The following is a 108,810-nucleotide window of genomic DNA, read 5'->3' as shown; positions in this document are numbered from 1 at the left end:
CTTTGTCTCGGTCAAGGAATCGCAATTGATCCACGAATCCTGGTTCGACAGTCGCCTGCTGCGCCTGGAAAGCGGCGGCCACCAGCGGGTGCTGGCCGACCCTCGGGTGGTTGATGGTGTGTTATCACTGTTGGCGGGGCGCAGCCTTCAAGCGCGGCAATCGGCCTGACATCCGTTACACTGCCCCGGTTGAATCATCTGACCGGGAGTGGGGCATGGGCTGGGATCGGGCAACGCCGTTCACCATTGATCTGCAAGTAGGCGCCGAGGACATCGACGGGCTGGGCCACGCGAACAACGCGGTGTACGTGACCTGGCTCGAACGCTGCGCCTGGCGCCACTCGCAGCGTCTGGGGCTGGACCTGGTCGAGTACCGGCGCCTGGATCGGGCGATGGCCGTGGTGCGTCACGAAATCGATTACCTGGCGGCTGCCTACGAAGGCGACGAGCTGCAACTGGCGACCTGGATCGTCGATTGGGATCAGCGCCTGAAAATGACCCGGCACTTCCAGCTGATCCGCCCCAGCGACAACGCCACCCTGCTGCGTGCCCAGACCACATTCGTCTGCATCGAACTGTCCAGCGGCAAGCCCAAGCGCATGCCGGCGGAGTTCATCGAGGGTTATGGCCCGGCGATCCAAAATCCAGAAACAGCCCAAATCTAAACTGTAGGAGTGAGCCTGCTCGCGATAGCGGAGTGTCAGTCGGCATTCCTCTATCTGACCCACCGCTATCGCGAGCAGGCTCACTCCTACAAGGGATCTGCGGTTTCTTGCGATATCCAGTAAACTGCCGCACGTTTTTTCTTCATGAGTAGTGTTTTCCCCATGCAAATTGCCCTGGCGCCCATGGAGGGGTTGGTCGACGACATCCTGCGCGACGTGCTGACCCGCGTTGGCGGCATCGACTGGTGCGTGACCGAATTCATTCGGATCAACGATCAGTTGCTCACCCCGGCCTACTTCCACAAGTTCGGCCCGGAGCTGCTCAACGGCGCCCGCACCCGTTCCGGTGTGCCGTTGCGCGTGCAATTGTTGGGCTCCGATCCGGTGTGCCTGGCGGAAAACGCGGCGCTGGCCTGCGAGCTCGGCTCGGAAGTGATCGACCTGAACTTCGGCTGCCCGGCCAAGACCGTCAACAAATCCCGGGGCGGGGCAGTGCTGCTCAAGGAGCCAGAACTGCTCAACAGCATCGTCGAACACGTGCGTCGCGCCGTGCCGGCGCACATCCCGGTCACCGCGAAAATGCGCCTGGGTTTCGACAGCCCGGACGGCTCGCTGGTCTGCGCCACGGCGCTGGCCGAGGGCGGCGCCGAGCACATCGTGGTGCATGCCCGGACCAAGGTTGATGGCTACAAGCCGCCGGCGCATTGGGAGTGGATTCCGCGGGTGCAGGACGTGGTCAAGGTGCCGGTGTTCGCCAACGGTGATATCTGGAGCGTCGAGGACTGGCGTCGTTGCCGCGAGATCAGCGGCGTCGAAGACATCATGCTCGGACGCGGTCTGGTATCGCGCCCGGATCTGGCCCGGCAGATCGCTGCCGCGCGCGCCGGTGAAGAAGTGGTCGAGATGACCTGGGCCGAGCTGCTGCCGCTGATTCAGGATTTCTGGCTGCAAGCCAAGGCGCAGATGACTGCACGCCAATCGCCGGGTCGCTTGAAGCAATGGCTGGCGATGCTGACGCGCAATTATCCCGAGGCGACGGAGCTGTTTACCGTGCTGCGCCGCGAGACAGAGCCGGACCAGGTCTCGCGCTTGCTCGGTTTGCCGGTCGCCGCCGCAGCCTGAAAAAAAATCTGCAAATAATCTCTTGAAAACATTTTGGCGGTCCCTATCTAAGGGGTACGCGATGCCGAATTCGGGTCGCGGAGTCAAAAAACCTTGCTGATTGTTTTCAGGAGATTTGAACCATGAGTACTGCATTTTCCCTGGCACCACTGTTCCGTTCCTCGGTGGGTTTCGACCGTTTCAACGACCTGTTCGAAACCGCGCTACGCAACGAGCCAGGCAGCACCTACCCACCCTACAACGTGGAAAAGCACGGTGATGATCAATACCGTATCGTCGTAGCGGCAGCCGGTTTCCAGGAAGAAGACCTGGAGCTGCAAGTCGAGAAGGGTGTGCTGACCATCAGTGGTGGCAGGCGTGATGCCAACGAAGGCGTGACCTTCCTGCATCAAGGCATTGCCCAGCGGGCTTTCAAGCTGTCCTTCCGCCTGGCCGATCACATCGAGATCAAGGCCGCCGATCTGAGCAACGGTCTGCTGAGCATCGACCTGTTGCGGGTGATCCCGGAAGAAGCGAAAGCCAAGCGCATCCCGATCAACGGAGCGCAGAAGCCGGTTCTGCAATAAGGCCGAGCAAGAAAAAAGGGCGCCACTGGCGCCCTTTTTTTGTGCCCGTCATTCGAGCATCTTTTTCAACGCCTCCAACGCCACCGGCCGACTGTGCAGATAGCCCTGATACAAATGGCAGCCCAGCCCCTGAAGGAACGCCAGTTGCTCCGGCGTCTCCACGCCTTCGGCAATCACCTCCAGTTCCAGGCTGCGGGCCATGGCGACGATGGCGCGGATGATCTCGGCGTCGTTGGGGTCGGTGGTTGCGTCGCGGATGAACGACTGGTCGATTTTCAGGGTGTCAACCGGCAGGCGTTTGAGGTAGGTCAGCGATGAATAGCCGGTGCCGAAATCGTCCATGGCGAAGCTCACGCCAAGTTTTTTCAGACGGCGCATTTTGCTGATGGTGTCTTCCAGGTTCTGGATCACGATGCCCTCGGTGATCTCCAGTTTCAGCAGCGAGCAGGGCAGGCCGTGGCTGCTCATGCTGTGTTCGATGCGTTCGACGAAGTCGTTCTGGCGGAACTGCCGTGGGCTGATGTTTACGCACAGGCTGAAGTTGAGCGGGTCGACCAGTTTCAGCGCGATCAATTGTTTGAACGCCTCACAGGCCTCATCGAGGATCCAGGTACCGACCTCCAGAATCAGCCCGCTGTCTTCCAGCACCTTGATGAATTCAGTGGGCGATTGCGCGCCGAGTTCCGGGTGATTCCAGCGCACCAGCGCCTCGGCGCCAATGATGCGGTTGTCCCGCGCATCGACCTGCGGCTGGTAGTGCACGTTGAATTCACCGCGCGACAACGCCAGACGTAAGTCAGTCTCCATGCGCAGCCGTTCGCTGGCCGCCTTCTGCATGGTGTTGTGGTACATCTGCGTGGTGTTGCGCCCGGAATCCTTGGCCCGGTACAGCGCAATGTCGGCGCGTTTGAGCAGGTCGGTCGGGGTCGAGCCGTGATCGGGAATCAGTGCCACGCCGATGCTCGGTGTCACTTGCAGACGCTGGCCGTCGAGGAACATCGGCTCCGAGAGCAGTTCGCGAATGGTGTCGGCCAGTTCCCGCACTTGTGCACTGACCTCGTTGCGCGTGCCTTCGAGGCCACTGAGCAGCACCACGAATTCATCGCCGCCGAGACGCGCCACCGTGTCCTCCATGCGCACGCTGGCTTCAAGCCGCGCGGTGATGATTTTCAGCACCGTATCGCCGACCGGATGACCCAGCGAGTCGTTGATGTGCTTGAAGTGATCGAGGTCGAGGAACAGCAGCGCACCGCGCAGGTTGTGGCGCTTGAGCAGGGCGATCTGCTGGCTCAGGCGATCCATCAGCAAGGCGCGGTTGGGCAGATTGGTCAGCGGATCGTGATAGGCCAGATGGCGGATCTGCGCTTCGGCGTTTTTCAGCAGGCTCACATCCCGGGCGGTCAGCAGCAGGCACGCGGTTTCGTTGAGGGTGATCGGTTCGATCGACACTTCAACGGTCAGCAACTCGCCTCGCTTGTTGCGCCCGAGCATTTCCTGATGGTGCACGCGGCCCTTGATCTGCAGTTCGGCGAGCAGCGCCGAGCGTTGTTTCTCTTCGGCCCAGATGCCGATCTGGTACACGGTTTTGCCCACCACTTCTTCGGCGCGATAGCCGGTGAGGCGGCAGAAACCGTCGTTGACCTCCAGATAGCGCCCGGTGTCACGTTCGGTGATGGTGATCGCATCGGGGCTGGAGTGAAACGCCTTGGCGAATTTCTCTTCGCTGGCCTTGAGTGCGGCCTCGGAGCGCTGCTGTTGGGTGATGTCGCGCAGGGTGGTGACGATGCACGGCTGATTGCCGACGCTGATCTGCCGGCTGGAAATCACGCACGTCAGCGACTGGCCGTCCTTGTGCTGGACGATGATTGCGACATTGCTCAGGCCCTGTTCGCGGATCACCCGCTCGATACGTTGCAGGCTTTTCGCCGAGGCGTCCCACAGGCCGATGTCCTCGGCGGTGCGCCCGATCACGTCGGCGGCGCTCCAGCCGAAGGTCTGGGTGAAGCTGTTGTTGATCTCGATGAACTCGCCGCTGTCCTGGCGGGTGACGCAGATCGGGTCGGGGCTGACCTGGAACAGCGTGGCAAATTTCTCTTCGGAGGCGACCAGACGTTGCTCGCGCTCGACCTGATCGGTGATGTCCAGCAAGGTCCCGGCCATACGCAGTGGCGCGCCATTTTCGTCGCGGTAGAGGCGGGCGCGGCTTTCCAGATAACGTGAGCTGCCATCCGCCAGTTGCACGCGATAGGTCAGTTGATAGTTGCCGGCCGGGCCTTCGCGCAGGCTGCGGTAGGCGTCGCGCATGCTGTCGCGCTCCTCACCGGGCACGCCTTCGAAAAACTCCTCGAATGATTCGTGAAACGGGATCGGCTCCAGCCCGTGCAATTGCGCGGCCCGCGCCGAGCCGTAGAGCATGCCGCTGGGAATGTGCCAGTCCCAAGTGCCGAGTTGCGCCGAGTCCAGCGCCAGATCAAGGCGTTCTTGACTGTCTTTCAAGGCGTGTTCGGCGGCTTTGCGTTCGGTGGTGTCGAGAAACGTGCTGAGCAGATACGGCTGGCCTTCGAGTTCGACCTTTTGCGCACTGAGGATACCGTCATGGATCTGCCCGTTGCTGGCGCGGAACTGCACCTCCATGCTGATCAATTCACCTTTGGCCTTGGTCTTTTTCACCAGCTCTGCGCGTTGTTCGGGGTGCACCCACAGGCCCAGTTCCAGTGTGGTGCGACCGATGGCGTCCTGGACCGGCCAGCCGAACAGGCTTTCGAAATACTGGTTGGCTTCAGTGATCAGGCCGTCTTCCTGGCGCGTCAGCAGCACCATGTTCGGGCACAGGTGAAAAAGTGTGGCGAAACGTTTCTCCGAGCTGCTCAGAGCCTGTTCGCGCTGGCGCTGGTGGGTGATTTCGCGAATCACCCCGATCATTCGGGGCCGGCCGTTTTTGTCCGGCAGCAGGCTGCCGCTGATTTCCAGCCAATGCAGGCTGCCGTCGGGCCAGCGGATGCGGTGGTGCATCGCCTGTTCCAGCGGGGCGCCGGCGATCACCGCGTGGAAGGCGCGCACGGTTTTCGCCCGGTCTTCGGGCGGCAGCAGGTCGAGATATTCCAGGTCCTGGGGCAACGGTTGACGTGGATCGAAGCCGAACAGCGCCTGGGTACCCCGTGACCAGCTGATCTGCCCGCGCTCGATGTCCCAATACCAGGCACCGAGCCGGGCGCCGTTGAGCGCGGCGAGCAATTGCGGCGCACTCTCCCAGCTCTGCTCGGAACGTCGCGGATCAATGGCCTGAATACGCGGCATCGGCGGAATTCGGTCAACAGATTTCGGCATTGTTAACGGGCCTTGAGCTGATGGTGGCGTTAGGCACAGGGACAGCGGCTCTATAGGAGTAGCACAAGTTAGCCTGGAGTCCCTGGCAGATCGATTTGCGCATCCAGCAAGGCCATGAAAGCCCTTGCCGCATTCGACAGCGTCCGTTCGGTGTGCACGATATAGCCTAGCTGGCGACTGAGCTGTATGCCCGGCAAAGGTATGCGCGCCACCTGTTCATCAAGCATGGTGCGGGGCAGAACACTCCAGGCCAGACCAATGGAGACCATCATCTTGATGGTTTCCAGGTAGTTGGTGCTCATGGCGATGTTCGGCGTCAGCCCTTGGGCTTCGAACAATCGTTGGACAATGTGATGAGTAAAGGTGTTGCCTCCGGGAAAAACCGCCGGATGACCGGCAATGTCCGCCAGGCTCACCGCGCCATTGCTGATCAGCGAATGTTCCGGCGCCACCACGAAATCTAGCGGGTCGTCCCACACCGGCGCGGCTTTGACCAGTGTGTGCGGCTCTGGCGCCAGGGTGATGACTGCCAGTTCAGCGCGGCCATGGAGAATTTCCTCGTAGGCCACTTCCGAATCGAGAAACTGAATATCCAGCGCCACTTGTGGGTAGCGGCGGGTGAATTCCCTCAATAGCGGCGGCAAACGGTGCAGGCCGATGTGGTGACTGGTGGCCAGGGTCAGCCGACCGCTGACTTCGCCGGTCAGGTTGGTCAGGGCGCGGCGGGTGTCGTCCAGCACGTTGAGAATCTGATAAGCCCGGGGCAACAGGGCGCGGCCGGCCTCGGTCAGGCCGACTTCACGACCGAGTCGGTCGAACAGCCGCACCTTCAATTGTTGCTCCAGTCCGGCGATGCGTTTGCTGATCGCCGGTTGCGTCAGATGCAGGCGTTCCCCGGCGCCGGAGAAGCTGCCGGTCTCGGCGATGGCGATAAAAGCATTGAGGTTGGCCAGATCCATGGTTCGTATTCCAGTTGGTTATCCAAAGCATAAAAAATATGAATTTGAGTTATTTAATGTAACCCCATAGGATCGGCCTCACAAGCCAAAGGGTTATTGATAAGCCCAGGGCATAGAAACAAGCTGATGAGGAACCGTCTGATGGCCGGCAAAACGCTCTACGACAAGCTCTGGGATTCGCATTTGGTCAAACAGCGCGACGATGGCTCGGCGCTGATCTACATCGATCGTCACATCATCCACGAAGTGACCTCGCCGCAAGCCTTCGAAGGCCTGCGTCTGGCCGGGCGCAAGCCTTGGCGCATCGATGCCAACATCGCGACCCCGGACCACAACGTACCGACCACACCGGAGCGCAAGGGCGGCATCGCCGCGATTGCCGACCAGGTCTCGCGTTTGCAGGTGCAGACCCTCGATGACAACTGTGATGAGTACGGCATTGTCGAGTTCAAGATGAACGACATCCGCCAAGGCATCGTCCACGTGATCAGCCCGGAGCAGGGCGCAACCTTGCCGGGCATGACCGTGGTCTGCGGTGACTCGCACACCTCGACCCACGGCGCGTTCGGTGCCTTGGCGCACGGGATCGGCACTTCCGAGGTCGAGCACGTGCTCGCCACCCAGTGCCTGGTCGCGAAGAAAATGAAGAACATGCTGGTGCGTGTCGAAGGTCAGTTGCCATTCGGTGTGACCGCCAAGGACATCGTCCTCGCGGTGATCGGCAAGATCGGCACCGCCGGCGGTAACGGCCATGCCATCGAGTTCGCCGGCAGCGCGATTCGCGACCTGTCCGTCGAAGGCCGCATGACCATCTGCAACATGTCCATCGAAGCCGGCGCCCGTGTGGGCCTGGTGGCTGCGGACGAAAAGACTGTCGAATACGTCAAGGGCCGTCCGTTCGCACCGACCGGCGCGCAGTGGGATCAGGCGGTTGAAGCCTGGAAAGATCTGGTCTCCGACGCTGATGCCAAGTTCGACACCGTAGTTGAACTCGACGCTGCGCAGATCAAGCCGCAAGTCAGCTGGGGCACTTCGCCTGAAATGGTGTTGGCCGTTGATCAGAACGTGCCGGATCCGGCCAAAGAGATGGATCTGGTCAAGCGCGATTCGATCGTCCGCGCCTTGAAATACATGGGTTTGACCGCCAATCAGGCGATCACCGACATTCAGCTGGATCGCGTGTTCATCGGCTCTTGCACCAACTCGCGCATCGAAGACTTGCGCGCTGCAGCCGTGATCGCCAAGGGTCGCAAAGTCGCTTCGACGATCAAGCAGGCAATCGTCGTACCGGGCTCGGGTCTGGTGAAGGCGCAGGCGGAAGCCGAAGGTCTCGACAAGATCTTCCTCGAAGCCGGTTTCGAATGGCGTGAGCCGGGTTGCTCGATGTGCCTGGCGATGAACCCGGACCGTTTGGAGTCCGGCGAGCATTGCGCCTCGACCTCCAACCGTAACTTCGAAGGCCGTCAGGGTGCCGGTGGCCGTACCCACCTCGTGAGTCCGGCCATGGCCGCTGCGGCGGCGGTAAACGGTCGTTTCATCGACGTTCGTGAATTGATCTAAAAGGAAGCGCAGCATGAAAGCCTTTACCCAGCACACTGGTCTCGTCGCGCCTCTGGATCGTGCCAACGTCGACACCGACCAGATCATTCCCAAGCAGTTCTTGAAGTCGATCAAGCGCACCGGTTTCGGCCCGAACCTGTTCGATGAGTGGCGTTACCTGGATGTCGGCCAGCCGTATCAGGACAACTCCAAGCGTCCGTTGAACAAGGACTTCGTGCTCAACGCCGAGCGTTATCAAGGTGCCAGCGTGTTGCTGGCCCGCGAGAACTTCGGTTGCGGCTCCAGCCGTGAACACGCGCCATGGGCACTGGAAGAATACGGTTTCCGCAGCATCATCGCGCCGAGCTACGCCGACATCTTCTTCAACAATAGCTTCAAGAACGGCTTGCTGCCGATCATTCTGAGCGACGCTGAAGTCGATGAGTTGTTCAAGCAGGTCGAGGCCGAGCCGGGCTATCAATTGCAGATCGATCTGCACGAACAGACCGTGACCAGCCCGAACGGCAAGGTGTACCGCTTCGAGATCGACGCGTTCCGCAAGCATTGCTTGTTGAATGGGCTGGACGATATCGGCCTGACCTTGCAGGACGGTGATGCGATTGCCGCGTTCGAGGCCAAGCATCGTGTGAGCCAGCCGTGGTTGTTCCGCGACGCATAAGATTGATGTAGTCAGGGCTGGCCCCTTCGCGAGCAAGCTCGCTCCCACATTTGAAATGCATTCCCCTGTGGGAGCGGGCTTGCTCGCGAAGAGGCCGGCCCAAACAACACAAATACCAGGAAGTGACCATGACCAGCACCGCCCAACACAGTCAGGTTGTACAAAAGCAATTCGGTGAACAGGCCGCCGCCTACCTGAGCAGCGCCGTTCACGCTCAAGGCACCGAATTCGCGCTGCTACAGGCTGAACTGGCCGGGCAGGGCGACGCCCGGGTGCTGGACCTGGGTTGCGGCGCCGGTCATGTGAGTTTTCATGTGGCGCCACTGGTCAAGGAAGTGGTGGCCTACGACCTGTCGCAGCAGATGCTCGACGTGGTGGCCGCTGCGGCGGTTGATCGCGGCATGAACAACATTGCCACGGTCAACGGCGCCGCCGAGCGCCTGCCGTTTGCCGATGGCGAATTCGATTACGTGTTCAGCCGTTATTCGGCGCACCATTGGAGCGACCTCGGGGTGGCCCTGCGCGAAGTGCGTCGGGTGCTGAAACCGGGCGGTGTGGCAGCGTTCATCGACGTGTTGTCACCGGGCAGTCCGCTGTTTGACACTTACCTGCAAAGCGTCGAAGTGCTGCGCGACACCAGCCACGTGCGCGATTATTCCGCCGGCGAGTGGCTGCGGCAGGTCAGCGAGGCCGGGCTGCACACTCGCAGCACCACGCGTCAGCGCCTGCGTCTGGAATACAGCAGTTGGGTTGAGCGCATGCGCACACCCGAGGTAATGCGCGCCGCGATCCGCCAGTTGCAGCAGTCGATGGGCAACGAAGTGCGCGAATATTTTGAGATTGATGCCGACGGCTCATTCAGTACAGATGTGATTGTGCTGATGGCCGAACGATAAGAATTTTTCCCGGCGCGCCCGTTATAAGCGCACCGATTGAAGACACGAGGAAAGCATGAGCAAGCAGATTCTGATTCTCCCAGGTGACGGTATTGGTCCGGAAATCATGGCCGAAGCGGTCAAGGTGCTGGAGCTGGCGAACGACAAGTACAGCCTGGGCTTCGAGCTGAGCCATGACGTGATCGGTGGCGCGGCCATCGACAAGCATGGCGTGCCGTTGGCCGACGAAACCCTCGAGCGTGCCCGTGCAGCCGATGCAGTCCTGCTGGGCGCCGTGGGCGGCCCGAAATGGGACACCATCGAGCGTGACATCCGCCCTGAGCGCGGTCTGCTGAAAATCCGTGCGCAACTGGGCCTGTTCGGCAACCTGCGTCCGGCGATCCTCTACCCGCAACTGGCCGACGCTTCGAGCCTGAAGCCGGAAATCGTTGCTGGTCTGGACATCCTGATCGTGCGTGAGCTGACCGGCGGCATCTACTTCGGCGCGCCACGCGGCACCCGTACCCTGGAAAACGGTGAGCGTCAGTCCTACGACACCCTGCCGTACAGCGAAAGTGAAATCCGCCGTATCGCCCGCGTCGGTTTCGACATGGCCATGGTTCGCGGCAAAAAGCTGTGCTCGGTGGACAAGGCCAACGTGCTGGCGTCCAGCCAGCTGTGGCGTGAAGTGGTCGAGCAGGTCGCCAAGGATTACCCTGAAGTCGAACTGAGCCACATGTACGTCGACAACGCCGCCATGCAACTGGTGCGCGCACCGAAGCAGTTCGACGTGATCGTCACCGACAACATGTTCGGCGACATCCTGTCCGACGAAGCCTCGATGCTTACCGGATCGATCGGCATGCTGCCGTCGGCCTCGCTGGATTCGAACAACAAGGGCATGTACGAGCCTTGCCACGGTTCGGCACCGGACATCGCGGGCAAAGGCATTGCCAACCCGTTGGCGACCATTCTGTCGGTGTCGATGATGCTGCGTTACAGCTTCAATCTGCACGATGCTGCCGATGCCATCGAGAAAGCCGTCAGCGTGGTACTGGATCAAGGCTTGCGTACCGGTGACATTTATTCGGCCGGTTGCACTAAAGTCGGAACGCAGGAAATGGGTGACGCAGTAGTCGCCGCGCTGCGGAATCTGTAATCTCTCGGGCCCGCTGCGAAATTCAATACAAAGCAGCGGCCCACTTTTCAAGAAGGTGTAGTTGCGATGAAACGTGTAGGTCTGATCGGTTGGCGCGGCATGGTCGGTTCCGTGCTCATGCAGCGGATGCTGGAAGAGCAGGATTTCGATCTTATCGAGCCGGTGTTTTTCACCACTTCCAATGTCGGTGGCCAAGGCCCGTCCGTGGGCAAGGACATTGCTCCGCTCAAGGACGCTTACAGCATTGAAGAGCTGAAAACCCTCGACGTGATTCTGACCTGCCAGGGCGGCGACTACACCAGCGAAGTGTTCCCGAAGCTGCGCGAAGCCGGCTGGCAGGGTTACTGGATCGACGCGGCTTCCAGCCTGCGCATGAACGATGACGCCGTCATCATTCTCGACCCGGTCAACCGCAAGGTCATCGACCAGCAACTGGACGCGGGCACCAAGAACTACATCGGCGGCAACTGCACCGTCAGCCTGATGCTGATGGGCCTGGGTGGTCTGTTCGAGGCCGGTCTGGTCGAGTGGATGAGCGCCATGACTTATCAGGCGGCCTCCGGTGCCGGCGCGCAGAACATGCGTGAACTGATCAAGCAGATGGGCGCGACCCACGCTGCGGTGGCCGATCAACTGGCCGATCCGGCCAGCGCGATCCTCGACATCGACCGTCGCGTGGCCGAAGCCATGCGCAGCGACGCGTACCCGACCGAAAACTTCGGCGTGCCGCTGGCCGGCAGCCTGATCCCGTGGATCGACAAGGAACTGCCGAACGGCCAGAGCCGTGAAGAGTGGAAGGCCCAGGCCGAGACCAACAAGATCCTCGGCCGCTTCAAGAGCCCGATCCCGGTCGACGGCATCTGCGTGCGCATCGGCGCCATGCGTTGCCACAGCCAGGCGCTGACCATCAAGCTGAACAAAGACGTGCCGATCGCTGATATCGAAGGGCTGATCAGCCAGCACAACCCTTGGGTCAAACTGGTGCCGAACAACCGCGACATCAGCATGCAGGAGCTGAGCCCGACCAAGGTCACCGGCACCCTGAACGTACCGGTGGGTCGTCTGCGCAAGCTGAACATGGGCTCGCAATTCGTCGGTGCGTTCACCGTCGGCGACCAACTGCTGTGGGGCGCGGCCGAACCGCTGCGTCGCATGCTGCGGATCCTGCTGGAGCGTTGATCGCTTGATGCAATGAAAGAACCCGTGCCTTGTGATAGGTGCGGGTTTTTTTATGCCTGAGGTTTTCCGGTGTCAGGTCTGGCGCCTTCGCGAGCAAGCCCGCTCCCACCCTTGAAATGCGTTCCCCCTGTGGGAGCGGGCTTGCTCGCGAAGAGGTCAGAACAGACACTGCAAGTCCCGCAGAAATTGCCTGCATCTCACTCACCCGGTAAAGTGCCGCTCCCCCCGTTTCGCCAGAGGTAGAACCATGACCCAGACCCTTGATATTGCCGTCGTCGGCGCCACCGGTACTGTCGGCGAAACCCTCGTACAGATTCTCGAAGAGCGCGACTTCCCGGTCGGCAACCTGCACCTGCTGGCCAGCAGCGAATCCGCCGGCAGTTCGGTGCTGTTTCGCAACAAGAACGTGCGCGTGCGTGAAGTCGACGAGTTCGATTTCAGCAAGGTCAAACTGGTGTTCTTTGCCGCTGGCGCTGCCGTTTCCCTGAGTTACGCGGCGCGTGCCCACGCGGCCGGTTGCTCGCTGATCGATCTGTCCGGCGCATTGCCGGCCGAGCAGGCGCCGCAAGTGGTGCCGGAGGCCAACGCCGAGGTCATTGCCGGTCTGAAAGCACCGTTCCAGGTCAGCAGCCCAAGCCCTTCGGCGACGACGCTGGCCGTGGTGCTGGCGCCGCTGCTCGATTTGCTCGAACTGCAATACGTCAACGTCACCGCCAATCTGGCCGTGTCAGCCCAAGGTCGCGAAGCTGTGACCGAGCTGGCGCGGCAGACCGCTGAGTTGCTGAACATGCGTCCGCTGGAGCCGACTTTCTTTGATCGGCAGATGGCCTTCAACCTGTTGGCCCAGGTCGGCACGCCCGACGCTCAAGGCCACACGCTGCTGGAAAAACGGCTGGTGCGCGAGTTGCGTCAGGTGCTGAAGCAGCCTTTATTAAAGATTTCCGCCACTTGCGTTCAAGCCCCGGTGTTTTTTGGCGATAGCTATAGCGTGACCTTGCAGTCAGCGAGCGCGGTCGACCTGGCAAAGGTCAACGCTGCGCTTGAGAATGCGCCCGGCATCGAGCTGGTTGAGGCCGGCGATTATCCGACTGCGGTGGGTGACGCGGTGGGGCAGGACGTTGTCTATGTCGGTCGGGTGCGCAGCGGTGTCGACGACCCGGCGGAACTTAATCTGTGGCTGACGTCAGATAACGTACGCAAAGGCGCGGCCCTGAATGCTGTGCAGGTCGCTGAATTGTTGATAAAAGACCTGCCGTAAAAGATACTTGGCAACAATTTGTCGACTGATTCTAGGTGAGCGCTATGCTTGCCCGGAGCACTTGATAACGTGTCACCCTCCGGGACTTTCCGGGGCATCAAAGAAATGATCGCGCGCGGCAGTCTGTCGTCGTCGCGCGCAATGCCTTACGGCAGCGGCAATCAACATCTTCTCGCTGGCCGAGGAACGTTCAAACAAAGGATGAGGCTATGGTTCAAGTTCGCAAACTGGTGTTAGCAATAGCGGCCGCCTCGGCGCTGTCCTCCGGTATGGCGCATGCCCTCGGGCTCGGGGAGCTGACCCTGAAGTCGACCCTGAACCAGCCGCTGGTGGCCGAGATCGAGCTGCTCGACGTCAAGGATCTCACCGCTGCCGAAGTGGTGCCGAGCCTGGCTTCACCCGAAGATTTCGCCAAGGCCGGTGTCGATCGCCAGGCCTTCCTCAACGACCTGACGTTCACCCCGGTGCTCAACGCCAGCGGCAAAAGCGTGCTGCGCGTGACTTCGAGCAAGCCGCTGTCGGAACCGATGGTGAAATTCCTCGTGCAGGTGATGTGGCCGAATGGCCGTCTGCTGCGCGATTACAGTGTGCTGCTGGATCCGTCGAAATTCTCGCCACAGACCGCTGACGCCGCCGCGCAACCGGCACCGTCGCAGACCATCACCGCACCGACCACCGGCGCCACGCACCCGTCGCAATACACCACCACGCCGCGCGACACCCTGTGGGAAATTGCCGCGAAGGCGCGCACCGGCGGTTCGGTGCAGCAAACCATGCTGGCGATTCAGGCGCTCAACCCGGATGCGTTCATCGACGGCAACATCAACCGGCTGAAAACCGGTCAGGTGCTGCGCCTGCCGGACTCGGTGGAAAGCACCGCGCTGCCGCAATCGAAAGCGATTGCCGAAGTCGCCGCGCAGAACGAAGCCTGGCGTCAGGGTCGTCGCTATGTGGCCAAGCCGGGTACCGGCCAGCAGCAGCTCGATGCCACCAAGCGTGGTCGCAGCAATGTCGGCGCCGGCCAGAATGCCAAGGACAACCTGAGTCTGGTCTCTGCCGAAAACGCCAAAGGGCGTAGCAAAGGCCCGGCCGGCGATGCCAAGGCGTTGAGCAACAAGCTGGCGGTGACTCAGGAAAGCCTCGACACGACCCGTCGTGACAACGAGGAACTGAAAAGCCGCATGGCCGATCTGCAAAGTCAGCTGGACAAGCTGCAACGCCTGATCGAGCTGAAGAACAATCAACTGGCGAAGATGCAGGCCGAAGGCCCGGGCGCTGCGCCAGCCGCCACTGCTGCCGTACCGGCGATCACCGCCGAACTGGCTGCAACCCCTCCAGCCACCCCGGCAGAAGCGGCGCCAACACCAGAATCGGCGATTGCGCCACCGGTCGACACGCCTGCCGAGACGCCAGTGGTTGCGCCAAAACCGGTAGTCGATGAAGACAAAACCTTCAATGAACTGCTGACCAATCCGATCCTGCTGGGTCTGATCGGTGGCGGTGCGGTGGTGTTGCTGCTTCTGCTGTTGCTGCTGGCCCGTCGCCGCAAAGCCCAGCAGGAAGCCGAGAAACACCTGCGCATGGCCCGCGCTCTGGCGGAAGAGCAAGAGTTCTCCGCCGAGCAGGATCTGCCGGAAAGCAGCTTCGAAGGCCTGGAAACACCTGCTGCCAGCGTCAAGCTCAACACCCCGGCACCTGCGCCAGCGCCTGCTGCGGTAGTGGCTCCGGTGGTGATGGCTGAGCCGATTGCCGCGCCATTGGTCGCACCGTCCGCCGAGCGTTCCGATGACGTGCTGGACAAGGCTCAGTCGCACATCAATGCCGGTCGCCTGAATCAGGCCGCAGCGTTGCTGGAAGAGGGCGTCAGCCTCGAGCCGCAACGCAGTGATCTGCGTCTGAAGCTGATGGAAGTCTACGGTCAGCAGGGTGATCGCGATGCGTTCGTGGGTCAGGAGCGTCAGTTGGTGGCCAACGGTGATAACTTCGCCAAGGTCGAAGAGCTGAAAAAACGCTTCCCGGCCATGGCGGTCGTCGCTGTCGCGGGTCTGGCTGCAGCGGCAGCCGCCGCCGAACTCGATGCGCAATACGTCAAGGAGCTGCTGCTCGACGAGCCAGAGGCGCCTGCGCCTGAGCCTGCGGCGGACGACCTGGATAGCGCGTTCGACCTGAGCCTGGACGATCTCGACAACATCACTCCGGTTGAGCCTGCACCTGTTGTTGAGCCTGAAGCTCCGGTGGAGCTGGACGAGTTCCCGGCCGACGACGATCTGAGCTTTGAATCGGTGCTGCAACAGCAGACCGAGATCAAAGAGAACCTCGACGACCTGTCGGACTTCGACCTCGATCTGGATCTGGGTGCCGAGCCTGCGCCAGCTCCGGCGGCGGATCTGGCGGATGATGACTTCCTGCTGGATCTGGACGAAGGCGTGAAAGATCTGTCGCCGGCCGAGCCTGTGGTCGCCAACGAAGTGCCACAGGACGATCTGGAGCTGCCGGCGGATTTCGATCTGTCGCTGGCTGATGAAATGGACAGCAACCCGGCGGCCGAGCCTGACGCATTCGCAGCGGAACTGAATGACGTCAACGCCGAGCTGGATCGCCTGTCGCAGAGCATCGCCGAGCCGACCTTCACCGAAGCCGATGCGGCCATGGGCGATGATCTGGGCGAGGACGATTTCGACTTCCTCGCCGGCACCGACGAAGCCGCGACCAAACTCGATCTGGCCCAGGCCTACATCGATATGGGCGACAGCGACGGCGCACGCGACATCCTCAACGAAGTGTTGACCGAGGGTGACGAAAAGCAGCGTGGCGAAGCCAAGGAAATGCTTTCGCACCTGGCATGAGCCAGCGGTAAATAAAAACGGCAGCCCATCGAGGCTGCCGTTTTTGTTTGGGCTGGATTCTGCAGCGCCTGGAATGGCGCTTTCGCGAGCAAGCCCGCTCCCACATTTGAAATGTGCTCTACCTGTGGGAGCGGGCTTGCTCGCGAAGAGGCCGGATGGGTCAACACAGAACTGACTGGCATCCCCGACCCACAGCCTTATAATGCCCGCCTTTGTACCTCAGCAGGCTGTCCCACCTTGGCAAACATAGATAACCCGGTCGCCGAAATGGCACCCGAAGGCTTTTACCGTGTGGCACTGGGCGTCGAGTACAAAGGCTCGCGCTACAGCGGCTGGCAGCGTCAGTTGACCGGCGTGGCCACGGTGCAGGAAGAACTCGAAAAAGCCTTGTCGAAAGTCGCCAATTCGCCGGTTTCGCTGCAGTGCGCCGGGCGTACCGATGCCGGGGTGCATGCTTGCGGACAAGTGGTTCATTTCGACACGCCGGTCGATCGTTCGCTGAAAGCCTGGGTGATGGGCGCCAATATCAATCTGCCCCACGACATCAGTGTCAGCTGGGCGCGGGTGATGCCGGCGCATTTCCATGCGCGGTTCAAAGCCATCGCCCGGCGTTATCGCTATGTGATCTACAACGATCAGATTCGTCCGGCGCATCTCAACGAAGAGATCACCTGGAACCACCGCCCACTCGACGTTGAGCGCATGGCTGAAGCGGCGCAATACCTGATCGGTACTCATGATTTCAGTGCGTTCCGCGCCGGCCAGTGTCAGGCCAAGTCGCCGATCAAGAAGATGCATCATCTGCGCGTGACCCGTCACGGCAAGATGATCGTGCTCGATATCCGCGCCAACGCCTTTTTGCACCACATGGTGCGCAACATTGCCGGTGTGCTGATGACCATCGGTGCCGGCGAGCGGCCGGTCGAGTGGATGAAGGAAGTGCTGGAAAGCCGCGAGCGCCGTTCCGGTGGCGTGACAGCGCATCCGTACGGGTTGTATCTGGTGCAGGTCGAATATCACGATGAATTTCCGTTGCCCGAGCGTTTTATCGGGCCACATTTCCTTACGGGTTTCTCGGAACTTGACGGCTGACGCCCTCGAACGCATTTGTTACCATCCGGGACTTTCCCGAATTTGACGCGGAGTTTTTCTCGATATGTCAGCCGTTCGCAGCAAGATCTGCGGGATTACCCGCATAGAAGATGCGTTGGCAGCGGTCGAGGCCGGGGCGGATGCGATCGGGTTCGTGTTCTACGCCAAGAGCCCGCGTGCAGTGAGCGTGCAGCAGGCAAGGGCGATCATCCAGGCCTTGCCGCCGTTCGTGACGACGGTGGGCCTGTTCGTCAATGCCAGCCGCTGCGAGTTGGGGGAAATCCTCGATGCCGTGCCGCTGGACCTGTTGCAGTTCCATGGCGACGAAACCGCTGAACAGTGCGAAGGCTGGCATCGTCCGTACATCAAGGCATTGCGGGTCAAGTCTGGCGACGACATCGCCGCTGCCGTCGATGCCTATCCGAGTGCCAGTGGCGTGCTGCTCGACACTTATGTCGAAGGCGTGCCTGGCGGAACCGGCGAGGCGTTCGACTGGTCTTTGATTCCGCAAACTTTGAGCAAGCCGCTGATCCTGGCCGGTGGCCTCACCCCGGAAAACGTCGCCGACGCTGTGGCCCGGGTCAAACCGTACGCGGTCGATGTCAGCGGCGGGGTAGAAGCGAGCAAGGGCATCAAGGATCATGCGAAGATCCGCGCGTTCATCAATGCCGTACGTAGAAGCTCGCAGGGAGCGTCTACTTCGATGTGACGGCTGGCGAACTGCCGCCGTCCATCAATGCACTTGCACAAAGCAGGCGAGGCTGAGGGTTTCTGGAGTTGCACGCAGGTCATGTTCCGCGCTGACCGCGGCGTTCCATCAATCATCGCCACACACATGAATTTAGCTGAAGGGCATACGCGGGGCTGCGAACCAGAGCGTTCGGGCCGCCGGTACTGGAGAAAGAAAGCATGAGCAACTGGTTGGTAGACAAACTGATCCCTTCGATCATGCGTTCGGAGGTCAAGAAGAGCTCGGTGCCTGAAGGTCTGTGGCACAAATGCCCGTCCTGCGAGGCTGTGCTGTATCGCCCTGAGCTGGAAAAGACCCTGGACGTTTGCCCCAAGTGCAACCACCACATGCGCATCGGCGCACGGGCGCGTATCGACATCTTCCTGGATGCCGAAGGCCGCAACGAGCTGGGTGCAGACCTGGAGCCGGTTGACCGTCTGAAATTCCGCGACGGCAAGAAGTACAAGGACCGTCTGGTCGCTGCACAGAAGCAGACCGGCGAAAAGGACGCGCTGATTTCCGTCAGCGGCACCCTGCTGGGTATGCCGGTGGTGGTGTCGGCGTTCGAATTCAGCTTCATGGGCGGTTCCATGGGCGCCATCGTCGGTGAGCGTTTCGTGCGCGCCGCCAACTACGCCCTGGAAAACCGTTGCCCGATGATCTGCTTCGCCGCCTCCGGTGGTGCGCGCATGCAGGAAGCGCTGATCTCGCTGATGCAGATGGCCAAGACGTCGGCCGTACTGGCGCGTCTGCGTGAAGAAGGCATTCCGTTCATCTCGGTGCTGACCGATCCGGTCTACGGCGGCGTTTCCGCCAGTCTGGCGATGCTCGGCGACGTGATCGTCGGTGAGCCAAAGGCACTGATCGGCTTCGCCGGTCCACGCGTGATCGAGCAGACCGTGCGTGAAAAACTGCCGGAAGGCTTCCAGCGCAGCGAGTTCCTGCTGGAGCATGGCGCGATCGATCTGATCATCGATCGTCGTGAACTGCGTCCACGCCTGGGCAATCTGCTGGCGCAACTGACCGGCCAGCCGACTCCGACCTACGTCGCCGCTCCTGTCGAGCCAATCGTCGTTCCACCGGTGCCTGCCAACGTATGACCGAGCGTACCCTTGGCGAGTGGCTCGCCTACCTTGAGCAGTTGCATCCATCGGCCATCGACATGGGGCTGGAGCGTTCGCAACAGGTAGCGTCCCGCATGGGACTGGGCCAGCCGGCGCCTCGGGTGATTACGGTCACCGGCACCAACGGCAAGGGTTCGACCTGCGCTTTCGTGGCTTCCTTGCTACGGGCGCAGGGCCTGAGCGTGGGTGTCTACAATTCTCCGCACCTGCTGCGTTACAACGAGCGGGTGCAGCTCAATGGCGTCGAAGCCACTGACACTCAGCTGTGCGAGGCCTTCGCTGCAGTCGAGGCCGGGCGTGGCGACACTTCCCTGACTTACTTCGAAATGGGCACCCTGGCGGCGTTCTGGTTGTTTCAACAGGCAAAACTTGACGCTGTGGTGCTGGAAGTCGGGCTGGGCGGGCGTCTGGACACGGTCAATGTGGTGGACGCCGATATCGCGCTGGTCACCAGCATTGGCGTCGATCATGCCGAATACCTGGGCAATACCCGCGAATCCGTGGCCTTCGAGAAGGCCGGGATTTTCCGTCAGGGCAAACCAGCCTTGTGCGGCGACCTGAATCCTCCGCAGCCGTTGCTCGACAAGGCGCGGGAGCTGGCATGTCCGTTTTTCCTGCGTGGGCGTGATTTCGACCTCGGCATCACAGACCAGCACTGGCAGTGGCGCGGTACCGATGCGCAAGGCCAGCCGGTCGAACTGCGCGACTTGCCGCTGCTCGATCTGCCGATGGAAAACGCAGCGCTGGCCTTGCAGGCGTATCTGCTGCTCGGTTTGCCGTGGAATCCGTCGCAAATTGTTGCTGCCTTGCAGGCCACTCGCGTGGTCGGCCGGCTGGATCGCCGCTCGTTCGAATTCGATGGCAAGCGCCTGAACCTGCTGCTGGACGTGGGGCATAACCCGCACGCGGCGGAGTATCTGGCGCGGCGCCTGGCCACTCGGCCGCCGGTAGGCAAGCGTCTGGCGGTGTTCGGCCTGTTGGCCGACAAGGATCTGGATGGTGTTGTCGGCGAATTGAATGCTAGTGTCCAGCATTGGGCGGTCGCGCCGCTGGATTCGCCGCGTTCGCGTCCGGTCAGTGAATTGCACGCCGGGTTGCAGAACCTTGGCGCGTCCGTCACGTCCTATGACAGTGTCGCGGCTGCGCTGGAAGGGCAGTGTGCGATCGCAACCAGCGACGACGAGATTCTGTTGTTCGGATCATTTTATTGTGTTGCCGAGGCCCTTGAATGGCTGGCCCGGCGCTCCACGGAGGAAGCGGCAAATGGCTTTGCTGGATAAAGCGTACAAGCAGCGCATGGTCGGTGCCCTGGTGCTGGTGGCGCTGGCGGTGATTTTCCTGCCGATGCTGTTTTCCCGCCAGGACGAGCAACGTCAAGTGACGGTCGAGGCGCCTGCCGCGCCGCAAGCCCCTTCGATGCCTCAGGTGCAAATGGAGTCGGTGGCCGTGCCTGAGCCGCAAGCTTCGCCACAAGAGCCGGTGCCAGCGGATGAAGAAGTCGCAGAAGACACTGCGCCTGCTGCACCAATCGCGGCAGCCCCGGCGCCGACGGCGCCCATAGCAATCGCCAAGCCGACTGCGCCGCCTGCGGTGGCCAAACCGATTCCGGCACCTGCTCAGCCTATTGCTGCTGCGTCGAAACCTGACACCACGCAAAGTCGCGTCGATGCCAACGGTCTGTCGGTCAGCTGGTCGGTGCAACTGGCCAGTCTGTCGAGTCGCGCCAGCGCCGAAAGCCTGCAGAAAACCCTGCGCAGTCAGGGCTACAACGCTTATATCCGTTCCGCCGACGGCAAGAACCGGGTGTTCGTGGGTCCGCTGATCGAGCGTGCCGAGGCCGATCGTCTGCGTGATCTGTTGAGTCGCCAGCAGAACCTGAAGGGGTTTGTCGTGCGCTTCCAGCCCGAGCGCGGCTAGGATCTATCGATTCGATTGAAATGCACTGAAAATCGCAGCTTACCGACAGCGGTGCGCTCTGCTAAAATGCGCCGCCTTATCCGTCTGTAGGCTGCACTGTGCCATTTACCCTGGTTGACTGGGCGATTGTTGCAATCATCGCCATCTCCGCTTTGATCAGTTTGAGCCGCGGCTTCGTCAAGGAAGCATTATCGCTGGTGACCTGGATCATCGCAGGAGCGGTTGCCTGGATGTTCGGTGGCTCACTGTCCGAGTACCTCGCCGGATACATCGAAACCCCATCGGCTCGCGTGATCGCGGGCTGTGCCATCATGTTTGTCGCCACGCTGATCGTGGGCGCAATGATCAATTATCTTATCGGCGAGTTGGTGCGCGTGACCGGATTGTCCGGCACCGATCGATTCCTGGGCATGGCCTTCGGCGCGGCGCGTGGCGTGTTGCTGGTGGTCGTGGCAGTCGGGCTGTTGAGCCTGGGGCCGGTACAGCAGGACGGGTGGTGGAAAGAATCACAGCTCGTGCCAAAGTTTCTATTGGTCGCCGACTGGTCCAAAAACCTGATTCTCGGGTGGAGCAGTCAGTGGCTTGCCAGCGGAATCAGCGTACCCGCTGATATTCCGTTCAAGGAGCAACTCTTGCCGTCGGCCAAAACGCCTCAGTGAGTGTTGTTCAGTTCAGATCCATTAAGTAGGGGTTGCGTCGCATGTGTGGCATCGTCGGTATCGTCGGTAAGTCGAACGTCAATCAGGCGCTGTATGACGCGCTAACCGTGCTCCAGCACCGCGGCCAGGACGCTGCCGGTATCGTGACCAGCCATGATGGCCGGTTGTTCTTGCGCAAGGACAATGGTCTGGTGCGTGACGTGTTTCAGCAGCGTCACATGCAGCGCCTGGTCGGCCACATGGGTATCGGTCACGTCCGTTACCCGACTGCCGGCAGCTCGACCTCGGCCGAAGCGCAGCCGTTTTACGTCAACTCGCCTTACGGCATCACCCTGGCGCACAACGGCAACCTGACCAACGTTGAACAGTTGGCCAAGGAGATCTACGAATCCGACCTGCGTCACGTCAACACCAGTTCCGACTCGGAAGTGCTGCTCAACGTGTTCGCTCATGAGCTGGCCCAGCGCGGCAAGCTGCAGCCGACCGAAGAAGACGTGTTTGCCGCCGTGACCGACGTGCATAACCGTTGCGTCGGCGGTTACGCGGTGGTGGCGATGATCACCGGTTACGGCATCGTCGGTTTCCGTGACCCGCACGGCATTCGTCCGATCGTGTTCGGTCAGCGTCACACCGACGAAGGCGTCGAGTACATGATCGCTTCCGAAAGCGTTTCCCTGGACGTGCTCGGTTTCACCCTGATTCGCGACCTGGCCCCGGGCGAAGCGGTGTACATCACTGAAGACGGCAAGCTGCACACCCGTCAGTGCGCGACCAACCCGTCCCTGACCCCGTGCATCTTCGAACACGTTTACCTGGCGCGTCCGGATTCGATCATCGACGGCGTGTCGGTGTACAAGGCGCGTCTGCGCATGGGCGAGAAACTCGCCGAGAAGATCCTGCGCGAGCGTCCAGAGCACGACATCGACGTGGTCATCCCGATTCCGGACACCAGCCGCACCGCCGCGCTGGAGCTGGCGAACCACCTGGGTGTGAAATTCCGCGAAGGCTTCGTCAAGAACCGCTACATCGGCCGGACCTTCATCATGCCGGGCCAGGCTGCCCGCAAGAAGTCGGTTCGTCAGAAGCTCAACGCGATCGAGCTGGAATTCCGCGGCAAGAACGTGATGCTGGTCGACGACTCGATCGTACGCGGCACCACCTGCAAGCAGATCATCCAGATGGCCCGCGAAGCCGGCGCGAAAAACGTCTACTTCTGCTCGGCGGCCCCGGCTGTACGCTTCCCGAACGTTTACGGCATCGACATGCCGAGCGCTCACGAACTGATCGCACACAATCGTTCGACTCAGGATGTGGCGGATCTGATCGGTGCAGACTGGCTGATCTATCAGGACCTGCCTGACTTGATCGAAGCAGTCGGTGGCGGCAAGATCAAGATCGAAAACTTCGATTGCGCGGTGTTCGACGGCAAGTACGTCACCGGCGACGTCGACGAGGCTTACCTGGACAAGATCGAGCAGGCACGCAACGATGCCTCCAAGGTCAAGACCCAGGCGGTCAGTGCGATCATCGATCTGTACAACAACTGAGTTTCTACCGGCCCTGAGGGGCCGGTTTTGTATCTGGCAAAAGACTTTCATTTATTCAGAACAGGGCAAGGAGTGACAGCATGAGTCAGGAATGGGATGCCGGTCGGCTGGACAGCGACCTCGAAGGCGTAGCGTTCGATACCCTGGCCGTACGTGCCGGTCAGCACCGTACGCCGGAAGGCGAACACGGTGATCCGATGTTCTTCACCTCCAGCTATGTGTTCCGCACCGCCGCCGATGCGGCTGCGCGGTTTGCCGGAGAAGTGCCGGGCAACGTTTACTCGCGCTACACCAACCCGACCGTGCGCGCGTTCGAAGAGCGTATCGCTGCGCTGGAAGGCGCTGAGCAAGCGGTCGCCACCGCCACGGGCATGGCCGCGATCATGGCGGTGGTGATGAGCCTGTGCAGTGCCGGCGATCACGTGCTGGTGTCGCGCAGCGTGTTCGGTTCGACCATCAGCCTGTTCGAGAAGTACTTCAAGCGTTTCGGCGTGCAAGTTGACTACGTGCCGCTGGCCGATCTCTCGGCTTGGGATGCGGCGATCAAGCCGAACACCAAGCTGCTGTTCGTCGAGTCGCCGTCCAATCCGTTGGCAGAGCTGGTGGATATCACCGCGCTGGCGGAAATCGCTCACGCCAAAGGCGCGATGCTGGTGGTCGACAACTGCTTCTGCACGCCTGCCTTGCAGCAGCCGCTGAAACTCGGTGCGGACATCGTCGTGCACTCGGCGACCAAGTTCATCGACGGTCAGGGCCGTTGCATGGGCGGTGTGGTGGCTGGTCGCAGCGAGCAGATGAAAGAAGTTGTCGGTTTCCTGCGCACCGCCGGGCCGACACTGAGCCCGTTCAACGCGTGGATCTTCCTCAAGGGCCTGGAAACCCTGAATCTGCGGATGAAGGCGCACTGCGCCAACGCCCAGCAACTGGCCGAATGGCTGGAGCAGCAGGACGGTATCGAGAAAGTCCATTACGCCGGTCTCAAGAGTCATCCGCAGCACGAACTGGCCCAGCGTCAACAGAAGGGCTTCGGTGCGGTGGTGAGTTTCGAGGTCAAGGGCGGCAAAGAGGGCGCGTGGCGCTTTATCGATGCCACCCGGTTGATCTCGATCACCGCCAACCTTGGTGACAGCAAAACCACCATCACTCATCCGAGCACCACCTCCCATGGCCGTCTGGCGCCACAGGAGCGTGAAGCAGCAGGGATTCGTGACAGCCTGATCCGCATCGCGGTCGGTCTGGAAGACGTGGCGGACCTGCAGGCTGATCTGTCGCGCGGTCTGGCGGCGTTGTGATCGAGTTGTCTACTCCGAAGGCGGGCACCCATGGCCGCGTGGCGCTGGTTACCGGTGCTGCGCGCGGCATCGGTTTGGGTATCGCGGCCTGGTTGATCAGCGAAGGCTGGCAAGTGGTGCTGACCGATCTTGATCGGGTGCGCGGCTCGAAAGTGGCGAAGGTACTGGGCGAGAATGCCTGGTTCATCGCCATGGACGTGGCGGATGAAAGTCAGGTCGCGCTCGGCGTTGCCGAGGTGCTCGGCCAATTTGGTCGTCTCGATGCGCTGGTGTGCAATACGGCAGTCGCTGACCCGCACAACATCACCCTGGAAAGTCTTGATCTGGCGTACTGGAATCGAGTGCTGGCGGTAAACCTCAGTGGGCCGATGCTGCTGGCCAAGCACTGTGCGCCGTATCTGCGCGCGCACAACGGCTCGATCGTCAATCTGGCCTCGACCCGTGCGCGGCAGTCGGAGGCTGATTCCGAGGCGTATGCGGCGAGCAAGGGCGGGTTGTTGGCGCTGACCCATGCGTTGGCGATCAGTCTCGGGCCGGAAATTCGCGTCAATGCGGTCAGCCCTGGCTGGATTGATGCTCGGGATCCTTCTGCGCGGCGAGCAGAGCCTTTGGCCGATGCCGATCATGCTCAGCATCCGGCGGGCAGGGTAGGGACGGTCGAGGATGTGGCGGCGATGGTCGCGTGGCTGTTGTCGCGCAATGCCGGGTTTGTCACCGGGCAGGAATTCGTCGTGGATGGTGGCATGACCAAGAAGATGATTTACACCGAGTAGATCGCGTTCTTCTCCTGAATTTGCGTCAAATGGGCTGCCGCCTTCGCGAGCAAGCTCGCTCCCACATTTGGAATGCAATCCCCCTGTGGGAGCGAGCTTGCTCGCGAAGGCAGTCTTGCAGGATGGAAACAATTTCGTCTTTTTCAGAAAAACTTCAATCCTGCTATTGACTTAGGTTCGCTACCTGCGTAAATTTCGCGGCCTCGGAGATGCAAACGGGTGATTAGCTCAGCTGGGAGAGCGTCTGCCTTACAAGCAGAATGTCGGCGGTTCGATCCCGTCATCACCCACCACTCCCCGAGAAACTTGCGAAAGCAAGAGGTAGGCTGAAAGTGCCTCCACCGACGCGCAGCGGTAGTTCAGTCGGTTAGAATACCGGCCTGTCACGCCGGGGGTCGCGGGTTCGAGTCCCGTCCGCTGCGCCATATTTTACGAGTCAGACATTGTCTGGTTCGCGATTGCAAAGCACCGAAGCTTTCAATCAAAACGAGTTACTTGAGCGCAAGCTCAAAGCGATACGCAGCGGTAGTTCAGTCGGTTAGAATACCGGCCTGTCACGCCGGGGGTCGCGGGTTCGAGTCCCGTCCGCTGCGCCATATCTGTTTCAAGGACCACTGAACGCCTTGAAACACCGAAAGCAACCGTTGGTTGTTTCGGAATCGATAGCAAAGACCCTGGTCGAAAGACCGGGGTTTTTTGTGTCTGAAATTTGGTATTTCCTTCCTTAGGCTCGTGCCTCCACCCTGAATCCAACACAAATCCCCCTGTGGGAGCGGGCTTGCTCGCGAAAGCGGTGTATCAGTTGAAAATGGTCTGCCTGACACCACGCCTTCGCGAGCAAGCCCGCTCCCACAGGGGGGGGGGGGGCGGTGTGCCCGGCGATCTGCTGCGGTGCCACGTCGCATTGATTTTTTGATTCTTTAGTCAAATTTTTGTAACTGGTTGTTTGCCGGACGCTCAGAAACCTTTAAAGTTAACCTTTCGGTCAGCTTTGCACTGTCAACACGCCCTTTGTTTCGCCAAGAAGGGCTTCTGCAAGACTCGAGATTCCCAGTAGATAACCAGAAGGGCGGACACATAACCGCCCAGAGGATGATCCATGTCCAATCGTGATATATCCCGGCGCTCGTTCCTCCAGGGCGGGCTGGTGGCGGGTGTGAGCGTCACGCTCACGCCGCTCAGCAGTCAGGCGCTGGCTGCCTTGATGGAAAACAGCGTCACCGTGCCGTCCGAGAAGTGGCTCGGCAACAACGGCAAGGCACGCCAACGTAACGACGCCCTGTCCAAGGTCTGCGGCAGCAAAGTGTTTGCCCGCGACATTCGTTCCAAGGACATGCCGGGCTGGCCTGAGCAGCAAGGCCACGCCATGCTGCTGAAAACCATCAAGGCTGACCGAATCTACGAAGGCTACGACCTGTCGTGGCTGGGCGCCGACTTGCAACCTGACCGCATTGTCACAGCGGCCGATCTGGACAAGGACGGCATCGTCTTCCCTGAAGAACACGCGCCAGACCCATTGCTGCCGGAAGGCAAAGTGCCGATGTTCATCGGCCACCCGGTGGCGATCCTGATCTGGAACGATTTCGAGCGTTTCCGTCAGGCCAAGAACAAACTCAAATTCAATGACAAGGCGATTCGTTACGGTGCACAAGTGCCGTACTACGAAGGCGACCCCTATGGCAGCTTCCGCTACGTGCGTGTGGGCGGCCCGACCTCGGCCGACGAAGACGAGTTCGCCAGCCTCAAGGACTCGATCCTGTTCCCGATGCTGAAGAACCGTCGCCCGGTATGGAATTCCCAGCCGAACCTGCACGGCAACCTGACCGAGCGCGGCCTGTTCTACGCCGATCGCATGAAGCAGCAGATCGACACGCCGCCGGACAACTGGCTGGTGTTTGACGAGCGCTACAAGACTCCGTCGATCGAACCGGCCGCCATGGAGCCGGACAACGGCAACGGCTGGTACGACCCGAAAACCAAGACCCTGCACTTCGTGGTCGCCACTCAGTGCCCGCTGGAAGCGGCGACCGAGACCGCGAAAATGATCGCGCCATCGCGCTTCGGCCTGGCAAACCTGAACATGCACCCAGGTTACACCGTGGGCTACGGTTCCAAAGACCACAACATCTTCGTCTACTACGCGGCCCTCGCTGCGCTGTACGGCGCCGGTGTGCCGATCCGTCTGGCGAATGACCGCTACGAGCAGTTCCAGAGCGGCATCAAGCGCCACCCGTTCGACATCCGCTACCAGCTCGCAGTGGACAAGAATGACTACAGCTTCAAGATTTTCCGTGCCGAGATGAGCGTCGACGGTGGCGGTCGCATCAACTACAGCCCGTCGGTAGCGGCAGTCGGTGCCACGGCAGCGCAGTCGATCTATTACATGCCGCAGAACGATCTGCAGGTCACCGCTTATCACTCGCGTGGTGTTGAAGCGGGTTCGATGCGCGGTTACGGCACCCTGCAAAGCATGGCCTCGACCGAAATGATGGTCGACGAAATCGCCAACCGCCTCGGCGTTGACGCGATTGATCTGCGTCGCAAGAACGCCTTGCGTTCGGGCATGAAAAACACCCAGGGCGCGATTCCGGCCGGTGCCCTGCGCCTGCACGAGATTCTCGACAAGGCCTCGGTGCACGAAGTCTGGAAAAACCGCGACGCGATCAAGAAACAGCGCGAAGCTGCCGACCCGGACAACTGGTACGGCGTGGGTTTTGCCATTTGCCAGAAAGACTTCGGCACTGGCTCCGAAGCGCCGATGGCCAGCATCGAATTCACTGCTGAAGGTCGCATCACTCTGCGTCACATCGGTATTGAAATCGGCACTGGCATGTCCACTTCGCAGGCGCTGGTGGTGGCCGATTTCCTTGGCAGCCCGGCGCACGACGTGAAGACCGGCGAAACCGAATGGAAGGAAATGCAGCTGATCACCAGCGGCAACCCTTACATCATGAGCCAGGCCGAACAGGACAACCTGCTGCGCAACCCGCGCTGGGTTGGCAAGCTGGCCTCGGCGTCGTCCGCGACCAACTCGGCCTACTACTTCAGTCACGCCACCCGTGAAGCGGCGCGCGTGCTGTTCAACAACGGTTTGTGGCCGGCGGCCATGGAAATCTGGCGTCAGGGCCCTTACGGCGGTCAAGCCAACCCTTACGTGGTGCGTCGTGAAGATGCGCATTGGGTCGATGGCAAGCTCACTGCCAATGGCATGCAGCCATTGAGCTTCGAAGAGCTGGCCAAACGCGCTCACGAACGTGGTCTGGTCACCGGCGCCACCGTTCACGCGTTCAACCGCTGGAGCTGGGCCGAGGCCGAATACAGCATCGACGGCGTGCGCGAGCGTCTGCCGCTCGACGGTCTCGCAGTGAAGTACGGTGATGGCGCGCCGAAGGCGAAGAAAGCGTTGATGAGCACGGCGGGTTTCCACCTGCTGGATCGCCAGAACATCAACTACCCGGTGGTCCAGTTGAACAACGCGGCGGTTACTTACTACAGCCCGGTGGCCACGTTGGTCGAGCTGAAGGTCAATAAAGGCTCGGCGGAAGTCGAGGTGCTCAACCACCATTCGTGGGTCGAGTGCGGTCGGGTGCTGGTCGAAGAACTGGTCAAGGGCCAGCTCGAAGGCGGGATCGCCATGGGCATCGGTCATGCATTGATGGAAGAGATGCCGCTGTACGAAGGCGGACCGGGGGAGGGTGACTGGAACTTCAACCGTTATCGCCTGCCGATGGCCCGTCACGTGGCGGTGTGGAAGCAGACTGCGGAGATTCTGCCGCCGCTGTCGCCAAGCGATCCGTCCAAAGGCATCGCCGAAGTGGTGATGATCCCGGTGGTCGGTGCCATCGGTAACGCCGTGGCGCACGCCATCGGTAAACGTGTTCGCGATCTGCCAATCACTGCTGCGCGCATCAAGGAGGCCCTCAATGGCTAACCGTCCGCTTCAACTGACCCTCAATGGTCAATCCGTCGGCCCGGTGGACATCCCTGATGACCTGCCGATGATCGACTATCTGCACGAATACAAGAACCTCACCGGCTCGCGCCTGGGCTGCGGCCAGGGCATTTGCCACGCCTGCGTGGTGATCGTCGACAACCCGGACGGCACCAGTGAAGAAGTGCGCACCTGCATCACCGGCGCGCATTACTTCGAAGGCAAGAAAGTCCGCACCATCGAAAGTCACGCCAAGCGTGATGAGAGTGGCCAGGTCACTGAGCTGAACCCGGTCCAGCAGCGTTTCGTCGACGAATTCGCCTTCCAGTGCAGCTACTGCGCGCCGGGCTTCGTCAACGCCGCGACGGTGCTGGTGGAGAAGCTGCAGCGCCAGCCGATCGTCAAAAGCCAACTGGAAAAAGTCATCGAGGACAGCCTCGGCCACCACATCTGCCGTTGCACCGGGTACGTGCGTTACTACAACGCCACGCGCAACGTGCTGACCGATCTCGGCCTGGTCAAGGAGGGTTGAGCATGAAGCATCTATTGACCCGCCTGACCCTGGCGGTCGGGCTGGCTGCGCCGGTGTTGTTTGCTCACGCTGATGATCAGGTCAAGCGCGGCGAATACCTCGCCCGCGCCGCCGACTGCATGGCGTGCCACACCGCGCCGGGCGGCGCGCCGTTTGCCGGCGGGCTGCCGATCGTTTCGCCGTTCGGCACGATCTACGGCACCAACATCACCCCGAGCAAAGCGCACGGCATCGGCCTGTACAGCGATGACGAATTCTTCGCTGCGCTGACCGAAGGCAAGCGTCGCGACGGCGCCAATCTGTATCCGGCGATGCCGTACACTTCGTATCACCTGGTGCCGCGGGAAGACTCGGATGCGATTCACGCGTACCTGAAAACCATCGAGCCGATCGAGCGCGCAGCGCCGGTCACCAGCCTGAGCTTTCCGTTCAACGTGCGTCCGGGCCTGATCGGCTGGAACATGCTGTATGGCAAGGCCTTGAAGCTGGAGTCTGGCGAAGGCAAAAGCGCAGCCTGGAAGCGCGGCCAGTACATGGTCGAAGTGCTCGGTCACTGCGGCGAATGCCACACGCCACGCGGCCTGCCGGGCGCGATGCAATTGGACAAGCGCCTGACCGGCGGCATCCTCAACGGTTATCTGGCACCGAGCCTGCTCGCCACCGATCTGGCGGCGCGCGGCTGGAATCAGCAGGACCTGAGCACGTTCCTCAAGCACGGCATGAGCGCCCAAGGCACGATGTTCAACGAGATGTTCCCGGTGTTCCACAACAGCACCCAGGGCCTGAACGATCAGGATCTGGCGGCGATGGCGACGTTCCTGCTTGGCGACAAGCCGCCAGCGGCAAAAGAGCTGACTGAAGTGTCGCTGGACAAGCTCAGCCCGAGCGCCCAGCGCGGCCGTCAGGAATATTTGAACGTCTGCGCCGGTTGTCATGCCGCCGGTGGTGAAGGCAAACCGCACATCGCCGTGGCCATGCGCGGCAATACCACGCTGCGCCTGGAAGATCCGCGCAACCTGGTGCGGGTGATCGAGGACGGTATCGGTGAGCAGAAATTCGCTGGATTCGAACACATGCAACCGATGCCGGGTTTCGCCGACAAGCTCAAACCTGAGCAACTGACTGATCTGCTGAACTACCTGCGTCAAGGCTGGGGCGGTCAATCGGCTGAACTGGCGGTGAGCGACGTGCAGAAACTGCAGGCTGACGCTCCGGCCGTCGAGCACAAGGCGCACTGACATGCAGCATCTCGATCTACAGGTTGTGCGGCGGGCACTGGAGTGGTCGGTAGCGGGGCAGCGCATTTGGCTCTGCACCGTGCTGACCACTTACGGCTCGGCGCCGCGTGCACCGGGTTCGCTGCTGGCGGTGAACGATAGAGGCCAGTGGATCGGCTCGCTGTCCGGTGGCTGTGTTGAGGAAGACTTTCTCGAGCGCGTCGCTGAAGGTGCGTTTCTCGATGCGGTCAACGTGGTGCGTTACGGCGAAGGTGATGATCCGCGCTCGCGGGTCAGCCTGCCCTGTGGCGGCATTCTCGACGTACTGGTAGAGAAATTTGACGCCGACTGCGAGGTGCAGGCGCATCTGCGTGAACTCGAATCGGCATTGCTCGGCCAGCGCCGTTTGATTCGCGAGGTCGATCTGGCCAGCGGTGCGCGCAGTCTGTTCACTGATCGCGAGCAGGGTGCGCGCATCGAGCGCGAGATTGATCGGGTGCGGATTCGCGTCGGTGCCGCCCAGCGCTTGCTGCTGGCGGGTTACTCCAGCGTGGCGCAGGCCTGTGCCGAGTTCGCGGTGGGTCTGGGTTTCGAAGTGATTCTCTGCGATCCACGTGATGAAGTGCTCGAAGGCGTGGTGCTGAATGGCGTGGAGATTCGTCGGCAACTGCCTTCGGTGTTCATCGCCGATGGCGGCTGTCATCGCGATACCGCGGTGGTGGCGCTGACCCATGATCCGCGCATCGACGATCTGGCGATGATGGAAGCGGTGCGCACCGAGGCGTTTTACATTGGCGTCATGGGCTCGCAGCAGACTTCGCAGAAACGCTTCGAGCGCCTGCGCAGGATTGGTGGGCTGGGGGAGGTCGAGCTGGCGCGGATTCATGCGCCGATCGGCCTGAACCTGGGCAGCAAAACACCGGCGGAGATCGCTTTGGCGGTGCTGGCGGATATCTTGCGGATTCGTAGCGGAATTGCCCGAGACCAGCTCTGATCTGAATTCTGCAAATATTTGTGGCGAGGGAGCTTGCTCCCGCTGGACTGCGCAGCAGGCCTTCTTTTTTGGATAAAAGAGGGGCTGCTTCGCGACCCGGTGGGAGCAAGCTCCCTCGCCACAGTTGTTTGCCAGTCAAGAAAACTGATCAGAAGCCCAGCTTGTCACGCAACCCGTAATACCACGCACCCAATGCCGCAAACGGCGTGCGCAGCAACTGCCCGCCGGGGAACGGGTAATGCGGCAGATCGGCAAACGCATCAAAACGCTCGGCCTGACCGCGCAACGCCTCGGCCAGTACCTTGCCGGCTAGATGCGTGTACGTCACGCCGTGGCCGCTGCAGCCTTGCGAATAGTAGATGTTGTCGCCCAGGCGCCCAACCTGCGGCAGGCGCGACAGGGTCAGCAGGAAATTGCCCGTCCACGCGTAGTCGATCTTCACGTCCTTCAGTTGCGGGAACGCCTTGAGCATTTTCGGGCGGATGATCGCTTCGATGTTCGCCGGATCCCGCGCACCGTAAACCACGCCGCCGCCGAAGATCAGACGCTTGTCGCCGGTCAGTCGGTAGTAGTCGAGCAGATAGTTGCAGTCTTCGACGCAGTAATCCTGTGGCAGAAGAGATTTCGCCAGCTCATCGCCCAGCGGTTCGGTGGTGATTACCTGGGTGCCGCACGGCATCGATTTCGCCGCCAGTTCCGGTACCAGATTGCCGAGATAGGCGTTGCCGGCAACGATGATGAACTTGGCCCTGACCTTGCCTTGCGGCGTGTGCACTACCGGGTTGGCACCACGCTCGATGCGCACGGCTGGCGATTGCTCATAGATGGTGCCGCCGAGGGACTCGACCGCAGCAGCTTCACCGAGCGCCAGGTTCAGCGGATGAATGTGGCCGCCGCTCATGTCGAGCATGCCGCCGACGTATTGATCGCACGCCACTACTTCGCGAATGCGGCGCTGATCGAGCAGTTCCAGTTGCGTGTGGCCAAAGCGCTCCCACAGGCGCTTCTGCGACTCCAGGTGACCCATCTGCTTGGCGGAGAGGGCGGCGAACACGCCGCCGTCCTTCAGGTCGCACTGGATGTTGTACTTGGCCACGCGCTCCCGAATGATCCGTCCGCCTTCGAAGGCCATCTGCCCGAGCAGTTGCGCCTGCTTCGGGCCAACGGTGCGCTCGATGACGTCGATGTCACGGCTATAGCTGTTGACGATCTGCCCGCCATTACGCCCCGATGCACCGAAGCCGACCTTGGCTGCTTCCAGCACCGTCACGCGAAAACCGTTCTCCAACAGAAACAACGCCGAGGACAGCCCGGTATACCCGGCGCCGATCACACAGACATCCGTCTCCACATCATCCTGCAAGGCCGGACGTGGCGGTACGGCATTGGCCGACGCAGCGTAATAAGACTCTGGGTAAGGGGTGTTCGCCATCCTGCGCCTCTGTTTAATATATTTTACGAGTGCGTCGATCCTACCCGAGTTGAAAAACCTCCGCCAGCCACCGGAAAAATCTTCTCTACTGGCCCGAAATTAAATATTTTGCATATTCATAGGGTTAGGTGAAAAAAAGGTGTTGACACCCCTCCGGAATTCCGTAGAATGCCGCCTCACAGCAGGCACGTAGCTCAGTTGGTTAGAGCACCACCTTGACATGGTGGGGGTCGTTGGTTCGAGTCCAATCGCGCCTACCAAACAAAATCCGCTCTGCTGGGCGGTCTAGAAGGGCTCACCGAAAGGTGGGCCCTTTTTTTGTTGCCTGTCGTTTGGGCAAACTTTGGGAATACTTTGGGCAAACGACCACCGCTTACACCTGCAGGTCGGCGCTCACCCGCATGTACACCACGGCGTCATCACCGTGGCCCGCCTGGTAGTGCTCAGTCATTTTGACGTCCGCGTGACCCATCAACCCTTGGATGTATTCCTGCGGGAAACCCTGCTGCTCATAAAGCCACGCACCCAGTGCCCGAATCTCGTGAAAGGTTGGTCTCTCACCGGCTGGCATGTCCTTGTAGGCCTCAGAATCATCACGCGCCTGGGCGAATGACTTCGTCAGGTAATCGGGTGTCACGGCGTTCCAGTGCAGCTTGGCATCCAGTTGCGACCGCTTGCGGGCCTTCGGCGAGTAGTGGATCAGGTACGGGCACACAACCGGCGATCGCATGCACTCGGCAACGACCTCGCGCAAGTCCGGCCCCATGGCAATCTCCAAGTGCACCGGCTTCCCATAATTCTGCGTCTTCCCGGGCGACACCTTGATAGTGTTCTGCTCGAGGTCAACGTCCGACTTCGGCCACATCACGATATCCTCCCGCCGCTGAAGACTCAGCAAACCCAGCCGAATCGCGCGCTTCAGCCAGATCGGCGTCCCCACGTAATTCAAAATCGTATTCAGTCCCTCGACAGTATGGCGCTGGCGCTTTTTCTCTGCCTCTTTCTTGACCAGTGTCAGCTCGGCCGAGTTGCGCTCGCACAAGCCCTTGGCCACGGCGAAGGCGAATATCTGGACAAGCAGCCCGCGATGCTTGGTGTAGGCGTTGTTCTCGAAGCCGTCCAGGTATTCAGCCACGGTCAGCACGTCCAGTTGTCCCATCATCAAATCGCCTAGGTCTTCCCGGTATCGGGCCAACTTGAATTTGATTTCCTTCAGCGTCCGCTCGGCATAGTTCCGAGTGCCCAGCCATTCATCTTCGAATCGCTCAAGGCAGCGGCTGAACTTCGGCGCCGCTTCGCCGGTGAGCATTGCCAGCAGCGCGCCATCGTCGGCCAGCAGGGGCAGCAACTTCGCGTTGGCGGCGTTGGCCAGCTTGATGGCCTCTGCCATCGGCTTGTTGATGCTGGTCTTCTTGCCGGTGATCGGGTTCTTGTACTGCCAATATTTCCCGTTCGGGTAAAGGTTGGCCGGCAGATCCCTGTTCTTGATTGTCCTGGCGCGCGGCGGAGCCATCAGCCCACCTCCATCATCTTGGCGAGCAGGGGATCATTCGACCCCAGCACCACCGCCTGCAGGTCCACGAAATACATCCCGCCTTTTACCTCTCCCACAACTTCGCCTTCCTCAATCCATTTTTTCAATTGTTGCAGACTCGGCTTTCCGCCGGCGTACCGCAGCTTTCTGTATTCGCCTGCCTCCATGAGGCGCGGCAGCCTGGCCGTAATGTGGGCAATGACTTTTGCCATGGTGATGCTCCGCGCCGCCGGCGGCGGCAGAAGGTTGTGGTTTAGCGAGATTGTTGGGCGAGAAGTTCGGCGGCGGTTTTCAAAGCATTTCCCGCTCTCGCGGCTGACACTTCCCCACCGGTGAGCGCCTTGCTCAGACAGTCAGTGACCAGCTCAAGGGCCGAAATCAGCGCCCCGGTGTTTGCTGCTGACTCGCGGCCCATATCCCAGAACAGCTGCGCCCAATGCCCCGCTGGAGGTGGGCAACGGTCTTGCGCGCCGAAGGCCAGCGTTCCGACGATCGAATCACGCAGGTCACGCTTGTAGGCGTTATCGCCGTCGATGCTCAGGCCGCGCCGGCGCAGGGTGGAAACCACCTCGTTCAGGTCGAGCCCTTTGTCCTGAAGCACGATGTCGAGTTCTGGTTTATCAGGGGTGTAGATGGCCAGGCAGAGCTTGGCGCCGGCCGGCAAGGCGGCGCTGATCTTCTCCAGCGCATCGCTCGCTGTTTCGTGGAAGCGGTTCAGTGCGGACATACGAATTCCTCGCCCGCCGTACACCGGCAGGCTGTTGAGTAGGGGGAGGGGTTACCAGCGGTCGAAGAAGTTTCCGCCGCGTCGGGTGTAGGGGATTGATACCAGTTGCTTGGCGGCGTATCCGGCTTGGCGCAGGCTGACTTCCTTGTGGTCGGAGTAACCAACGTGGCAGACCTCGTCGCCGCCTGCGCTGCTCAGGACAATCATTGCCGCCAGTGGCTCGCGTTCGATTTCGTCGCCTTCAATGTGCGCCGCCATCGCGCGGAACCAGTCGGCCAGCTTCTTCCGCTCTGCCTGGTTTTGCAGAACCTTTCGGTTGTGCAGCCGGTTGCTGGCCGGGAATTCGAAGATCTCAGCCATGGATGTTCCTCCGTTGTTACTGGATGAGTGCGGCGGGGACCTTGACCGTTGCACCACGCTTGGCGAAAACCACGGCACGGAACACGGCGATGGACCGGGTTTCGCCGGACTGACGGTTGAATGGATCCCGGGCCGTATCGGCCAGCCAGGGTGACGGGTGGCCACGCTCGACCCAGACGCCGTACTTCGTGATCAGTTGCTCGGCGTCGGGCAGGGCGAATAGATCCAGCTGGCCCGCGACGGGCTGCTGGTCACCCTCGATCGCATTGATTACCCAGTCCAGCGCCGGGCCGGCCAGTTCCTCGGTGCGGACGCTGACCATCTGCTTCATCGCGGGCGACCCTTGGTCCGCTCGGCCAGCTCACAATCGACCGCCAGTTTCAGCAGGTTTCGCGTGGTTGGTCTGAAGCTTCCCGTGTCTGGATATCCCTCGGATTGGTGGCCGTCTGGGTGCGCTTCGAATGGCCCATGCCAACTCCAATTCATTTTCCAGTCTGCCCAAACTGTGTAGGTGTCCATGCCTTCACCCCAGTAGTCGGTGCCACCGCCAACACTCCGACAGTGCCTGACGTTTGATCGCTGGTCGTATGCCAGTTCGGACAATTCATCGTCGCGCCATGCCTTTCCATACAGCGCGGGGTGGAGCTGAACCAGGCGCTGGCTGAGTTTTTTCTCGATTCGAGCTTTCATCGCCACGGCCCCTTGTAGATGAGGTAGGCCATGTAGAGCGGGGCGAAGATCATAGTAGGTGCGCTCCTGCTTCGAGTAGGCCGTCGCGATCTTCGCGCAGGTTGTCGCGCTCAGCCTTGAGCTGGTCGCGCTCCCTGATCAAAGCCTTGATGGCTGTTGAGATATTTCGGTGACCGAGCGTGATGGTGATGGCTTGCGCTTCGTCGAACAGCCTGACCTTTTGGTCTCGATCGTCCGCCGCCCGCGCCGCCAGTTCCTTTTCCCGAATTTTCAGGCAGCGCTTGCAGGTGACGTGACACCAGTCATTGGTGAGCTGGTCGTCGGCCATGTAGCCATCGGTGCCGCAGTAAACGTGATCGGGCGGATCCTGATCGGCTTCGGTGCCGCCGTCCCACGGGTAAAGGTGAATCGCTTGTTTGCTCATCCGATCACCGCCTTTATGGTCAGGGCCAATGGAAGCCAGAAGAAGAGGGTGCAGCCGAGTAGGCACTTGGTGATCATGGCGATAGCTCCAGTTCGGCTGGCGCTGTAGCGGCCAAAGTTTCGACGGCCAAGGCGTACACGTCCGGGTGCTGCTTATCGAAAGCCGGCATGTGTTCAGTTTCGATCCATGTGCCGCGAACGGTGCCCTTGGCCAGCCACGCTGGCTTGCTCCCGGGCGCCTGAGTCCACGCGGTGACGCCGATACCGTGGCTGGCGATCTGTTTGGCGGTGATGAAGCCTTGGCGGCGCATTTGGGCCAGAACCTTCAGCGCCGACTCTTTCCACGGTGTCAGTCGCACCGGTGCCGGCACGCCGGCGGGCAAGTTCGTTACCAGCACTGGAACCTGGCAGCGTTCGGGCGGGTTCCAGTCGAACATGTACCAGTCATAAAACGGTTGGTGATTGCTGACCTCTAGCAGCGAATGATCGAGGCTGAAGGTGAAAAAATCACCGTGGCGCGTCCAACTCGACCTCGGTACGAGGACCCTCACGCCGAGGTGTTCCAGCATCTTCACGATTCCTTTGCTGGCGTCGGTGATTTTGCTCACGATCACCAGCCGGTAATCCGGTCCTGCACGCCCGTAAAGCTCGTCGCCGCGACACGGCAGGATCTGGTCAGCCACCTTGGCGTTCAGCTGCATCTTGGCCTCGACGCCGATCTGCCGGCCGTCTTCGTGCACGACCAGCACGTCGAAGCCAGCAGCCTCGGGGTAGCACGTCCATCCGGGCATTTCGTTGAACTCCTGGATGAACAGCGCGCAGAGGTCAGCCTCCTTTTCGATTTTCTCGATAGGCATGTCTCGTCCTTGCCGCTATAGCGGCTGACTTTGAAGGGGGAGGGAGTAAAACTGTGGTAGGAGTACGGATGTACTCCTATGCGGCCGGAGCTGCCGCTTTCAACTCGGCGGACGCGTTTCGGCGCCAGTTTTGCGGATCTTTCAGGTAGTGGCCGAGCATCCAGTGGATCGTTACAGCCTGTTCGTCCTCGGCCTTCTTTGCGATCTCATGCCCCATCAAGCGCAGTGCCTGGGCTGTGTGGATGTGCTGGAAACACATTTGCCCAAGGATCCACCGAAGCTCATCAGTGAGCGGCGGCGATGCGAGCTCATCAATCCTCTGATCCGCTGCGTTCAGGCGCTGCTGCAGGGCGTCACGCTCGTCTCGGTACCGCTGGCCCTCCGCATGCTTGCCTTGGGCTGAATCACCGTTGATTTGCACATAGCGCTTTTGGCGAGCCACTTCTTCCTGCAACTCGCTGATCAGTTCCTGCGCCTGGTCGACTATCTTCTGCGCTTCGTGCACATCGATCCAGTTGCCATAGCCTGGTCTTCGAATTTTTGCACCGAGTTTCCGGAGGGCGAAAGCAGGAAGGCGTAGCGCGGTAGAGCGTTCAGCTTGTCCCAGAACTCGAAACCTTCACGCGTTTGTATGTTGCGCATCATGCAATCTCCAATCAGTTGTCGGTACCGGTGTAGGTGCGCCAAGGCACCTTCACGCCGTTTACGAGGAATCCCCAGTCACCGCGCCACTTGCTGGTGATGAAGAGAGTGAAGACGCCGCCGGGGGATACCTGGTCGATGCGGTGGTATTCGCCGTGGTTGAGGCGGGCGGTGTCGCCTTGGTAGCGCATGATCCACTCACAGGTATTTCTCAATACCCAGGCAACCACCTTCGGATCAGGCTTCGAAACCATCGCTGCCACGATCTTCTCTTTCCATTCGTCGCTTGACGGCCGCTGCTCCGAGTACCAGCCGCGCAGGATGATTGTCCGGGCGTTCCAGGGATGATCATGTAAATCACGGTCTTCATCCGGCCGCAGGATGTGGTGGATCCGGAACGACCACGGGCACCACCAGAACTTCGGCTTGTGCGTCTCCCGGCTGTAGGGGTTGAACAGCCACCAGCGGCCCATGTACATCTCGGTGCCGTCGGCGGACATGATGTGCTGGTACGGGGTGAGCTTGGCGCGGGCGATGAACCAGTCGGCGAGGCGCCAGAAGAGATTGATCATCACGCTGTCTCCTGTGCGATGTCGTGCCAGCTATCGACCTCGAACTCAGCGGGGCGCAGGCCAAGACGGGCTCCATCCAGCATCACCACCGCCACCGCGCCGTGGCTGTTCGTCCACACCGGATAAGAATTGCCGACCGTGGCCACCGGCACATCGCCCTTGATGTAAGCGAACCCGATGCTGGGCATTGGATCGGCGGTGACGGTTTTCAGCATCCGGACCGTGCGCGGCACTCGATCGCCGAATGGGTAGCTGTTGCTGCGCTTGTGCAGCGCCGGACAGTCGATACGGTTTTCTGTGGGCATGGCAATGTCCTATGCCGGGGCATTCCCGGGCGGTGGAGGGTTTGACTTCTTGTTGTGTGAGCGATTGGCACAAAACCTTTCAGCAAGCGATTTAGAAAACGCATGAAAGACTGTCGGTGACTAAAACCACCGGAGCGCTTCCGCATGAAGCAACTGATTGCTGAGTTGATGTATCAAGTTCTCGTCGAGCTGTTGAGCCAGATTCTGATGCGTCTGGCCGATTGGCTGTCGGCGTTGCCGTGGCTGTGACTACGCCGCGGCTGCCTGCTGCTCGACGGCGCGCCACGGATCATTGGCCCGAGCCAGTGCTGCCATCGGCGGAGGGCTGACGCTGTTGCCGCACATGTGCACCTGCTGGGTCTTGGTGAACGGCTTGCCGTCGGCGCCGTGGCTGATGATGTAGTCGGCGGGGAAGCCCTGGGCCTTGTACAGCTCGGCCGGCTGGAGCATTCGCAAGCAAATGTCGACGATCACGTACGGCGTGCCTTTGATGGTGACGGTGACCAAGCCAAGCCGATCCTTGGTGGTGATCGTTGGCGCTGGCGCGTCGGCGGCGCTCATGTTCTCGGTGCCGTAGTAGCTGATCAGGAATGCCGCGACACGCAGCGCACCGGCTTCAACCTCTGGCGAGAGCTGCAGCTCGACCAGCGAGCTCTTGCCGCCACCGCCGGCGGTGATCGTCGGTGCCGGTTCATCCACGCCCTGGCCGACACTGGCTCCGAACTGGCGCTCCATGAAGGCGGTTACCAGCCCGTGGTGAGTGCCGCCGGCGCTGATGGTGTGCAGCGGGTCGCCGGCGGCCCGCGCATCACAGTTGCCGCGCAGGTGCACCAGGTTCGCGGTCACCAGCTGCTGCTGGCTGCCGGTGTTGGTCACCGTGGTCATCGGGTCCTCAATGCTCTTGGCGTCGGTGGTGTTGAATCCGCCATTCATCTGGGCCATGAAAACCGTGGAGATGCCCATAGCGTGGGCGGCGCCGGCCGGGCGCTGGTAGTTTCCGCCGCTGGTGATGGTCGGTAGCGGCTCGTCGAGCGCCTTGCCTTCATCCGAGAACCGGAACTTGACCTGGTGCGCCGCCGCGAGTGCGCGGTGGTTCTGGGTCATCAGCGTGCCGACTGGCTGATCGGCTGACGCCGGTTTGCCGCTGTACGCAGGACCACCAGCACCAACCATCACCGGGCTGATCAGCGTCAGCTCGCCACGATTCGCGCAGGTGATCGTCGGCAGCGGGGCGTGAGGATCGTTGATACGGTCACTGCCCTGGTGCGTGGCTGGCGCGATGATCGGGCTGGCCATGGCGAACGATCCGCCGCGTGGCCAAGATGTCACGGTGCGCAGTGGCTCGTTTGCGGACTGCACGCTTTCGCCGGACCAGTTCGCGATCGGCACAATGAACGGGTCGGCGGCATCGATGACAAACTTCTTCATGCCTTTGGCGATTCGCCGCAGGGTTGCCGGTGCCAGCGGCTTTGGCCGGTCGAAGATGCTTTTGCTCGGGATAGTCCAGTCGATGCACTCGGCGGCGGTGCGCCATTTCTGCTGTCCCTTGGCTGGGTTCTTCGCGTGGGTTGGCTCAGGCCACACTATCGGCTGACCATCGCAGCGGGCGATCATGAATAGTCGCTCACGGCTGGTTGGTGCGCCGAAGTCGCAGGCCTTGATCACTCGCCATTCAACGGTGTAACCCAGGCGCTGCAGCTCGGCGACGAACACGGCCCAGGTCTGCCCGCGCCGCGCCGGGTCTGGCACCAGGAACTGCTGGCTGACCGGGACGACTTCATCAGGTGCGGCAACGCCGCCGCCAAGCTTCACGACTCGGCCGGTTGCCTTGCAGCGCTTGGCGATCAGCGGCCCCCACTGAAGGATCTGCTTCACGTTCTCCAGGCTGATCACCCGTGGCTTTTTCTTGCCGGCCCACTTCAGGCCGATCCACGACAGGTTCCGGATCTCACGCTTGCGTGGCTGGCCGCCGGCGGCCTGGCTGTGGTGCGTGCAGTCCGGCGACATGTGGAACCAGCCCACGGCCTTGCCGCCGCACTCGGTATCCGGATCGCCGTCGAACACGTCGGTCGTGTAGTGCACGGCACCCGGGTGATTCACGGTGTGCATGCTGATCGCCTGAGGACTGTGGTTCTTCGCAACGTTGACCGCGCGGCCGAGCCCCATCTCCAGCCCGGTACCGGCACCGCCGCCACCGCAGAAGAAGTCGACAACGATCTCATCGTCCTGAGTGCTGAAGCCGAGTCCGTATTGAGTTTTGAAGTCGAAGGGGTGTTTCTTCTGTTGTGCGGACATAAGAGATTCTCGCCGGTATATTGCGATTTTTGAAAAGGGAGTGATTGGTAATGCCTAGGGAACCAGAAGACGGTTGGTTTAAACCTTGGAATTCTGTGCAAAATGCAGTCTTGCTTCTGGCTTTTTGCTTCGTAATAGCGCTTTTCGACTTGAACAAAAGCGAGCTGGCGAGTTGGGTGCAGGCAATTGGATCGATAGCATCGATTTGGGCTGCATTCTTAATAGGAAATAAGCAGATAAGAAAACAGAACCAAATACGCGAACAGGAAGTAGCGAGTCGATCTGCAGCGTTTTATTTCGTAGTTCAAAATGCGGTTAACGGTGTTAAGTCATTTGGTTCGTTAATTGATAATGGCAGTCCTTCAGCACTTCTTGTTGAGAACTGGCGAAAGATTCATTGCCAGTTGCTGAAGAATTCCAAAAATTCGTTGAGTCAGCTTCCATCCTATCAACTTGGCAGTTATGAGCTCGTCGATAGTTTTCATCAGATTTGCGGATCCATTGATACGATCGTTGCCCGAGTTGAGGCAGCGTTCGTCAAAGATGCATTTCAAGAGCAGGAGCTTGCTTTCATGCGTCAGGAAGTAGGGTTTCAATGTATGATGTGCATGAGGAACTGGGGTCGGTTTGAAGAAGCCTCAAAAACGCTCAATAACGTTATTGCGCTTCCTTAATCGATTTATGCCTACGCATCTGACTTATCTCGACCGAGTCGAAACTCTTCACGGTCAAAGGCGAGTTTTAACTTCCGCGACACGTTTTCGGGTATCACATACTCGTGTCGCGGCGGAGTGAGCAGGGGAAGGGCGCCGCCCGGGCCAAGGCCGTGCAGGTGATGAATCATCAGCGTGATCGCCTCGCCCGGTTCCTCGATGCCGCTCCAGGTCATCAGCTCAGCAAGAGCTTGGCGCGTGCCGGGTAGGCAGTGGAGCCTGATCTCTTCTTCGCCGCGGCTCTTCCTCTTCGCCGCGGCTTTCTCTGAGCGTTCCGCATTGCTCTTGGCCACGGCCTACCTCTTCAATTCCGCTGGCCGGCAAGTCCAGCCAGGTCTGTCGGCGGCGCGTGGCCGCCCGGTTGGTCATCCGCCTCATGAATCGGCGTACGTGAAGTCGTTTTCTCGGGCAATCAGCTTTGCGCGCTTGTGATCGATCCCGACTTCGGTAGCGGCCTGGTACAGCGTGGCGCCGTTCTCGGCCAGCTTCTTCAGGGCCGGTGCCAACTTGTCGCGTTTGGCGCGAAGCTTGTCGCCGTAGGCGGTGCCGAAGGTCAGCTCTCGCTCACCGGACACACCCGGCGCGATCTGTTGAACCTGCTTGCCGGCGCCGAAGAACTCTTCCAGCGCCCGGTTCAGGTGATCGGTGATCTGCTCACGCGGATCTGGCATTGGAACGCCGATCATTGCCGGTTACCTGAGAGCGTCACCTTGACCCCGTCTGCCTGCGATTCCAACGCCTGGGCGAAGTTCATCGCCTCCTTGTAGGTGAACCGAAACCCCTTCACCTTGCCGGTCGACACCTCGGTGATGTGGAAAGCGTGGGTGCCTTTGGCAACGACCTGATAGCGAATCTTCTGCACGGGAGGTTCCTTGCCGATCAGGGAGTAGAACTCGGCGGTGGCGATGACGTTGCGCAGACGAAGTGCTTTGAGCCCGTCGACGCGTTGCTGCAAGGATGGGTGCATGGCTGATCCCTCGGTGGTGGGGTTGCGTTCATTCGTCAGCACTCGGCGGCGCCTGCTGGTTGCCGTTGGGCGCAGGGGAGAGTGCTGACGCAATAAACGCGAGGCGTAAAAAAGCCCGGTTGCACCCGGGCTTTTCGTTTGCTTCACACGAAGACCTCCCTACGTGAGAAGCCCACCAGGCTCGCTACTGGCGACAGCCTGGGGTTGAATCATCAGCGGTGAACTTGAACGTAGGGGTAGGCCTGCCGGTTGCCCGGTGGTGCGCGGTGACACCGTCGACCAAGATGTCCGCTGCCTGCTCATGGATTCTCGAGCGAATAGTCAGGCTTTCTTCGCTACCCAAGTTGAAGCGCTGGTCTATTTCATGGTGGTCACCCTCACTGTCGCGCCGTTGGCATCTTGGCGGGCGCTCGCCGTACTCATCTGGTGTTGCATGCAGGTGGGCGGTTATAGGCCGCATATTCGTCCGCATCCCAATGCACCCTGTCGCCAAGGTGCAGCAGTGATGCATTGCCGTCGTTTAAGCGATAAAAACACCATCGTTCGATTCCCCAACTGGACCTTGAGGATTCGGACCGTCTGCCTGTCCTACGATGATCTCCCGCCGCATAGCCTCGGCGACCGCCGCCGACTGGCGATGAACGCCCAGCTTGAACATGGCGTTGGATATCCGCTTGGCGACCGTTCCAGGCTCAACATCGTGTGACCGGGCGATCTGTTTGGCGGTAAGGCCCTGGGCGACTAAAAGCAAAAACTGAAGTTCTCTGCGAGCAAGCCCAAGGCCGAGATGGCCGATCCATGTGCCGCTCTTGATGATTGATTCCATGCTGTGTGCCTCTCGGTTGATTTCCCAATGCGCCCGGCTGGCCAGGCGCATCAGTGAAAAACACCGTGTCCCTTCGGCGCTGCTGGCGCGGTATGGGCTCATTCAAGTTGTTCGTCCGACCGCGACACCGTCCGCCGGATAACTGGATTTGGCGCTTTACGCTGCACGCCCGGGTCAGTTGCCAACCCTCTGAACCGTTGAGGCCGGTTCATCGCTGCCTTCCATCTGGCCGGTTGTTATCCGGCGATGGGCAAAATATAGGGCAGCCTTTATTTCGAGTCAACAGGTATGCCTTTATTTTTTATTTAAGGCAAAAAAAATCCCGCGTTTTGCGGGATTCATTACAGGTATGGGCTGAATTACCAGAGAGCGGAGGACCAGAAGACCCGGCCGAGAACCGCGATTTCTTTCTCGAGCATATCCTGAGGTGTGTACTCCTCGTCAGGATGCTCATCACGGTTGTAGCTGCGCATGCGAATGCCGCCACCAGGCAGTCGGTATAGCGTCTTAACGCGGAGCTGGCCGCCGTGATCCAGGGCGTACATCTTCCCGTCGGTTATGGTGGTTGTGCCACGGTCAACGCCTACAGTGCTTCCGTCGGGCAGTACGGGCTCCATGCTGTTGCCGGAAACTGTTACGCAGACAGCCTCGGATGGTTGGACGCCCTGTCGGCGTAGAGTCATTTTCCCGAACCGCAGCTTTTGCCTTGGTGACTCGTGAACTGCCGTTATTCCAGCACCTGCTGACAACTCGACTTCCTTGAGAAACGGCACATAGACCTCGTCATCATCCAGCGGGGTCTCATCGTCCCATACGTCGAAAGACCCGATTAGCACGGCGTTTGCTTCGACTGTAGGAGGGCGCTGATTACCTTCCGGTGAACCAGTCCCCTCAGAAAGCCAAACGGGGTCAACTCCGCATATCTGAGCCAGTTTTATCAGGTGTCCAGAGGTGCGAGTAAGCCCTCGCTCTATCTCCGAGATGGATGCCTGTTTTATGCCTGCCCGATCAGCGAGTTCAACCTGGGTTAACCCGGCGCCCTTTCGTGCTTGTTTCAATCTGTCTTTGAGTTCCATGCCCGCCAATTTATAGGCCAACCTTTGCAGTTGCAAAAAGGTATCCCTTTCCATAACATAAAGGCATCCCTTTATATGGGCGGAGATTCGATGAACAACACTTTCAAAAAACTTGTAGAGCACTTCGGCTCCCAAGCAGCAACCGCAGCCGCCCTTGATGTGAAACAGGGGACTGTAAGCGGTTGGGTTCGGGGGCTTCACGGCTGTTCCGCCGAGGCCGCTTTGAAGGCGGAGATCGTTACGGAAGGAAAATTTCTTGCGCGTGACCTGCGACCAGGACTTCCAGAGAACGCTTCCCGATTGTTGGGCTGATTATCCAGCAGAGGGGGCGGTACTGGCAGTGCGTCGGAAATGCTGGAAATCCATACAGTAAAAAAACGCAGACGAAAAAAAGCCGGTGGCTAGACCGGCTTCTTCAAACAACAAACTTGAGGGGCCAGTATGAATACGAACGTCACCCCCGGCAATACCCCAATTCCTGCGACACGTTTTGCCCAATCTCAAAACGTGTCGCGACACATGTCTTCGCGTGAGATCGCAGATCTGATTGGTAGCTCTCACGACAACGTGCTGAAAACCATCCGCGCCCTGGTCGCGAAGGGTGTCGTTTCTTCAAACGACACCCCCTATGTCCACCCGCAGAACGGCCAGGTCTATCGCGAGTTCCTGTTATCGCAGCGCGATACCCTGGTCGTCGTGTCCGGCTACAACGTCGAGCTGCGCGCCCGAATCATTGATCGCTGGCAGGAGCTGGAAGCGCAGGCGGGTCAGTTCCAGATCCCGGCCACTTACGCCGAGGCGCTCCAGGCTGCTGCTGATCAGGCGAAGGACAACCAAAGCCTGCGCCTGGTCATCCTCGATCAGGCCCCGAAGGTTGCGGCCATCAATCGTCTGGCAGCCGCTGTCGGTGCGATCTGCATCACGGACGCCGCGAAGCACTTGCAGGTTCAGCCATCGAAGCTGTTTGCCTGGATGCAGCAGAACCGGTGGATCTTCCGCCGTCATGGCTCCGGTCGGTGGACTGCCTACCAGCCACGAATTACCTCGGGCCACATGGTCCACAAAGTCACCGCTCTCAAGCCTGACTCAGAAACCGGCGCTGAGCGTGCCGCTTTCGATCCTCTCGTTACCCCAAAGGGCCTTGCCCGTTTGGCCGAACTGAATATCGGAGCCTCGAAGTGAGCGTTCAAGCAATGTCATGGGCGCTTGCGCTCCGCAAGACCGATCTCGAAAACCCGGCGGCTCGTCACGTTCTGCTGTGTCTGGCGAACTACGCCGGTAGCGATGGACGAGGTGCGTTCCCGTCCGCCGCGACCCTCTCTGAGGACACTGGCCTATCCGAGCGCACGATCCGCTTGAAACTTGATGAACTGGAGAAAGCCGGCTTCATCGTTGAAGGCAATCAAGCGATCGCTGCCGCGTATATCGACCGCCGTGACCGCAGGCCTGTGGTGTACGACCTTCAGATGAAGCGGGGTGCAAATGCTGCACCCCGTAAGGATCGGGGTGCAGATGACCGCACGGGGTGCAGCTCACAGCAGAACGGGGTGCAGGAAAACGCAGAACGGGGTGCAGCAGCTGCACCCAATCCGTCACTGAACCATCAAGGAACCGAAGAGCAGCTGCAGCAGCGCGAGATTGATGCCGCTCTCGACGAGCAGAACCGCGCAGCCATCGAGTCGCAGGACGACCGTCAGCGCTTCGCAATGTTCGCGACCTGGGAGCCGAACGAGAAGTCTCTATCCGATCAAATTGCAATCGCCAGGCTTCCCGCTGATGCGATACCTGACGCCGCCGTGCGGGCTTTCATGGGTTTCTTCGTTGCCAAACCGGCCACCGTCGATACATCGGCGGGCTGGTGCCACCGACTGGTGCAGTGGGTGAAGCGTGAACGTGTGCAGGCAGCAGGTCGTGGTCAAGAGCCTGATTTCAACGACACCAGCTGGGGCGATGACCTGGGAGGTCTGTGATGAATTCCGTTTCGAATGTGCTGCAAATGTTGCCCAACGTAGCGTCGGCCGAGGTGGCGCCAGTGAAGGCTGACCCGGGAACTGTCCAGGTCATCAACTCGTTGTTTCGCGAGCTGATGGCGATTTTCCCGGCGTGGAAGCAGGCATGGCCTGACAAAGAGGCCACCAGCGCCGCTAAAGCTACGTGGACCAAGGCCTTCATGGCCGAGAAAATAACGACGATCGAGCAGATTCGCTTCGGCATCGAGCAGTGCCGGAAGCTTGGCTCTGACTTCGCGCCGAGCGTCGGCAAGTTCATCAATCTGTGCCAGCCAACCCCGGAAATGCTCGGCCTTCCTCCACTCGAAACGGCGTTTCGCGAAGCGTGCCGAAATGTTCATCCGTCGATGGCCGGCCAGGCGAACTGGTCGCACGACGCAATCTGGCACACGGCCAAGGAGTCTGGCTTCGAAAGCCTGAACCGTTTGGAAACCTCTCTCTCGCGCAAGCTGTTTGAGCGCAACTACGTGATCACGGTTCGCCGCTTGATCGATGGGTTGCCGCTGCAAAAGATGCCACTGGCATTGCCGGCCCGTGTTGATGGCCGCCGGACGCCTGAGGTCGGAAACAGGGCATTGGCCGAGCTGCGCGCCATGCGTTCAGGGGGTGTCCGTCATGCCTGATCGCCGCCTCGCTGTCCCTGAGATCGAAACCTACCGCTGGGCCGTGTTCTGCTGCTCGTTCAAGGTCGACTTGAGTTCGCCGCCGGATCACGCACTGGCGCTGTTCGCCGATTCGGCCATGGCCAAACGCTACGGCGCGTGGATGTGGCCGGGCACCTTCGAAGTGGTCGACGTCGTTACGGGGAAGCCGGCATGCGAGTGAGCTCGAAGAAGCTGCGCAACTCGGCCCGAGGACAGGACTGCACCGTGCGCCTGCCGGGTGTCTGCAACCACAACCCGGAAACCACCATCCTCGCGCATTTGCCGTGCGGACAAAAGGGCATGGGCATGAAGGGCTTCGACACCGTTGCGGTGTACGCCTGCAGCTCCTGCCACGACGTCATCGACGGTCGTGCCGCCGGCGAGGTTGATTGGTCCGACATGCCGCGCGCCATCGCCGAAACACATGAAGGCCTGATCCGGGCCGGAATTCTCACCGTAAAGGGGGCTGCATGATCGACATGACGCTGCCGTGGCCGCCAAAGGAGTTGAGTCCGAATGCGCGCGTGCACTGGCGGCAAAAACACAAGCATGCAAAGGCGTATCGCCGCACCTGCGGCCTGATCGCGCTGGCGCTGGATGCACCGCGCCTCAGTGGCAAAAAATACTTCTGGGTGACGTTCTGCCCGCCGAATCGCCGGGCCTATGACGATGACAACCTGCTGGCCCGCTTCAAGGCCGGCCGTGACGGTGTTGCGGACGGCCTGGGCATCGACGACAAAAACTTCGTCACCACGATCAACATCGGCGAGCCGGTGCCTGGCGGCGCTGTGCGTGTGCACATCCGGGATTACCCAATCGACCCGGAGCCGAACACGCCATGAGCCAGAGCCTACTGACCACGTTTTCAGACGCCGAGATCCGCCGGCAATCGGCCAACACCGGTATCCGTGACATGCGTGACGCGCGGTTCCCGGGCGTTTACTTCCGCTTCCACAAGAACCGCGAGCGCGGTACGTGGCACCTGGTGGTCGGCAAGAAATGGGAAAAGATCGCTCGATTCCCGGATCTGCCGGTGAAGGGTTTGATCAACGCGCTGCCGAAGATCCGCGAGCGCCTGGCCGCAGATCCAAAGGCCTCGGCATCGGCCGGCACCCTGCAGACCGTTGGCCAGTTGCTGGAGTGGTTTGCCGCCCGACAGGCCGTTGACCGAAGCCTTTCGGATAAGCGCCGCTCCACCAACACTTCGATCATCAGTCTCCACTTGAAAACGCGTCTCGGTGAGCTGCTGGTGGACGATCTCGACCGGTTCACCCTGGACAAGCAGTTGATGTGGCCGATGCAGGCCGAGTTCTCGCTGTCCTACGTCCGCCTGGTGTGGGGCGTCCTGGTGGTGGCTGTCCGGCAGGCTGAGAAGCTGCGGCTGATCAGCACCAACCCGATCGCCGGCTTCAAGTTCACCGATTTCACCAAGGCCCGGATCCTGCCGAAACCATCGCGCCTTCGCGCCGTGCAGATCGAGGACGTGATCGAACAACTGGCCGATGGCTTCGACCGGGCGCCGCAGGACTGCATGCTGGCGCTGATGATGCTCTGCCACGGTACGAGGGTCGGTGAAACCCGGATGGCTCGATGGGCCCACCTGACCTTGGGTGAGCAGGGCGAGTGGTTCATCCCGGCCGAGAACACCAAGACCCGTTGCGAGCATCGGCTGCCTCTGACCCATCAGGTCTGCGCGCTGCTGGGGCGTTACAGGGAATGGCAGGCAGGGAAGGGCTACAAGGGCGCGTTCGTGTTCCCTGCACGGTTGGGCGGGTGCCTGAGTGATGGGCAGGCCTGCGCCGTGTTCACCCGGTTGGGCAAGGGCGAGTGGACAAGCCACGACCTGCGCAAGGTGGCCCGGACCGGCTGGACCGATCTCGGTGTGGACTTCCTCATCGGCGAGATGCTGGTGAACCACACGATGACCCGCAACGTGCAGACCTACATCCACACGTCCGCCGAACTGCTCAAGCGCGAAGCCCTGAACAAGTGGCACGAATGGTTAGACGGGAAAGGCTTCAGCCTGATTCACCGCTTGACCATGACTAGAAACGGAAATTCGCAGAATGCGGCCGAGGCCTTGTATGGCGCGGCTTCTAGCCAAATCACGAAACAATAAAAGGCGAGGTTTAAAAATGGATAAAAGAACACACGGCCCCGCCTTTGTGCGCCGCCAGATCCCGCTCACCGACTGCCCATCCTGTGCCGGGAAAGGGGTGATACAGGGCGTGTTTCATCAGCTCGACTGCATCGGTTGCCACGCTTCCGGCCTGGTGCACGCCGAAACGCTGGAGCCGCTGCCAGTAGATGATCTGATCGTTCAGCTGGGCATGCTGATCCGACAGGGCGGTCGCCCTGCGATTCTTCCGCCTGGTGCGCCGAAGTCCACCGCTGAGCTGTATCAGCAAACCAATACGCGCGGGCCTGGTGGCTCGTCGTTCAAGGGGGATTGAGGATGATTTACCAAAATATTCTGGGTGCGGTCGTATCTGCCCTCGCCGCCGAAGCCATCGACAACACCAGCACACAGGCATGGCAGAAGCTGTACAACTCTGTCGACGAAGAAGAGGGCGGCGACCTGGCGACATTGGTCCGCTCGCGTGGTGCCGACACCATGGATCGCAGAGAAGTGGACTGCTGGGTATCCGCCCGGCTGCACAGCGCGCTCGAGCAGAAGCACTGGGACGCGCTGGTGGCGAAGTACAGCACCCACAAAGGGTGCAAGGTGCAGGCCATCTCTGCATTGCAGACCCTCATTAGGACTCCAGCGTCAAAACTGTTTCTGTACAAGGCCACCACGGCCTGGGCTATCCCACAGCTCAAAGGAGCGCGGGTGAAGGTGGCAAAGTCCGTATCTGTTGAGATCCCGCTTGATGCGCCGGCATGGCGTCGGGAGTCGATGGTGCAGGCGGCGATATCGGCCGGGAAGGCCAAGGCGAAGAAGGATGAATCCAGATCTGCCGACATGATCGTGCTGAAGGACAGCTTCTACGACATGAACACCTGGGACAACGACGGTACTCCGGAGTCGACGCGGCGCCGGTGGCGGCAGGATATCGGCAAGGCTGCTGACGACCTGGTCAACGATGCGCTGGCGCACGCCGCCGAAATTCTAGGAGCAGAGGGTTTGATCATTGAGTGTGCCGCGTAATCGACTGTTGACATTACTGAGCGAATGAGCGAAATTTATCCCATCCTGTCATTCCTGCGCGTTGCAGAGGATCGACATTTAAAAGCCCGAGCATTGAGTCGGGCTTTTTGCTTTCTGTAATGCGGGTGAATGCGCAGGCTGATGCGCTAGGGATTCGTACTCCTGAGCCTTATGCCGGAGATCAGTACCGGTCATCTGCACCCATACCAAGCCTCGGCATTTGCCGGGGCTTTTTCGTTTTCGGCTCCACCACACCCATTGCTCCGAGCTGGGAGTGCTGCTGGAGCCGGATCTAATGCACTCCCCCAAAGGGAGGAATCGAGATGCCGAACATGCCTGAGAAGGATCCTGGTCTGTGGGCCGCAATGATTGCCTGGCTGCTGCTGCATCAGCCGCAGCTCTACGCCGCTGGCCTGTCGGTCGGTATTGCTGTTCTGCGCGTGATGTACGGCGGCGGCACTCGCCGTCAGATGTATCTGGAAGGCGCGCTGTGCGGCCTGGTCACGCTGTCGTTGGTGCCACTCCTTGAATGGATGGGCCTACCGCAAAGCATGGCCACGTTCGCCGGCGGCGCCGTTGGTTTTCTCGGCGTCGAGAAGGTGCGCGGTTACTACGATCGGGCAGCAGCTCGGAAGGTTGAAGGCTGATGGCCTGCTCTGGATGCGCTGCCCGCCGAGCGCGAGCAGCCAAGTGGCTGATGGTTGCAGCTGAGCGTGTCCGCCTCCTGACCGAGCGACAGATCGCGCCAGTGCAGCCCAGCCCGCCCGCCAAGAGCGAGCCGCCAACCGAGTAGAGCGCATGCCAGTCCGGCCACAACGACACAAGCCAGCGGCACCAGTCACGCCCAAGCATTCGACACCTGAGCAGCAGCGAGGCAATAGCAACTCCCGTGGCTACACCTACCGATGGCAGCAGGCGAGCAAGGGCTACCTGGCCAAGCATCCGCTCTGCGTCCACTGCCAGCAGGAAGGGAGAGTGGGAGCCGCGACTGAGGTCGACCACATCGTCCCGCACCGAGGCGACATGGTTCTGTTCTGGGATCGGACCAACTGGCAAGGGCTCTGCCGCCCGCACCACAGCAGGAAGACGGCCACGGAAGATGGTGGTTTCGGCAACGCCAGAGGCGGTCGTGATCGGTTCTGAGGCACGTCAACCGCGTGCTTCGGATGGAATGAAGCACGTCAACTCCCCGTTGTGGCACGTCACAGCCCCAAGGGGTGGGTCAGAAGTCTGGGCCTTTTTGCTTCCCGACCGCGCCCGAAGGCTTTTTTCGCGCCGTCAAAATTAGGATTTGAAAATAAAAGGGTGACAAATGACCAGAGGACGGAAGCCGACGGCCCCGCACCTCAAGGTTCTGGCTGGTACTGATCGCCCGGATCGCGAGGAAAAAGACGCGCCGGAGTTTGATCTCATCGAAGATTTTCCCGACCCGCCTCAGCACCTCAATGCAGACGGTGCAGAAATGTGGCGAAGCCTCGGTCGGCAACTTGTGAGTGCCAAGGTTCTCCAGGTCGTCGACTTGTATTCGCTCGAGCAGCTTTGCCACGCATGGCAGTGCTTTCGGAAAAAAGCCAAGGCCGACATGGAGGCGACCGCCGCCGAAACAACAGCATTGAAGGCGCTTTTCTCTGAGTTCGGCATGACGCCGGCCAGCCGCCGAAAGGTTTCTTCTGGAGGATCAGAAAAAAAGGGCAATCCCTTTGCCGGCAACGGCAGAAAGCAGGGAGCCAAATAACCGAATCACCTGAATTTTGGGGTAGGAATGCGTGATTTCGTAAAAATCGCGACCGACTACGCCAAGGCTGCGGTTGCCGATAAGAAGCGTAAAAGGCACGGAAAGCTGATTCGTCAGGCCGCACAGCGCTTTCTTGATGACCTGAAGCGGGCCAAAAAGAAGGATTGCCCTTTCCTTTTTGACTCCTGGCATGCGAATGACCCCTGCGACTTCATCGAAAAGCTGCATCACGTCGAGGGCAAGTGGGAAAAGCCGACGATCGTCATGCATCCGTCGCACATTTTCTTCGTGGTACAGCTGTTCGGCTTCCGCAAGCGCGAATCGGTGTACACCGAAGGGTGGGGTGATGATGGAAAATTTCATCCTCGCCGATTCACGTCGGCGCTGTTCGCCGTAGCGCGGAAGAATGCGAAAAGCACTCTGTCTTCAGCAATTCTTCTGTACTGCGAGTGCTGCGAACCGGAGGAGGGCGCGCAGATCGTCAGCGCGGCCACGACGTTCGGCCAGGCTGCGATCATCTTCAATGCCGCCAAGCGTATGGTCGAGAAAAACGCCGACCTGCGCGAATACTTCGGTCTAGAGGTTTGGGCAAAATCGATTAGCCGCGCTGAAACTGGTGCGAGTTTCAAGCCGATTCACGCAAAAGCGTCCACTCAGGACGGCTTGAACCCGTCGCATACGGGTCTTGATGAAATTCATGCGCACAAGACCGCTGACCTACTGAACGTTCTACAGTCTGCAGCTGGCGCCAGAGGCAACCCACTTTGGCTGTTTACCACTACTGAGGGATACACCAACCCGGGGCCGTGGGCAGAAATTCGGATGTTTGCGAAGAAGTTGCTTTCCGGCTTGTTTGGCACGACAGCCGATCACTACCTGGTGGTGTTCTACGCGGTCGACGACGAGGACAAAAGCCTCGGCATCAAGGCTGATGATGAGTTCGACGAGAGCTGCTGGATCAAAGCCAACCCGCTGATGGATGTGAACCCGCATTTGATGGCGGCAATTCGCAAGGAGGCGGTAGAGGCGAAGCAGATGCCATCCAAAATGGCTGAGTTTCGAATCAAACGGCTCAATCGACCTGCTTCAACGGCTGACGGCTGGGTCGACCTCAACAAGTGGCAACGCTGCGGCGGTGAGGTCGATCTTGAGTGGCTTTCACAGTATCCATGCTGGGGCGGACTGGACCTAGCTTCGACCACTGACCTCACATCGTTTCGATTGGTGTGGGACGTGGACGGCGTGCTCTACACCTACGGCTGGCGCTGGGCGCCAGAGAGTTCGGTTGCATTTCGAACCGAGCGCGGCACTGTTCCGTACGCATCGTGGGTCGAATCCGGCCTGCTCAAGCAAACCGAAGGCGATGTAACCGATTACGCCGTGATCGAAGCGGACGTGAAGTCGGTCTGCGCGCGTTTCAACGTGCAGGCGATCGCCTACGACAAATGGAACGCCAGTGATCTGGTCAATCGACTGGTGGCCGCCGAGTTGCCGATGATTGAGTTCATCCAGGGGCCCAAGTCCTACCACCCGGCTATGCAGGTGCTGGAGCGCGCTTACATTGCGGGTGCCTTTGCTCACGGCGGCGACATGATCCTCAACTGGTGCGCATCGAACCTGATCGCCAGGCGGGACGACAACATGAACATGGCGCCCGACAAAAAACGGTCGGCGGACAAGATCGACGATATGACCGCACTCCTTATGGCGATAGGTGTAGCGGGTGCCCACGTGGACACCGTGAACCTTGATGACTTCCTCAATCGACCAATGAGCATGTAATGGCAGATACCGACTACAGCATCGACCTGCGCACTCGCAGTCCATTCTGGGCGCGCCTGGCGAGCTTTTTCGTCGGAGGACGGCTGACATCGCCCAACCAAGGATCTCAAACCGGCCCTGTGTCGGCTTCAGGCACGGTGGGCGACTCAGTCGTCAACGACGAGCGATCGCTCCAGATATCCACGGTCTTCGCCTGCGTTCGCCTTATTTCCAGCGTGTCGGCATGTCTGCCGCTGGACGTCTTCGAGACCAAAGGCGATGACCGATCCAAAGTTGGCTTGGATAACCCGTTGGCGCGCCTGCTGCGCTACGCCCCGAACCAATTTATGACCGCGTTCGACTTCCGCGTAGCGATGACAATGCAGCTTTGCTACTACGGCAACGCTTATGCGCTGATCGAACGTAACGGTGTGGGCGACATCATCAGCCTGATACCACTCATGTCGGTAAACATGGACGTGAGGCTTGAAGGCAAGCGGATCGTATACCGGTACAAACGGGATGACGCTTACGCCGATTTCAAACAATCCGAGATCTTTCACCTGAAAGGGTTTGGATTTAACGGGCTGGTGGGTCTTTCCCCGATCGCTTTCGCAGCGAAAACGGCAGGTGTAGCCGTCGCGATGGAAGATCAGCAACGTGATTTCTATGCGAACGGTGCCAAGTCTCCCCAGATCCTCATGACGGGCGAGGGCAAGACACTGAGCAAGGTCCAGCGTGATCAGGTCGAGGCAAACTTCAAGGAAATCGCCGGCGGCCCGGTCAAAAAGCGGCTTTGGATCTTGGAGGCCGGCTTTACCACCCAGGCCATTGGTGTGAGCCCGCAGGACGCCGAAACGATGGCTGCCCGCAAGTTCCAGGTCGGCGAACTGGCCCGCTTCTTCGGCGTTCCGCCGCATCTGGTGGGTGATGTTGAAAAAACCACCAGTTGGGGATCTGGAATTGAGCAACAGAACATTGGTTTTCTTCAATACACCCTAGATCCCTACCTGAAAATTTGGGAAGGCTGCATTCAGCGGTGGCTGGTGAAACCCGCCGACGTCGGGCGGATTCACGCCGAGCATAATCTCGATGGATTGCTTCGTGGGGATTCGGCCGCGAGAGCGGCATTCATGGGGATCATGGCCGATAAGGGTCTTCGAACCCGTGATGAACTTAGGCGTTTGGACAATCTACCCTCTGTGCCTGGCGGTGATGTAGCGACGTGTCAGTCGCAGAACGTACCTCTTACCCAACTTGGAAAAACGAACCCCGCACCCAGCGGGGTTTAGTTTTTCTGGAGCTAACCAATGTCCAATATTCAAAAGACCTTGGCCTTCGAACAGGTCGAGATCAAGTTCGACTCCGCAGGAAAGACCGGCACCTTCGAGGGTTATGCCAGCGTGTTTGGTGTGGTCGACAGTGACGGCGACATCATCTTGCCGGGCGCCTTCAAGAAAGCGCTGGCCACGCAAAGCCGACAGGTTGGCATGTTCTTCAATCACCGAACCTGGGAGCTCCCCGTCGGTAAGTGGTTGAACCTTGAAGAGGACAGCAAAGGGCTGCTCACTCGTGGCGAGTTGACGCCGGGTCTTTCGGTGTCGACGGATTTGCGAGCGGCCATGGAACACAAGACCGTTGAAGGTATGTCGGTCGGTTTTACTGTCTTCAAAGATGACTTCGATCTGATCGACACCGGTCGCGCATTCAAGAATGTGCAGGCACTTCGCGAAATCAGCATCTGTACCTTTCCTGCCAATGAGCAGGCGACCATCGAATCCATGAAAAGCCTGGAATCGATCACCACTATTCGCGACATCGAGCATTGGCTGAGGGATTCGGCCGGGCTTTCGAAGTCGCAAGCACTGGGCCTCATTGCCCGGTTCAAGTCCGCAGTTCGGAGCGATTCCGAAGGTGGCGAAATTAACGCGCTCATCGAGCGCATCAAGTCCTTCCCATCTGTAGGAAACTGAACCATGTCCGAATTGGCCCAAATCCAAAAGGCAATCGAAGACGCGCAGAAGAACATGACCGAACTGTTCGATGCGCAAAAGAAAGAGATCACCAGCACAGGTGAAATCAGCAAAAAACTGCAAGGTGATCTGCAAACTGTTCAGGAAGAGTTGAAGACTGCAGGCACTCGGCTGTTTGACTTGGAATCTAAGCTGGCTGGCGGCGGTCTGGATAATCCGGAAACCAAGAAGTCGTTCGCCGAACGTGCTGCCGAAGATCTGAAGAAGAACTGGAACGGTTCAACTTCCGGCAAGGTCGACGTCAAGAGCTTCAGCAAGGCGCTCGGCTCCGGCAGCACCTCGGCAGGCGCACTGGTTCAACCACAGCAGAACCCGGGTATTTTGATGCCGGGCCTGCGTCGCCTGACAATCCGCGACTTGCTTGCTCAGGGGCGGACCTCTTCGAACGCCATCGAGTACGTGCGCGAAAACGTGTTCACCAACAGCGCAGCGCCGGTCGCCGAGGGTGCGCTGAAGCCAGAATCGCAACTGACCTTCACCAAGGAAACTGCAAACGTCAGAACCATCGCCCACTGGATCCAGGCCTCGCGCCAGATCATGGACGATGCCCCGATGCTTGAGTCCTACGTGAATGGTCGTTTGCTGTTTGGCCTGGATCTGGTTGAAGAAGGTCAGCTGCTCAACGGCGACGGTACCGGTGACAACCTGATTGGCCTGAACAAGGTGGCAACTGCTTACGACACCGCGCTCAACGCGACCGGTGACACCCGGGCGGACCAGATCGCTCACGCCATCTTCCAGACCAGCGAGTCCGAGTTCGAGGCTTCCGGCCTGATCCTCAATCCGCGCGATTGGCATGCCATTGCATTGCTGAAAGATGCTGATGGTCGTTACATCTTCGGAGGCCCAGCGGCTTTCGCGGCCAAGGTGATGTGGGGTCTGCCAGTGGTTGCGACGAAGGCTCAAGCCCAGGGTACCTTCACCGTAGGCGGCTTCGACCTGGCCTCGCAGATCTGGGATCGGATGGATGCAACCATCGAGATCAGCAACCAGGACCGCGATAACTTCGTGAAAAACATGCTGACCATCCTCTGCGAGGAGCGTTTGGCGATCACGCATTACCGCCCAACCGCCATTATCAAAGGCGCGTTCACCGTACCAACCCCATAACCACAGGGCTGGGGCAGGAAACTGCCCCGGAAGATTGCCATGACCAAAATTCGCGCATTACGGCAGTTCTCGCACTATCACGCGGGCAACTTTGATCAGTTCGAAGTTCGAGACGTGGCGGACGAATACGCTGAGGCCTTGATCGGAATGGATCTCGCTGAAGAAGTTGAGGCGGGTACCGATCAGCCTCCAGCGACACAGGCCACCCAAAGCTCTAAAAAGCCGGGTGCAAAAAAATGACCGTATCCGTTTCCGATCTGCTTTCAATTGAGCTGATGCGGAAGCACCTGCGCGTTGATTTTGAGGACGAGGATGATCTGATCACTCTCTACGCAGAATCTGCGCTGGCTTGGGCGCTGTGGTACTGCGACAACGACAAACTGATCGAGGTTGGTGACTTTCCTGCCTCTTTCAAGGCTGCGTTGCTATTGCTGCTCGGGCATTCGTTCGCGAACCGAGAGGCGGTTGAGATCGGCGCGAAGGGCGAAAAACTACCCCTTGGCGTTGAATCGTTGTTGTGGTCTTCCCGCAATTTTTCAGGCCCTGAACCAGTCGAGACGGCGCCATGAGAGCAGGTCGCTTGCGGCATCGAATCGACTTTGAAGAAAAGGCCCTTGTGCAAGACCCAAACAACGGCGAAATGATTCAAGGCTGGCGTCCAGTTCGTGAAAGGGTTCCGGCGGACTTCGAACCCTTGAGTTCCAAGGATTTGTTCGCCGCGCAGGCGGCGCAGTCCCAGGCTACGTGCAGGTTCGTGATTCGCCATTGGGCTGGGCTGCTGCCAACCATGCGGATCGTACATCGGGGGAAGGTTTACAGCATTGAGGGCGAGCCTCTACCTGATCGGGAATCCGGTTTGGAGTACCTCACGATCCTCACCAAGACGGGGGTGAACGATGGGTGACTACGTCCGGTTCAATCTCAAGGGCGCCGACGAGTTGTCCACCAGGTTCAAAGGATTGACCGAGGAAATGCGCCGCAAGGTGGTGCTGCCGGCAGCAAAGGATGCCATGGACATTGTGCTGCTTGACGCGAAGGACCGCGCAGCGCGGATCGATGACCCGGAAACCTCAAACTTCATCCCAGCCAACCTGGCCATGATCGAGCGCAAGGCGATCGGCGAGGAAGTCGGCGCCGTGGTCATTTCCGTGGGCGTGCGTATGCGCAAGCGCGGGCAGAAGGGCGGTAACACGTTCTACTGGTGGTGGGTTGAACTGGGCACCGAGAAGAACCGGGCAAAACCGTTCCTCCGGCCGGCCCTGGCCAACAACCGCGAGGCGCTGTTCAAGGAATTCCTCAGCTCGGCGAAGTACCAACTGATCAAGCTGGGAGTGAACTGATGACTGCACCCATTTTCACGGTGTGCGCCGCCGCGCCGGCGGTCACGGCGCTGCTCGGTACTGGGCCGACGCGACTGTACCCGCACGGCGAAGCACCGGAGGGGACAGCCAAACCCTACGCCGTCTGGCAGGTAGTCAGCGGCTCGCCGATCAACTACGTCAACGGTGTGCCGGACACGGACCGATACGGCCTGCAGGTTGACGTGTACGCCGATACGGCGTCCGCCGCCGGGTCTGTTGTGACGGCGATGCGCAATACCATCGCGCAACACGCGTACATCACCGCTTTTGGTGTCGACGGCAAGGACAAGGATACGCACAACTACCGCAAAGGCTTCGACGTCGCCTGGCTTGTGAGCCAGTAGGCGAAACCTGAAAGAACGACCCACTTCGGTGGGTTTTTTTATGCCCGCTCACAAGTGATTTCGAAGGAAATCGGGGAGTTTAAATTGACCATCAAGACCCAAGGCACGGACCTCTATGCCATCGACCCAGCCAGCAATACGTTGTTGGTGGTTGGCTGCTTCACCTCCCTGGACGGGATCGACACCAGCATCGCGCAGATCGAAACGACCTGCATGAACTCCAGTGCGCGGGAATATGAGGCCGGCCTGGCTGAACCAGGTTCCGCCTCGTTCGGCCTGAACATCGACCCACAATCGCCGGCTCATGTCCGCCTTCACCAGCTGAAGACCGCCGGCACCAAGCTGGTTTGGGCGATCGGCTGGTCTGACGGCCGCGTTATGGGTAGCAACGGCGATTTGACGGGTATTCCACCGACAATCAGCCTGCCAGGATCGGTGACGGCTCTGGCGGTAACTAATCCAGGCAGCGGCTACACCACCGCTCCCACCGTTTCACTGACTGGCGGCGGCGGTACTGGTGCCACTGCTACCGCAACAGTTTCCGGCGGTGAAGTGACTGGACTGACCATCACCAACCCGGGCAGCGGTTACACCACTGCACCAACCGTGGCATTCACCGGCGGCGCTGGCACCGGTGCAGCGGCTACCGCAGTGATCGACGCCGGCGTCGACTTCAACCTGCCGACCACCCGCACCTGGATCACCTTCGAGGGTTACATGAACAGCTTCCCGTTCAGCTTCGCGCTGAACGACGTTGTGAAGTCCACCGTCGGCATCCAAGTGTCCGGCGACCCGGTATTTGTCCCGAAAGTCATCACTCCATAAGGAAGCCCCATGGATCTCAGCATTAAAGCACTTACGGCTGCCGGCGCATTCGTCGCGCCGCCGGTGAAAAAGGACATCACCTGGCACGCCGGCGGCAAGGTTCAGAAAGCCTCGATCTACGTTCGACAGGAGTCGTTCGTTGAGCTGACCGAAGGCTGGAAGAACGAAGGGCAGGGTGCCGATCGTCTGGCCGCGCGCATCGCCTCCAACATCCTGAAGAAGGACGGCACGCCGGTATTCACTGTCGAGGACGTTCTCGGCTCCGAATCGTCCGGACACGGTCCGCTGTCTGCCGAGCTGACCATTGTGCTGCTCAACGCCGTTTCCGAAGCCAATGGCGCGGCGAAGGAAGACCAGCCAAAAAAATAGGGCCCGCCGAAGAGTTCTGGCATGAGCTGGCGCTCAACGGCATCGGCGGGCGCACGGTCGCCGAAGCGCAGGCAAACCTCAGCTACAACGAGGCGCTTTCGTGGATGGCTTATCGCGAGCAAAACGGCACGCTGAATCTGGGCCTGAAGATCGAGCGGGGTTTCGCCCTGCTCGCCACCATTCTCAACAACCTGCACGGCGGCAAGGCTACGTTCGACGAATTTCTGCCGAAGCGTGGCGAGGTGGTGGAAGAGGCAGAAGCCTCTGCGCAGGATCTGTTCAGGCTGCTGCAGTCGGTCAAGAGGTGATTTATGGCGGTTGATTCACTTGGCCAGCTGACGGTCGATCTGGTGGCCAACACCGGCGGCTTCGAAAAGGGCATGGACCGTGCCCAGCGTGCGCTGAAGTCGGCCACCAAGGAAGCGGCCTATCAGGCTGGTCAGCTCGACAAGCTGGTCGGCCAGATTGACCCGGTGATCGGGGCCTATGGCCGCCTCGACAAAATGGAAGAGCAGTTGCGTAAACACCGCGCTGCTGGTCGGCTCGATAATGCCGACTTCGACATGTACCTGGGCAAGCTGAAGGAGCAGCGTGACGCAGTCGAGAAGGTTGATCGCGTCATGGCCAAGAACGGCCAGACCGCCAAGCAATACGCAGCCAACCTGCGCGGCGTTCCGGCTCAGTTCACCGATATCGCCGTGTCGTTGCAGGCCGGTCAGAACCCGCTGACGGTTTTCCTCCAGCAGGGTGGCCAACTCAAGGACATGTTCGGCGGCGTGGTGCCGGCGGCCAAGGCCCTGGGTGGCTATGTGCTAGGTCTGGTGAACCCGTTCACTGTCGCGGCGGCAGCGGCGGCGGTACTGGCGCTGGCTTACAAGCAGGGTTCCGACGAGGCCACGGCGTTTAACACCTCGCTGGCGATGACGGGCAACACGGCCGGTACGACTGCGAACGGCTTGGCATCGATGGCCCGCCAGGTATCGAGCGTGGGCGGAACCGTCGGCAAAGCCTCCGAAGTTCTGGCGCAATTGGCGGCCTCCACCCGGATCCCTGTAGCGGCGTTTGAATCCATCACCGAGGCCGCAGTCAAGTACGAATCAGCGACTGGGATTGCAGCCAGTAAAACGGTTGAGAACTTCGAGAAGATCGCCAAGGACCCGGTTGCGGAAATTCTGAAACTCAACGAGTCGATGAACTTCCTGACGGCGACCACGTACGAAAACATCAAGTCGTTGCAGGAGCAGGGCAGGACTCAGGAAGCGGCCGCATTGGCGACCGCCACCTATGAGGACGGTCTGAATCGGACATCCACGTCCATCAAGCAGAACCTCGGCTACCTCGAGGCGAGCTGGGGCGCGGTCAAGAGTGCCGCCAAGGGGGCTTGGGATGCAGCGCTGAACGTCGGTCGTGAGGAAACGCTCGATCAGCAGATCGCCAAGCTCGACGAGCAACTGAACGCCATTGCGGATAACGCGGCAGCGCGTAACAAACGCAACACCAGAGGCAAACCGGCAGACCCGTTCAGCAATCTAACGCCGGATGACAGCTACCGCACGGAAGCTCTGGAACGGGAGAAAACCGAAAAGCTGCTGCTCAAGGCCGAGCAGGATCGTCGGGCATCAGCCAAAGGTTACGCTCAGCAGCAACAACAAGCCGCGCTGGATGACCAGCTCAAGCTGGACAAGCTCCGCAAGGAGACCGAGAGCAATGCCGACAAGCGAGCCAAGGAAACCGCTCAATATCGGCTGCTGGTCGAGCGGCGGGTAGCCCAAGCCAAAGCATCTGGCGATAAATCGCTGCTGATCTCTGCCGAGCAACAGGCGAAAGACCTCGCGGCGATCAACGAAAAATACAAGGATCCCAAGGCGGCGAAAACACCGGCGTACCGTGAGGATGCCGGCATCAAGGCACTGGATCAGGCGAAACAGCAATACGCCGTGCTTCAGCAGCAGAGCGCCCTGATCGGCGACCAGTCGGCGGCGAGCCAGAACCTTGGCACGAACGCGAAAAAGCTAGTCGAGTGGGAGCAGCAGCTCGCCGACATCAAGGGCAAGAAAACCCTTACCGCCGAACAGCAATCGCTGCTGGCCAGCCAGGAGCTGATCACCGCCCAGCTCAAGCGTAACGCTGCGCTCGAAACCGAGAACACGTTGCGTGAGAAAGGACTGGAGACCCGCCGCAAGTTGGCGGCGTTCGATGAGAACCTGAAAAGTCAGCTGTCCAGTGCTCAGCAAGGCCTCGACAACAACCTGGCCGGCATCGGCTTGGGTGACGAACAGCGCAAGCGGTTGCAGGAACAGCGCGCTATCCAGCAGTCGTATCAGTCGCAACAGGACAAACTGACCTCGGACTACAACAAGAGCAACAAGGACCAGTTCAGCACCGAGCTGTACGACAAGGAAACGCAGGCCCTAAAGTCGGCGCTCGACCAGCGCCTGGCAATGCAAACGCAGTATTACGCCGACGAGGACAAGGCACGCAGCGACTGGACACTGGGTGCATCCTCGGCGTTCGACAACTACCTCAATCAAGCGCGGGACGTGGCAGGGCAGGCGAAATCGGCCTTCACCTCGCTGTATGACGGGCTGACCGATGCGGCGGTGGACTGGGCTTTCGGTGCTGATCAGAGCTTCGGTGATGTTGCCAAGAGCTTTGCCCGCATGATTGCCAAGATGGCCTTGCAGTCGGCCGCCTCGAATGTGTTTTCCAGCATTGCTGGTAGTGCGCTTGGCGCTGCGCTCGGTAGTGGTGGCGGTGGTGCTGCGGCATCGGCTGGTAGTACCGCCGCCGGCTACTCGGCTGATGTCTTGTCGAAATGGCAAGGATTCGACGATGGTGGTTACACCGGTCCGGGCGGCAAATACGAACCAGCCGGCATCGTACATGGCGGCGAGGTCGTCATCCGCAAGGAAGTGGTTGATCAGCCGGGGATGAAGGAATACCTGACCCGCCTGAACAAACGTGGCTACGCAGACGGTGGTTATGTCGGTCTGTCTGGTGGTTCGTCGTCAGCACCGGCAGCGCCTGGACAGGTCGTCATCAATCAGTCGTTTCAGGTGCAGAATGCTGGCGATGGAGCTTCACAGCAGGACTCGCAGGCGCTTGGCCAGGCCTATGCCGATGTCGCAAGGCGCGGAGCCCAGCAGGAAATCGCCAAAGAAACTCAGCCCGGTGGGCAGATCTGGAGGCTTGTAAATGGCCGTTGAGACTTTCACCTGGTGCCCGCTGGTGTCTCCCACCAGCGCGCCGGAGTATCGGAACAGAACCTCGAAGTTCGGAAACGGGTATGAGCAGACCGTTGGAGATGGTCCGAACAATAGAGAGGACGAGTGGCCACTTACCTTCGTTGCAAAGGAAGCTGTAGCGCGTCAGATCAAGGACTTTCTTGATCGGCACGCTGGTAACAAATCGTTCTTCTGGACACCGCCGCTCGGGGATCTGTCGTTCTACCGAGCTTCGGCCCCGGCCGTCACGCCTCTCGGCGCCGGGATGTACTCCCTCGCAACGACATTCACGCAATCGTTTCAACCATAAGAGGCAATCATGCCGCTGATCAGTGACATTCAGGTACTTGAGCCTGGCAGCGAAGTGCTGCTCTTTGAATTGGACGGCACGGATTACGGCGCGGACGTTCTGCGCTTCCACGGGCACTCAATCCCCTACACGGCGGCCGAGTTGATCGCCGCCGGCGCCAATGCCGATCAGTTGCCGGCGAAGGCGATCTACTGGCAGGGCAACGAGTACGGCGCATGGCCGATGCAGATCGATGGCATCGAAGCGAATGGCGACGGCACAGCAGTTCGCCCAACCCTGTCGGTCGGCAACGTCAATGGGCGCATCACAGCGCTCTGTCTGGCGTTCGAGGATCTGCTCGAGTTCAAGCTGACGATGCGTCACACGCTGGGCACGTACCTGGACGCGGTGAACTTCCCGGCCGGCAACCCAACGGCAGACCCCACCCAAGAAACAATCGAGGTCTGGTACATCGACCAGAAAACGAACGAGGACGGGGAAACGGTCAGTTGGGAGTTGGCGAGCCCAGGCGATGTCGGTAACGAGTCAATCGGCCGGCAGGCTACGACGCTTTGTCACTGGTGCCTCACCGGCGGATACCGTGGGCCGAACTGTGGATACACCGGCCCGTACGTGACCAAGGACGGCATCATTACTGACAACCCTGAACTGGACGAGTGCGACGCCACATTGGGCAAGGGATGCATCCCGCGCTTCGGCGAGGGCAACCCGCTGCCATTTGGTGGTTTCCCGGCTGTTTCGCTGATCGCACGGAGCTGACATGCGCAAACACATTTTCAACGCGATCCAGGCGCACGCGGCGGCCGAGTACCCGAAAGAATGCTGCGGCCTGCTGCTGAGCATCGGTCGCAAACAGCAGTACTACCCGTGCCGCAATGTCTCGACCGAGCCGAACGAGGAATTCCGAATCAATCCGGAGGAATACGCAGCGGCCGAGGACGTCGGCGAGGTGATCGGGGTGGTGCACTCGCATCCGGACGCCACCAGCAGGCCGTCACCGCGCGACTTGGCCATGTGCGAGGCGACGGCCATGCCCTGGCACATCATCAGTTGGCCGGAGGGTGATCTGCGCACCGTCGTGCCGTCCGGTGAGGTCGCGCTGCTCAAGCGCCCATTTGTGCACGGCGCCTGGGACTGCTGGCAGGTCTGCGCTGACTGGTACAAACGCGAGTGGGGTCTAGAATTCGAATCCTTCAAGCGCTCAGACGGCTGGTGGGAGAGCAAGGACAACACCAGTTTGTACGAGGCGAACTATGAGGCCGCCGGCTTCTACCGGGTCGACCAGCCGCAACGCGGCGACATGATCGTGATGGAAGTGGGGCGCACGGTTTACCCGAACCATGCTGGGATATTCCTCGGCGCCGATCCGGCACTGCCCGGCGAGGATGCCTCGACGTTCGGCCCTGGCCCGTTCCTGCTGCACCACCTGTATGGCAGGCCGTCCGAGGTCATCGTTTTCGGTGGGCCGTGGCTCGAACGCACGCGGCTGATCCTTCGGCATAAAGACTCAAAGACCATTTCTATTGGAGCAGCGTTATGAGCAAAGTTACTTGCAGCGAAAGGAAAGACTCGAGAGGGGCCCCGGCATGGACTCTGTTGCCCGACGGTAGTTTTTCATTGGGCACAACACCGTCGAAAAACCACCATCTTGAAGAAGATCCGATCTAATCACCCGTCGGAAGATTTAGCAAAACGCCTATATTGGGTCGTTCACCAAATCCTCCGGTTAGCTTTGCACGGATCTCGAAACAGGCTTCTCCGGTAACCCCCTTTGCACGCATCTGGTTTACAAATTCCTTGGCTGCATTTTTCGGCAGGTAGCCGACCTTAAATGAATCGATATAAACAGCGCAGGCATTTTTGTCGTACGGGTTGCTGGGCTCCGTAACAATGTGTGCTTGAAGGTCATTTTCGTATGCAACTGACATGTGGTTTCGGATGTATCGTAACTCAGCTTGGTAATGTGATTCCCCGACGACGTTGAAGTTAAAATTGGTCGTTCCGTGAATCCGACCGGTTAGATTAGGAAGGTCTGCACGTTTTGGAGTTCCAGACTGTCGAGACATATTGCATTCCGCTTGCTAAGTGTGATTGGCTTTTGCGGATAATAGAGAGTGATGCAAAGCAGTGATACAGTCGGGAGAATTTCAGGAAGAGGAAGGATCATGCGAATCTGTATGGGGATTATGGTGATAGCGCTACTAACTGGGTGTTCCACCTCTCCAACTCCATCTGGTGTGGCAAAGCAGGCGCCGGCAAGTCAGTTGTCAGCTTTTCAATCAAAGCCGGTTGGTGCTTATGGCACTCTTCAAGTAATTCGGGATTCTGGGCACACCGGAAGCCTTTGTTCTATGGCGGTTTTCATCGACGGAAAACAGGCTGCCAAGCTAGACCCAGGTCAGAAAGCATCTTTCTATCTTCCACCTGATTCTGTGTCAGTTGGTGCGGCTTACACCGGATCTGGCATCTGCTCGATGGGCGCTGATCGAGTTGAGCGCGAAGCGATCGTGAAAGATGGGGTGGTCAAGAAGTACCGAGTATTCACCGGTGGTGATGGGCAGATAGACATACTTCCTACAACACTTTGAACTGACCGCCTACGGGCGGTTTTTTTATCGCCTGGAGAATGGCATGTACCATGCAGTTACCCATACCCCAATGACAAAAGTGATGCTTTCCGGCTCGCTTTCGAAGAAGTTTTTCCGCAGCAAGAAATTTTTCCTTGACGCTGGCTCTACGTCGGAAGTATTCCGCGCGCTCAACGCGACCATCGATGGTTTTTCCGAGGAAATCAAGCGGCTGGAGCGGCTTGGGCTCAACTTCGTTATTTTTAGGAACCGTGAAAATATTGGGATGGACGGATTTGATCTTGGCGGTACGCGTGAAGTTCGCATTGTCCCAGTGATTGGTGGCAGCAAGCGCGCTGGCGGTCTACAGACAATCATCGGTACGGTGATGATCGCCGCAGCATATGTGCTTTCGTTCACTCCCTTTGCCGCCGCATCCCCGTTCTTGTATGCAGCCGGTGCATCGATGGCGATCGGTGGGGTTGTGCAACTCCTCAGCCCGCAGGCAAAGGGTCTTTCTCAAAGCGCATCCGCAGAAAACGCCCCGTCCTACGCCTTCGGCAGCGCCAGGAACACCACGGCCAGCGGCAACCCGGTGCCGATCTGCATTGGCGAGCGCCGGTGGGGCGGGATGATCATCTCGGCCTCGATTCTGGCTGAAGACAAAGTGTAAGCAGGACAGCAGCACACCAACCGCCCACGAGGCGGTTTTTTATTGCCTGGAGGAAAGCATGGGCGCAGCGGAACAGATCGAGATCTACGGCGAGAAGGGCGGCAGCAGCAAGCCGAAGTCGCCGGTCGAAGCCAGCGACAGCCTGCGCTCGACCAACCTGGCAAAGCTGCTGATCGCCGTTGGCGAGGGTGAGTTCGACGCCGTACCAACTGAATACGACATCTACCTGGACAACACGCCGATCCGCGATGCCAGCGGCAACTACAACTTCCCGGGCGTGAAGTGGGATTGGCGCCCGGGCTCCGTGGATCAGACCTACATTCCGGGCATTCCGTCCGTGGAGAACGAGACGTCGTTGAACATCGAGCTGCGCAGTGATGCGCCGTGGGTTCGCTCGATCACCAACACCCAACTGTCTGCCGTGCGCATGCGTCTGGCCTGGCCAGCGCTTCAGAGCTCTGACGATCAGGGCAATATCGGCGGCTACCGGATCGAGTACGCCATCGACGTGGCCACCGACGGAGGCGCCTATCAGCAGGTGCTGGTGGACGCCGTCGACGGCAAGACCACCACGCGCTACGAGCGCTCGCGCCGAATCGATCTGCCGGACGCTACCACGGGCTGGCAGATTCGCGTGCGCCGCCTCACGCCGAACCAGAACAGCAACAAGATCGCCGACACCATGCTGGTGGCCGGTTACACCGAAGTGATCGACGCAAAGCTGCGCTACCCGAACACCGCGCTGCTCTATATCGAGTTCGACGCTGAGCAGTTCACCAACATCCCGGCCGTGACCGTGAAGTGCAAGGCCCGGCGCTGGATGGTGCCAAGCAACTACGACCCGATCCTGCGGACCTACACCGGGACGTGGGATGGTTCGATGAAGTCGGCCTGGACCAACAACCCGGCGTGGATCACCTACGGCACCTGCACTGAAGATCGTTTCGGCTTGGGCAAGCGGATCAAGCCGTGGATGGTCGACAAGTGGGAGCTATACCGGATCGCTCAGTACGCCGACCAACTGGTGCCGAACGGGCTCGGCGGTCAGGAGCCGCGCTTCCTCTGCGACATGAACCTGCAGGGCAAGGCCGATGCCTGGTCGCTGCTGCGCGACATCTCGGCAATTTACCGGGGCATGACCTACTGGGCTCAGGGCCAGCTGGTGATGCAAGCCGACATGCCGCGCGCGCAGGATTTCGACTACGTCTTCACCCGAGCCAACGTCATCGACGGGAAATTCTCGTACGGCAGCGCCTCGGCGAAGACCCGGTACACCCGTGCTCTGGTCAGCTACGACAACCCGGCCAACAACTATGACACCGACGTCATTCCGTTCGCCGACCTTGATCTGCAGCGCCGCTACGGCGACCGGCCTACAGAGCTGAGTGCCATTGGCTGCACCCGGGCCTCCGAAGCCCAGCGCCGGGGCAAGTGGGCGATCCTCAGCAACAACCAGGACCGCACCGTGTCGTTCAAGACCGGCATGGAGGGCGTCATCCCGCTGCCGGGTCATATCATCCCGGTGGCGGACTCGCTGCTGGCGGGTCGTGAAGTTGGCGGCCGGATCTCGGCGGTAGCGGTGCGGGTCATCACGCTCGATCGGGATACCCAGGCCAAGGCCGGTGACCGGCTGATCATCAACCTGCCCGGCGGGCGTGCTGAAGGTCGCACCGTGCAGAGCGTCAATGGCCGCGCCGTCACTGTAACGGTCGCCTACAGCGAGCCGCCGGTGGTGCAGCTGCAATGGGCGCTCGACGCGGATGACCTGGCGATCCCGCTTTACCGGGTGCTGCGCACCAAGCGGACCACCGAGGGTGACTACGAGATCAGCGCGTTGCAGTTCGAGCCGAGCAAGTTCGCGCACATCGACACCGGCGCACGCCTGGAAGAACGGCCGATCAGCGTGATACCGATCACCGTGGTTCCACCGCCGGCCAGCGTCACCCTGACGTCGACGTCCTCGGTTGTCCAGGGCTTATCCGTTGCCACCATGACCATCAGTTGGCCCGCCGTGGACGGCGCCGTCGGCTATGACGTGGAGTGGCGCAAGGACAGCGGCAACTGGATCAAGGTGCAGCGCACCGGGATGACCAACGTGGACGTGGTTGGCATTTACGCCGGCGCCTACGTGGCTCGCGTTCGGGCGGTGAGCGCCTTCGATATCTCGTCGATCTGGCGCAACTCGATCCTGACCAACCTCAGCGGAAAGCAGGGCCTGCCGCCGCCGGTGTCGTTTCTGACCCCGACCAGTCTTGTTTATGGCATCAGAATGGCGTGGGGCTTCCCACCAGGTGCTGAGGACACTCAGCGCACAGAAATCTGGTACAGCAAGACGACCTCGCGGGATGACGCAATCAAGCTCGGAGACTTTGCCTATCCCCAAGCCACGCATGAGATGCAGAACATACTGGCGGGGGCGAGCTTCTTCTTTTGGGCCCGCTTGGTGGACCGTATCGGAAACATCGGGCCGTGGTATCCGACTGGGATTGGAGTCAACGGGCAAGCAAGCTCAGACCAGTCTGAATACGAAGAATATTTCTCCGGACAAATTACAGACTCTGCACTTGGCAAGCATCTTGGCGATCGCATCAATCTCATTGACGGGCCGGCAGATTTGCCAGGCTCGGTCAATAACCGCATTCAGGTTGTCACTGGTGAGGTTGATGCGATCTCTGAAAAAGTTGATGGCGTATTCGCTCAGGTCAATCCGTCATTGGCGGGTGAGACCTCAGGCTTTGCGGGTTCGACTGAAGCCTTTGTAGGTGTCTGGTCTGAGCAGTCAGCGCGCATTGAGGATGGAATTGCGACAGGGAAACGAGTCGATACCGTCCAAGTTACAGTCAATAAAAATACCGCAGTTGTTCAGCAGGTCAGCCAGGCTCAGGTCGATCTGGATGGAAAGGCCTCAGCAATGTGGTCCGTGAAAATGCAGATCGATTCGAATGGTCGCTATGTTGCAGCCGGTATCGGGCTCGGCATCGAAAACGGCCCCGCCGGATTGCAAAGCCAGTTCATCGTAAGTGCCGATCGGTTTGCTGTGGTTAACACCATTACGGGCGGCCCTTTGGCTGTTCCGTTCGTAGTGCAGAACGGTCAAACGTTTATAAGTTCGGCGTTCATTGCTGACGGAACAATCACCAACGCCAAGATTGGTAGCTATATCAGTTCGACTAACTACGTTGCAGGCCAGCAGGGCTGGATTCTCAACAAGGACGGAACGTTGGAGATCAACGGCATCGTGCCAGGGCAGGGGCGACTGGTGATCAACTCACTGAATGTTTCGGTCTACGACGCCAACAACGTGCTGCGTGTTCGTCTCGGCTATTTGGGGTAATCAATGGCGCTATTTGGACTGCGTGTCTTTAACGAGAGCGGCCAGCTCGCTATGGACACCAACAGCTTCACCTACCAAGTGATCTGGCAAGGCGTGATCGACTTTAGCGGGTCGGTGCCCAGCTACACGATCAGCATTCCCGGGTTCAACCCGGCCAACTGCGTGTTCATGATCATCCCGACGCGCGCACAGGATGTGCAGTCGTCTGAAACGGACGGTCTCGGAAATTCGAAGTCCTATCCGTATGTGACTCCATCGGTTGGCCAGGTAGTTGTCCTTCCCAAAAACCCATCATCACCCGGCGGTACGACTCAGACACGAATCGTTGCCAAGGGGTATGCCATTAGGTTCGCCGCATGAGTTTTGGATTTCAAAGCATCAATGATGGTCTGCTCGTTCAGATCGATGCAGAAGCTCCCCGGCTCTGCATGTTGACCAGAGGATCGTATTCAGGGGTGGCTACGGCCACAGCTACTTTTGCCAGGGCTATTACCAGCCAAGACCCGCCGATGGTTTTCATCCGGCCAGATCAGGGCGGCCCGATTCAAGTACCGATTTCTGTCTGGTTTACGGGCGGGCCGGGCAACTGGACCGGTTTCGCGATGAATGCCTCAAAGGTCAGCGAAAATTTAAGTGGCCAGTATTTTGTCGCTGCCTGGGCGTCCATGGGCACGGCTACGTACGGTATGCGCCTTTGGGATCAGAACGGTGCACTGGTCTACGACAGCGGAGCGCCGGCGGTGGTGGTGACATACGCCGCCGGCAACTGGACGTACCTTGGAACGGAACAGCTCAGTGTTGGGCGTAGATATTTGTGGGGGATCAGTAAAAGCCTTGGGGTAGGGGAGTACGTATCCCTAAACCCATTCACGATGAACTGTCATAACGATGGTGTCGGAGGTGGGTGTGCTCTTGGAGTGGATTACGCAAACAATCGAATCATGATGTACAGCCTTGCTTTCACTGCATGGACTGATCAAGGCCACCGCCCATTCCTCTGCGCCAAATTGCTGGCCTGAATACTCAACGACATAAAGGAAAACCATGACAAAGCAGACGATCAATCTCGGCACTGCTCCTACGGGCGTGGGCGGCGATACGCCACGAAGTGCATTTACAAAAACTCAGAGTAACTTCGACGAGCTGTATATAGCGCTGGGCGCAAGCGGAAGCCCTGGAACTCTACCCACCGCACTCCCCGTTGCTCAAGGTGGTACTGGAGGGGCGACTCAGGCCGCCGCGCGCACTGGACTTGGTCTTGGGTCTGCCGCGATAGTTGATGTTGTAGGCTTGATGACCAACAGCGCAATTATTGAGAAAGGAAGTAACGCAAGCGGGAGTTGGACTAAATACTCAGACGGTACAATGATCTGTACCTTAACTTACGCGCTTGTGATCAACATAACTACCGTATACGGCGCTATATTTTATGGTGCGGTTCCTAGTCTGGCTTTTTCTCAGACATTTATTGCCACCCCGTCATTATCATATCAAGTTAAAGTCCCCGGCGGCGGTGGCTGGCTTGGACGGGATGACCTTGTAAGTACGGGTGCTACAGGAGGATCCATTGTCATATCTCCAGTTTCTCGCCCGGCCCAGAGCGTAGTCATGGACTACATCGCAGTAGGCCGCTGGAAAGCCTGATTGAATGATCGGAGAATGTATGAAGATATATTTAATACCGCAGCGCCGGGACGACACTCTTGAAGTAATCAAGAGCGGTGATGTTCTTACAGTGAACGGTGAAGTTTTTGACCTTTCGCCGATTGGGGAAGGTGACACGCTTCCGGCCGCCGCCGTAAAGTCGATTTGGTTCTGGGACAAAATTGAGCGCATCGACGGCGAGCTGATCCTGACACTGCTCTTCCCTAACCCTTGGAACTACAGCCAAGAGCAGGCTTTCCCGGTGCCGCTTGTGAACGTGCCTGATGGTCCTGTCGTTTTCCCTGCACCCTTGCCAATCACTGAAGCGGATTCGCCAGCCGAGGTCTCTCAATGAACATTGACTGGAGCCAACTCATCACCAAGGCGATGAAGGATGCGGCTATTCAGGCTGTCCAGCTGAGCGCGGCAAAGGCCGATCTTGCTGCGCGAAATGCGAAATCGGTCACTCAGATCGCCCGCATTCAAGACCGCGTCGATACGATCGGTTTCGGCATCGATATCGGTGAGGCCACCGCAGAGGACGAAGCCGAGCAGGCGGCTTTGCTGCTCACCTTGAAGGCGTGGAAAACCTACAAGTTCGAGCTGGGCAAAGTCACGGTGCAGCCAACCTGGTATCAAGCGCCAGTCTGGCCGGTTGAGCCGCCGATCCCTGAAATCATCGCCGCGCCATTGCTAGGCGAGTCAGAAATGATCTGACTTGAACTGAACACCGAAACCCGCCAGTGAGCGGGATTTTTTTTGCCCGGAGAAAAGTAATGCCTGTAACCGAGAAAGACCGCGACATCCTCGCGCGCACGCTATGGGGTGAGGCTCGCGGCGAAGGAACCGCCGGCCAGATCGCCGTGGCTTGGGCGATCAAAAACCGCGTCTTCGATGGAAAGGAAAAATCGTGGTGGGGGGAGGGCTACGCCGGTGTGTGCCAGAAGCCATACCAGTTCAGCTGCTGGAACAAAACTGACCCGAACTACCAGTTCCTGATCGGCGTGAAACAGATCCCGTTCCGCGAACTGGCGCAATGCCGAATCGCTGCTGACCAGGTGATCGACGGCAAGGTGCCAGATCCCACCAGCGGCGCCACGCATTACTACGCTACCAGCATCAAGGCACCGGCATGGTCGGCGAAGGCGAAGCAGACCCTGAAGCTGGGCGGGCACGTTTTTTTCAAGGACGTTCCGTGATGGCCGTGCCGTGTAAGTTGGTCGGAGTGTTGGCGCTGGCGCTGATCGGTGCCGGCAGCGCCTGGCAGTTTCAGGATTGGCGCTACGGGAAGCAGTTGGCCGAACAGGCACGGTTGAACGCCGAAGCCCTCAATCAGTTGACCCAAGCCGCGGCGACAGCGCAGCAGGCCGAGCAGGACAAGCGGCTGGCGCTCGAGCAGCGGCTGGCGGCCAGTGACAAAACTCACTCCGAGAAAATGACCAATGCTCAAAAACAACAGGCTCTTTTGCGCGATCGCCTTGCCACTTCTGATCTGCGGCTGTCAGTCCTCCTCGACGCAGGTTCAACCGGTGGCTGTTCAGTGCCTGCCACCGCCGGCGCCGGCGGCGTGGATCATGGCCCCGTACGAGCCGAACTTGACCCAGCGCATGCTCAACGAATTGTCGCCATCACAGACGAAGGTGACCGGGGATTGATTGCGCTTCAGGCCTGCCAAGGTTACGTCCGGTCAGTCTCACGCTGATGGGGGAAGGGGTCTTTGTATGGGCTATTGCCGCTGAGAATTCTTATCTGGGTAGTCAGCTCGCTGATGTGCCTGCCTTTCGCCATGAGCTCCCAGTTACTTTTGGTTTCGATATCAGTGGCTTTGCGGTTCGCATCGGCTGCCTCTGACTTCGCCGCTGCCAGTTGAGTGCGCAGCTGATCGCGCTCCGTTGCCGCAGCTGCATGCATCTCAACCAGTTTGTATATCTGCTCCCTGGCTTGGCGCAGTTGCAGGTTCAGTTCCTCGAATTCATTTTCGTAGAGGGCGAGCTGGTGCCGGCAGGTTTCGAGCGGCGTCGGGCAGCCGAGCCAGTCGTCGGTGTCTTCTATATAGAGGGGATCCACGGGCGCGCCTTGCTGTGTACTGTTTGGATATACAGTAATCGAGGGGCGGCGCAGTGACGAGGGTGAGGCGACGAGCTGTAGGATTTTGGATTGGTGTTCGTCGGCAGGACGCCGGGGAGGGAGCTACTACTGTAGGAAAATACAGCGCTAAGTTGTTGATTTTTATAGGTGGTAATGGCGATATTTTACCCTGCGATTTTATGTTGGTTTCCCTTTTATATCAGTAGCTTACAGTCATTCCGAAGTCACCTTGACATGGTGGGGGTCGTTGGTTCGAGTCCAATCGCGCCTACCAAACAAAATCCGCTCTGCTGGGCGGTCTAGAAGGGCTCACCGAAAGGTGGGCCCTTTTTTGTTGTCTGCGATTTGCAAAACTTTTGCAAAGCTTTTTCAAAACCCCCACCTCAGCGCACCTCTCGACACTGCATCTCTTCCGTTACCCAAGCGCTTAGCGTGTTTCGAAATAACACGACCTGCTGATATGGCGTTCTGTTCTTTTTTTGGATCCGTCTAAAAAGTGTGGATATTGAAGGGGTTACCGGTATTTTTAACCGACCGGTTATCAAAAAAATGTTGTTGCTGGTCGTGAAGTTCAGTAACATCTGCCCCGCGTTCACCACCACGGTTTATGCATTTTTAAATCCCAAGCTTCCATCAGCTGCTTGGGATTTTTTTTGCCTGCGATTTGGCGAATCCGTTTCTGTCTCTCTGTTTCCTGCGCGAAGCTTTCCAGCCCCATTGCTGTGTGCGGGCGCAACCGGCTTTTTTCGACTACTACTGACTGGCGTTTTCCAGGGCTTTCTCAAAGGAGTTCGTCGATGCTGGTTCACTGGCTTCTCGCCGCAATTCATCTCTTGGCTTTTGCACTGGGCTTCTGGGCCGTGTTGACCCGTGGCACGGCGTTCAGTCGTCTGGCCGCTGGCGTCGGTGAGGCCAAGCGGGTTTTGCTCGCTGATAATCTGTGGGGGATTGCTGCGCTGGTGCTACTGGTGACCGGTGGCATGCGCGCCTTCGGTGGCTTTGAAAAGGGCACTGACTACTATCTGCACCAGCCGCTGTTTCATTTGAAGATGACGTTGTTCGTGCTGATTCTGCTGACAGAGCTGGCGCCGATGATCACGCTGGTCAAATGGCGGATCGCATTGGCGCGGGGCAAGGCGCTCGATACCGGACGTGCAAAGCTGTTCGCGCGGATCAGCCATGTCGAGGCGCTGCTGTTGGTACTGATGATGATTGCAGCTACCGGCATGGCGCGCGGCGTGACGTTCGGCTAGCAGGGAGCAATTCCCTGTGTCCTCTCGGAAATGTCTGACAGCCAGGCTTGGCAGTCGCAGGTAGTATCGCGCTGCTGGAGAAAGGGAGGGGAGCGAATGAAGCGGAGAAGGGATGTGTCAGGCGCCGTGCCCAGTGGACTGGGGAGCGGATGGCAATACGGCGCGTGAATCTTTAGCCAGTCTTACGCGAAGGCAAATGGACTGGCTACTGACTGCGGGGTGGCTCAGGGCGTTTGTGGCTTGTCCGGGGCGGTCAGGCCAGCCTGAATGCGCTGATAGATCTCTTCACGGTGCACGGCAACGTTTTTCGGGGCGTTGATGCCGATACGGACTTGCTGACCGCTTACGCCGAGGATGGTGATCGTAATGTCATCACCAATATTTATGCTTTCACCGACTTTGCGGGTGAGTATCAGCATGGTCTTCTCCTTGATTGCTTTGTAGGGCACCTGATTCAGACAGTGCAGAGGTCGGTGGTACGTATAGATTAGTGCGAAGTCTCACGGTTTGGGTGCCTCTTTCTGACGCGCAGATGCGGCATTAATTCCCAGGGCGTAACTATACAGAGGCTGCAATCATCAATCTCGTTGTTTTGTGCCCATTTTGCGGGCCTCGCGAAGTATTTATGAATGTTAAGATCGGCGCTTTGTGATTTTCGAGGAAAGCGTTGTGCGCAAACTGGTCTGGATGGTCGCGGCACTGGCATTGGCGGGATGTGGTGAAGGCAAGAGTGTAGACGTGCAGAAGCCGAAAACGGCAGTCGCGGCCGCACCTGCGGCGGCGTCCGCCCCGCAATGGGACCTCGAAGTACGCGGCGAAACGCCTCAGGCTGTCAGTGACCTGAGTGGCTGGTTGATCGAGCATGCGTTCGTGCCGACCGTGATCAAGGACAGCAGCGGCAAGACGCGGATCCTGATTGGTCCGTTCAACTCCCAGGCCGACGCGCAAGCGCGCAAGGTAGAGGTGGATGCGGCATTGGTGAAGGCCAAGAAGCAGAACGTCGAGTCGGTGATCGTCGAGCATCCGCTCGCGCCGTAAGCAGCACTTTCAGCGGAGCGGCCTAAAGGACATCGCGGGCGATTCGTCTTATACGAGTCAATCACGATTTCCCGAAGGAGCTCCGCATGGCCTCCACCGCTCCCTACAAACTCTTCAATGCGGTTTTGCACCGCAAGACGCTGGTGAGTCCGCACATGATGCGGATCACGCTCGCCGACCCTTCGATAGGTGGCATGGCCACTTGGGCGCCGGATCAGCGGGTCAAATTGTTCTTCCCTGCTGAAGATGGATCGCCTGCAAGTCTTGCGCAGGAGGAGGGCTGGTACGCGCGTTTTCGTTCGATGCTGGCGAGCCGGCGGCCAGCAATGCGCACCTACACCATTCGTCATTTGCGCGCCGAGCAAGGCGAGGTCGATATCGATTTTGTTCTGCATGGCGAAACCGGGCCCGCGTCGCGCTGGGCGCTGCGTGCGCAGCCAGGAGCGTCTATGCAGATTCTCGCTCCTGACAGCGGTTTTTCCGCGCAGGACGCCGGCGGGTTTGAATGGAAACCGCCGCAGCTGCTCAAGGAGGTTTTGCTGGTGGCGGATGCCACGGCATTGCCGGCCGCCATGGGCATTCTTGACGAGTTGGCTGCCATGGCTGAACCGCCTCAGACTCAGGCTTACTTTGAAGTGGACAGCGCACCAGACATGCTCCCGGTGCCGGATTGGCCTGGGCTGTCGGTGCAGTGGCTGGTTCGCGATCAGACGCCAGAAGTAGTGGCTGGGGCGCTGATGGTAGAGGCAGTGCAGCAGGCGTTCCTGCCGGCAGAGGATTCATCGGTCGGGCAAGCTGCCGAACTCGCCGAAGTCGATATCGACAAAGACATTCTCTGGGAGATCGCCAACACGGCCCCTGAAGGTTTTTATGGCTGGATTGCCGGAGAAAGCGCAGCGGTCATGCGTCTGCGCAAATACTTGATCAAGGAGTGCGGTATCTCGCGCGAGTCACTCAATCTGATGGGCTACTGGCGCTACAACAAGGCTGGCAGCTAAAAACAAAAAAGGCCTCGAACATCACGTTCGAGGCCTTTTCTTTTGCGCTGAAGAATCAGCCGCAGGCTTTCAGGTTTACCGGGCCGACAAATTCATTGCCGCGTCCCATCACGCACGCCACGCTCTGATTGCGTTGACGTTCCCAGTCCTGCACTGGATAAGTTTTGTCCCACGCTTCGTACAGTTGCCGATCCTGTTTCGACAGGCGCAAGCCGTACTGCTTGCTCATGTAGAAATAGGTGCGCGCGATCATGCCGCGAATCGACGGGCGCGGCATGACCTTCTTGGCCTTGAAGTCGACCTGGGTCAGGCACGAGCCGTACTGCCCGGATTGCACCGGCAGCCAGCCATAACTGAAGTTGCTGCGGTCACCGTTGACCTCACCAATGCTCGGCACCAGGTTGTGCAGGTCGGCTTCGGCTTTCTGGTAGCTCGGGTCATAGCGGGTGCAGTTCTTGCGCCCGCCCGACTGCCAGCATTGACGCTGGTGACCGAACTCCCACGCCGGGACGATGTGTTCCCATTCGATGCGTGAAGCACGCTTGGCATTTTTACGTGGTACGTAGCCGCAAGCCTTCAAGTCCACCTTGTTGCCGGTGTACTTGCACCCGCAGTAAAACTCGGTGGACTGCGGTGCATACAGTTTCCAGGCGGCCTTTTTGGCCTCGGTAAAAGTGCGGGGCGCGCCAGCCTGGGCGCCAAAAGCGATGAACAGCAGCAGCAAAGCAAAACAGCGGACACTCATTGAATCAATCTTCCTTCGGCACAACCCAAAAAATCTGCACGCCGCCATCGTCGCGATAGGCGAGTGTGACGTTGTCGTTCTCGTCGATTTCCTCGAGCAGTTGCTCCCATGCATCCACAGGCTCGTCCGGCAGACGGAAGATCAGTGCGGCTTTGGCTTTTTGTGCGGTAGGGGAATTGATGATTTTCTGAACGCGCATGCCCATGCGTTCGTAAGCGTCAGGAGCATCAGGAGAGGTGGCCACGAGGTTATCCTTATTAAGCTGTACGGGCATACAGTATTTAACTGTAAGCATTTTCGCAACTGCTTAAAATTCAAGAAAATCCTCTGACAGCGCTTTTCCGCTTTTGGTGTAAGTCGGGTCGATTATTTTGTATGAAAAAGTCGCGCTCAGCGTAAGTGGCAGCACCACCCGCCGCACGGGCGAGTGGTGAGCAGGTTGCCCGACCCGAAAGGGTCAGGCGAGGGCCAATCAATATTCCCAGAACATCCGCTGCAGTTCTTTGCTGTCGTTGGTTTTGGTCAGGGCGACCATGGCCAGGATGCGGGCCTTTTGCGGGTTCAGGTCGTGAGCGACCACCCAGTCGTACTTGTCGTCAGGTTGTTCGGCGTTACGCAGGACGAAGCCGCCGGCGTTGACGTGGGACGAGCGGATGATCTGCACGCCGTCTTTACGCAGGGCTTGCAGGGATGGCACTACGCGCGAAGACACCGAACCGTTACCGGTACCGGCATGGATGATCGCTTTGGCGCCGGCCTGGGCCAGAGCCTTGTAAGCGGTGTCGTCGACGTTGCCGTAGGAGTAGGCGATTTCTACGTCAGGCAGGCTCTTGATGTTTTTGATGTCGAATTCCGAATCCATGGTGTGACGCTTGGCCGGCAAGCGGAACCAGTAGGATTTGCCTTCAACCACCATGCCCAGCGGACCCCAAGGGCTTTTGAACGCCTCGGTCTTGATGTTGATCATTTTGCTGACGTCGCGACCGGACTGGATCTCGTCGTTCATGGTCACCAGCACGCCTTTTCCGTGCGCTTCTTTGCTGCTGGCGACGGCGACGGCGTTGTACAGGTTGAGCATGCCGTCCGCCGACATGGCGGTGCCCGGACGCATCGAGCCGACCACGATGATCGGCTTGTCGGTTTTTTCCACCAGGTTCAGGAAGTACGCGGTTTCTTCCAGGGTGTCGGTGCCGTGGGTGATGACGATGCCATCGACGTCTTTGCTGTCGGCCAGCTCGGATACGCGGCGACCCAGTTGCAGCAGGTTGTCGTTGGTGATGCTTTCCGAAGCGATCTGCATGACTTGTTCGCCACGCACGTTCGCCAGTTTGCTCAGTTCGGGGATGCCGGCGATCAGTTGTTCAATCCCGACTTTGGCCGCTTGATAGGTGGCGCTGTTGGCTGCGCTGGCGCCGGCACCGGCAATGGTGCCGCCCGTGGCAAGCACCACGACGTTGGCGAGTTTGGTCTGGGTTTCGACTTCTTTTGCCTGAAGGGCAGTGGGCAGGAGCAGGAGGAGGGCCAAAGCGCCCGGAACCAAGGTGTTGAAAGCAGATTTCATTATTTTTCTCTCTAGTAGTGAGACGGTGCTGATGCAGGTTCATCTAGATGCGCCCCGTGCCGATCTGAATGCCCGGGGTGCAGGCTAGGGAGCAGGATCTGTACCAGTGCTACTTTGCTTTAGAGAAATGTTTAACCTGATGATTTATATCAATATTTTGTAAGTTGGCGGATTCTTGAGTGAATGGCTTATCCGGGTTTCCGAACAAAGGAAGCTTTCGTGTTCGGTTCACCGAAAGGGACTACACCTCCTGGCGACCGCAACGGCTTGCCGGTTCAGGTTTTCCGCTAAAGAAACCCGTCAGCAGGCCGATGGCTGTGGAAGGAAACGTTTATTTAGGGAGTTCACATGTCACTGACGATCGGTTTTTCAAATCCCGGCTCAGTCACCATTGGCGGTAAAACCGCAGCGACAATCAATGCAATGAACCAGGCGGAAGCAGATGCGGCCGACGAGGCGCTTGGCGTTGAAAAAGAACCGAGCAATCAAGTTCGCACCGGTGGTCCCGCGCAAGAAGCCAGCAAGGCGGATAGCGCTGACAGCGGCGACAGTCTGAGCGTCACCGTAAAAATGTTGCTCAAGCGCATGCAGGAATTGCAGAAGCAACTGCAGGAGCAGCAACAGCAGTTGGCTGCGGCTCAGGCGGCGAGCTATCCGACGCCCGAGGCCAAATCACAGGCGGTGATGTCCGTTCAGGGGCAGATCGCGCAAACCAGCGGCGCGCTGATGGAAGTCGCAGCGGCACTGGTCAAGGAAATGTCCAAGGATTCCACCAGCGGCAACCTGGTCAGCACCACGGCTTAAGCGGTAAGGGGTGAATCAGACGATTGAGCCCCGCAATACAACGACGATTTCTGATTGTTGACAAATGTCGGCGGGATTCGCATAGTTCGGTCTACGCAAACGTTTGCGCGGCTTCCCCGGTGCACTATTATCCGGAAGAGAGCGCTGAAGCTTACGCCAGCGCGAGCGTTGCTCACAATAATCATAAGATCGGAGTGAACCCATGAAGCTGCCATTCGCTGGACGTCTTCTTGCTGTCGCTATGCTGGCTGCCGCAGCCGCCGCACTACCTGTCTCTTCGGCTTTCGCCGAGTCCCCGGAAAAACCTAAAGTCGCACTGGTCATGAAATCCCTGGCCAACGAATTCTTCCTGACCATGGAAGATGGCGCCAAGGCCTACCAGAAAGAACACTCCGCCGACTTCGACCTGATCTCCAACGGCATCAAGGACGAGACCGATACCGCCGGCCAGACCCGCATCGTCGAGCAGATGATTCTGGCCAAGGTCAACGCGCTGGTCATCGCACCGTCCGATTCCAAAGCCATGGTGCCGGTGATCAAGAAAGCCGTCGATGCCGGCATCACTGTGATCAACATCGACAACCAGCTCGATCCGCAGATCGTCAAAAGCAAAAACATCAGCGTGCCATTCGTAGGCCCGGACAACCGCAAAGGTGCGCGTCTGGTCGGCGAATACCTGGCCAAGCAACTGAAGGCCGGTGACGAGGTCGGCATCATCGAAGGCGTGTCCACCACCACCAACGCCCAGCAACGCACCGCAGGCTTCAAGGATGCGATGGAGGCGGCGCAGATCAAGGTTGTCTCCTTGCAATCCGGTGACTGGGAGATCGACAAGGGCAACAAGGTTGCGGCGTCGATTCTCAGCGAATACCCGGATGTGAAAGCGCTGCTGGCGGGTAACGACAGCATGGCCGTTGGCGCTGTTTCCGCTGTGCGTGCTGCCGGCAAGGCGGGCAAGGTCCAAGTGGTCGGTTACGACAACATCAATGCGATCAAGCCGATGCTCAAGGATGGTCGTGTACTGGCGACGGCCGATCAGTTCGCTGCCAAGCAGGCCGTGTTCGGTATCGAGACTGCGCTGAAAATCCTCAAGGGCGAAAAAGTCGACAGCGGCGTCAATGGCGTGATCGAAACGCCAGTCGAGTTGGTCACTAAGTAAGTCTTCCGGCGACACAACGGCGCTCGTCCGTCCGGACGAGCGCATGGAGAGTTTTTTATGTCAGTTTCCGCCCCGAACGCTGTCCTCTCGGTCAGCGGTATCGGTAAGACCTATGCGCAACCGGTGCTCACGGGCATCGACTTGACGCTGATGCGCGGTGAAGTGCTGGCGCTGACCGGTGAGAATGGCGCCGGTAAAAGCACGCTGTCGAAGATCATTGGTGGTCTGGTTACGCCCACCACCGGTCAGATGCAATTCCAGGGCAAGGACTACCGTCCGGGCAGTCGCACCCAGGCTGAAGAGCTTGGCGTGCGCATGGTCATGCAAGAACTCAATCTGCTGCCGACGCTGTCGGTGGCGGAAAACCTGTTTCTCGACAATCTGCCCAGCAACGGCGGCTGGATCAGTCGCAAGCAATTGCGCAAAGCCGCGATCGAGGCCATGGCGCAGGTTGGCCTCGATGCCATTGACCCGGACACCCTGGTCGGCGAACTGGGCATTGGCCATCAACAGATGGTCGAAATCGCACGCAACCTGATCGGCGATTGCCACGTGCTGATCCTCGATGAGCCGACCGCGATGCTCACTGCGCGTGAAGTGGAAATGCTCTTCGAGCAGATCACTCGCTTGCAGGCACGTGGCGTCTCGATCATCTATATCTCGCATCGCCTCGAAGAGCTGGCGCGCGTCGCGCAACGCATTGCCGTGCTGCGTGACGGCAATCTGGTCTGCGTCGAACCGATGGCCAACTACAACAGTGAGCAACTGGTCACCTTGATGGTTGGCCGCGAACTGGGCGAACACATCGACATGGGCCCGCGCAAGATCGGCGCCCCGGCACTGACGGTCCAGGGCCTGACCCGTTCCGACAAGGTGCGCGATGTTTCTTTCGAAGTGCGCGCCGGCGAGATCTTCGGGATTTCCGGGCTGATCGGGGCAGGGCGCACCGAATTGCTGCGACTGATCTTCGGCGCCGATCTGGCCGACAGCGGCACGATTGCGCTGGGTTCGCCGGCACAGGTGGTCAGTGTGCGTTCGCCGGTTGATGCGGTGAACCATGGCATTGCCTTGATCACCGAAGACCGAAAAGGTGAAGGCCTGCTGCTCAGTCAGTCGATCAGCGCCAACATCGCCCTGGGCAACATGCCGGAGATTTCCAGGGCAGGAATCGTCAATGCCAGCGACGAAATTTCCCTGGCGCAGCGTCAGATCAACGCCATGCGCATCCGCAGTTCCAGCCCAACTCAGTTGGTGTCGGAATTGTCTGGCGGCAACCAGCAGAAAGTGGTGATCGGCCGCTGGCTGGAGCGCGATTGCTCGGTGCTGTTGTTCGACGAGCCGACCCGCGGCATCGATGTCGGTGCCAAGTTCGATATCTACGCCTTGCTGGGCGAGTTGACGCGTCAGGGCAAGGCGCTGGTGGTGGTGTCCAGTGACCTGCGCGAGCTGATGCTGATCTGCGACCGGATCGGTGTGCTGTCGGCAGGGCGTTTGATCGATACCTTCGAGCGCGACAGCTGGACCCAGGATGATTTGCTTGCCGCCGCGTTCGCCGGCTACCAAAAACGTGATGCGTTGCTCAATGAAGCGGCGCCTAGGGATCTCCCATGAAAACTGCATCTTCCGCCGGCAAACGTAGTGGCAATTTCTACGGTCTGGGCACCTATCTGGGCCTGGCCGGGGCCTTGTTGGCTATGGTGGCGCTGTTCTCGATGATGAGCAGCCACTTTCTGTCCTATGACACTTTCAGCACGCTGGCCAACCAGATTCCCGATCTGATGGTGCTGGCGGTGGGCATGACCTTTGTACTGATCATCGGCGGCATCGACCTGTCGGTCGGTTCGGTGCTGGCACTTGCCGCTTCGACAGTCAGCGTGGCGATTCTCGGCTGGGGCTGGAGCGTGTTGCCGGCCGCGTTGCTGGGTATGGCGGTGGCGGCACTGGCGGGAACGGTGACCGGTTCGATCACCGTGGCGTGGCGCATTCCGTCGTTCATCGTTTCGCTCGGTGTGCTGGAAATGGCCCGTGGTCTGGCGTATCAGATGACCGGTTCGCGCACCGCGTACATTGGTGATTCATTTGCCTGGCTGTCGAACCCGATCGCGTTCGGCATTTCGCCGTCGTTCATCATTGCCTTGCTGGTGATATTCATTGCGCAAGCTGTGCTGACCCGCACCGTGTTCGGTCGTTACCTGATCGGTATCGGCACCAACGAGGAAGCGGTGCGGCTGGCCGGGATCAATCCAAAACCGTACAAGATTCTGGTGTTCAGCCTGATGGGGCTGCTGGCCGGGATTGCCGCACTGTTCCAGATTTCCCGTCTGGAAGCTGCAGACCCGAATGCCGGCTCCGGTCTCGAATTGCAAGTGATCGCCGCCGTGGTGATCGGTGGCACCAGTCTGATGGGTGGCCGTGGTTCGGTGATCAGCACCTTTTTCGGTGTGTTGATCATTTCGGTACTGGCCGCCGGTCTGGCGCAGATCGGCGCGACCGAGCCAACCAAACGCATCATCACCGGCGCGGTGATTGTCATCGCGGTAGTGCTCGATACCTATCGCAGCCAGCGCGCCAGTCGACGGGGCTAACAGATGGCAACGATCAAGGATGTGGCGGCGCTCGCGGGGATTTCCTACACCACGGTTTCTCACGTGGTGAACAAGACGCGCCCGGTCAGCCAGGAAGTGCGGTTGAAGGTCGAGGCGGCCATCAAAAGCCTCGACTATGTGCCGAGTGCGGTTGCGCGTTCGCTGAAAGCCAAGACCACTGCGACCATTGGCTTATTGGTGCCGAACAGCCTCAACCCGTATTTTGCCGAGTTGGCACGGGGCATCGAGGATTACTGCGAGCGTAACGGCTACTGCGTGATCCTGTGCAATTCTGACGACAACCCGGAAAAACAGCGCAGCTATTTGCGCGTGCTGCTGGAGAAGCGCATTGACGGTCTGATCGTCGCCTCCGCCGGTGGCGACATCGGGCTCGCGCAAGGACTGGCCGGGGTGAAGACGCCAATGGTCATCGTCGACCGCGGGCTGGATGGCGTCGACGCCGACCTGGTGCGCATCGACCATGAATATGGCGCTTATCTGGCGACGCGGCACCTGTTGGAGCTGGGCCATCGCGACATCGCCACCATCGGTGGTCCGTCGAGCACTAGCGTGGCGCAAATGCGCCAGGCCGGTTTTTGTCGGGCGCTGCAGGAGGCGGGCATCAAGGTGCGGGCCGAGCGCATGCTGGAAAGCGATTTCACCAGCACTGGCGGTTACAACGCGGCGGCGATCCTGCTTGAAAGCAATCCGCCGAGTGCGATCTTCGCCGGTAACGACATGATCGGGATCGGTGTGCTGCGCGCGGCGGCCGAGCGCAATGTCCGCGTACCGAGCGAGCTGTCGGTGATCGGCTTCGACGATATCCAGATGAGTCGCTACGTGTACCCGGCGCTGACCACGGTCGGCCAGTCGATCCTGCAATTGGGCGAGATGGCTGCCGAAGTGTTGCTGCGAAGGATTGCTACCCCGAGTCTGGTCACCGATCAACGGATCGTGACCCCGAGTATTGTCTTGCGCGAATCGACTGCGCCGCTGTCCGGCGTATTCACCGAGTACCGCTGAAACCGAATTGACGAGTAGTGATGTATGCCAGCAAATGTAGTGGTAATAGGCAGCCTGAACATGGATCTGGTCACCCGGGCACCACGGCTGCCCAAGGGCGGTGAAACGCTGATCGGTCATTCCTTTGCCACCGTGTCCGGCGGCAAGGGCGCCAATCAGGCAGTCGCTGCTGCGCGCCTGGGTGCGCGGGTGGCAATGGTCGGCTGTGTTGGCAACGATGACTACGGCGTGCAATTGCGTGAGGCATTGCTGGCCGAGCAGATCGATTGTCAGGCGGTGAGCACGGTCGAAGATTCCAGTGGCGTGGCGCTGATCGTGGTCGATGACAACAGTCAGAACGCCATCGTGATCGTTGCTGGCGCCAACGGTGCAATGACCCCGGCAGTGATCGACCGTTTTGATGCGGTGCTGCAAGCGGCCGACGTGATTATCTGCCAGCTCGAGATCCCGGATGCAACGGTAGGGCATGCGCTCAAGCGTGCACGTGCGCTGGGTAAAACGGTCATCCTCAATCCGGCGCCGGCCAGTCGTCCGTTGCCGGCAGACTGGTTTGCCGCCATCGACTACCTGATCCCCAACGAAAGTGAAGCATCCGCGTTGAGCGGGTTGCCGGTCGATTCGCTGCAAAGCGCAGAAAGCGCTGCCAACCAGTTGATCGCAATGGGCGCGGGCAAGGTCATCATTACCCTCGGTGCGCAAGGTTCACTGTTTGCCAATGGCAAAGGTTTCGAGCACTTCCCGGCGCCAAAGGTGCAGGCGGTCGATACCACCGCCGCGGGCGATACCTTCGTCGGCGGTTTTGCTGCGGCGCTCGCCAGTGGCAAATCCGAGGCCGAGGCGATCCGGTACGGGCAAGTCGCGGCAGCGCTGTCTGTGACCCGGGCCGGCGCACAACCTTCCATTCCAACCATGTCCGACGTACAGGCGTTCAAACCCGCATGAAAAAGACTCCTCTGCTCAACGTCGCGTTGTCGCGGCTGATCGCCTCCCTGGGCCATGGTGACATGGTGGTCATCGGTGACGCCGGACTGCCGGTGCCACCGGGTGTTGAATTGATTGATCTGGCGCTGACCCACGGCGTTCCGGATTTTGTCAGTACCCTGAAAGTCGTGCTCAGCGAGATGCAGGTGGAAAGCCATGTGCTGGCCAACGAAATCCTCGACAAGCAGCCGACCGCCCTGGTCGCGCTGGACGAGTTGCAGGAAGAGGGTGCCCTCGGTCGGCGCGAGCTGCTGACGCATGAGCAATTCAAGGTTCTCAGCCGACAGGCGCGGGCGATTGTTCGTACAGGCGAATGTCAGCCGTACTGCAACATCGTGCTGGTGGCCGGGGTAACGTTCTAATCGGGTTTCCGACCCTTTCATTTTCATCAGCACAAGGAATGCGCCATGCACCGCTATGCTCAAAAACTCCACCAATTGCTTCGGAGTCTGCTGCTTTTGTCTTTTATTACCGCCACCGGCGCTCAGGCTGCTGAAAAGATCGACCTGATCATCGACACCGACCCGGGTGCCGACGACGTAGTCGCTTTGCTGTTCGCCCTGGCTTCGCCGGATGAACTGAACATTCGTGCACTGACCACCGTGGCTGGCAACGTGCGCCTCGACAAGACATCGCGCAACGCGCGCCTGGCTCGCGAATGGGCAGGGCGCGAAGACGTTCCGGTGTATGCCGGTGCGCCGAAACCGCTGATGCGTACGCCAATCTACGCCGAGAACATCCATGGCAAGGAAGGCCTGTCGGGTGTCACCGTGCATGAGCCGAAAAAAGGCCTGGCCGAAGGCAATGCGGTCAACTACCTGATCGACACCCTGAAAAAAGCCAAGCCGCACAGCATCACCATCGCCATGCTTGGCCCGCAGACCAATCTGGCGCTGGCGCTGATCCAGGAGCCGGAGATCGTCAATGGCATCAAGGAAGTGGTGATCATGGGCGGTGCGCACTTCAATGGCGGCAACATCACCCCGGTGGCCGAATTCAACCTGTTCGCCGACCCGCAAGCGGCGGAAGTGGTACTCAAGAGCGGCGTGAAACTGACCTACCTGCCGCTGGACGTGACCCACAAGATCCTCACCAGCGACGCACGCCTGAAACAGATCGCTGCACTGAACAACAACGCAAGCAAGATTGTTGGCGACATCCTCAACGAGTACATCAAGGGTGACATGGAGCATTACGGCATCCCGGGCGGCCCGGTGCACGACGCTACCGTTATCGCTTACCTGCTCAAGCCTGAGCTGTTCACCGGTCGTTCGGTGAACGTTGTGGTGGATAGTCGCGAAGGTCCGACTTTTGGCCAGACCATCGTTGACTGGTATGACGGTCTGAAGGCGCCGAAGAACGCCTTCTGGGTGGAAAATGGGGATGCTCAAGGCTTCTTCGATCTGCTGACCGAGCGTCTGAAGCGCTTGAAGTAAGGCTGTGACCCGCAGGTGCCAGCCTGCGGGTTTTCATTTTCTCTCGGTGTCCTGCGTGTTCTCGCCGTCATGCTGGTACCGCTCGAACACCTGGGCGATAAACGTTTGTGCGCCCTGGGTTCCCATCGTCTTGACCAGCAGATCGATGCTGATCAACGCCAGCTCCTCCGCACTGCCCGGGCTGTACGAGCTGTGCCCCTTCGGCCAATGAACCTTGATGTCGGCGGAGATGCTTACGGTGTTCATGAGTGCGCTCGAAAAGTCGGGAATGTCTGAAAGCGAGTTAACCACTTTGTCGGGCGTTTGGCACTGCGACTTAGGCATGAGCGCGACGCTATGCGACACTTGGTCTTTTCCGGCTGATCCAAGGAATGTGCTGTGCAGATCGATTTGAACACCCCCGATGGCCTGACACTCGACGCTGTGCGCCAGTTGCTGGCGTCGGCCAGCGATGATGTGCACACGCAGCTGCGCGTGACCAAGAGTGGAATTGCCTATATTTCTTCCGGTGTGACCGGCGGGCAGGATATTGATGGCCTGCTGTTTCGCCTGGAGACCTGGGCCAAGGGGTCGGGGTATGTCGGCAAGGTCGCGGCCAGTGATGAAGTCTGGGTGATGCAGATTTTCAATGCGCTGAAAGACAACTGGCCGAATCCGCCGCACGATTACATCGACGTCTATTGAGCTTCATTAATATTCGGTGACGATTGCGTGAGGATGCGGTGCGCGCACTTCAGGCAGACTCAGCGTTTTTCCGGGTCGTGGGGCAGGGTGATGGCACCGGCTGTGAAACCAAACGCCGAATTGGCGGTCGCACGATCTCAGCTTAACCATTTGAAAAAAGGAGGCTTCATGCCTTTGAAGTTCGCGTCTCTGGGTGCACTAATGGCCGTTGCCATGTTGGCCGGTTGCAGCACAACCTCCAGCGAGTCGGCAAAGGATCCTGTGGCGACCGATGCCGGTCATAGCCGCTGTGAAGCAAAGGCAGCGGAGTTTGCCATCGGTAAAAAGGCTTCGCCGGAACTGCTCGATCAGGCTCGCGTCAAGGCTGGCGCGCAAAACGCCCGCTTCCTCAAGCCAACTGACATGATCACTCTGGAGTACCGTTCCGATCGCTTGAATCTGAACACCGACAACAACCTGGTGGTCACTCGCGTCAACTGCGGCTGATCGCAGACCGCTTTTGTTGCAGGCATAAAAAACCCCGTCACATGGACGGGGTTTTTTTAGTGCGCCAGGAAATTACTCTGGGCGAACTTGTGCAGCTTGCATACCCTTTTGGCCTTTCTCAGCCACGAAAGAGACGGTCTGGCCTTCTTTCAGGCTTTTGAAACCGTCGGATTCGATAGCTTTGAAGTGTACGAACAGGTCGTCACCGCCACCTTGAGGAGTGATGAAGCCGAAGCCTTTTTCATCGTTGAACCATTTAACGGTGCCGGTTTGGCGATTAGACATGGTGTATCTCCAAGAAACATATATTTTCAGTAGTACTGTGCTGCTCAGGCCAACTGGGCACACCGGAGTATCATAGTCGAAATGTTCGCTTTGGTAGCCCCCCGGACGTGCTGTTTGCTTTCATATTGCATCGATTTCAACCTCTGAAATGTCTGCAAGCCCCGGTTTCAGTGGCTTTCAGCCGAAAGAAGAGGGTGTAAAAAAAGCTATAAAACCTGCGTAAATTATCGATTTCGGGGGCTTTTTGGCGGTTTTCAGCCTGCTGGACGCCCGAAAAAACATTCGTCAGCGCTTATTTCTGCACTCGGCAAACCGAGATTTCTTTCAGTGCGCGCTGACCCAGTTCGCCACTTGGCGGGGTGTTCTTGTCCATCAGTTGCGCGATCTCTTGCGTGGTGAATTTCTTTTCCAGAACGTCGGCACCGCAAGCGCAATGTTTATTGGCTTCGGCCGGATTGACGCTCTTGCTGGCTGCGGCGGTGCAGTCGTTCATGTACTGGGTTTTGACGCCGGCAGGCCAGGCCGCGTTGGCACTCAGCGGCAGCAGCAGGGCCAGCGGGGCCGCGAAAGCAAAAAGTCGGATAAGGCGCATGTCGGAAACTCCTTGGGTTGATATCGGCGACGATTCTCAGCTTATTTGAGGCAAAGCGTATATCCCAAGTTCACTTCGCGCCGCAAAAATGCGCAAATCAGCAACACCTCAATTCGATGACGTCGATGACCGCTCATCTGTGCTAGCATGCCGGGCTCAAGCGTTCTCAGGCTCCGGATGGCCTTCAGCCCCGGCAGCGGTCAGCGTGCGAAAAATTCTGATTTGAATCCCAGTCACTCTGGTTCGGTTTTCCGGTTGGCCGCAAGGCTCCTGCCGCTGTAAGGCAGGCGTTCGTCATTGAATGGCCTGGATCGGATCTTGTACTGGCTCATCCCAACCCACGTGACCTTTGGTAGGGGTCACCACTAGGAGAGGAGGCGCCATGCCAACTATTACTCTTCCCGACGGCAGTCAACGTTCATTCGATCACCCGGTTTCCGTAGCCGAGGTCGCCGCATCCATTGGTGCAGGCCTGGCCAAGGCCACCGTGGCCGGCAAGGTCAACGGCAAGCTGGTCGACGCCTGCGACATCATCGACAGCGACGCGACGCTGCAAATCATCACGCCAAAGGATGAAGAGGGGCTGGAGATCATTCGCCACTCTTGTGCGCACCTGGTTGGCCACGCGGTCAAGCAGCTGTACCCGACTGCGAAAATGGTCATCGGCCCGGTTATCGACGAAGGCTTCTATTACGACATCGCCTTCGAGCGTCCTTTTACCCCGGACGACATGGCCGCCATCGAACAGCGCATGCATCAGCTGATCGACAAGGATTACGACGTCATCAAGAAAGTCACTCCGCGCGCCGAAGTGATCGAAGTGTTCAAGGCCCGTGGCGAAGACTACAAGCTGCGCCTGGTCGAAGACATGCCGAACGAACAGGCCATGGGCCTGTACTACCACGAAGAATACGTCGACATGTGCCGCGGTCCGCACGTGCCGAACACCCGTTTTCTGAAATCCTTCAAGCTGACCAAGTTGTCCGGCGCCTACTGGCGCGGCGATGCCAAGAACGAGCAATTGCAGCGCGTTTACGGCACAGCTTGGGCTGACAAGAAGCAGCTGGCGGCTTACATCCAGCGCATCGAAGAAGCGGAAAAGCGCGATCACCGCAAGATCGGCAAGCGCCTGGGCCTGTTCCACACCCAGGAAGAAGCGCCGGGCATGGTGTTCTGGCACCCGAACGGCTGGACCCTGTATCAAGTGCTCGAGCAGTACATGCGCAAGGTGCAGCGCGACAACGGCTACCTGGAGATCAAGACGCCGCAAGTGGTCGACCGCAGCCTCTGGGAGAAATCCGGGCACTGGGCCAACTACGCCGACAACATGTTCACCACCGAGTCGGAAAGCCGCGACTACGCCATCAAGCCGATGAACTGCCCGTGCCACGTGCAGGTGTTCAACCAGGGTCTGAAGAGCTACCGCGAGCTGCCGATGCGTCTGGCCGAGTTCGGTGCGTGCCACCGTAACGAGCCGTCGGGTGCGTTGCACGGCATCATGCGTGTGCGCGCGTTCACTCAGGACGACGCCCACATTTTCTGCACCGAAGAGCAGATGCAGGCCGAATCCGCTGCGTTCATCAAGCTGACCATGGACGTTTACCGCGACTTCGGCTTCACCGACGTCGAGATGAAACTGTCCACTCGTCCGGAAAAACGTGTAGGTTCCGACGAGCTGTGGGATCGCGCCGAAGCGGCACTGGCGGCAGCCCTTGACAGCGCTGGCCTGCCGTACGATCTGCAGCCGGGTGAAGGTGCGTTCTACGGTCCGAAAATCGAGTTCTCGCTGAAAGATTGCCTCGGTCGCGTCTGGCAGTGTGGTACCTTGCAGCTCGATTTCAACCTGCCTGTCCGTCTCGGCGCCGAATACGTCTCCGAAGACAACAGCCGCAAACACCCAGTGATGCTGCACCGGGCGATCCTCGGTTCGTTCGAGCGTTTCGTCGGGATTCTGATCGAGCATTACGAAGGTGCATTCCCTGCGTGGCTGGCGCCAACCCAGGCAGTGATCATGAATATCACTGATAAACAGGCAGATTTTGTTGCAGAAGTAGAAAAAACTCTCAACGAAAGCGGATTTCGTGCCAAGTCCGACTTGAGAAATGAAAAGATCGGCTTTAAAATCCGCGAGCATACTTTGCTCAAGGTTCCCTATCTTTTGGTTATCGGAGATAAGGAAGTCGAGATGCAGACTGTCGCTGTGCGTACTCGTGAAGGTGCTGACCTGGGCTCGATGCCCGTCGCCCAGTTCGCTGAGTTTCTCGCGCAAGCGGTTTCCCGGCGTGGTCGCCCAGATTCGGAGTAATTATTATTAAGCGTGAAATGAGACAAGATAAACGAGCTGCACCGAAAGCCCCGATCAACGAGAATATCTCGGCACGCGAGGTTCGGTTAATTGGCGCTGATGGCGAGCAGATTGGCATCGTCTCGATTGATGAAGCGCTTCGTATTGCTGAAGAAGCAAAGCTTGATCTGGTAGAAATCTCTGCTGACGCAGTCCCACCGGTTTGCCGGGTGATGGACTACGGCAAATCGATCTTCGAGAAGAAGAAGCAGATTGCAGCAGCGAAGAAAAACCAGAAGCAGATTCAGGTAAAAGAAATCAAGTTTCGTCCAGGGACGGAGGAAGGGGATTACCAGGTAAAACTGCGCAACCTGGTACGTTTCCTGAGTGACGGGGACAGGGCCAAGGTATCCTTGCGATTCCGCGGCCGTGAGATGGCCCACCAGGAGCTGGGGATGGAACTCCTCAAGCGGGTTGAAGCTGACCTGCTCGAGTACGGTTCGGTCGAACAGCATCCTAAGATGGAAGGACGCCAGCTGATCATGGTCATCGCCCCGAAAAAGAAGAAGTAATCAACAGGGCACGGCAGGCCTTCTGATTATGTTTATCAACTGAATGCGGAGTATCCGAACATGCCAAAAATGAAAACCAAAAGTGGTGCTGCTAAGCGGTTTCTGAAAACTGCTAACGGTATCAAGCACAAGCACGCTTTCAAGAGCCACATCCTGACCAAAATGTCGACCAAGCGTAAGCGTCAACTGCGCGGTAGCAGCTTGCTGCATCCGTCTGACGTGGCAAAAGTCGAGCGCATGCTGCGCCTTCGTTAATTTTAGTCAAGAATAGAGGAAGTAACTCATGGCTCGTGTAAAGCGTGGCGTCATTGCCCGTAAGCGTCACAAAAAAATTCTGAAACTTGCTAAAGGCTACTACGGCGCACGCTCCCGCGTATTCCGTGTTGCCAAGCAAGCGGTAATCAAGGCAGGCCAATACGCCTACCGTGACCGTCGTCAGAAAAAACGTCAGTTCCGCGCTCTGTGGATCGCTCGTATCAACGCTGGTGCTCGTGTTAACGGTCTGTCCTACAGCCGTTTCATCGCTGGCCTGAAAAAAGCGTCCATCGAGATCGACCGTAAGGTTCTGGCTGATCTGGCAGTGAACGAAAAAGCGGCGTTTGCTGCGATTGTCGAGAAAGCTAAAGCCACCTTGGCTTAAGTACCCCCGACAGTCACCCGGCCTCACATCTGTGGGGCCAGGTGTTAAACGTCATAAATAGGGGAAGAGCCTTCAAGCTCTTCCCCTATTTTGTATCTGGAGTCTGTACATGGAAAACCTGGATGCGCTGGTCTCTCAAGCACTAGAGGCTGTGCAAAGCGCTGAAGATATCAATGCCCTGGAGCAAATCCGGGTTCAATACCTTGGCAAAAAGGGTGAATTGACTCAGGTGATGAAGACCCTGGGGAATTTGCCGGCAGAAGAGCGTCCGCAAGTCGGCGCCCTGATCAACGTTGCCAAGGAGCGTGTTACAGGCGTTCTCAATGCGCGCATGGCTCTGTTTGAAGAAGCCGAACTGGCTGCCAAACTGTCTGCCGAATCCATTGACGTGACGTTGCCGGGCCGTGGCCAGACCTCCGGTGGTCTGCATCCTGTGACCCGGACTCTGGAACGAGTCGAGCAGTTCTTCACCCGCATCGGCTACGGCATCGCCGAAGGCCCTGAGGTCGAAGACGACTATCACAACTTCGAAGCGCTCAACATCCCAGGCCACCACCCGGCCCGGTCGATGCATGACACCTTCTATTTCAATGCGAACATGTTGCTGCGCACCCATACCTCGCCGGTACAGGTCCGCACCATGGAGTCCAAGCAGCCGCCGATCCGCATCGTCTGCCCAGGCCGTGTGTATCGCAGCGACTCGGATATCACCCACTCGCCGATGTTCCACCAGGTCGAAGGCCTGCTGGTCGATCGCGACATCAATTTCGCCGACCTCAAAGGCACCATCGAAGAATTCCTGCGGGTGTTCTTCGAAAAAGAGCTGGCCGTTCGTTTCCGTCCTTCGTACTTCCCGTTCACCGAGCCATCCGCTGAAGTCGACATGGAATGCGTGATGTGCAGCGGTAAAGGCTGCCGCGTCTGCAAGCAGACCGGCTGGCTGGAAGTCATGGGCTGCGGCATGGTGCACCCGAACGTGCTGCGCATGTCCGGCATCGATCCGGAAGAGTTCTCCGGTTTTGCCTTCGGCATGGGTGTCGAGCGTCTGGCAATGCTCCGTTACGGCGTGAACGACTTGCGTCTGTTCTTCGACAACGACTTGCGGTTCCTCGCGCAATTTCGCTAGTCGTAACGAATTCTTAGGAGAGCAGGATGAAATTCAGTGAACAATGGCTGCGTGGCTGGGTTAGCCCGCAGGTAAGTCGCGACGAGCTGGTTGCTCGTCTGTCGATGGCGGGTCTGGAGGTCGATAGCGTGACCCCGGCCGCCGGTGTATTCAGCGGCGTGGTGGTGGGCGAGGTGCTGAGCACCGAGCAGCACCCTGATGCCGACAAGTTGCGTGTGTGCCAGGTCAGCAATGGCGCGGAAACCTTCCAGGTCGTGTGCGGTGCGCCAAACGTGCGTCCGGGCCTGAAGATTCCGTTCGCCATGATCGGTGCCGAACTGCCGGGCGACTTCAAGATCAAGAAGGCCAAGCTGCGTGGCGTCGAGTCCAACGGCATGCTCTGCTCGCAAGCCGAGCTGCAGGTCGGTGAAGGCAACGACGGTCTGATGGAACTGCCGGCCGATGCGTCGGTGGGCGAAGATTTCCGTGTGTACCTGGATCTGGAAGATGCCAGCATCGAGGTCGACCTGACCCCGAACCGTGGCGACTGCCTGTCGCTGGCCGGTCTGGCCCGTGAAGTGGGTGCGCTGTACGACACGCCGGTCGCTCGCCCGGTGGTCATGACCATTCCGGCTGTGCACGACGAAGTGCGTCCGGTAGAAGTGCTGGCGCCTGCCGCCTGCCCGCGTTACCTGGGTCGTGTCATCCGTAACGTTGATCTGTCCAAACCAACCCCGCTGTGGATGGTTGAACGCCTGCGCCGCGCCGATGTGCGCAGCATCGACGCTGCCGTCGACATCACCAACTACGTGATGCTCGAGCTGGGTCAGCCGCTGCACGCTTTTGATCTCGCCGAGATCAATGGCGGCATCCGCGTACGCATGGCGGAAGAGGGTGAGAAGCTGGTTTTGCTCGACGGTCAGGAAGTCAGCCTGCGTAGCGATACCCTGGTGATTGCCGACCACACCCGCGCTCTGGCGATTGCCGGCGTAATGGGTGGCGAGCACAGCGGTGTGTCCGCAACCACTCGCGACGTTTTCCTGGAAAGTGCCTTCTTCGATCAGATCGCTGTGGCGGGCAAGGCTCGTTCCTACGGCTTGCACACCGACGCCTCGCACCGTTACGAGCGTGGCGTGGACTGGCAACTGGCCCGTGAAGCCATGGAGCGCGCCACTGGCCTGCTGCTGGAAATTACCGGTGGTGAAGCCGGCCCGATCATCGAGACCGTCAGCGAACAGCACCTGCCATCGATCGCGCCGATCACCCTGCGTGCGCAGCGCATCACCCAGATGCTGGGGATGGAAATGGATTCGGCGCAGGTCGAGCGTCTGCTCAGCGCCTTGGGTCTGAAGATTTCCGCTGACGGCGCAGGGCAGTGGCGCGTAGAAGTGCCAAGTCACCGCTTCGACATCAGTCTGGAAGTCGATCTGATCGAAGAGCTGGCGCGTCTGTACGGCTATAACCGTCTGCCGGTTCGTTACCCGCAAGCGCGTCTGGCGCCGCAAGCGAAGGCTGAAGCACGCAGCGAATTGCCTGAGCTGCGTCGTCTGCTGGTAGCCCGTGGTTATCAGGAAGCGATCACTTACAGCTTCATAGATCCGAAACAGTTCGAACTGTTCAACCCGGGCGTTGAGCCGCTGTTGCTGGCCAACCCGATTTCCAATGATATGGCTGCCATGCGTTCCTCGCTGTGGCCGGGCCTGGTCAAGGCGTTGCAGCACAACCTGAACCGCCAGCAGGATCGCGTGCGTCTGTTCGAAAGCGGTCTGCGCTTCGTCGGTCAGCTGGAAGGTCTGAAGCAAGAACCGATGCTGTCGGGTGTTGTTTGCGGCAGCCGTCTGCCGGAAGGTTGGGCGCAGGGTCGCGACACCGTCGATTTCTTCGACGTGAAGGCTGATGTTGAAGCGGTGTTGGGCTTTGCCGGTGCACTGGATACCTTCACTTTCACTCCGGGTAAACACCCGGCGCTGCACCCGGGGCAAACCGCGCGCATCGAACGTGACGGGCGTGAAGTCGGCTTTATCGGTGCGATTCACCCGGAGCTGTCCAAGGCCCTGGGTCTGGATCGTCCGGTCTTCGTCTTCGAGCTGGTTCTGGCTGAAGTCGCTTCCGGAAAAATGCCGCAATTCCACGAGTTGTCGCGTTTTCCTGAAGTGCGTCGTGACCTTGCACTGATCGCGCACAAAGACGTCGCGGCCTCGGCTGTACTGGACGTAATCCGTGAAAATGCAGGCGAATGGCTCACGGATCTCAGGCTGTTTGACGTGTATCAGGGTAAAGGCATTGATCCTGATAGAAAAAGCCTTGCAGTTGGCTTGACCTGGCAGCATCCATCGCGCACTCTTAATGACGATGAGGTGAATTCGACGACGCAAAATATCCTCACCTCGCTCGAACAAAGGTTGAACGCCACGTTAAGGAAGTGACGTATGGGGGCTTTGACGAAAGCTGAGATGGCGGAACGTCTGTATGAAGAGCTGGGCCTGAACAAGCGAGAAGCCAAGGAGTTGGTTGAACTGTTTTTCGAGGAAATCAGGCACGCTCTTGAAGACAACGAGCAGGTCAAATTGTCCGGTTTCGGCAATTTCGACCTTCGGGACAAACGCCAGCGGCCTGGCCGCAACCCGAAAACGGGGGAAGAAATCCCGATCACGGCTCGCCGTGTGGTCACCTTTCGTCCAGGGCAGAAGTTGAAGGCCCGAGTTGAGGCTTATGCTGGAACCAAGTCATAACGACGAACTACCCGTCATCCCGGGCAAACGCTACTTCACCATTGGTGAAGTCAGCGAGCTGTGTGCGGTAAAACCACACGTGCTGCGCTACTGGGAGCAGGAGTTTCCTCAACTCAACCCCGTCAAACGCCGCGGAAACCGCCGGTATTATCAGCGCCAGGATGTGCTGATGATCCGGCAAATCCGCGCGCTCCTTTACGATCAGGGATTCACCATCGGCGGCGCGCGTCTGCGCTTGTCCGGTGATGAAGCCAAAGACGACACCACCCAATACAAGCAAATGATCCGCCAGATGATCGCTGAGCTTGAAGATGTACTGGTGGTGCTCAAGAAATAAAAAGCTGCGTTTGAATACTTCCAGTTTTCAAAAGCTTGCGATATATTCTTGAGCGCTCTTCGAGACGAGGGGCGGGTTTCAAACCAGTCGGGGCGTAGCGCAGTCCGGTAGCGCACTAGCATGGGGTGCTAGGGGTCGAGTGTTCGAATCACTCCGTCCCGACCATATTTTTCAATGACTTAGCCCAACTCTAACCAGCTGGGCTTTTTCATGCGTAGGGAGTTTTTCGGGACTTCATCTAAGCCGATCATCCAGATCGGCTTTTTTGTGCCTTCGCAAAACCCGCGCAAAAAAGGTCGCTGGATGAAAAGTTTGGATCACTTGATAGACAAGCGGGATCCGGCTGCGCAGCCATTTGATGTCGGGTTGATACTCTGCCAGCCAGGGCTGAAGATGCTCGCTCAGATACACGAATGAAGTGCAGGCCACATCTTTTTCGTCATGGGTTCCTAAGAAAATGGATAAGTTATCTCGCTTGAACTCGCTTTTGATTCAGCACAATGCGGTCGTTTCGCTGAATATCGAAATTCAAGACTTCAAGTACAGCCTGGCCTTGACGATGTCGTCGCTCGATGACGCAGCAGAAAGCGCGATCACTATAAATTTTCAGGATGTCAGTGCGCTTGATCTAAGTGGCTTTGGTGGCGGGCTGACTCAATTCATGGAGCTCGTCGTTACCCGAATCGATCGTGGGCTCGACAGGATCAGATATGAATTAAAAGACGTAGAGGACGAGAAAATATCGTTCTACTTCTTTACCTTCAGTGAGCCTATTCATTCGGAGCAATCTTGTGGGTTTGATTGACCGCACTCCCCTGAAGCGCCATTAAATATTGGCGATCGGTTGCCGATACTCCGGTATCTAAATTCCGATCGAGCGAAGGCGCATGGACATCAGCAATACCAGCAGTGAATATCAAAAGCCGAAAAATCTCGCAGGGCTGGGCCGTCGCTGGGGTGGGCAGATCATCGATACGTTGATCACCTACTTTTTGATCCTCTTCGTAGGACGGCTGGCGGAGTTTATTGGTTTGCCGCCAAATGCGGTGGCTGTCCTGGCTCTTGGTACGGGTGTGGCGTATTACCTGTTTTCCGACGCAATGCCCAACGGGCAAAGCCTGGGTAAAAAGCTGCTGGGGATGTCGGTGATTGATGAGCGTAGCTACTTGAACTGCAATCTGTATCAATCGTTCATACGCAATATCACAACGCCGTTTCTGAACATCCTCGACTGGATTTTTATCTTCTTTGGCTCGCGCAAACGCCTGGGCGACATGCTTGCGTCAACAATTGTGATTCGTGTCAGGTGAGTCAAGTGGGGCAACGGCAGTCGCCCAAGTGTTAAGGTTTCGAATCTTGCTGAATATCCTCCGAGTCACTGGAGGTTGCGGCGTCCTTCTGCGTTTCTTGCGGTTCGGCGCCGGAGTTTGAGCCTGACGCTTCTTCGCCTTTTTTATTGGCTTTTTCCTCGTTGGACTCTGAGCTTTGCGCCTGATTTGTGCCGGAGGAGGCCGTCGGTGTTGCTGCCGAACTGGTCTGCGTGAAGAGCGAGCCAGTCAACAGCAGGCTTGCAAGCGTCAGGGTTGCAATCGACTTGTTCATGATCTGAGTCTTCCGCGAGATGTGGGTAACTCTTTGGAGGCATGAACAGGCCTAAGGTGCTGGCCGTTGGACGAGCGGTAAAGTCACAGATACCCGGCCCAATGTGAAAGTAGAAGGATTTCTACCAAGCCGACCACAAACATGACCGCGACAAAGCGCCGCGAAAACACCGCGCTATATTTTGCGGCCTTGCAAGTCGGCCCATTCAATCCCGAAGCGGCTCAGGTATTTTCTCAAGCGATCTGCATCATTCGGCTGCGCCTTGGCCTGGCGCGATACGCCGAACAGTCTGCGTCCGGCATCCGACAGACTGTCCGCTTGCCGACATACTTCAATTACCGCTTTCAATTGCAATCGATCAAACAGGTCGAGGCTATCGGCGTCTCCCGGGAGGTCATCCGACACGCCGTCCGCTTGCGCCAGTCCCCACGCATAACGCAGTCGATCAATTTCTTCCTGCACTTGCGCCTCATCAATTCGTCCGCTGTCCGCCAGCGTGGCCATCCGGGTAATCGACGCTGACAGTTCGCGAAAGTTGCCCAGCCATGCTGCTTCCCGAGAGCTGGCGAAGGCGAGGTAGCGTCGGCGCGCTTCGAGGTTGAAGCGCACCAGTTGGCCGTGATCGCGAGCGTGACGTTCGAGCTCGAAATCGATGTTGGGCTCGATGTCTTCGCGGCGGCCGGCCAGGCCGGGCAAGTCAAATGTCCAGAGGTTGATGCGTGCGTACAGATCCTCGCGGAACAGGCCTTCGGCGACGCGGCTGCGCAGATCGCGGTGAGTACCGGCGATGATCAGGAAGTCGCTATCGACCTCCTTGTCGGAGCCGAGCGGAAAGAAGCGCTTTTCTTCGATCGCCTTGAGCAGCATCGCCTGTTCGTCCGCGCCCAGCTCACCGATTTCATCGAGAAACAACATGCCGCCGTCCGCTGCCCGTAGCAGGCCGTCGCGGGCGTTCTGCGCGCCGGTGAATGCGCCTTTGACGTGACCGAACAAAGCCGACATCGCACCGTCGCCCCGCAGGGTGGCGCAGTTCACCTCAACAAACCGGCCCTGCATTTGATGGCGGCTGCGTTTGAGTTCATAGATGCGTCGGGCGAGAAACGATTTGCCGGCGCCGGTCGGGCCGATCAGCAGCATGGGCGCCTTGGAGCGCACGGCCACGCGTTCAATCTGTTCGATGGAGCGGTTGAACGCCGCGTTACGGGTGGCGATGCCGGACTTCAAGAACTCCAGGCCTTCGAGGCGTTTGTTGGCGAAACGCGAGGCGATGCGGTCATAGCGCGACAGGTCGAGGTCGATCAGCGCGTGAGTGCCGGTGGCTTGTTCATCTTCGCTTTTGCGTCGGGCGGGGGAAGTCTGGATCAGGCGCGCCGGCAGATAGCGTGCTTCGGTCAGCAGGAACCAGCAAATCTGCGCGACGTGGGTGCCGGTGGTGATGTGAACCAGATAGTCCTCGTGCTCGGTATCGAAGCTGTAGGCCGTCGTGAAGTCATGCAGTGCGCCGTAGACCTCTTCGAAATCCCACGGATTGCGCAGTGCCATGGGGTGCAGGTGTACCTCGGTTTCCGGCGAGACCTGCTGGATATCGGCGCGAACCCGTTCAGCGAGGCTGATGTCGCGCGCGTCGATACCGTGAATCAATTCCAGGCGATGGATCAGCACGTCCGGTTGCTGGCACAGGCCCACGCTAGGTCGCCAGTGGCTCCAGCGATTGGCGCCTTTGCCAACGCGGTCCAGGGTGGCGCCGATAAAACCGATGGCGACGGTGCGTTTGTTGGGCATGGCTATCTCAAAAGATAAATGACGATATCAAATGATAGGTTTCTCACACTGGGTTTGTCTTTGGTTCAGCTCAAAGAAATCGATAAAAAATAAAAAAACTATATAAATCAATAAGATAAAAAATAAATTTTGCGCCTATCAAAAACTGGCACAGCCGCTGCAATACCTATCGCAACGAACAGGACAACACAGCGAGACGCCACGATGGCCAACTTCAAACTCTTCAACACGCAATCGAAACAGCTGGCAGCCTGCGACACTTTGAATGCCTCCGGCGCCTCGGCATATGCCTACACGCCGAAGCATCAACTGGCTCAACTGGCGGTCACCGGTTGCCTGAACCAGACGTTTTACGCCAGCGCTGAAAGCCAGCTGGATCAAGTGTTGAAGCTGGTGGCTGAACTCGACAGCCGTTTCGTGGCGAAGGCTGCTGTCTACGCTCGCCAAAAGGGCCACATGAAAGACATGCCGGCATTGCTGCTCGCGGCGTTAACGGCGAACCGTTCGACGTTGGTACCTGAGGTGTTTGAACAAGTGATCGACAGCGGCAAGATGTTGCGCAACTACGTGCAGATCCTGCGCAGTGGCGCCACCGGGCGCAAATCCCTCGGTTCGCAACCCAAGCGTCTGGTGCAGAACTGGCTGAACCGCGCGACCGAACGTCAACTGCTGCAAGCGTCGATTGGCAACCAGCCATCGCTGGCGGACGTGGTGAAGATGGTTCACCCAAAGCCGGCTGAGGCCTGGCGCGAAGCGTTCTTCGCCTGGCTGATCGGCAAACCGGTGGATGTGCAGGCATTGCCCGAGTTGACCCGTGATTTGCTGGCATTTCGCAGCGGTGCGAGTCGCGAAGTCCCCGCAGTACCGTTTCAACTGCTCGGCAACGAAATTCTGAGCAAAGAGCAATGGGCGGCGCAGGCCTGCAACATGGGCTGGCAGGGGTTGCGCATCAACCTCAACACCCTGGCGCGGCATGGCGCGTTCGAGGTTCCGGGTTGCGTCGAGTACGTGGCCGCGCGACTTGCAGATCCGCAAGAAGTGGCTAAGGCGCGGGTTTATCCATACCAGTTGCTGGCGGCCTATCGGATGGTTGGCGATAACGTACCGCTGCAGATCCGCGAGGCGTTGCAGGAAGCACTTGAGTTGTCGCTGGCCAACGTGCCGAAGCTGGAAGGCGCGGTGGTGGTTTGCCCGGACATATCGGGTTCGATGGGCAGCCCGGCGACCGGTTATCGTCAGGGCGTGACCACGGCGGTGCGTTGCATCGATGTGGCGGCACTGGTCGCGGCAGCGGTGTTGCGCAAACAGCCGGCGGCGCGGGTGATGCCGTTCGAAGTGAAGGTGGTGGATATCAAGCTCAATCCACGGGACAGCGTGATCAGCAATGCGGAGAAACTGGCCGCGGCCTTTGGCGGCGGCACCAACTGCTCGGCGCCATTGAAGAAACTGGCGGACAGCAAGGCCAGGGTCGATACGCTGATTCTGGTATCGGACAACGAGTCCTGGATCGACACGCGGCGCCGTGGTGCCAGTGAGACCATGCTCCAGTGGGAGCGCATCAAGCGGATCAACCCGCAGGCACGGCTGGTGTGCATCGATATCCAGCCGGGTTATGCAACGCAGGCGGCGGACCGCGATGACATTCTGAATGTCGGCGGTTTCAGCGATGCAGTGTTCGATGTGGTCGAGCAGTTCACCAGCGGCCGTTACGGCGCGCAGCACTGGGTCGAAGCAATCGAGAATATGCAATGAATTGATTTGTCACAGGCGCTGAATGCCGGTGGGACTACATCCAAGACGTCTCATCAAACCCTTGTCAGCGTGTGTGACGGCACGAATGCCTGATGGCTGTACATCTGAGGCCGGTTAACCCCGGTGCGCGGCGACGCGCAACAGTCATCAACTTTTGTCGTGCCACCTTATTGAAAAAGAAGGCAGCGAATGCAACAGGTACTCCATCGGAACGCGGGTTCGAATCCCGCCCCGGCAACGGGGGCTCGACTGGCAGAGCCACAGTGTCTGTTTTTTTGTCGCTGCACATGACGGAACAACGCCGAATCATCGGCCAACGAATAAAGAATAGAGAAATGAAAGCACACACTTACCAACTGCTCGAAGTCGCCAACGGCAAGCCGATCAAACTCTGGACCGAAGGCGTCCCGGTGGAAAACGAGGCCCGCGAGCAGCTGATGAACACGGCAAAGATGCCATTCATCTTCAAGCATCTGGCGGTGATGCCGGATGTGCATCTGGGCAAGGGCTCGACTATTGGCAGCGTGATTCCGACGGTGGGCGCGATCATCCCTGCGGCCGTCGGCGTGGACATCGGTTGCGGCATGATCGCCGCACGCACGTCGCTGACCGCAGCCGACTTGCCGGACAACCTGCAAGGTCTGCGCAGCGCCATCGAGCAAGCGGTGCCCCATGGCCGCAGTTCGAACCGTTCTCGGCGCGACAAGGGCGCATGGGACGAGATTCCGCAGCAAGCCGATCAGGCCTGGGCGGGGCTTCAGCCACGTTTCAAACTGATCACCGACAAGTACCCGAAACTGACCAACACCAACAACCGTGGGCACTTGGGCACGCTCGGCAGCGGCAACCACTTCATCGAAGTGTGCCTGGATGAAGCCAACCGGGTCTGGTTCATGTTGCACAGTGGTTCTCGCGGTGTCGGCAACGCCATTGGCAACCTGTTCATTCAGATGGCTCAGGCGGATATGCGGCAACACATCGCCAACTTGCCGGATCGTGACCTGGCGTACTTCGAAGAAGGCAGCCAGCACTTCGATGATTACGTGGAAGCGGTGAGCTGGGCGCAGGACTTCGCCAGACAGAACCGCGAATTGATGATGCGCGCGGTGATTCAGGCCACGCGCCAGATCATTCGCAAACCGTTCGAGGTGGCGCTGGAAGCGGTCAACTGCCACCACAACTACGTGCAGAAAGAGCGGCATTTCGGCGAAGAAATCCTGGTCACCCGCAAAGGCGCGGTGTCGGCGAAGAAAGGTGAACTCGGGATCATTCCGGGTTCGATGGGCGCCAAGAGTTTCATTGTGCGCGGCCTGGGCAACGAAGAGTCGTTCAGCTCCTGCAGCCACGGCGCCGGCCGCACCATGAGCCGAACGAAGGCAAAGAATACATTCACCGTCGAAGACCAGATCCGCGCCACGGCGCATGTCGAGTGCCGCAAGGACGAAGCGGTGATCGACGAAATTCCGATGGCCTACAAGGACATCGACAAAGTCATGCACGCCCAGCGCGAGTTGGTGGAAGTGCTGCACACCCTGCGGCAAGTGGTGTGCGTCAAAGGATAAAAGGATCAGCAGTCATGGAATTTGCAGAACGCCACCCGCTGTGCGCCACGATGCGTGCGCGGGTACTGGAAGAGTTGGCGCGTATAGAGCGCGAGCGCAATGTCACGGTGTTGTACGCCTGTGAGTCCGGCAGTCGGGCCTGGGGCTTTGCCTCGACCGACAGCGACTACGACGTCCGGTTCGTGTACGTGGAAAAACCGCAGTGGTTCGTTCAGGTCGACACGCCGCGCGCTGTGATCGAGCGGCCATTGGACGACGAGCTGGACGTCAGCGGCTGGGAACTGCGCAAGACCCTCGGGTTGTTGCGCAAGTCCAACCCGACGTTGCTGGAGTGGCTCGACTCGCCATTGGTGTACCGCAGCGAAAGCGCGCAGGTTACGCAACTGCGGGAGCTGGCCGAAGCGTTCTACAGCCCGCCGGCAGCCCGCAACCACTATCTGTCGATGGCGAAAAACAACTTTCGCCAGTACCTGCAAGGCGACAGCGTACGGTTCAAGAAGTACTTCTACGTGCTGCGGCCGTTGCTGGCGGTGCGCTGGATCGATCAGGGGCGTGGGCGTCCACCGATGACCTTCGCCGAGCTGCTGACCACGGTCGACGACCGCGCACTGCTGGCTGAAGTCGACGAACTGCTGGCACTTAAACGCAATGCCGACGAGCGCGCCTACGGCCCGCGTCGTCCGGCGCTGCACAGGTTCATCACTGCCGAACTCGAGCGCGATGTGCCCACATTACTCAGAACTCAGGAAGACTCGCGACGACTGGATGACTACCTCAGGGACGTCGTCGGGCTGTATGCGTAAGGATTGAAATGGAACCGCAAGTGATTGAACTGGACGGCGCGATTGGCGGCGGTCAGGTGTTGCGCACCGCGCTGAGCCTGTCGATGGTGACGGGCCAGGCGTTTCGCATTAAACAGATTCGTGCCCGCCGCAGTCGGCCGGGATTGTTACGCCAGCATTTGACGGCAGTGATGGCGGCCGCCGAAGTCTGCGGCGCACGGATCGCGGGAGCGGAACTGGGCTCGCAGGAGTTGCGCTTCGAGCCGGGAGCGATTCGTTCGGGTGATTACCGGTTTGCGATCGGCACGGCCGGTAGTTGCACGTTGGTGTTGCAGACATTGCTGCCGGCGCTGTTGCAGGCGCCGGGCACAAGTCGCGTACGGATCAGCGGCGGTACGCATAATCCGTTGGCGCCGCCTGTCGATTTCCTTACGCGCAGCTGGTTGCCGTTGATGCGGCGCATGGGTGCCGGCATTGAGCTGGATCTGCTGCGTCACGGCTTTGTCCCGGCCGGTGGCGGTGAGATCGACGTCACGGTGCAGCCGTCGCAACTGACGCCGCTGGACCTGTGTGAGCGTGGGGCGCTGCTGTCGCAGCAAGCCTTGGCGCTGACGGCCGGTCTCGCACCGAGCGTCGCCGCGCGTGAACTGAATCAGGTGGCGAAACGCTTGCGCTGGGCAGCGGAAACTTTGCATCCGATCACGCTCGACCCGGCGCGTGGCCCCGGTAACGTGCTGTTACTGGAGTACGTGTTCGAGCAGGTCACCGAAGTCTTCAGTGCCTTTGGCCAGGTATTGTTACGGGCGGAGAAGGTCGCTGATACCGCAATCAATCAGGCGACAGACTGGTTACGCAGTGACGCTGCGATGGCGGAACACCTCGCCGATCAGTTGCTGCTGCCGATGGCGCTGGCCGGCGGTGGATCATTTACCACCCCAAGGATGACCGAGCATCTGCACAGCAACATCGCGGTGATCGAGCGCTTCTTGCCGGTCACTATCGAATGCTCGGAAGCGGGCCCCGAGCGTCTGCGGGTTGAGGTCCGCAGCTGTCGCTGATCGCGTCGCAGGCCCGGATCAATCTCGCAAATGCGGCAATTTGCTGGCCCCCAGGCTTGGGCTTCCCCGGCAAAATCGCCTTTTTTCAAAAGGTTAGGTTGGCTATATGCGGACGATTGTCATAACCGTTGCAACGCTTTCCCTGGCTGCTTTCGCTTCGACCATTGAAGCGAGGGAGTTGAGCAAGAGTCACCGGTTTGCCTGTACGTGGGGCTCGGACATCGCCGCCGGCGCACAACAGTCGAAGCTCTCGGGGATCTCGTTGTACGGCGCGCGCAAGCAGTTGCAGGTGCGCAAGTTCCAGCAACCGTGGATGCGCATGACGGCGATGGGGATTACCGAGCAGACCTACAACAGCACGTCGAAGCTCAAACCTGCAGCGGTCAAGCAGACCTATTACGAACAATGCGTGCGGCATGAGCTGGCCCAGCGATAAATCAAAAAGCCCAACCTGAAGAGGTTGGGCTTTTTCATGCCTGACGAAACGTCGGCGTTACTTGTCAGTCTCGCAATTGATCATCCACGACACCCCAAAGCGATCGACCAGCATGCCGAACCGGGCGGCCCAGAACGTGGTTTGCAGCGGCATGTCGACGCGAGCGTCCTTGGCCAGCGCGTTAAACACTCGCTCGGCTTCGGCAATGCTGTCGACGTTGAGGGAGATCGAGCACCCGCTCATGCCCCCGGTCGGGCGATCAGGTGTGGTGTCCGAGGCCATGATCATCTGGTCGCCAACCTTCAGGCAGGTATGGTTGACGAGGTTGTGGTGCTCTTTCGGTACGTGTTCGGCGGCGGGTGTTTCGCCGTAGGTCATCATTGTTTCGAGTTTGCCCTGCAAGGCTTGTTCGTAAAAGGTGAAGGCCTCGCGGCAGTTGCCGTTGAAGATCAGGTAGGGATTGATTCGCATGATGGCGTTCCTGGCAGTAGGCGCGGAGAGAGGCGATTTTCGCCAGGTTCCGCGAAAGGCGGTTAAACCATAGCAAAGCATTGGACGCCGCAACGGCCAGAGTTTTTCCAGATGTTTTTCTTCTGAAAACACCGCGCTTCAGCACGGATAAAACCTGCGGAGTACCATGACACCCTGTACGACCTATCGAGCTTGTTCTGCCATGCCTTTGATTTCCCGCTTCAACGCCCTGTTCGATCAGGCCCGGCGCGCCCTGTTGCTGGTCTGGGCGACTTCACGCGGGTTGTTTCTGGGCCTGGTGCTGGCGACCCTGATTGCCGGCGTTCTGCCGGCGTTGGCCGCATGGCTGGGCCAGCGCATTGTCGACGCGGTGGTGACGGCGATGCAGTTGCACGCGCAGCAAGGCGATGCACCGCTGTGGCCGGTGTTGCGTTATGTGCTGATGGAGGCGGGCGTGCTGGCGTTGTTGTCCGGTACACAACGGGCGCTCTCGGTGCAGCAGTCGTTGTTGCGGGTGCAGTTGGGGCAGAAGGTCAACACGCTGATTCTGGAGAAGGCGCAGACCCTGTCGCTGGTGCAGTTCGAGAACTCCGAGTTCTACGACAAGCTTGTGCGCGTGCGCCGCGAAGCCTCGACCCGGCCGCTGGCGTTGGTGATGAAGTCGCTGGGGTTGATCCAGAACCTGATCATGCTGATCAGCTTCGGTGTGCTGCTGGTGCATTTTTCGCCGTGGGCGCTGGTGTTGCTGGTCATTGGCGCGTTGCCGGTGTTCTTTGCCGAGGCGCATTTCTCCGGCGACGCTTTCCGCCTGTTCACCCGCCGTGCCCCGGAGAGTCGGCAGCAAAATTACATCGAAACCTTGCTGTCCCATGAGGCCTATATCAAAGAGGTCAAGCTGTTCGGCTTTGCGCCGTTGCTGTTGCAGCGTTATCGGGACACTTTTGCCAAGCTCTACGCCGAGGATCGGCGTCTGACATTGCGTCGTGATGGCTGGGGTTTCGGTCTCGGCTTGCTCGGCACCGGGGCGTTCTATCTGGCTTATGCCTGGGTGGTGATCGATGCGGTGCACGGCAATATCAGTCTCGGTCAGATGACCATGTACCTGGTGTTGTTCAAGCAGGGGCAGAGTGCGGTCAGCAGCAGCCTGAGTGCGATCAGCGGTTTGTATGAGGACGGTCTGTACCTGTCGAGCCTGTATGAGTATCTGGCCGAACCGGTGTTGGCTGATTGCGGTCATCTCACCGTCGGCGCGCGTCCGGGTGATGGCCTGCGTTTTGAGAACGTCGGTTTCCGCTATCCGGGGGCCAGCCGTGCCGCACTGGAAGGCATCGACCTGCACCTGGTGCCGGGCAAGAGTGTGGCGCTGGTGGGGGAGAACGGCTCAGGCAAAACCACGCTGATCAAATTGCTGACGCGCCTGTATCGGCCCGATCAGGGGCGGATTCTGCTTGATGGCAGCGATTTGCAGGATTGGGAAGAGAA

124 protein-coding genes, 5 tRNA genes and 1 pseudogene (2 of these 130 cut by a window edge) are annotated in these 108,810 nt (G+C 59.3%); 98 read left to right on the top strand and 32 right to left on the bottom strand.

The window, feature by feature from the left end; translation table 11 throughout:
* The 4 genes from E3Z29_RS21370 to E3Z29_RS21350 form a co-directional block, all read left to right on the top strand.
* Positions 1 to 169: the 3' portion of an alpha/beta fold hydrolase gene (locus E3Z29_RS21370; protein WP_096796149.1), read on the top strand. Its footprint begins 665 nt before the window's first position; only the last 169 of its 834 coding nucleotides appear in the window; the start codon falls outside the window, past its left edge; it ends in the stop codon at positions 167 to 169.
* 46 nt (positions 170 to 215) lie between these two features.
* Complete coding sequence (locus E3Z29_RS21365; protein ID WP_098964657.1) at positions 216 to 665, top strand: thioesterase family protein; 450 nt, start codon at positions 216 to 218, stop codon at positions 663 to 665.
* Positions 666 to 827: 162 nt separating this feature from the next.
* Positions 828 to 1,787 carry a tRNA-dihydrouridine synthase gene (locus tag E3Z29_RS21355; protein WP_096796151.1) on the top strand — a complete coding sequence of 320 codons (960 nt, stop codon included), beginning with the start codon at positions 828 to 830 and terminating at the stop codon, positions 1,785 to 1,787.
* Between the two features lie 122 nt (positions 1,788 to 1,909).
* Complete coding sequence (locus E3Z29_RS21350) at positions 1,910 to 2,353, top strand: Hsp20 family protein (protein ID WP_134786877.1); 444 nt, start codon at positions 1,910 to 1,912, stop codon at positions 2,351 to 2,353.
* Positions 2,354 to 2,401: 48 nt separating this feature from the next.
* On the opposite strand, the gene E3Z29_RS21345 is transcribed toward E3Z29_RS21350, so the two are convergent.
* Together E3Z29_RS21345 and E3Z29_RS21340 are read right to left on the bottom strand one after the other, a co-directional pair.
* Positions 2,402 to 5,680, bottom strand: a complete 3,279-nt coding sequence (locus E3Z29_RS21345) for a PAS domain S-box protein (protein WP_098964655.1) — start codon at positions 5,678 to 5,680, stop codon at positions 2,402 to 2,404.
* A gap of 68 nt (positions 5,681 to 5,748) precedes the next feature.
* Positions 5,749 to 6,639, bottom strand: coding sequence for a LysR family transcriptional regulator (locus E3Z29_RS21340; protein WP_103367614.1), 891 nt, complete (start codon positions 6,637 to 6,639; stop codon positions 5,749 to 5,751).
* Between the two features lie 141 nt (positions 6,640 to 6,780).
* On the opposite strand from E3Z29_RS21340, the gene leuC reads away from it, so the two are divergent.
* The 23 genes from leuC (at position 6,781) to E3Z29_RS21225 (ending at position 31,982) form a co-directional block, all read left to right on the top strand.
* Positions 6,781 to 8,199, top strand: coding sequence for a 3-isopropylmalate dehydratase large subunit (gene leuC / locus E3Z29_RS21335; protein ID WP_027611528.1), 1,419 nt, complete (start codon positions 6,781 to 6,783; stop codon positions 8,197 to 8,199).
* Positions 8,200 to 8,212: 13 nt separating this feature from the next.
* Entirely contained in the window at positions 8,213 to 8,857 is a 645-nt protein-coding gene (leuD, locus tag E3Z29_RS21330; protein ID WP_098964653.1) for a 3-isopropylmalate dehydratase small subunit, read from the top strand.
* A gap of 128 nt (positions 8,858 to 8,985) precedes the next feature.
* Entirely contained in the window at positions 8,986 to 9,753 is a 768-nt protein-coding gene (locus tag E3Z29_RS21325; protein WP_134786876.1) for a class I SAM-dependent methyltransferase, read from the top strand.
* 55 nt (positions 9,754 to 9,808) lie between these two features.
* Positions 9,809 to 10,891 (top strand): 3-isopropylmalate dehydrogenase, encoded by a 1,083-nt coding sequence (leuB, locus tag E3Z29_RS21320; protein ID WP_027611530.1) that lies wholly within the window; start codon positions 9,809 to 9,811, stop codon positions 10,889 to 10,891.
* A gap of 66 nt (positions 10,892 to 10,957) precedes the next feature.
* On the top strand, positions 10,958 to 12,070 hold the full coding sequence (asd, locus tag E3Z29_RS21315) for an aspartate-semialdehyde dehydrogenase (RefSeq protein WP_003226428.1): 1,113 nt from the start codon (positions 10,958 to 10,960) through the stop codon (positions 12,068 to 12,070).
* Positions 12,071 to 12,317: 247 nt separating this feature from the next.
* On the top strand, positions 12,318 to 13,328 hold the full coding sequence (locus E3Z29_RS21310; RefSeq protein WP_134786875.1) for an aspartate-semialdehyde dehydrogenase: 1,011 nt from the start codon (positions 12,318 to 12,320) through the stop codon (positions 13,326 to 13,328).
* Positions 13,329 to 13,537: 209 nt separating this feature from the next.
* Positions 13,538 to 16,174, top strand: coding sequence for a FimV/HubP family polar landmark protein (locus E3Z29_RS21305; protein ID WP_134786874.1), 2,637 nt, complete (start codon positions 13,538 to 13,540; stop codon positions 16,172 to 16,174).
* A 267-nt stretch (positions 16,175 to 16,441) separates the two neighbouring features.
* On the top strand, positions 16,442 to 17,266 hold the full coding sequence (gene truA / locus E3Z29_RS21300; RefSeq protein WP_166497529.1) for a tRNA pseudouridine(38-40) synthase TruA: 825 nt from the start codon (positions 16,442 to 16,444) through the stop codon (positions 17,264 to 17,266).
* A gap of 64 nt (positions 17,267 to 17,330) precedes the next feature.
* Positions 17,331 to 17,975, top strand: a complete 645-nt coding sequence (locus tag E3Z29_RS21295; protein ID WP_115989368.1) for a phosphoribosylanthranilate isomerase — start codon at positions 17,331 to 17,333, stop codon at positions 17,973 to 17,975.
* Between the two features lie 200 nt (positions 17,976 to 18,175).
* Positions 18,176 to 19,096: an acetyl-CoA carboxylase, carboxyltransferase subunit beta gene (gene accD / locus E3Z29_RS21290; RefSeq protein WP_027611535.1), complete on the top strand. Its 921-nt coding sequence runs from the start codon at positions 18,176 to 18,178 to the stop codon at positions 19,094 to 19,096.
* Complete coding sequence (gene folC, locus E3Z29_RS21285; protein ID WP_134786872.1) at positions 19,093 to 20,400, top strand: bifunctional tetrahydrofolate synthase/dihydrofolate synthase; 1,308 nt, start codon at positions 19,093 to 19,095, stop codon at positions 20,398 to 20,400. The genes accD and folC overlap by 4 nt, the downstream gene beginning before the upstream one ends.
* The gene (locus E3Z29_RS21280; protein WP_134786871.1) at positions 20,384 to 21,037 is read left to right on the top strand and encodes an SPOR domain-containing protein; all 654 of its coding nucleotides are present in this window, start codon (positions 20,384 to 20,386) and stop codon (positions 21,035 to 21,037) included. The genes folC and E3Z29_RS21280 overlap by 17 nt, the downstream gene beginning before the upstream one ends.
* A 98-nt stretch (positions 21,038 to 21,135) precedes the next feature.
* Entirely contained in the window at positions 21,136 to 21,696 is a 561-nt protein-coding gene (locus E3Z29_RS21275) for a CvpA family protein (protein WP_007961197.1), read from the top strand.
* A 41-nt stretch (positions 21,697 to 21,737) separates the two neighbouring features.
* Complete coding sequence (purF, locus tag E3Z29_RS21270; protein ID WP_003226416.1) at positions 21,738 to 23,243, top strand: amidophosphoribosyltransferase; 1,506 nt, start codon at positions 21,738 to 21,740, stop codon at positions 23,241 to 23,243.
* Positions 23,244 to 23,323: 80 nt separating this feature from the next.
* Complete coding sequence (locus tag E3Z29_RS21265; RefSeq protein ID WP_027611539.1) at positions 23,324 to 24,535, top strand: O-succinylhomoserine sulfhydrylase; 1,212 nt, start codon at positions 23,324 to 23,326, stop codon at positions 24,533 to 24,535.
* The gene (locus E3Z29_RS21260; RefSeq protein WP_134786870.1) at positions 24,532 to 25,308 is read left to right on the top strand and encodes an SDR family oxidoreductase; all 777 of its coding nucleotides are present in this window, start codon (positions 24,532 to 24,534) and stop codon (positions 25,306 to 25,308) included. Before E3Z29_RS21265 ends, E3Z29_RS21260 begins: the two co-directional genes overlap by 4 nt.
* 217 nt (positions 25,309 to 25,525) lie before the next feature.
* Positions 25,526 to 25,601, top strand: a tRNA-Val gene (locus E3Z29_RS21255).
* Positions 25,602 to 25,656: 55 nt separating this feature from the next.
* Positions 25,657 to 25,733: transfer RNA gene (locus tag E3Z29_RS21250), tRNA-Asp, on the top strand.
* 94 nt (positions 25,734 to 25,827) lie between these two features.
* Positions 25,828 to 25,904, top strand: a tRNA-Asp gene (locus E3Z29_RS21245).
* A gap of 503 nt (positions 25,905 to 26,407) precedes the next feature.
* Positions 26,408 to 29,239: a xanthine dehydrogenase family protein molybdopterin-binding subunit gene (locus E3Z29_RS21240; protein WP_134786869.1), complete on the top strand. Its 2,832-nt coding sequence runs from the start codon at positions 26,408 to 26,410 to the stop codon at positions 29,237 to 29,239.
* Positions 29,232 to 29,771, top strand: a complete 540-nt coding sequence (locus tag E3Z29_RS21235; protein ID WP_134786868.1) for a (2Fe-2S)-binding protein — start codon at positions 29,232 to 29,234, stop codon at positions 29,769 to 29,771. The genes E3Z29_RS21240 and E3Z29_RS21235 overlap by 8 nt, the downstream gene beginning before the upstream one ends.
* A 2-nt stretch (positions 29,772 to 29,773) precedes the next feature.
* Complete coding sequence (locus E3Z29_RS21230) at positions 29,774 to 31,009, top strand: cytochrome c (RefSeq protein WP_134786867.1); 1,236 nt, start codon at positions 29,774 to 29,776, stop codon at positions 31,007 to 31,009.
* Position 31,010: 1 nt separating this feature from the next.
* Positions 31,011 to 31,982 carry an XdhC family protein gene (locus E3Z29_RS21225; RefSeq protein ID WP_134786866.1) on the top strand — a complete coding sequence of 324 codons (972 nt, stop codon included), beginning with the start codon at positions 31,011 to 31,013 and terminating at the stop codon, positions 31,980 to 31,982.
* A gap of 148 nt (positions 31,983 to 32,130) precedes the next feature.
* On the opposite strand, the gene E3Z29_RS21220 is transcribed toward E3Z29_RS21225, so the two are convergent.
* On the bottom strand, positions 32,131 to 33,414 hold the full coding sequence (locus tag E3Z29_RS21220) for an FAD-binding oxidoreductase (RefSeq protein WP_134786865.1): 1,284 nt from the start codon (positions 33,412 to 33,414) through the stop codon (positions 32,131 to 32,133).
* Positions 33,415 to 33,597: 183 nt separating this feature from the next.
* Between E3Z29_RS21220 and E3Z29_RS21215 the strand changes: the two genes are divergently transcribed.
* Positions 33,598 to 33,674, top strand: a tRNA-Val gene (locus tag E3Z29_RS21215).
* Positions 33,675 to 33,787: 113 nt separating this feature from the next.
* On the opposite strand, the gene E3Z29_RS21210 is transcribed toward E3Z29_RS21215, so the two are convergent.
* The 12 genes from E3Z29_RS21210 to E3Z29_RS21155 all read right to left on the bottom strand — a co-directional run bounded on the left by E3Z29_RS21210 (position 33,788) and on the right by E3Z29_RS21155 (position 41,819).
* Complete coding sequence (locus tag E3Z29_RS21210; protein ID WP_134786864.1) at positions 33,788 to 34,927, bottom strand: tyrosine-type recombinase/integrase; 1,140 nt, start codon at positions 34,925 to 34,927, stop codon at positions 33,788 to 33,790.
* On the bottom strand, positions 34,927 to 35,160 hold the full coding sequence (locus tag E3Z29_RS21205) for a hypothetical protein (RefSeq protein ID WP_134786863.1): 234 nt from the start codon (positions 35,158 to 35,160) through the stop codon (positions 34,927 to 34,929). Before E3Z29_RS21205 ends, E3Z29_RS21210 begins: the two co-directional genes overlap by 1 nt.
* A gap of 41 nt (positions 35,161 to 35,201) precedes the next feature.
* Positions 35,202 to 35,675 carry a hypothetical protein gene (locus E3Z29_RS21200; RefSeq protein ID WP_134786862.1) on the bottom strand — a complete coding sequence of 158 codons (474 nt, stop codon included), beginning with the start codon at positions 35,673 to 35,675 and terminating at the stop codon, positions 35,202 to 35,204.
* 51 nt (positions 35,676 to 35,726) lie between these two features.
* Positions 35,727 to 36,035: a hypothetical protein gene (locus E3Z29_RS21195; RefSeq protein WP_134786861.1), complete on the bottom strand. Its 309-nt coding sequence runs from the start codon at positions 36,033 to 36,035 to the stop codon at positions 35,727 to 35,729.
* A gap of 16 nt (positions 36,036 to 36,051) precedes the next feature.
* On the bottom strand, positions 36,052 to 36,366 hold the full coding sequence (locus E3Z29_RS21190) for a hypothetical protein (protein WP_134786860.1): 315 nt from the start codon (positions 36,364 to 36,366) through the stop codon (positions 36,052 to 36,054).
* Complete coding sequence (locus E3Z29_RS21185) at positions 36,363 to 36,725, bottom strand: hypothetical protein (RefSeq protein ID WP_134786859.1); 363 nt, start codon at positions 36,723 to 36,725, stop codon at positions 36,363 to 36,365. Before E3Z29_RS21185 ends, E3Z29_RS21190 begins: the two co-directional genes overlap by 4 nt.
* Positions 36,726 to 36,774: 49 nt before the next feature.
* Positions 36,775 to 37,149: a hypothetical protein gene (locus E3Z29_RS21180; protein WP_134786858.1), complete on the bottom strand. Its 375-nt coding sequence runs from the start codon at positions 37,147 to 37,149 to the stop codon at positions 36,775 to 36,777.
* 73 nt (positions 37,150 to 37,222) lie between these two features.
* Positions 37,223 to 38,005, bottom strand: a complete 783-nt coding sequence (locus tag E3Z29_RS21175) for a hypothetical protein (protein ID WP_134786857.1) — start codon at positions 38,003 to 38,005, stop codon at positions 37,223 to 37,225.
* A gap of 76 nt (positions 38,006 to 38,081) precedes the next feature.
* Positions 38,082 to 38,510: a hypothetical protein gene (locus E3Z29_RS21170; RefSeq protein WP_134786856.1), complete on the bottom strand. Its 429-nt coding sequence runs from the start codon at positions 38,508 to 38,510 to the stop codon at positions 38,082 to 38,084.
* 151 nt (positions 38,511 to 38,661) lie between these two features.
* Positions 38,662 to 39,219, bottom strand: coding sequence for a hypothetical protein (locus E3Z29_RS21165; protein ID WP_134786855.1), 558 nt, complete (start codon positions 39,217 to 39,219; stop codon positions 38,662 to 38,664).
* Positions 39,219 to 39,524: a hypothetical protein gene (locus tag E3Z29_RS21160; protein ID WP_256662029.1), complete on the bottom strand. Its 306-nt coding sequence runs from the start codon at positions 39,522 to 39,524 to the stop codon at positions 39,219 to 39,221. The genes E3Z29_RS21165 and E3Z29_RS21160 overlap by 1 nt, the downstream gene beginning before the upstream one ends.
* A 249-nt stretch (positions 39,525 to 39,773) precedes the next feature.
* Entirely contained in the window at positions 39,774 to 41,819 is a 2,046-nt protein-coding gene (locus tag E3Z29_RS21155; protein WP_134786854.1) for a DNA cytosine methyltransferase, read from the bottom strand.
* Between the two features lie 50 nt (positions 41,820 to 41,869).
* On the opposite strand from E3Z29_RS21155, the gene E3Z29_RS21150 reads away from it, so the two are divergent.
* Complete coding sequence (locus tag E3Z29_RS21150; RefSeq protein WP_134786853.1) at positions 41,870 to 42,493, top strand: hypothetical protein; 624 nt, start codon at positions 41,870 to 41,872, stop codon at positions 42,491 to 42,493.
* 11 nt (positions 42,494 to 42,504) lie between these two features.
* Here the strand turns inward: E3Z29_RS21150 and E3Z29_RS21145 are convergent, their stop codons facing one another.
* The 5 genes and pseudogenes from E3Z29_RS21145 to E3Z29_RS21125 form a co-directional block, all read right to left on the bottom strand.
* Positions 42,505 to 42,825 (bottom strand): hypothetical protein, encoded by a 321-nt coding sequence (locus tag E3Z29_RS21145; RefSeq protein ID WP_134786852.1) that lies wholly within the window; start codon positions 42,823 to 42,825, stop codon positions 42,505 to 42,507.
* 81 nt (positions 42,826 to 42,906) lie between these two features.
* The gene (locus E3Z29_RS21140; protein WP_134786851.1) at positions 42,907 to 43,218 is read right to left on the bottom strand and encodes a hypothetical protein; all 312 of its coding nucleotides are present in this window, start codon (positions 43,216 to 43,218) and stop codon (positions 42,907 to 42,909) included.
* The gene (locus E3Z29_RS21135; RefSeq protein ID WP_256662028.1) at positions 43,215 to 43,646 is read right to left on the bottom strand and encodes a hypothetical protein; all 432 of its coding nucleotides are present in this window, start codon (positions 43,644 to 43,646) and stop codon (positions 43,215 to 43,217) included. Before E3Z29_RS21135 ends, E3Z29_RS21140 begins: the two co-directional genes overlap by 4 nt.
* Before the next feature lie 445 nt (positions 43,647 to 44,091).
* A pseudogene (locus E3Z29_RS21130) lies at positions 44,092 to 44,325 on the bottom strand (response regulator transcription factor); the annotation flags it as partial.
* Between the two features lie 359 nt (positions 44,326 to 44,684).
* A complete protein-coding gene (locus tag E3Z29_RS21125; RefSeq protein WP_134786850.1) occupies positions 44,685 to 45,401 on the bottom strand; it encodes a helix-turn-helix transcriptional regulator in 717 nt (238 codons plus the stop codon).
* Positions 45,402 to 45,476: 75 nt separating this feature from the next.
* Between E3Z29_RS21125 and E3Z29_RS21120 the strand changes: the two genes are divergently transcribed.
* The 29 genes from E3Z29_RS21120 to E3Z29_RS20980 all read left to right on the top strand — a co-directional run bounded on the left by E3Z29_RS21120 (position 45,477) and on the right by E3Z29_RS20980 (position 65,817).
* A complete protein-coding gene (locus E3Z29_RS21120; RefSeq protein ID WP_305955839.1) occupies positions 45,477 to 45,713 on the top strand; it encodes a YdaS family helix-turn-helix protein in 237 nt (78 codons plus the stop codon).
* A gap of 207 nt (positions 45,714 to 45,920) precedes the next feature.
* On the top strand, positions 45,921 to 46,583 hold the full coding sequence (locus E3Z29_RS21115) for a phage regulatory protein/antirepressor Ant (RefSeq protein ID WP_134787606.1): 663 nt from the start codon (positions 45,921 to 45,923) through the stop codon (positions 46,581 to 46,583).
* Between the two features lie 11 nt (positions 46,584 to 46,594).
* The gene (locus tag E3Z29_RS21110; protein WP_134787605.1) at positions 46,595 to 47,371 is read left to right on the top strand and encodes a helix-turn-helix domain-containing protein; all 777 of its coding nucleotides are present in this window, start codon (positions 46,595 to 46,597) and stop codon (positions 47,369 to 47,371) included.
* Positions 47,371 to 48,033 (top strand): replication protein P, encoded by a 663-nt coding sequence (locus tag E3Z29_RS21105; protein ID WP_134786848.1) that lies wholly within the window; start codon positions 47,371 to 47,373, stop codon positions 48,031 to 48,033. Before E3Z29_RS21110 ends, E3Z29_RS21105 begins: the two co-directional genes overlap by 1 nt.
* The gene (locus tag E3Z29_RS21100; RefSeq protein ID WP_134786847.1) at positions 48,026 to 48,235 is read left to right on the top strand and encodes a hypothetical protein; all 210 of its coding nucleotides are present in this window, start codon (positions 48,026 to 48,028) and stop codon (positions 48,233 to 48,235) included. Before E3Z29_RS21105 ends, E3Z29_RS21100 begins: the two co-directional genes overlap by 8 nt.
* Positions 48,226 to 48,528 carry a nuclease domain-containing protein gene (locus E3Z29_RS21095; protein ID WP_134786846.1) on the top strand — a complete coding sequence of 101 codons (303 nt, stop codon included), beginning with the start codon at positions 48,226 to 48,228 and terminating at the stop codon, positions 48,526 to 48,528. The genes E3Z29_RS21100 and E3Z29_RS21095 overlap by 10 nt, the downstream gene beginning before the upstream one ends.
* Positions 48,525 to 48,896: an endodeoxyribonuclease RusA gene (locus tag E3Z29_RS21090; RefSeq protein ID WP_134786845.1), complete on the top strand. Its 372-nt coding sequence runs from the start codon at positions 48,525 to 48,527 to the stop codon at positions 48,894 to 48,896. The genes E3Z29_RS21095 and E3Z29_RS21090 overlap by 4 nt, the downstream gene beginning before the upstream one ends.
* Complete coding sequence (locus E3Z29_RS21085; protein WP_134786844.1) at positions 48,893 to 50,173, top strand: tyrosine-type recombinase/integrase; 1,281 nt, start codon at positions 48,893 to 48,895, stop codon at positions 50,171 to 50,173. Before E3Z29_RS21090 ends, E3Z29_RS21085 begins: the two co-directional genes overlap by 4 nt.
* Positions 50,139 to 50,507, top strand: a complete 369-nt coding sequence (locus E3Z29_RS21080) for a hypothetical protein (RefSeq protein WP_134786843.1) — start codon at positions 50,139 to 50,141, stop codon at positions 50,505 to 50,507. Before E3Z29_RS21085 ends, E3Z29_RS21080 begins: the two co-directional genes overlap by 35 nt.
* A 2-nt stretch (positions 50,508 to 50,509) precedes the next feature.
* Positions 50,510 to 51,205, top strand: a complete 696-nt coding sequence (locus tag E3Z29_RS21075; RefSeq protein ID WP_134786842.1) for a hypothetical protein — start codon at positions 50,510 to 50,512, stop codon at positions 51,203 to 51,205.
* A 323-nt stretch (positions 51,206 to 51,528) separates the two neighbouring features.
* Positions 51,529 to 51,852: a phage holin, lambda family gene (locus tag E3Z29_RS21070; protein WP_134786841.1), complete on the top strand. Its 324-nt coding sequence runs from the start codon at positions 51,529 to 51,531 to the stop codon at positions 51,850 to 51,852.
* A gap of 151 nt (positions 51,853 to 52,003) precedes the next feature.
* Positions 52,004 to 52,348, top strand: a complete 345-nt coding sequence (locus tag E3Z29_RS21065; RefSeq protein ID WP_134786840.1) for an HNH endonuclease — start codon at positions 52,004 to 52,006, stop codon at positions 52,346 to 52,348.
* 169 nt (positions 52,349 to 52,517) lie between these two features.
* The gene (locus E3Z29_RS21060) at positions 52,518 to 52,940 is read left to right on the top strand and encodes a terminase (RefSeq protein ID WP_134786839.1); all 423 of its coding nucleotides are present in this window, start codon (positions 52,518 to 52,520) and stop codon (positions 52,938 to 52,940) included.
* A gap of 27 nt (positions 52,941 to 52,967) precedes the next feature.
* Positions 52,968 to 54,722, top strand: coding sequence for a terminase large subunit (locus tag E3Z29_RS21055; RefSeq protein ID WP_134786838.1), 1,755 nt, complete (start codon positions 52,968 to 52,970; stop codon positions 54,720 to 54,722).
* Positions 54,722 to 55,993: a phage portal protein gene (locus E3Z29_RS21050; RefSeq protein WP_134786837.1), complete on the top strand. Its 1,272-nt coding sequence runs from the start codon at positions 54,722 to 54,724 to the stop codon at positions 55,991 to 55,993. Before E3Z29_RS21055 ends, E3Z29_RS21050 begins: the two co-directional genes overlap by 1 nt.
* An 18-nt stretch (positions 55,994 to 56,011) precedes the next feature.
* Positions 56,012 to 56,674, top strand: a complete 663-nt coding sequence (locus E3Z29_RS21045; protein WP_134786836.1) for an HK97 family phage prohead protease — start codon at positions 56,012 to 56,014, stop codon at positions 56,672 to 56,674.
* Between the two features lie 3 nt (positions 56,675 to 56,677).
* Positions 56,678 to 57,844, top strand: coding sequence for a phage major capsid protein (locus E3Z29_RS21040; protein WP_134786835.1), 1,167 nt, complete (start codon positions 56,678 to 56,680; stop codon positions 57,842 to 57,844).
* A gap of 39 nt (positions 57,845 to 57,883) precedes the next feature.
* Entirely contained in the window at positions 57,884 to 58,084 is a 201-nt protein-coding gene (locus E3Z29_RS21035; protein WP_134786834.1) for a hypothetical protein, read from the top strand.
* On the top strand, positions 58,081 to 58,413 hold the full coding sequence (locus E3Z29_RS21030) for a head-tail connector protein (RefSeq protein ID WP_134786833.1): 333 nt from the start codon (positions 58,081 to 58,083) through the stop codon (positions 58,411 to 58,413). Before E3Z29_RS21035 ends, E3Z29_RS21030 begins: the two co-directional genes overlap by 4 nt.
* Positions 58,410 to 58,748, top strand: a complete 339-nt coding sequence (locus E3Z29_RS21025; RefSeq protein WP_134786832.1) for a phage head closure protein — start codon at positions 58,410 to 58,412, stop codon at positions 58,746 to 58,748. Before E3Z29_RS21030 ends, E3Z29_RS21025 begins: the two co-directional genes overlap by 4 nt.
* Positions 58,741 to 59,184, top strand: a complete 444-nt coding sequence (locus E3Z29_RS21020) for an HK97-gp10 family putative phage morphogenesis protein (protein ID WP_134786831.1) — start codon at positions 58,741 to 58,743, stop codon at positions 59,182 to 59,184. The genes E3Z29_RS21025 and E3Z29_RS21020 overlap by 8 nt, the downstream gene beginning before the upstream one ends.
* Entirely contained in the window at positions 59,184 to 59,549 is a 366-nt protein-coding gene (locus E3Z29_RS21015; protein ID WP_134786830.1) for a DUF3168 domain-containing protein, read from the top strand. Before E3Z29_RS21020 ends, E3Z29_RS21015 begins: the two co-directional genes overlap by 1 nt.
* A gap of 84 nt (positions 59,550 to 59,633) precedes the next feature.
* Positions 59,634 to 60,374, top strand: coding sequence for a phage tail tube protein (locus E3Z29_RS21010; RefSeq protein ID WP_134786829.1), 741 nt, complete (start codon positions 59,634 to 59,636; stop codon positions 60,372 to 60,374).
* 9 nt (positions 60,375 to 60,383) lie between these two features.
* A complete protein-coding gene (locus E3Z29_RS21005) occupies positions 60,384 to 60,743 on the top strand; it encodes a phage tail assembly chaperone family protein, TAC (RefSeq protein ID WP_134786828.1) in 360 nt (119 codons plus the stop codon).
* Positions 60,744 to 60,847: 104 nt separating this feature from the next.
* Positions 60,848 to 61,051 (top strand): hypothetical protein, encoded by a 204-nt coding sequence (locus E3Z29_RS29720; protein ID WP_256662027.1) that lies wholly within the window; start codon positions 60,848 to 60,850, stop codon positions 61,049 to 61,051.
* A 3-nt stretch (positions 61,052 to 61,054) separates the two neighbouring features.
* Positions 61,055 to 63,949 carry a phage tail tape measure protein gene (locus E3Z29_RS20995; protein WP_134786827.1) on the top strand — a complete coding sequence of 965 codons (2,895 nt, stop codon included), beginning with the start codon at positions 61,055 to 61,057 and terminating at the stop codon, positions 63,947 to 63,949.
* A complete protein-coding gene (locus tag E3Z29_RS20990) occupies positions 63,939 to 64,277 on the top strand; it encodes a phage tail protein (protein ID WP_134786826.1) in 339 nt (112 codons plus the stop codon). The genes E3Z29_RS20995 and E3Z29_RS20990 overlap by 11 nt, the downstream gene beginning before the upstream one ends.
* A 9-nt stretch (positions 64,278 to 64,286) precedes the next feature.
* Positions 64,287 to 65,036 carry a phage minor tail protein L gene (locus E3Z29_RS20985; RefSeq protein WP_134786825.1) on the top strand — a complete coding sequence of 250 codons (750 nt, stop codon included), beginning with the start codon at positions 64,287 to 64,289 and terminating at the stop codon, positions 65,034 to 65,036.
* Position 65,037: 1 nt separating this feature from the next.
* Complete coding sequence (locus E3Z29_RS20980) at positions 65,038 to 65,817, top strand: C40 family peptidase (RefSeq protein WP_134786824.1); 780 nt, start codon at positions 65,038 to 65,040, stop codon at positions 65,815 to 65,817.
* 124 nt (positions 65,818 to 65,941) lie between these two features.
* Here E3Z29_RS20980 and E3Z29_RS20975 read toward each other — a convergent pair whose 3' ends face one another.
* Entirely contained in the window at positions 65,942 to 66,343 is a 402-nt protein-coding gene (locus E3Z29_RS20975) for an HIRAN domain-containing protein (protein ID WP_134786823.1), read from the bottom strand.
* A 99-nt stretch (positions 66,344 to 66,442) separates the two neighbouring features.
* Here E3Z29_RS20975 and E3Z29_RS20970 point away from each other — a divergent pair, with 99 nt between their 5' ends.
* From E3Z29_RS20970 to E3Z29_RS20925, 10 genes are read left to right on the top strand one after another with little or no spacing between them, the layout of a single operon-like run.
* Positions 66,443 to 66,865, top strand: coding sequence for a hypothetical protein (locus tag E3Z29_RS20970; RefSeq protein ID WP_134786822.1), 423 nt, complete (start codon positions 66,443 to 66,445; stop codon positions 66,863 to 66,865).
* A 43-nt stretch (positions 66,866 to 66,908) separates the two neighbouring features.
* Complete coding sequence (locus tag E3Z29_RS20965; protein ID WP_134786821.1) at positions 66,909 to 67,517, top strand: tail assembly protein; 609 nt, start codon at positions 66,909 to 66,911, stop codon at positions 67,515 to 67,517.
* 58 nt (positions 67,518 to 67,575) lie between these two features.
* Entirely contained in the window at positions 67,576 to 70,851 is a 3,276-nt protein-coding gene (locus E3Z29_RS20960; protein ID WP_134786820.1) for a host specificity protein J, read from the top strand.
* A 3-nt stretch (positions 70,852 to 70,854) separates the two neighbouring features.
* Entirely contained in the window at positions 70,855 to 71,211 is a 357-nt protein-coding gene (locus E3Z29_RS20955) for a hypothetical protein (RefSeq protein ID WP_134786819.1), read from the top strand.
* Positions 71,208 to 71,870 carry a hypothetical protein gene (locus E3Z29_RS20950; RefSeq protein WP_134786818.1) on the top strand — a complete coding sequence of 221 codons (663 nt, stop codon included), beginning with the start codon at positions 71,208 to 71,210 and terminating at the stop codon, positions 71,868 to 71,870. Before E3Z29_RS20955 ends, E3Z29_RS20950 begins: the two co-directional genes overlap by 4 nt.
* Positions 71,871 to 71,895: 25 nt before the next feature.
* On the top strand, positions 71,896 to 72,495 hold the full coding sequence (locus E3Z29_RS20945; protein WP_134786817.1) for a phage tail protein: 600 nt from the start codon (positions 71,896 to 71,898) through the stop codon (positions 72,493 to 72,495).
* A gap of 19 nt (positions 72,496 to 72,514) precedes the next feature.
* Positions 72,515 to 72,850 carry a hypothetical protein gene (locus E3Z29_RS20940; RefSeq protein WP_134786816.1) on the top strand — a complete coding sequence of 112 codons (336 nt, stop codon included), beginning with the start codon at positions 72,515 to 72,517 and terminating at the stop codon, positions 72,848 to 72,850.
* Positions 72,847 to 73,212, top strand: a complete 366-nt coding sequence (locus E3Z29_RS20935; protein WP_134786815.1) for a phage tail protein — start codon at positions 72,847 to 72,849, stop codon at positions 73,210 to 73,212. Before E3Z29_RS20940 ends, E3Z29_RS20935 begins: the two co-directional genes overlap by 4 nt.
* A gap of 59 nt (positions 73,213 to 73,271) precedes the next feature.
* Positions 73,272 to 73,694, top strand: coding sequence for a cell wall hydrolase (locus E3Z29_RS20930; protein WP_134786814.1), 423 nt, complete (start codon positions 73,272 to 73,274; stop codon positions 73,692 to 73,694).
* Positions 73,694 to 74,197, top strand: coding sequence for a lysis system i-spanin subunit Rz (locus E3Z29_RS20925; protein ID WP_134786813.1), 504 nt, complete (start codon positions 73,694 to 73,696; stop codon positions 74,195 to 74,197). Before E3Z29_RS20930 ends, E3Z29_RS20925 begins: the two co-directional genes overlap by 1 nt.
* Here E3Z29_RS20925 and E3Z29_RS20920 read toward each other — a convergent pair.
* On the bottom strand, positions 74,173 to 74,562 hold the full coding sequence (locus E3Z29_RS20920) for a hypothetical protein (protein ID WP_134786812.1): 390 nt from the start codon (positions 74,560 to 74,562) through the stop codon (positions 74,173 to 74,175). The genes E3Z29_RS20925 and E3Z29_RS20920 overlap by 25 nt on opposite strands.
* 818 nt (positions 74,563 to 75,380) lie before the next feature.
* Here E3Z29_RS20920 and E3Z29_RS20915 point away from each other — a divergent pair.
* Positions 75,381 to 75,836, top strand: coding sequence for a DUF2214 family protein (locus E3Z29_RS20915; RefSeq protein ID WP_098964639.1), 456 nt, complete (start codon positions 75,381 to 75,383; stop codon positions 75,834 to 75,836).
* Positions 75,837 to 76,060: 224 nt separating this feature from the next.
* On the opposite strand, the gene csrA is transcribed toward E3Z29_RS20915, so the two are convergent.
* Positions 76,061 to 76,255 carry a carbon storage regulator CsrA gene (gene csrA, locus E3Z29_RS20910; protein WP_003179932.1) on the bottom strand — a complete coding sequence of 65 codons (195 nt, stop codon included), beginning with the start codon at positions 76,253 to 76,255 and terminating at the stop codon, positions 76,061 to 76,063.
* Between the two features lie 250 nt (positions 76,256 to 76,505).
* Here csrA and E3Z29_RS20905 point away from each other — a divergent pair, with 250 nt between their 5' ends.
* Both E3Z29_RS20905 and E3Z29_RS20900 read left to right on the top strand, forming a co-directional pair.
* Positions 76,506 to 76,874, top strand: coding sequence for a sporulation protein (locus E3Z29_RS20905; protein ID WP_047293271.1), 369 nt, complete (start codon positions 76,506 to 76,508; stop codon positions 76,872 to 76,874).
* Positions 76,875 to 76,960: 86 nt separating this feature from the next.
* Positions 76,961 to 77,872, top strand: a complete 912-nt coding sequence (locus E3Z29_RS20900; protein WP_098964638.1) for a siderophore-interacting protein — start codon at positions 76,961 to 76,963, stop codon at positions 77,870 to 77,872.
* Positions 77,873 to 77,927: 55 nt separating this feature from the next.
* Here the strand turns inward: E3Z29_RS20900 and E3Z29_RS20895 are convergent, their stop codons facing one another.
* The 3 genes from E3Z29_RS20895 to E3Z29_RS20885 form a co-directional block, all read right to left on the bottom strand.
* Entirely contained in the window at positions 77,928 to 78,617 is a 690-nt protein-coding gene (locus tag E3Z29_RS20895) for an endonuclease (RefSeq protein WP_003226397.1), read from the bottom strand.
* Between the two features lie 4 nt (positions 78,618 to 78,621).
* Positions 78,622 to 78,891 carry a DUF1654 domain-containing protein gene (locus tag E3Z29_RS20890; protein ID WP_371917862.1) on the bottom strand — a complete coding sequence of 90 codons (270 nt, stop codon included), beginning with the start codon at positions 78,889 to 78,891 and terminating at the stop codon, positions 78,622 to 78,624.
* A 198-nt stretch (positions 78,892 to 79,089) separates the two neighbouring features.
* Complete coding sequence (locus E3Z29_RS20885; RefSeq protein ID WP_027611548.1) at positions 79,090 to 80,178, bottom strand: asparaginase; 1,089 nt, start codon at positions 80,176 to 80,178, stop codon at positions 79,090 to 79,092.
* Between the two features lie 348 nt (positions 80,179 to 80,526).
* Between E3Z29_RS20885 and E3Z29_RS20880 the strand changes: the two genes are divergently transcribed.
* From E3Z29_RS20880 to E3Z29_RS20845, 8 genes are all read left to right on the top strand, one after another.
* Positions 80,527 to 80,982, top strand: a complete 456-nt coding sequence (locus E3Z29_RS20880; protein ID WP_027611549.1) for a hypothetical protein — start codon at positions 80,527 to 80,529, stop codon at positions 80,980 to 80,982.
* 202 nt (positions 80,983 to 81,184) lie between these two features.
* Complete coding sequence (locus E3Z29_RS20875; RefSeq protein ID WP_003226388.1) at positions 81,185 to 82,141, top strand: sugar ABC transporter substrate-binding protein; 957 nt, start codon at positions 81,185 to 81,187, stop codon at positions 82,139 to 82,141.
* Positions 82,142 to 82,198: 57 nt separating this feature from the next.
* Positions 82,199 to 83,752 (top strand): sugar ABC transporter ATP-binding protein, encoded by a 1,554-nt coding sequence (locus tag E3Z29_RS20870; RefSeq protein WP_098964633.1) that lies wholly within the window; start codon positions 82,199 to 82,201, stop codon positions 83,750 to 83,752.
* Positions 83,749 to 84,726, top strand: coding sequence for an ABC transporter permease (locus E3Z29_RS20865; RefSeq protein WP_007961238.1), 978 nt, complete (start codon positions 83,749 to 83,751; stop codon positions 84,724 to 84,726). Before E3Z29_RS20870 ends, E3Z29_RS20865 begins: the two co-directional genes overlap by 4 nt.
* A gap of 3 nt (positions 84,727 to 84,729) precedes the next feature.
* On the top strand, positions 84,730 to 85,749 hold the full coding sequence (locus E3Z29_RS20860; protein WP_027611551.1) for a LacI family DNA-binding transcriptional regulator: 1,020 nt from the start codon (positions 84,730 to 84,732) through the stop codon (positions 85,747 to 85,749).
* A gap of 24 nt (positions 85,750 to 85,773) precedes the next feature.
* Positions 85,774 to 86,691 (top strand): ribokinase, encoded by a 918-nt coding sequence (rbsK, locus tag E3Z29_RS20855; protein WP_027611552.1) that lies wholly within the window; start codon positions 85,774 to 85,776, stop codon positions 86,689 to 86,691.
* The gene (rbsD, locus tag E3Z29_RS20850; protein WP_098964629.1) at positions 86,688 to 87,092 is read left to right on the top strand and encodes a D-ribose pyranase; all 405 of its coding nucleotides are present in this window, start codon (positions 86,688 to 86,690) and stop codon (positions 87,090 to 87,092) included. The genes rbsK and rbsD overlap by 4 nt, the downstream gene beginning before the upstream one ends.
* Positions 87,093 to 87,137: 45 nt before the next feature.
* Entirely contained in the window at positions 87,138 to 88,166 is a 1,029-nt protein-coding gene (locus E3Z29_RS20845; RefSeq protein WP_096796176.1) for a nucleoside hydrolase, read from the top strand.
* Between the two features lie 33 nt (positions 88,167 to 88,199).
* On the opposite strand, the gene E3Z29_RS20840 is transcribed toward E3Z29_RS20845, so the two are convergent.
* A complete protein-coding gene (locus E3Z29_RS20840; RefSeq protein ID WP_096796226.1) occupies positions 88,200 to 88,412 on the bottom strand; it encodes a hypothetical protein in 213 nt (70 codons plus the stop codon).
* Positions 88,413 to 88,544: 132 nt separating this feature from the next.
* Between E3Z29_RS20840 and E3Z29_RS20835 the strand changes: the two genes are divergently transcribed.
* The gene (locus E3Z29_RS20835) at positions 88,545 to 88,850 is read left to right on the top strand and encodes a hypothetical protein (protein ID WP_098964626.1); all 306 of its coding nucleotides are present in this window, start codon (positions 88,545 to 88,547) and stop codon (positions 88,848 to 88,850) included.
* Positions 88,851 to 89,018: 168 nt separating this feature from the next.
* The gene (locus E3Z29_RS20830; RefSeq protein WP_098964624.1) at positions 89,019 to 89,336 is read left to right on the top strand and encodes an I78 family peptidase inhibitor; all 318 of its coding nucleotides are present in this window, start codon (positions 89,019 to 89,021) and stop codon (positions 89,334 to 89,336) included.
* A gap of 72 nt (positions 89,337 to 89,408) precedes the next feature.
* On the opposite strand, the gene E3Z29_RS20825 is transcribed toward E3Z29_RS20830, so the two are convergent.
* On the bottom strand, positions 89,409 to 89,621 hold the full coding sequence (locus tag E3Z29_RS20825) for a cold-shock protein (RefSeq protein ID WP_003179963.1): 213 nt from the start codon (positions 89,619 to 89,621) through the stop codon (positions 89,409 to 89,411).
* Between the two features lie 292 nt (positions 89,622 to 89,913).
* Positions 89,914 to 90,213, bottom strand: a complete 300-nt coding sequence (locus E3Z29_RS20820) for a hypothetical protein (RefSeq protein ID WP_134786811.1) — start codon at positions 90,211 to 90,213, stop codon at positions 89,914 to 89,916.
* Between the two features lie 382 nt (positions 90,214 to 90,595).
* Between E3Z29_RS20820 and thrS the strand changes: the two genes are divergently transcribed.
* The 11 genes from thrS to E3Z29_RS20765 all read left to right on the top strand — a co-directional run bounded on the left by thrS (position 90,596) and on the right by E3Z29_RS20765 (position 99,193).
* On the top strand, positions 90,596 to 92,518 hold the full coding sequence (gene thrS, locus E3Z29_RS20815) for a threonine--tRNA ligase (protein ID WP_003226368.1): 1,923 nt from the start codon (positions 90,596 to 90,598) through the stop codon (positions 92,516 to 92,518).
* Positions 92,518 to 93,069 (top strand): translation initiation factor IF-3, encoded by a 552-nt coding sequence (gene infC / locus E3Z29_RS20810; RefSeq protein ID WP_170929410.1) that lies wholly within the window; start codon positions 92,518 to 92,520, stop codon positions 93,067 to 93,069. The genes thrS and infC overlap by 1 nt, the downstream gene beginning before the upstream one ends.
* Positions 93,070 to 93,129: 60 nt before the next feature.
* The gene (rpmI, locus tag E3Z29_RS20805) at positions 93,130 to 93,324 is read left to right on the top strand and encodes a 50S ribosomal protein L35 (protein ID WP_002553160.1); all 195 of its coding nucleotides are present in this window, start codon (positions 93,130 to 93,132) and stop codon (positions 93,322 to 93,324) included.
* 28 nt (positions 93,325 to 93,352) lie between these two features.
* A complete protein-coding gene (gene rplT, locus E3Z29_RS20800) occupies positions 93,353 to 93,709 on the top strand; it encodes a 50S ribosomal protein L20 (RefSeq protein ID WP_002553161.1) in 357 nt (118 codons plus the stop codon).
* Positions 93,710 to 93,818: 109 nt separating this feature from the next.
* Positions 93,819 to 94,835, top strand: coding sequence for a phenylalanine--tRNA ligase subunit alpha (gene pheS / locus E3Z29_RS20795; RefSeq protein WP_003226365.1), 1,017 nt, complete (start codon positions 93,819 to 93,821; stop codon positions 94,833 to 94,835).
* A gap of 26 nt (positions 94,836 to 94,861) precedes the next feature.
* The gene (pheT, locus tag E3Z29_RS20790; RefSeq protein WP_134786810.1) at positions 94,862 to 97,240 is read left to right on the top strand and encodes a phenylalanine--tRNA ligase subunit beta; all 2,379 of its coding nucleotides are present in this window, start codon (positions 94,862 to 94,864) and stop codon (positions 97,238 to 97,240) included.
* Between the two features lie 3 nt (positions 97,241 to 97,243).
* Entirely contained in the window at positions 97,244 to 97,546 is a 303-nt protein-coding gene (gene ihfA, locus E3Z29_RS20785) for an integration host factor subunit alpha (protein WP_002553164.1), read from the top strand.
* The gene (locus E3Z29_RS20780) at positions 97,527 to 97,883 is read left to right on the top strand and encodes a MerR family transcriptional regulator (RefSeq protein WP_003179985.1); all 357 of its coding nucleotides are present in this window, start codon (positions 97,527 to 97,529) and stop codon (positions 97,881 to 97,883) included. Before ihfA ends, E3Z29_RS20780 begins: the two co-directional genes overlap by 20 nt.
* Positions 97,884 to 97,971: 88 nt before the next feature.
* A tRNA-Pro gene (locus E3Z29_RS20775) sits at positions 97,972 to 98,048 on the top strand.
* A gap of 292 nt (positions 98,049 to 98,340) precedes the next feature.
* Positions 98,341 to 98,688 carry a hypothetical protein gene (locus tag E3Z29_RS20770; protein WP_134786809.1) on the top strand — a complete coding sequence of 116 codons (348 nt, stop codon included), beginning with the start codon at positions 98,341 to 98,343 and terminating at the stop codon, positions 98,686 to 98,688.
* 82 nt (positions 98,689 to 98,770) lie between these two features.
* Positions 98,771 to 99,193 carry an RDD family protein gene (locus E3Z29_RS20765; RefSeq protein ID WP_134786808.1) on the top strand — a complete coding sequence of 141 codons (423 nt, stop codon included), beginning with the start codon at positions 98,771 to 98,773 and terminating at the stop codon, positions 99,191 to 99,193.
* Between the two features lie 31 nt (positions 99,194 to 99,224).
* Here E3Z29_RS20765 and E3Z29_RS20760 read toward each other — a convergent pair whose 3' ends face one another.
* Positions 99,225 to 99,485: a hypothetical protein gene (locus E3Z29_RS20760; protein WP_027611570.1), complete on the bottom strand. Its 261-nt coding sequence runs from the start codon at positions 99,483 to 99,485 to the stop codon at positions 99,225 to 99,227.
* A 174-nt stretch (positions 99,486 to 99,659) separates the two neighbouring features.
* On the bottom strand, positions 99,660 to 101,267 hold the full coding sequence (gene rtcR, locus E3Z29_RS20755; RefSeq protein ID WP_134786807.1) for an RNA repair transcriptional activator RtcR: 1,608 nt from the start codon (positions 101,265 to 101,267) through the stop codon (positions 99,660 to 99,662).
* Positions 101,268 to 101,471: 204 nt separating this feature from the next.
* On the opposite strand from rtcR, the gene E3Z29_RS20750 reads away from it, so the two are divergent.
* The 5 genes from E3Z29_RS20750 to E3Z29_RS20730 all read left to right on the top strand — a co-directional run bounded on the left by E3Z29_RS20750 (position 101,472) and on the right by E3Z29_RS20730 (position 106,857).
* Positions 101,472 to 103,019: a TROVE domain-containing protein gene (locus E3Z29_RS20750; protein ID WP_134786806.1), complete on the top strand. Its 1,548-nt coding sequence runs from the start codon at positions 101,472 to 101,474 to the stop codon at positions 103,017 to 103,019.
* Between the two features lie 335 nt (positions 103,020 to 103,354).
* On the top strand, positions 103,355 to 104,581 hold the full coding sequence (locus E3Z29_RS20745) for an RtcB family protein (RefSeq protein ID WP_027611573.1): 1,227 nt from the start codon (positions 103,355 to 103,357) through the stop codon (positions 104,579 to 104,581).
* Between the two features lie 14 nt (positions 104,582 to 104,595).
* The gene (locus E3Z29_RS20740; RefSeq protein WP_134786805.1) at positions 104,596 to 105,384 is read left to right on the top strand and encodes a nucleotidyltransferase domain-containing protein; all 789 of its coding nucleotides are present in this window, start codon (positions 104,596 to 104,598) and stop codon (positions 105,382 to 105,384) included.
* An 8-nt stretch (positions 105,385 to 105,392) separates the two neighbouring features.
* On the top strand, positions 105,393 to 106,421 hold the full coding sequence (gene rtcA, locus E3Z29_RS20735; RefSeq protein ID WP_134786804.1) for an RNA 3'-terminal phosphate cyclase: 1,029 nt from the start codon (positions 105,393 to 105,395) through the stop codon (positions 106,419 to 106,421).
* 106 nt (positions 106,422 to 106,527) lie between these two features.
* A complete protein-coding gene (locus E3Z29_RS20730; RefSeq protein ID WP_134786803.1) occupies positions 106,528 to 106,857 on the top strand; it encodes a hypothetical protein in 330 nt (109 codons plus the stop codon).
* A 57-nt stretch (positions 106,858 to 106,914) separates the two neighbouring features.
* On the opposite strand, the gene E3Z29_RS20725 is transcribed toward E3Z29_RS20730, so the two are convergent.
* A complete protein-coding gene (locus E3Z29_RS20725) occupies positions 106,915 to 107,328 on the bottom strand; it encodes a VOC family protein (RefSeq protein ID WP_134786802.1) in 414 nt (137 codons plus the stop codon).
* Between the two features lie 202 nt (positions 107,329 to 107,530).
* On the opposite strand from E3Z29_RS20725, the gene E3Z29_RS20720 reads away from it, so the two are divergent.
* Positions 107,531 to 108,810: the 5' portion of an ABC transporter ATP-binding protein gene (locus E3Z29_RS20720; protein WP_134786801.1), read on the top strand. 532 nt of this gene lie beyond the right edge of the window; only the first 1,280 of its 1,812 coding nucleotides appear in the window; the start codon lies at positions 107,531 to 107,533; its stop codon lies beyond the right edge, outside the window.

The sequence above is a fragment of the Pseudomonas sp. S150 genome (assembly GCF_004526365.1).
Classification (GTDB): domain Bacteria; phylum Pseudomonadota; class Gammaproteobacteria; order Pseudomonadales; family Pseudomonadaceae; genus Aquipseudomonas; species Aquipseudomonas putida_A.
The sequence above is the reverse complement of the archived record's forward strand: the minus strand, read 5'-3'. Positions and strand labels throughout refer to the sequence as shown.

Excerpts from the sequence above, each read along its gene's own strand:
- E3Z29_RS21355 (WP_096796151.1), top strand. The coding sequence starts at position 828 with ATGCAAATTGCCCTGGCGCCCATGGAGGGGTTGGTCGACGACATCCTG.
- E3Z29_RS20935 (WP_134786815.1), top strand. The coding sequence starts at position 72,847 with ATGAACATTGACTGGAGCCAACTCATCACCAAGGCGATGAAGGATGCG.
- E3Z29_RS21035 (WP_134786834.1), top strand. The coding sequence starts at position 57,884 with ATGACCAAAATTCGCGCATTACGGCAGTTCTCGCACTATCACGCGGGC.
- E3Z29_RS21340 (WP_103367614.1), bottom strand. The coding sequence starts at position 6,639 with ATGGATCTGGCCAACCTCAATGCTTTTATCGCCATCGCCGAGACCGGC.
- E3Z29_RS21225 (WP_134786866.1), top strand. The coding sequence starts at position 31,011 with ATGCAGCATCTCGATCTACAGGTTGTGCGGCGGGCACTGGAGTGGTCG.
- E3Z29_RS20730 (WP_134786803.1), top strand. The coding sequence starts at position 106,528 with ATGCGGACGATTGTCATAACCGTTGCAACGCTTTCCCTGGCTGCTTTC.
- E3Z29_RS20915 (WP_098964639.1), top strand. The coding sequence starts at position 75,381 with ATGCTGGTTCACTGGCTTCTCGCCGCAATTCATCTCTTGGCTTTTGCA.
- rpmI (WP_002553160.1), top strand. The coding sequence starts at position 93,130 with ATGCCAAAAATGAAAACCAAAAGTGGTGCTGCTAAGCGGTTTCTGAAA.
- E3Z29_RS21050 (WP_134786837.1), top strand. The coding sequence starts at position 54,722 with ATGGCAGATACCGACTACAGCATCGACCTGCGCACTCGCAGTCCATTC.
- E3Z29_RS21120 (WP_305955839.1), top strand. The coding sequence starts at position 45,477 with ATGGGCGGAGATTCGATGAACAACACTTTCAAAAAACTTGTAGAGCAC.
- E3Z29_RS21095 (WP_134786846.1), top strand. The coding sequence starts at position 48,226 with ATGCGAGTGAGCTCGAAGAAGCTGCGCAACTCGGCCCGAGGACAGGAC.
- E3Z29_RS20880 (WP_027611549.1), top strand. The coding sequence starts at position 80,527 with ATGTCACTGACGATCGGTTTTTCAAATCCCGGCTCAGTCACCATTGGC.
- E3Z29_RS21060 (WP_134786839.1), top strand. The coding sequence starts at position 52,518 with ATGACCAGAGGACGGAAGCCGACGGCCCCGCACCTCAAGGTTCTGGCT.
- E3Z29_RS21175 (WP_134786857.1), bottom strand. The coding sequence starts at position 38,005 with ATGCCTATCGAGAAAATCGAAAAGGAGGCTGACCTCTGCGCGCTGTTC.
- E3Z29_RS20980 (WP_134786824.1), top strand. The coding sequence starts at position 65,038 with ATGCGCAAACACATTTTCAACGCGATCCAGGCGCACGCGGCGGCCGAG.
- E3Z29_RS20895 (WP_003226397.1), bottom strand. The coding sequence starts at position 78,617 with ATGAGTGTCCGCTGTTTTGCTTTGCTGCTGCTGTTCATCGCTTTTGGC.
- E3Z29_RS21030 (WP_134786833.1), top strand. The coding sequence starts at position 58,081 with ATGACCGTATCCGTTTCCGATCTGCTTTCAATTGAGCTGATGCGGAAG.
- rbsK (WP_027611552.1), top strand. The coding sequence starts at position 85,774 with ATGCCAGCAAATGTAGTGGTAATAGGCAGCCTGAACATGGATCTGGTC.
- E3Z29_RS20940 (WP_134786816.1), top strand. The coding sequence starts at position 72,515 with ATGAAGATATATTTAATACCGCAGCGCCGGGACGACACTCTTGAAGTA.
- E3Z29_RS21045 (WP_134786836.1), top strand. The coding sequence starts at position 56,012 with ATGTCCAATATTCAAAAGACCTTGGCCTTCGAACAGGTCGAGATCAAG.
- E3Z29_RS20820 (WP_134786811.1), bottom strand. The coding sequence starts at position 90,213 with ATGCGCCTTATCCGACTTTTTGCTTTCGCGGCCCCGCTGGCCCTGCTG.
- E3Z29_RS21150 (WP_134786853.1), top strand. The coding sequence starts at position 41,870 with ATGCCTAGGGAACCAGAAGACGGTTGGTTTAAACCTTGGAATTCTGTG.
- purF (WP_003226416.1), top strand. The coding sequence starts at position 21,738 with ATGTGTGGCATCGTCGGTATCGTCGGTAAGTCGAACGTCAATCAGGCG.
- leuC (WP_027611528.1), top strand. The coding sequence starts at position 6,781 with ATGGCCGGCAAAACGCTCTACGACAAGCTCTGGGATTCGCATTTGGTC.
- E3Z29_RS20830 (WP_098964624.1), top strand. The coding sequence starts at position 89,019 with ATGCCTTTGAAGTTCGCGTCTCTGGGTGCACTAATGGCCGTTGCCATG.
- E3Z29_RS21230 (WP_134786867.1), top strand. The coding sequence starts at position 29,774 with ATGAAGCATCTATTGACCCGCCTGACCCTGGCGGTCGGGCTGGCTGCG.
- E3Z29_RS21165 (WP_134786855.1), bottom strand. The coding sequence starts at position 39,219 with ATGATCAATCTCTTCTGGCGCCTCGCCGACTGGTTCATCGCCCGCGCC.
- leuB (WP_027611530.1), top strand. The coding sequence starts at position 9,809 with ATGAGCAAGCAGATTCTGATTCTCCCAGGTGACGGTATTGGTCCGGAA.
- E3Z29_RS21115 (WP_134787606.1), top strand. The coding sequence starts at position 45,921 with ATGTCTTCGCGTGAGATCGCAGATCTGATTGGTAGCTCTCACGACAAC.
- E3Z29_RS21220 (WP_134786865.1), bottom strand. The coding sequence starts at position 33,414 with ATGGCGAACACCCCTTACCCAGAGTCTTATTACGCTGCGTCGGCCAAT.
- rbsD (WP_098964629.1), top strand. The coding sequence starts at position 86,688 with ATGAAAAAGACTCCTCTGCTCAACGTCGCGTTGTCGCGGCTGATCGCC.
- E3Z29_RS20960 (WP_134786820.1), top strand. The coding sequence starts at position 67,576 with ATGGGCGCAGCGGAACAGATCGAGATCTACGGCGAGAAGGGCGGCAGC.
- E3Z29_RS21210 (WP_134786864.1), bottom strand. The coding sequence starts at position 34,927 with ATGGCTCCGCCGCGCGCCAGGACAATCAAGAACAGGGATCTGCCGGCC.
- E3Z29_RS21055 (WP_134786838.1), top strand. The coding sequence starts at position 52,968 with ATGCGTGATTTCGTAAAAATCGCGACCGACTACGCCAAGGCTGCGGTT.
- E3Z29_RS20765 (WP_134786808.1), top strand. The coding sequence starts at position 98,771 with ATGGACATCAGCAATACCAGCAGTGAATATCAAAAGCCGAAAAATCTC.
- E3Z29_RS21240 (WP_134786869.1), top strand. The coding sequence starts at position 26,408 with ATGTCCAATCGTGATATATCCCGGCGCTCGTTCCTCCAGGGCGGGCTG.
- rplT (WP_002553161.1), top strand. The coding sequence starts at position 93,353 with ATGGCTCGTGTAAAGCGTGGCGTCATTGCCCGTAAGCGTCACAAAAAA.
- E3Z29_RS20740 (WP_134786805.1), top strand. The coding sequence starts at position 104,596 with ATGGAATTTGCAGAACGCCACCCGCTGTGCGCCACGATGCGTGCGCGG.
- E3Z29_RS21090 (WP_134786845.1), top strand. The coding sequence starts at position 48,525 with ATGATCGACATGACGCTGCCGTGGCCGCCAAAGGAGTTGAGTCCGAAT.
- E3Z29_RS20870 (WP_098964633.1), top strand. The coding sequence starts at position 82,199 with ATGTCAGTTTCCGCCCCGAACGCTGTCCTCTCGGTCAGCGGTATCGGT.
- E3Z29_RS21325 (WP_134786876.1), top strand. The coding sequence starts at position 8,986 with ATGACCAGCACCGCCCAACACAGTCAGGTTGTACAAAAGCAATTCGGT.
- E3Z29_RS20845 (WP_096796176.1), top strand. The coding sequence starts at position 87,138 with ATGCACCGCTATGCTCAAAAACTCCACCAATTGCTTCGGAGTCTGCTG.
- E3Z29_RS20975 (WP_134786823.1), bottom strand. The coding sequence starts at position 66,343 with ATGTCTCGACAGTCTGGAACTCCAAAACGTGCAGACCTTCCTAATCTA.
- E3Z29_RS20955 (WP_134786819.1), top strand. The coding sequence starts at position 70,855 with ATGGCGCTATTTGGACTGCGTGTCTTTAACGAGAGCGGCCAGCTCGCT.
- accD (WP_027611535.1), top strand. The coding sequence starts at position 18,176 with ATGAGCAACTGGTTGGTAGACAAACTGATCCCTTCGATCATGCGTTCG.
- E3Z29_RS21185 (WP_134786859.1), bottom strand. The coding sequence starts at position 36,725 with ATGAAAGCTCGAATCGAGAAAAAACTCAGCCAGCGCCTGGTTCAGCTC.
- E3Z29_RS29720 (WP_256662027.1), top strand. The coding sequence starts at position 60,848 with ATGGCTTATCGCGAGCAAAACGGCACGCTGAATCTGGGCCTGAAGATC.
- E3Z29_RS20925 (WP_134786813.1), top strand. The coding sequence starts at position 73,694 with ATGGCCGTGCCGTGTAAGTTGGTCGGAGTGTTGGCGCTGGCGCTGATC.
- folC (WP_134786872.1), top strand. The coding sequence starts at position 19,093 with ATGACCGAGCGTACCCTTGGCGAGTGGCTCGCCTACCTTGAGCAGTTG.
- pheT (WP_134786810.1), top strand. The coding sequence starts at position 94,862 with ATGAAATTCAGTGAACAATGGCTGCGTGGCTGGGTTAGCCCGCAGGTA.
- E3Z29_RS21155 (WP_134786854.1), bottom strand. The coding sequence starts at position 41,819 with ATGTCCGCACAACAGAAGAAACACCCCTTCGACTTCAAAACTCAATAC.
- leuD (WP_098964653.1), top strand. The coding sequence starts at position 8,213 with ATGAAAGCCTTTACCCAGCACACTGGTCTCGTCGCGCCTCTGGATCGT.
- E3Z29_RS20750 (WP_134786806.1), top strand. The coding sequence starts at position 101,472 with ATGGCCAACTTCAAACTCTTCAACACGCAATCGAAACAGCTGGCAGCC.
- E3Z29_RS20885 (WP_027611548.1), bottom strand. The coding sequence starts at position 80,178 with ATGAAATCTGCTTTCAACACCTTGGTTCCGGGCGCTTTGGCCCTCCTC.
- E3Z29_RS20985 (WP_134786825.1), top strand. The coding sequence starts at position 64,287 with ATGCCGCTGATCAGTGACATTCAGGTACTTGAGCCTGGCAGCGAAGTG.
- E3Z29_RS21065 (WP_134786840.1), top strand. The coding sequence starts at position 52,004 with ATGCCAGTCCGGCCACAACGACACAAGCCAGCGGCACCAGTCACGCCC.
- E3Z29_RS21365 (WP_098964657.1), top strand. The coding sequence starts at position 216 with ATGGGCTGGGATCGGGCAACGCCGTTCACCATTGATCTGCAAGTAGGC.
- E3Z29_RS21075 (WP_134786842.1), top strand. The coding sequence starts at position 50,510 with ATGATTTACCAAAATATTCTGGGTGCGGTCGTATCTGCCCTCGCCGCC.
- E3Z29_RS21265 (WP_027611539.1), top strand. The coding sequence starts at position 23,324 with ATGAGTCAGGAATGGGATGCCGGTCGGCTGGACAGCGACCTCGAAGGC.
- E3Z29_RS20760 (WP_027611570.1), bottom strand. The coding sequence starts at position 99,485 with ATGAACAAGTCGATTGCAACCCTGACGCTTGCAAGCCTGCTGTTGACT.
- E3Z29_RS21105 (WP_134786848.1), top strand. The coding sequence starts at position 47,371 with ATGAATTCCGTTTCGAATGTGCTGCAAATGTTGCCCAACGTAGCGTCG.
- E3Z29_RS21205 (WP_134786863.1), bottom strand. The coding sequence starts at position 35,160 with ATGGCAAAAGTCATTGCCCACATTACGGCCAGGCTGCCGCGCCTCATG.
- E3Z29_RS20950 (WP_134786818.1), top strand. The coding sequence starts at position 71,208 with ATGAGTTTTGGATTTCAAAGCATCAATGATGGTCTGCTCGTTCAGATC.
- E3Z29_RS21085 (WP_134786844.1), top strand. The coding sequence starts at position 48,893 with ATGAGCCAGAGCCTACTGACCACGTTTTCAGACGCCGAGATCCGCCGG.
- E3Z29_RS20930 (WP_134786814.1), top strand. The coding sequence starts at position 73,272 with ATGCCTGTAACCGAGAAAGACCGCGACATCCTCGCGCGCACGCTATGG.
- E3Z29_RS20865 (WP_007961238.1), top strand. The coding sequence starts at position 83,749 with ATGAAAACTGCATCTTCCGCCGGCAAACGTAGTGGCAATTTCTACGGT.
- E3Z29_RS21190 (WP_134786860.1), bottom strand. The coding sequence starts at position 36,366 with ATGAAGCAGATGGTCAGCGTCCGCACCGAGGAACTGGCCGGCCCGGCG.
- E3Z29_RS21080 (WP_134786843.1), top strand. The coding sequence starts at position 50,139 with ATGGCGCGGCTTCTAGCCAAATCACGAAACAATAAAAGGCGAGGTTTA.
- truA (WP_166497529.1), top strand. The coding sequence starts at position 16,442 with ATGGCACCCGAAGGCTTTTACCGTGTGGCACTGGGCGTCGAGTACAAA.
- E3Z29_RS21020 (WP_134786831.1), top strand. The coding sequence starts at position 58,741 with ATGGGTGACTACGTCCGGTTCAATCTCAAGGGCGCCGACGAGTTGTCC.
- E3Z29_RS20970 (WP_134786822.1), top strand. The coding sequence starts at position 66,443 with ATGCGAATCTGTATGGGGATTATGGTGATAGCGCTACTAACTGGGTGT.
- csrA (WP_003179932.1), bottom strand. The coding sequence starts at position 76,255 with ATGCTGATACTCACCCGCAAAGTCGGTGAAAGCATAAATATTGGTGAT.
- pheS (WP_003226365.1), top strand. The coding sequence starts at position 93,819 with ATGGAAAACCTGGATGCGCTGGTCTCTCAAGCACTAGAGGCTGTGCAA.
- E3Z29_RS20965 (WP_134786821.1), top strand. The coding sequence starts at position 66,909 with ATGTACCATGCAGTTACCCATACCCCAATGACAAAAGTGATGCTTTCC.
- E3Z29_RS21195 (WP_134786861.1), bottom strand. The coding sequence starts at position 36,035 with ATGGCTGAGATCTTCGAATTCCCGGCCAGCAACCGGCTGCACAACCGA.
- E3Z29_RS20990 (WP_134786826.1), top strand. The coding sequence starts at position 63,939 with ATGGCCGTTGAGACTTTCACCTGGTGCCCGCTGGTGTCTCCCACCAGC.
- E3Z29_RS20840 (WP_096796226.1), bottom strand. The coding sequence starts at position 88,412 with ATGAACACCGTAAGCATCTCCGCCGACATCAAGGTTCATTGGCCGAAG.
- E3Z29_RS21125 (WP_134786850.1), bottom strand. The coding sequence starts at position 45,401 with ATGGAACTCAAAGACAGATTGAAACAAGCACGAAAGGGCGCCGGGTTA.
- E3Z29_RS20900 (WP_098964638.1), top strand. The coding sequence starts at position 76,961 with ATGGCCTCCACCGCTCCCTACAAACTCTTCAATGCGGTTTTGCACCGC.
- E3Z29_RS20780 (WP_003179985.1), top strand. The coding sequence starts at position 97,527 with ATGCTGGAACCAAGTCATAACGACGAACTACCCGTCATCCCGGGCAAA.
- E3Z29_RS21200 (WP_134786862.1), bottom strand. The coding sequence starts at position 35,675 with ATGTCCGCACTGAACCGCTTCCACGAAACAGCGAGCGATGCGCTGGAG.
- E3Z29_RS21005 (WP_134786828.1), top strand. The coding sequence starts at position 60,384 with ATGGATCTCAGCATTAAAGCACTTACGGCTGCCGGCGCATTCGTCGCG.
- E3Z29_RS20770 (WP_134786809.1), top strand. The coding sequence starts at position 98,341 with ATGGATAAGTTATCTCGCTTGAACTCGCTTTTGATTCAGCACAATGCG.
- rtcA (WP_134786804.1), top strand. The coding sequence starts at position 105,393 with ATGGAACCGCAAGTGATTGAACTGGACGGCGCGATTGGCGGCGGTCAG.
- E3Z29_RS20725 (WP_134786802.1), bottom strand. The coding sequence starts at position 107,328 with ATGCGAATCAATCCCTACCTGATCTTCAACGGCAACTGCCGCGAGGCC.
- E3Z29_RS20995 (WP_134786827.1), top strand. The coding sequence starts at position 61,055 with ATGGCGGTTGATTCACTTGGCCAGCTGACGGTCGATCTGGTGGCCAAC.
- E3Z29_RS21070 (WP_134786841.1), top strand. The coding sequence starts at position 51,529 with ATGCCGAACATGCCTGAGAAGGATCCTGGTCTGTGGGCCGCAATGATT.
- E3Z29_RS21235 (WP_134786868.1), top strand. The coding sequence starts at position 29,232 with ATGGCTAACCGTCCGCTTCAACTGACCCTCAATGGTCAATCCGTCGGC.
- ihfA (WP_002553164.1), top strand. The coding sequence starts at position 97,244 with ATGGGGGCTTTGACGAAAGCTGAGATGGCGGAACGTCTGTATGAAGAG.
- E3Z29_RS20825 (WP_003179963.1), bottom strand. The coding sequence starts at position 89,621 with ATGTCTAATCGCCAAACCGGCACCGTTAAATGGTTCAACGATGAAAAA.
- asd (WP_003226428.1), top strand. The coding sequence starts at position 10,958 with ATGAAACGTGTAGGTCTGATCGGTTGGCGCGGCATGGTCGGTTCCGTG.
- E3Z29_RS21015 (WP_134786830.1), top strand. The coding sequence starts at position 59,184 with ATGACTGCACCCATTTTCACGGTGTGCGCCGCCGCGCCGGCGGTCACG.
- E3Z29_RS21040 (WP_134786835.1), top strand. The coding sequence starts at position 56,678 with ATGTCCGAATTGGCCCAAATCCAAAAGGCAATCGAAGACGCGCAGAAG.
- thrS (WP_003226368.1), top strand. The coding sequence starts at position 90,596 with ATGCCAACTATTACTCTTCCCGACGGCAGTCAACGTTCATTCGATCAC.
- E3Z29_RS21345 (WP_098964655.1), bottom strand. The coding sequence starts at position 5,680 with ATGCCGAAATCTGTTGACCGAATTCCGCCGATGCCGCGTATTCAGGCC.
- E3Z29_RS20875 (WP_003226388.1), top strand. The coding sequence starts at position 81,185 with ATGAAGCTGCCATTCGCTGGACGTCTTCTTGCTGTCGCTATGCTGGCT.
- E3Z29_RS21160 (WP_256662029.1), bottom strand. The coding sequence starts at position 39,524 with ATGCCCACAGAAAACCGTATCGACTGTCCGGCGCTGCACAAGCGCAGC.
- E3Z29_RS21025 (WP_134786832.1), top strand. The coding sequence starts at position 58,410 with ATGAGAGCAGGTCGCTTGCGGCATCGAATCGACTTTGAAGAAAAGGCC.
- E3Z29_RS21180 (WP_134786858.1), bottom strand. The coding sequence starts at position 37,149 with ATGAGCAAACAAGCGATTCACCTTTACCCGTGGGACGGCGGCACCGAA.
- E3Z29_RS20745 (WP_027611573.1), top strand. The coding sequence starts at position 103,355 with ATGAAAGCACACACTTACCAACTGCTCGAAGTCGCCAACGGCAAGCCG.
- E3Z29_RS21110 (WP_134787605.1), top strand. The coding sequence starts at position 46,595 with ATGTCATGGGCGCTTGCGCTCCGCAAGACCGATCTCGAAAACCCGGCG.
- E3Z29_RS21350 (WP_134786877.1), top strand. The coding sequence starts at position 1,910 with ATGAGTACTGCATTTTCCCTGGCACCACTGTTCCGTTCCTCGGTGGGT.
- E3Z29_RS21295 (WP_115989368.1), top strand. The coding sequence starts at position 17,331 with ATGTCAGCCGTTCGCAGCAAGATCTGCGGGATTACCCGCATAGAAGAT.
- E3Z29_RS20890 (WP_371917862.1), bottom strand. The coding sequence starts at position 78,891 with ATGCCCGTACAGCTTAATAAGGATAACCTCGTGGCCACCTCTCCTGAT.
- rtcR (WP_134786807.1), bottom strand. The coding sequence starts at position 101,267 with ATGCCCAACAAACGCACCGTCGCCATCGGTTTTATCGGCGCCACCCTG.
- E3Z29_RS21100 (WP_134786847.1), top strand. The coding sequence starts at position 48,026 with ATGCCTGATCGCCGCCTCGCTGTCCCTGAGATCGAAACCTACCGCTGG.
- E3Z29_RS21310 (WP_134786875.1), top strand. The coding sequence starts at position 12,318 with ATGACCCAGACCCTTGATATTGCCGTCGTCGGCGCCACCGGTACTGTC.
- E3Z29_RS21305 (WP_134786874.1), top strand. The coding sequence starts at position 13,538 with ATGGTTCAAGTTCGCAAACTGGTGTTAGCAATAGCGGCCGCCTCGGCG.
- E3Z29_RS20860 (WP_027611551.1), top strand. The coding sequence starts at position 84,730 with ATGGCAACGATCAAGGATGTGGCGGCGCTCGCGGGGATTTCCTACACC.
- E3Z29_RS21140 (WP_134786851.1), bottom strand. The coding sequence starts at position 43,218 with ATGATCGGCGTTCCAATGCCAGATCCGCGTGAGCAGATCACCGATCAC.
- E3Z29_RS20945 (WP_134786817.1), top strand. The coding sequence starts at position 71,896 with ATGACAAAGCAGACGATCAATCTCGGCACTGCTCCTACGGGCGTGGGC.
- E3Z29_RS21280 (WP_134786871.1), top strand. The coding sequence starts at position 20,384 with ATGGCTTTGCTGGATAAAGCGTACAAGCAGCGCATGGTCGGTGCCCTG.